The sequence below is a fragment of the Saonia sp. genome, from assembly GCF_056326165.1.
Window position 1 is genome coordinate 403,700 of sequence record NZ_JBWFBN010000001.1, and the last position, 115,343, is coordinate 519,042.

114 protein-coding genes (2 of these 114 running past the window's edge) are annotated in these 115,343 nt (G+C 34.7%); 63 read left to right on the forward strand and 51 right to left on the reverse strand.

Annotated features, from left to right (window positions below):
• The 4 genes from AC000W_RS01770 to AC000W_RS01785 form a co-directional block, all read left to right on the forward strand.
• On the forward strand, positions 1–1,704 hold the 3' portion of the coding sequence (locus AC000W_RS01770; RefSeq protein WP_474745507.1) for a TonB-dependent receptor. It extends 999 nt beyond the left edge of the window; only the last 1,704 of its 2,703 coding nucleotides appear in the window; the start codon falls outside the window, past its left edge; it ends in the stop codon at positions 1,702–1,704.
• Positions 1,705–1,707: 3 nt separating this feature from the next.
• Entirely contained in the window at positions 1,708–3,060 is a 1,353-nt protein-coding gene (locus AC000W_RS01775) for a DUF5689 domain-containing protein (RefSeq protein ID WP_474745508.1), read from the forward strand.
• Between the two features lie 207 nt (positions 3,061–3,267).
• Positions 3,268–3,438, forward strand: a complete 171-nt coding sequence (locus AC000W_RS01780) for a DUF6747 family protein (protein ID WP_474745510.1) — start codon at positions 3,268–3,270, stop codon at positions 3,436–3,438.
• Positions 3,439–3,596: 158 nt separating this feature from the next.
• Positions 3,597–4,373, forward strand: coding sequence for an amidohydrolase (locus AC000W_RS01785; protein WP_474745511.1), 777 nt, complete (start codon positions 3,597–3,599; stop codon positions 4,371–4,373).
• Here the strand turns inward: AC000W_RS01785 and AC000W_RS01790 are convergent.
• Together AC000W_RS01790 and AC000W_RS01795 are read right to left on the reverse strand one after the other, a co-directional pair.
• The gene (locus AC000W_RS01790) at positions 4,357–5,997 is read right to left on the reverse strand and encodes an Ig-like domain-containing domain (protein ID WP_474745513.1); all 1,641 of its coding nucleotides are present in this window, start codon (positions 5,995–5,997) and stop codon (positions 4,357–4,359) included. The two genes, AC000W_RS01785 and AC000W_RS01790, sit on opposite strands and share 17 nt — an antisense overlap.
• Positions 5,998–6,019: 22 nt before the next feature.
• Positions 6,020–6,688 (reverse strand): ComF family protein, encoded by a 669-nt coding sequence (locus AC000W_RS01795; protein WP_474745514.1) that lies wholly within the window; start codon positions 6,686–6,688, stop codon positions 6,020–6,022.
• Between the two features lie 65 nt (positions 6,689–6,753).
• On the opposite strand from AC000W_RS01795, the gene AC000W_RS01800 reads away from it, so the two are divergent.
• Both AC000W_RS01800 and AC000W_RS01805 read left to right on the forward strand, forming a co-directional pair.
• Positions 6,754–7,650, forward strand: a complete 897-nt coding sequence (locus AC000W_RS01800; RefSeq protein ID WP_474745515.1) for a hypothetical protein — start codon at positions 6,754–6,756, stop codon at positions 7,648–7,650.
• A gap of 37 nt (positions 7,651–7,687) precedes the next feature.
• The gene (locus AC000W_RS01805) at positions 7,688–9,229 is read left to right on the forward strand and encodes a glycine--tRNA ligase (protein ID WP_474745517.1); all 1,542 of its coding nucleotides are present in this window, start codon (positions 7,688–7,690) and stop codon (positions 9,227–9,229) included.
• Between the two features lie 5 nt (positions 9,230–9,234).
• Here the strand turns inward: AC000W_RS01805 and AC000W_RS01810 are convergent, their stop codons facing one another.
• Genes AC000W_RS01810 through AC000W_RS01820 form a run of 3 tightly spaced genes read right to left on the reverse strand, consistent with a single transcriptional unit; the run spans position 9,235 to position 12,578 of the window.
• Positions 9,235–9,930, reverse strand: a complete 696-nt coding sequence (locus AC000W_RS01810) for a 3-keto-disaccharide hydrolase (protein ID WP_474745518.1) — start codon at positions 9,928–9,930, stop codon at positions 9,235–9,237.
• A 17-nt stretch (positions 9,931–9,947) separates the two neighbouring features.
• The gene (locus AC000W_RS01815; protein ID WP_474745520.1) at positions 9,948–12,029 is read right to left on the reverse strand and encodes a TonB-dependent receptor family protein; all 2,082 of its coding nucleotides are present in this window, start codon (positions 12,027–12,029) and stop codon (positions 9,948–9,950) included.
• Positions 12,030–12,578: a DUF3575 domain-containing protein gene (locus tag AC000W_RS01820; protein WP_474745522.1), complete on the reverse strand. Its 549-nt coding sequence runs from the start codon at positions 12,576–12,578 to the stop codon at positions 12,030–12,032.
• A 152-nt stretch (positions 12,579–12,730) separates the two neighbouring features.
• On the opposite strand from AC000W_RS01820, the gene AC000W_RS01825 reads away from it, so the two are divergent.
• Together AC000W_RS01825 and AC000W_RS01830 are read left to right on the forward strand one after the other, a co-directional pair.
• Entirely contained in the window at positions 12,731–13,495 is a 765-nt protein-coding gene (locus tag AC000W_RS01825; protein ID WP_474745524.1) for an exodeoxyribonuclease III, read from the forward strand.
• 72 nt (positions 13,496–13,567) lie between these two features.
• Complete coding sequence (locus tag AC000W_RS01830; protein WP_474745526.1) at positions 13,568–14,608, forward strand: NADP(H)-dependent aldo-keto reductase; 1,041 nt, start codon at positions 13,568–13,570, stop codon at positions 14,606–14,608.
• A gap of 102 nt (positions 14,609–14,710) precedes the next feature.
• On the opposite strand, the gene radA is transcribed toward AC000W_RS01830, so the two are convergent.
• From radA to panC, 5 genes are read right to left on the reverse strand one after another with little or no spacing between them, the layout of a single operon-like run.
• Entirely contained in the window at positions 14,711–16,072 is a 1,362-nt protein-coding gene (gene radA, locus AC000W_RS01835; RefSeq protein WP_474745528.1) for a DNA repair protein RadA, read from the reverse strand.
• 58 nt (positions 16,073–16,130) lie between these two features.
• Positions 16,131–17,273: an alpha/beta hydrolase gene (locus tag AC000W_RS01840; protein WP_474745530.1), complete on the reverse strand. Its 1,143-nt coding sequence runs from the start codon at positions 17,271–17,273 to the stop codon at positions 16,131–16,133.
• A 31-nt stretch (positions 17,274–17,304) separates the two neighbouring features.
• Positions 17,305–18,270, reverse strand: a complete 966-nt coding sequence (locus tag AC000W_RS01845; protein WP_474745532.1) for a lysylphosphatidylglycerol synthase transmembrane domain-containing protein — start codon at positions 18,268–18,270, stop codon at positions 17,305–17,307.
• A 2-nt stretch (positions 18,271–18,272) separates the two neighbouring features.
• Positions 18,273–18,623 carry an aspartate 1-decarboxylase gene (panD, locus tag AC000W_RS01850; protein WP_474745534.1) on the reverse strand — a complete coding sequence of 117 codons (351 nt, stop codon included), beginning with the start codon at positions 18,621–18,623 and terminating at the stop codon, positions 18,273–18,275.
• Positions 18,624–18,636: 13 nt separating this feature from the next.
• Positions 18,637–19,485 (reverse strand): pantoate--beta-alanine ligase, encoded by an 849-nt coding sequence (panC, locus tag AC000W_RS01855; RefSeq protein ID WP_474745536.1) that lies wholly within the window; start codon positions 19,483–19,485, stop codon positions 18,637–18,639.
• Between the two features lie 104 nt (positions 19,486–19,589).
• Here panC and AC000W_RS01860 point away from each other — a divergent pair, with 104 nt between their 5' ends.
• The 6 genes from AC000W_RS01860 to AC000W_RS01885 all read left to right on the forward strand — a co-directional run bounded on the left by AC000W_RS01860 (position 19,590) and on the right by AC000W_RS01885 (position 29,215).
• Positions 19,590–20,399 carry a glycogen/starch synthase gene (locus tag AC000W_RS01860; RefSeq protein WP_474745538.1) on the forward strand — a complete coding sequence of 270 codons (810 nt, stop codon included), beginning with the start codon at positions 19,590–19,592 and terminating at the stop codon, positions 20,397–20,399.
• Between the two features lie 5 nt (positions 20,400–20,404).
• Positions 20,405–22,273 (forward strand): DUF4270 family protein, encoded by a 1,869-nt coding sequence (locus AC000W_RS01865; protein ID WP_474745540.1) that lies wholly within the window; start codon positions 20,405–20,407, stop codon positions 22,271–22,273.
• A gap of 128 nt (positions 22,274–22,401) precedes the next feature.
• A complete protein-coding gene (gene glmS, locus AC000W_RS01870; RefSeq protein ID WP_474745542.1) occupies positions 22,402–24,249 on the forward strand; it encodes a glutamine--fructose-6-phosphate transaminase (isomerizing) in 1,848 nt (615 codons plus the stop codon).
• A gap of 229 nt (positions 24,250–24,478) precedes the next feature.
• On the forward strand, positions 24,479–27,229 hold the full coding sequence (locus AC000W_RS01875; RefSeq protein WP_474745544.1) for a TonB-dependent receptor: 2,751 nt from the start codon (positions 24,479–24,481) through the stop codon (positions 27,227–27,229).
• 188 nt (positions 27,230–27,417) lie between these two features.
• A complete protein-coding gene (gene atpD / locus AC000W_RS01880) occupies positions 27,418–28,926 on the forward strand; it encodes a F0F1 ATP synthase subunit beta (protein ID WP_474745546.1) in 1,509 nt (502 codons plus the stop codon).
• A 10-nt stretch (positions 28,927–28,936) separates the two neighbouring features.
• Positions 28,937–29,215: a F0F1 ATP synthase subunit delta/epsilon gene (locus tag AC000W_RS01885; RefSeq protein ID WP_474745548.1), complete on the forward strand. Its 279-nt coding sequence runs from the start codon at positions 28,937–28,939 to the stop codon at positions 29,213–29,215.
• A gap of 54 nt (positions 29,216–29,269) precedes the next feature.
• Here the strand turns inward: AC000W_RS01885 and AC000W_RS01890 are convergent, their stop codons facing one another.
• From AC000W_RS01890 to AC000W_RS01900, 3 genes are all read right to left on the reverse strand, one after another.
• On the reverse strand, positions 29,270–29,473 hold the full coding sequence (locus AC000W_RS01890) for a helix-turn-helix domain-containing protein (protein WP_474745549.1): 204 nt from the start codon (positions 29,471–29,473) through the stop codon (positions 29,270–29,272).
• Position 29,474: 1 nt separating this feature from the next.
• Positions 29,475–29,723 carry a DUF2975 domain-containing protein gene (locus AC000W_RS01895; protein WP_474745803.1) on the reverse strand — a complete coding sequence of 83 codons (249 nt, stop codon included), beginning with the start codon at positions 29,721–29,723 and terminating at the stop codon, positions 29,475–29,477.
• Between the two features lie 302 nt (positions 29,724–30,025).
• Positions 30,026–30,556 carry a GNAT family N-acetyltransferase gene (locus AC000W_RS01900; protein WP_474745551.1) on the reverse strand — a complete coding sequence of 177 codons (531 nt, stop codon included), beginning with the start codon at positions 30,554–30,556 and terminating at the stop codon, positions 30,026–30,028.
• A gap of 37 nt (positions 30,557–30,593) precedes the next feature.
• Between AC000W_RS01900 and AC000W_RS01905 the strand changes: the two genes are divergently transcribed.
• From AC000W_RS01905 to bioD, 3 genes are read left to right on the forward strand one after another with little or no spacing between them, the layout of a single operon-like run.
• The gene (locus tag AC000W_RS01905) at positions 30,594–31,757 is read left to right on the forward strand and encodes an aminotransferase class I/II-fold pyridoxal phosphate-dependent enzyme (protein WP_474745553.1); all 1,164 of its coding nucleotides are present in this window, start codon (positions 30,594–30,596) and stop codon (positions 31,755–31,757) included.
• Between the two features lies 1 nt (position 31,758).
• Complete coding sequence (locus AC000W_RS01910; protein ID WP_474745555.1) at positions 31,759–32,142, forward strand: putative signal transducing protein; 384 nt, start codon at positions 31,759–31,761, stop codon at positions 32,140–32,142.
• A gap of 2 nt (positions 32,143–32,144) precedes the next feature.
• Complete coding sequence (bioD, locus tag AC000W_RS01915) at positions 32,145–32,762, forward strand: dethiobiotin synthase (protein WP_474745557.1); 618 nt, start codon at positions 32,145–32,147, stop codon at positions 32,760–32,762.
• On the opposite strand, the gene AC000W_RS01920 is transcribed toward bioD, so the two are convergent.
• Positions 32,754–34,241 (reverse strand): ArnT family glycosyltransferase, encoded by a 1,488-nt coding sequence (locus AC000W_RS01920; protein WP_474745559.1) that lies wholly within the window; start codon positions 34,239–34,241, stop codon positions 32,754–32,756. The genes bioD and AC000W_RS01920 overlap by 9 nt on opposite strands.
• Positions 34,242–34,318: 77 nt before the next feature.
• On the opposite strand from AC000W_RS01920, the gene bioA reads away from it, so the two are divergent.
• The 6 genes from bioA to AC000W_RS01950 all read left to right on the forward strand — a co-directional run bounded on the left by bioA (position 34,319) and on the right by AC000W_RS01950 (position 41,005).
• Positions 34,319–35,587, forward strand: coding sequence for an adenosylmethionine--8-amino-7-oxononanoate transaminase (gene bioA, locus AC000W_RS01925; RefSeq protein ID WP_474745561.1), 1,269 nt, complete (start codon positions 34,319–34,321; stop codon positions 35,585–35,587).
• Positions 35,587–36,747, forward strand: coding sequence for a beta-ketoacyl synthase N-terminal-like domain-containing protein (locus AC000W_RS01930; RefSeq protein WP_474745563.1), 1,161 nt, complete (start codon positions 35,587–35,589; stop codon positions 36,745–36,747). Before bioA ends, AC000W_RS01930 begins: the two co-directional genes overlap by 1 nt.
• Positions 36,748–36,818: 71 nt before the next feature.
• Positions 36,819–37,397 (forward strand): hypothetical protein, encoded by a 579-nt coding sequence (locus tag AC000W_RS01935; RefSeq protein WP_474745564.1) that lies wholly within the window; start codon positions 36,819–36,821, stop codon positions 37,395–37,397.
• A gap of 4 nt (positions 37,398–37,401) precedes the next feature.
• Positions 37,402–38,841, forward strand: coding sequence for a flotillin family protein (locus AC000W_RS01940; RefSeq protein ID WP_474745565.1), 1,440 nt, complete (start codon positions 37,402–37,404; stop codon positions 38,839–38,841).
• A 131-nt stretch (positions 38,842–38,972) separates the two neighbouring features.
• The gene (gene bioB / locus AC000W_RS01945; protein ID WP_474745567.1) at positions 38,973–40,067 is read left to right on the forward strand and encodes a biotin synthase BioB; all 1,095 of its coding nucleotides are present in this window, start codon (positions 38,973–38,975) and stop codon (positions 40,065–40,067) included.
• A gap of 74 nt (positions 40,068–40,141) precedes the next feature.
• The gene (locus tag AC000W_RS01950) at positions 40,142–41,005 is read left to right on the forward strand and encodes a cupin-like domain-containing protein (protein ID WP_474745569.1); all 864 of its coding nucleotides are present in this window, start codon (positions 40,142–40,144) and stop codon (positions 41,003–41,005) included.
• Here AC000W_RS01950 and AC000W_RS01955 read toward each other — a convergent pair.
• The 4 genes from AC000W_RS01955 to AC000W_RS01970 form a co-directional block, all read right to left on the reverse strand.
• Positions 41,002–41,475, reverse strand: a complete 474-nt coding sequence (locus AC000W_RS01955; protein ID WP_474745570.1) for a regulatory protein RecX — start codon at positions 41,473–41,475, stop codon at positions 41,002–41,004. The genes AC000W_RS01950 and AC000W_RS01955 overlap by 4 nt on opposite strands.
• A 31-nt stretch (positions 41,476–41,506) precedes the next feature.
• Complete coding sequence (locus AC000W_RS01960) at positions 41,507–42,304, reverse strand: DUF3667 domain-containing protein (protein ID WP_474745572.1); 798 nt, start codon at positions 42,302–42,304, stop codon at positions 41,507–41,509.
• A 78-nt stretch (positions 42,305–42,382) separates the two neighbouring features.
• Positions 42,383–43,930: an Rne/Rng family ribonuclease gene (locus tag AC000W_RS01965; RefSeq protein ID WP_474745573.1), complete on the reverse strand. Its 1,548-nt coding sequence runs from the start codon at positions 43,928–43,930 to the stop codon at positions 42,383–42,385.
• Positions 43,931–44,195: 265 nt separating this feature from the next.
• Positions 44,196–44,501 carry an HU family DNA-binding protein gene (locus AC000W_RS01970; protein ID WP_474745805.1) on the reverse strand — a complete coding sequence of 102 codons (306 nt, stop codon included), beginning with the start codon at positions 44,499–44,501 and terminating at the stop codon, positions 44,196–44,198.
• A 112-nt stretch (positions 44,502–44,613) separates the two neighbouring features.
• On the opposite strand from AC000W_RS01970, the gene mutY reads away from it, so the two are divergent.
• From mutY to gldD, 4 genes are read left to right on the forward strand one after another with little or no spacing between them, the layout of a single operon-like run.
• Entirely contained in the window at positions 44,614–45,648 is a 1,035-nt protein-coding gene (gene mutY, locus AC000W_RS01975; RefSeq protein ID WP_474745575.1) for an A/G-specific adenine glycosylase, read from the forward strand.
• Positions 45,649–45,672: 24 nt separating this feature from the next.
• The gene (locus tag AC000W_RS01980) at positions 45,673–46,140 is read left to right on the forward strand and encodes a single-stranded DNA-binding protein (RefSeq protein ID WP_474745577.1); all 468 of its coding nucleotides are present in this window, start codon (positions 45,673–45,675) and stop codon (positions 46,138–46,140) included.
• Between the two features lie 19 nt (positions 46,141–46,159).
• Positions 46,160–47,485, forward strand: a complete 1,326-nt coding sequence (locus AC000W_RS01985) for a gliding motility-associated protein GldE (protein WP_474745578.1) — start codon at positions 46,160–46,162, stop codon at positions 47,483–47,485.
• Positions 47,478–48,035, forward strand: a complete 558-nt coding sequence (gene gldD, locus AC000W_RS01990; RefSeq protein WP_474745580.1) for a gliding motility lipoprotein GldD — start codon at positions 47,478–47,480, stop codon at positions 48,033–48,035. The genes AC000W_RS01985 and gldD overlap by 8 nt, the downstream gene beginning before the upstream one ends.
• On the opposite strand, the gene AC000W_RS01995 is transcribed toward gldD, so the two are convergent.
• The 4 genes from AC000W_RS01995 to AC000W_RS02010 all read right to left on the reverse strand — a co-directional run bounded on the left by AC000W_RS01995 (position 48,036) and on the right by AC000W_RS02010 (position 52,697).
• On the reverse strand, positions 48,036–48,461 hold the full coding sequence (locus tag AC000W_RS01995; protein ID WP_474745581.1) for a hypothetical protein: 426 nt from the start codon (positions 48,459–48,461) through the stop codon (positions 48,036–48,038). It abuts the gene before it with no gap.
• Positions 48,458–49,201, reverse strand: coding sequence for a hypothetical protein (locus AC000W_RS02000; RefSeq protein WP_474745583.1), 744 nt, complete (start codon positions 49,199–49,201; stop codon positions 48,458–48,460). Before AC000W_RS02000 ends, AC000W_RS01995 begins: the two co-directional genes overlap by 4 nt.
• Positions 49,202–49,300: 99 nt before the next feature.
• A complete protein-coding gene (locus AC000W_RS02005; RefSeq protein WP_474745585.1) occupies positions 49,301–51,373 on the reverse strand; it encodes a M16 family metallopeptidase in 2,073 nt (690 codons plus the stop codon).
• Between the two features lies 1 nt (position 51,374).
• The gene (locus AC000W_RS02010; RefSeq protein WP_474745587.1) at positions 51,375–52,697 is read right to left on the reverse strand and encodes a M16 family metallopeptidase; all 1,323 of its coding nucleotides are present in this window, start codon (positions 52,695–52,697) and stop codon (positions 51,375–51,377) included.
• Positions 52,698–52,962: 265 nt separating this feature from the next.
• Here AC000W_RS02010 and rplU point away from each other — a divergent pair, with 265 nt between their 5' ends.
• From rplU to AC000W_RS02030, 4 genes are all read left to right on the forward strand, one after another.
• A complete protein-coding gene (gene rplU / locus AC000W_RS02015) occupies positions 52,963–53,499 on the forward strand; it encodes a 50S ribosomal protein L21 (RefSeq protein WP_474745589.1) in 537 nt (178 codons plus the stop codon).
• A gap of 25 nt (positions 53,500–53,524) precedes the next feature.
• Entirely contained in the window at positions 53,525–53,785 is a 261-nt protein-coding gene (gene rpmA / locus AC000W_RS02020; RefSeq protein ID WP_072765151.1) for a 50S ribosomal protein L27, read from the forward strand.
• Between the two features lie 200 nt (positions 53,786–53,985).
• Complete coding sequence (locus AC000W_RS02025; protein WP_474745591.1) at positions 53,986–56,835, forward strand: TonB-dependent receptor; 2,850 nt, start codon at positions 53,986–53,988, stop codon at positions 56,833–56,835.
• Between the two features lie 82 nt (positions 56,836–56,917).
• On the forward strand, positions 56,918–57,925 hold the full coding sequence (locus tag AC000W_RS02030; protein WP_474745593.1) for a phytase: 1,008 nt from the start codon (positions 56,918–56,920) through the stop codon (positions 57,923–57,925).
• On the opposite strand, the gene AC000W_RS02035 is transcribed toward AC000W_RS02030, so the two are convergent.
• Positions 57,917–58,438 (reverse strand): 5' nucleotidase, NT5C type, encoded by a 522-nt coding sequence (locus AC000W_RS02035; RefSeq protein ID WP_474745595.1) that lies wholly within the window; start codon positions 58,436–58,438, stop codon positions 57,917–57,919. The two genes, AC000W_RS02030 and AC000W_RS02035, sit on opposite strands and share 9 nt — an antisense overlap.
• Positions 58,439–58,607: 169 nt before the next feature.
• On the opposite strand from AC000W_RS02035, the gene AC000W_RS02040 reads away from it, so the two are divergent.
• Positions 58,608–59,183, forward strand: coding sequence for a peptidylprolyl isomerase (locus tag AC000W_RS02040; protein WP_474745597.1), 576 nt, complete (start codon positions 58,608–58,610; stop codon positions 59,181–59,183).
• A gap of 90 nt (positions 59,184–59,273) precedes the next feature.
• Here the strand turns inward: AC000W_RS02040 and ahcY are convergent, their stop codons facing one another.
• Complete coding sequence (ahcY, locus tag AC000W_RS02045) at positions 59,274–60,584, reverse strand: adenosylhomocysteinase (RefSeq protein ID WP_474745599.1); 1,311 nt, start codon at positions 60,582–60,584, stop codon at positions 59,274–59,276.
• An 87-nt stretch (positions 60,585–60,671) separates the two neighbouring features.
• Between ahcY and AC000W_RS02050 the strand changes: the two genes are divergently transcribed.
• From AC000W_RS02050 to AC000W_RS02080, 7 genes are all read left to right on the forward strand, one after another.
• Positions 60,672–61,310, forward strand: coding sequence for a 4'-phosphopantetheinyl transferase family protein (locus tag AC000W_RS02050; RefSeq protein WP_474745601.1), 639 nt, complete (start codon positions 60,672–60,674; stop codon positions 61,308–61,310).
• Between the two features lie 27 nt (positions 61,311–61,337).
• Entirely contained in the window at positions 61,338–61,598 is a 261-nt protein-coding gene (locus AC000W_RS02055) for a YkoF family thiamine-binding protein (protein ID WP_474745602.1), read from the forward strand.
• On the forward strand, positions 61,582–62,220 hold the full coding sequence (pnuC, locus tag AC000W_RS02060) for a nicotinamide riboside transporter PnuC (RefSeq protein WP_474745604.1): 639 nt from the start codon (positions 61,582–61,584) through the stop codon (positions 62,218–62,220). Before AC000W_RS02055 ends, pnuC begins: the two co-directional genes overlap by 17 nt.
• Complete coding sequence (locus AC000W_RS02065) at positions 62,175–62,741, forward strand: AAA family ATPase (RefSeq protein ID WP_474745606.1); 567 nt, start codon at positions 62,175–62,177, stop codon at positions 62,739–62,741. The genes pnuC and AC000W_RS02065 overlap by 46 nt, the downstream gene beginning before the upstream one ends.
• Entirely contained in the window at positions 62,738–64,276 is a 1,539-nt protein-coding gene (locus AC000W_RS02070; protein WP_474745608.1) for a DUF4301 family protein, read from the forward strand. The genes AC000W_RS02065 and AC000W_RS02070 overlap by 4 nt, the downstream gene beginning before the upstream one ends.
• 259 nt (positions 64,277–64,535) lie before the next feature.
• Positions 64,536–64,706 carry a hypothetical protein gene (locus AC000W_RS02075; protein ID WP_474745610.1) on the forward strand — a complete coding sequence of 57 codons (171 nt, stop codon included), beginning with the start codon at positions 64,536–64,538 and terminating at the stop codon, positions 64,704–64,706.
• A gap of 377 nt (positions 64,707–65,083) precedes the next feature.
• Entirely contained in the window at positions 65,084–67,297 is a 2,214-nt protein-coding gene (locus AC000W_RS02080) for a TonB-dependent receptor (protein WP_474745611.1), read from the forward strand.
• A 212-nt stretch (positions 67,298–67,509) separates the two neighbouring features.
• On the opposite strand, the gene AC000W_RS02085 is transcribed toward AC000W_RS02080, so the two are convergent.
• On the reverse strand, positions 67,510–68,496 hold the full coding sequence (locus AC000W_RS02085) for an aldo/keto reductase (protein WP_474745612.1): 987 nt from the start codon (positions 68,494–68,496) through the stop codon (positions 67,510–67,512).
• A gap of 21 nt (positions 68,497–68,517) precedes the next feature.
• Entirely contained in the window at positions 68,518–68,955 is a 438-nt protein-coding gene (locus AC000W_RS02090) for a Rieske (2Fe-2S) protein (RefSeq protein ID WP_474745613.1), read from the reverse strand.
• A gap of 112 nt (positions 68,956–69,067) precedes the next feature.
• On the opposite strand from AC000W_RS02090, the gene greA reads away from it, so the two are divergent.
• Together greA and AC000W_RS02100 are read left to right on the forward strand one after the other, a co-directional pair.
• The gene (gene greA, locus AC000W_RS02095; protein WP_474745615.1) at positions 69,068–69,544 is read left to right on the forward strand and encodes a transcription elongation factor GreA; all 477 of its coding nucleotides are present in this window, start codon (positions 69,068–69,070) and stop codon (positions 69,542–69,544) included.
• Between the two features lie 77 nt (positions 69,545–69,621).
• Positions 69,622–70,014, forward strand: coding sequence for an HIT family protein (locus tag AC000W_RS02100; protein WP_474745616.1), 393 nt, complete (start codon positions 69,622–69,624; stop codon positions 70,012–70,014).
• On the opposite strand, the gene AC000W_RS02105 is transcribed toward AC000W_RS02100, so the two are convergent.
• Both AC000W_RS02105 and AC000W_RS02110 read right to left on the reverse strand, forming a co-directional pair.
• Positions 70,001–70,357, reverse strand: a complete 357-nt coding sequence (locus tag AC000W_RS02105) for a hypothetical protein (protein WP_474745617.1) — start codon at positions 70,355–70,357, stop codon at positions 70,001–70,003. The genes AC000W_RS02100 and AC000W_RS02105 overlap by 14 nt on opposite strands.
• Positions 70,358–70,360: 3 nt before the next feature.
• A complete protein-coding gene (locus tag AC000W_RS02110) occupies positions 70,361–71,509 on the reverse strand; it encodes a sensor histidine kinase (RefSeq protein WP_474745619.1) in 1,149 nt (382 codons plus the stop codon).
• A 151-nt stretch (positions 71,510–71,660) separates the two neighbouring features.
• On the opposite strand from AC000W_RS02110, the gene AC000W_RS02115 reads away from it, so the two are divergent.
• The 3 genes from AC000W_RS02115 to aat all read left to right on the forward strand — a co-directional run bounded on the left by AC000W_RS02115 (position 71,661) and on the right by aat (position 73,614).
• Positions 71,661–72,464, forward strand: coding sequence for a class I SAM-dependent methyltransferase (locus AC000W_RS02115; protein ID WP_474745620.1), 804 nt, complete (start codon positions 71,661–71,663; stop codon positions 72,462–72,464).
• Between the two features lie 30 nt (positions 72,465–72,494).
• The gene (locus AC000W_RS02120; RefSeq protein WP_474745622.1) at positions 72,495–72,875 is read left to right on the forward strand and encodes a DUF3127 domain-containing protein; all 381 of its coding nucleotides are present in this window, start codon (positions 72,495–72,497) and stop codon (positions 72,873–72,875) included.
• A 100-nt stretch (positions 72,876–72,975) separates the two neighbouring features.
• Entirely contained in the window at positions 72,976–73,614 is a 639-nt protein-coding gene (gene aat / locus AC000W_RS02125; RefSeq protein ID WP_474745806.1) for a leucyl/phenylalanyl-tRNA--protein transferase, read from the forward strand.
• Positions 73,615–73,647: 33 nt separating this feature from the next.
• On the opposite strand, the gene AC000W_RS02130 is transcribed toward aat, so the two are convergent.
• Complete coding sequence (locus AC000W_RS02130) at positions 73,648–74,211, reverse strand: DNA-3-methyladenine glycosylase I (protein WP_474745623.1); 564 nt, start codon at positions 74,209–74,211, stop codon at positions 73,648–73,650.
• Positions 74,212–74,280: 69 nt separating this feature from the next.
• On the opposite strand from AC000W_RS02130, the gene AC000W_RS02135 reads away from it, so the two are divergent.
• Entirely contained in the window at positions 74,281–74,970 is a 690-nt protein-coding gene (locus tag AC000W_RS02135) for a thioredoxin family protein (protein ID WP_474745624.1), read from the forward strand.
• On the opposite strand, the gene AC000W_RS02140 is transcribed toward AC000W_RS02135, so the two are convergent.
• The 6 genes from AC000W_RS02140 to AC000W_RS02165 form a co-directional block, all read right to left on the reverse strand.
• Entirely contained in the window at positions 74,893–75,576 is a 684-nt protein-coding gene (locus AC000W_RS02140) for a hypothetical protein (protein WP_476658661.1), read from the reverse strand. The two genes, AC000W_RS02135 and AC000W_RS02140, sit on opposite strands and share 78 nt — an antisense overlap.
• Positions 75,577–75,687: 111 nt before the next feature.
• Entirely contained in the window at positions 75,688–76,398 is a 711-nt protein-coding gene (gene truB / locus AC000W_RS02145) for a tRNA pseudouridine(55) synthase TruB (protein ID WP_474745626.1), read from the reverse strand.
• 3 nt (positions 76,399–76,401) lie between these two features.
• Positions 76,402–76,737 carry an avidin-fold protein gene (locus tag AC000W_RS02150; RefSeq protein ID WP_474745627.1) on the reverse strand — a complete coding sequence of 112 codons (336 nt, stop codon included), beginning with the start codon at positions 76,735–76,737 and terminating at the stop codon, positions 76,402–76,404.
• Between the two features lie 33 nt (positions 76,738–76,770).
• The gene (locus AC000W_RS02155) at positions 76,771–77,565 is read right to left on the reverse strand and encodes an undecaprenyl-diphosphate phosphatase (protein WP_474745628.1); all 795 of its coding nucleotides are present in this window, start codon (positions 77,563–77,565) and stop codon (positions 76,771–76,773) included.
• Between the two features lies 1 nt (position 77,566).
• On the reverse strand, positions 77,567–77,830 hold the full coding sequence (locus AC000W_RS02160; protein WP_474745629.1) for a DUF3098 domain-containing protein: 264 nt from the start codon (positions 77,828–77,830) through the stop codon (positions 77,567–77,569).
• 9 nt (positions 77,831–77,839) lie between these two features.
• Positions 77,840–78,718 carry a cell division protein FtsX gene (locus tag AC000W_RS02165; RefSeq protein WP_474745630.1) on the reverse strand — a complete coding sequence of 293 codons (879 nt, stop codon included), beginning with the start codon at positions 78,716–78,718 and terminating at the stop codon, positions 77,840–77,842.
• A gap of 134 nt (positions 78,719–78,852) precedes the next feature.
• Between AC000W_RS02165 and AC000W_RS02170 the strand changes: the two genes are divergently transcribed.
• From AC000W_RS02170 to AC000W_RS02185, 4 genes are all read left to right on the forward strand, one after another.
• Positions 78,853–81,882, forward strand: coding sequence for a leucine--tRNA ligase (locus AC000W_RS02170; protein ID WP_474745631.1), 3,030 nt, complete (start codon positions 78,853–78,855; stop codon positions 81,880–81,882).
• 170 nt (positions 81,883–82,052) lie between these two features.
• Complete coding sequence (locus tag AC000W_RS02175) at positions 82,053–82,307, forward strand: SemiSWEET family sugar transporter (RefSeq protein ID WP_474745633.1); 255 nt, start codon at positions 82,053–82,055, stop codon at positions 82,305–82,307.
• Positions 82,308–82,439: 132 nt separating this feature from the next.
• Positions 82,440–83,540, forward strand: a complete 1,101-nt coding sequence (ald, locus tag AC000W_RS02180) for an alanine dehydrogenase (RefSeq protein WP_474745634.1) — start codon at positions 82,440–82,442, stop codon at positions 83,538–83,540.
• A 94-nt stretch (positions 83,541–83,634) separates the two neighbouring features.
• On the forward strand, positions 83,635–84,327 hold the full coding sequence (locus AC000W_RS02185; protein ID WP_474745635.1) for a zinc metallopeptidase: 693 nt from the start codon (positions 83,635–83,637) through the stop codon (positions 84,325–84,327).
• Positions 84,328–84,375: 48 nt separating this feature from the next.
• On the opposite strand, the gene AC000W_RS02190 is transcribed toward AC000W_RS02185, so the two are convergent.
• From AC000W_RS02190 to AC000W_RS02210, 5 genes are all read right to left on the reverse strand, one after another.
• Positions 84,376–84,846, reverse strand: a complete 471-nt coding sequence (locus tag AC000W_RS02190; RefSeq protein WP_474745636.1) for an Lrp/AsnC ligand binding domain-containing protein — start codon at positions 84,844–84,846, stop codon at positions 84,376–84,378.
• Between the two features lie 48 nt (positions 84,847–84,894).
• Positions 84,895–86,268 carry a saccharopine dehydrogenase family protein gene (locus AC000W_RS02195; protein ID WP_474745637.1) on the reverse strand — a complete coding sequence of 458 codons (1,374 nt, stop codon included), beginning with the start codon at positions 86,266–86,268 and terminating at the stop codon, positions 84,895–84,897.
• 112 nt (positions 86,269–86,380) lie between these two features.
• Positions 86,381–87,127: a uroporphyrinogen-III synthase gene (locus AC000W_RS02200; protein WP_474745638.1), complete on the reverse strand. Its 747-nt coding sequence runs from the start codon at positions 87,125–87,127 to the stop codon at positions 86,381–86,383.
• Between the two features lie 6 nt (positions 87,128–87,133).
• On the reverse strand, positions 87,134–87,790 hold the full coding sequence (locus AC000W_RS02205) for a DUF4271 domain-containing protein (RefSeq protein WP_474745639.1): 657 nt from the start codon (positions 87,788–87,790) through the stop codon (positions 87,134–87,136).
• Complete coding sequence (locus AC000W_RS02210; RefSeq protein ID WP_474745641.1) at positions 87,790–89,526, reverse strand: ArnT family glycosyltransferase; 1,737 nt, start codon at positions 89,524–89,526, stop codon at positions 87,790–87,792. Before AC000W_RS02210 ends, AC000W_RS02205 begins: the two co-directional genes overlap by 1 nt.
• A 65-nt stretch (positions 89,527–89,591) precedes the next feature.
• Here AC000W_RS02210 and AC000W_RS02215 point away from each other — a divergent pair, with 65 nt between their 5' ends.
• From AC000W_RS02215 to AC000W_RS02225, 3 genes are read left to right on the forward strand one after another with little or no spacing between them, the layout of a single operon-like run.
• Positions 89,592–90,323 carry a polyprenol monophosphomannose synthase gene (locus AC000W_RS02215; RefSeq protein ID WP_474745643.1) on the forward strand — a complete coding sequence of 244 codons (732 nt, stop codon included), beginning with the start codon at positions 89,592–89,594 and terminating at the stop codon, positions 90,321–90,323.
• A gap of 1 nt (position 90,324) precedes the next feature.
• Entirely contained in the window at positions 90,325–91,659 is a 1,335-nt protein-coding gene (locus AC000W_RS02220) for a dihydroorotase (protein ID WP_474745644.1), read from the forward strand.
• Positions 91,660–91,661: 2 nt separating this feature from the next.
• On the forward strand, positions 91,662–92,084 hold the full coding sequence (locus AC000W_RS02225; RefSeq protein ID WP_474745646.1) for a DUF4296 domain-containing protein: 423 nt from the start codon (positions 91,662–91,664) through the stop codon (positions 92,082–92,084).
• Here the strand turns inward: AC000W_RS02225 and AC000W_RS02230 are convergent.
• Positions 92,081–93,088 carry an NAD-dependent epimerase/dehydratase family protein gene (locus AC000W_RS02230; protein ID WP_474745647.1) on the reverse strand — a complete coding sequence of 336 codons (1,008 nt, stop codon included), beginning with the start codon at positions 93,086–93,088 and terminating at the stop codon, positions 92,081–92,083. The two genes, AC000W_RS02225 and AC000W_RS02230, sit on opposite strands and share 4 nt — an antisense overlap.
• A 131-nt stretch (positions 93,089–93,219) precedes the next feature.
• On the opposite strand from AC000W_RS02230, the gene tyrS reads away from it, so the two are divergent.
• The gene (gene tyrS / locus AC000W_RS02235) at positions 93,220–94,515 is read left to right on the forward strand and encodes a tyrosine--tRNA ligase (protein WP_474745649.1); all 1,296 of its coding nucleotides are present in this window, start codon (positions 93,220–93,222) and stop codon (positions 94,513–94,515) included.
• 35 nt (positions 94,516–94,550) lie between these two features.
• On the opposite strand, the gene AC000W_RS02240 is transcribed toward tyrS, so the two are convergent.
• From AC000W_RS02240 to AC000W_RS02260, 5 genes are all read right to left on the reverse strand, one after another.
• Complete coding sequence (locus AC000W_RS02240) at positions 94,551–95,528, reverse strand: long-chain-fatty-acid--protein ligase (RefSeq protein WP_474745650.1); 978 nt, start codon at positions 95,526–95,528, stop codon at positions 94,551–94,553.
• 97 nt (positions 95,529–95,625) lie between these two features.
• Complete coding sequence (locus AC000W_RS02245; protein ID WP_474745651.1) at positions 95,626–95,949, reverse strand: T9SS type A sorting domain-containing protein; 324 nt, start codon at positions 95,947–95,949, stop codon at positions 95,626–95,628.
• A gap of 172 nt (positions 95,950–96,121) precedes the next feature.
• A complete protein-coding gene (locus AC000W_RS02250) occupies positions 96,122–96,430 on the reverse strand; it encodes a T9SS type A sorting domain-containing protein (RefSeq protein ID WP_474745652.1) in 309 nt (102 codons plus the stop codon).
• A 167-nt stretch (positions 96,431–96,597) separates the two neighbouring features.
• Complete coding sequence (locus AC000W_RS02255; protein WP_474745654.1) at positions 96,598–99,426, reverse strand: TonB-dependent receptor; 2,829 nt, start codon at positions 99,424–99,426, stop codon at positions 96,598–96,600.
• Between the two features lie 87 nt (positions 99,427–99,513).
• Entirely contained in the window at positions 99,514–100,914 is a 1,401-nt protein-coding gene (locus AC000W_RS02260; protein ID WP_474745656.1) for a hypothetical protein, read from the reverse strand.
• Positions 100,915–101,134: 220 nt separating this feature from the next.
• Here AC000W_RS02260 and AC000W_RS02265 point away from each other — a divergent pair, with 220 nt between their 5' ends.
• Both AC000W_RS02265 and AC000W_RS02270 read left to right on the forward strand, forming a co-directional pair.
• Complete coding sequence (locus AC000W_RS02265; RefSeq protein ID WP_474745658.1) at positions 101,135–101,821, forward strand: response regulator transcription factor; 687 nt, start codon at positions 101,135–101,137, stop codon at positions 101,819–101,821.
• Positions 101,821–102,876 carry a sensor histidine kinase gene (locus tag AC000W_RS02270; protein ID WP_474745660.1) on the forward strand — a complete coding sequence of 352 codons (1,056 nt, stop codon included), beginning with the start codon at positions 101,821–101,823 and terminating at the stop codon, positions 102,874–102,876. The genes AC000W_RS02265 and AC000W_RS02270 overlap by 1 nt, the downstream gene beginning before the upstream one ends.
• Here AC000W_RS02270 and AC000W_RS02275 read toward each other — a convergent pair.
• Entirely contained in the window at positions 102,801–103,913 is a 1,113-nt protein-coding gene (locus AC000W_RS02275; RefSeq protein ID WP_474745662.1) for a glycosyltransferase, read from the reverse strand. The two genes, AC000W_RS02270 and AC000W_RS02275, sit on opposite strands and share 76 nt — an antisense overlap.
• 73 nt (positions 103,914–103,986) lie before the next feature.
• Between AC000W_RS02275 and trmB the strand changes: the two genes are divergently transcribed.
• The 7 genes from trmB (at position 103,987) to AC000W_RS02310 (ending at position 108,427) form a co-directional block, all read left to right on the forward strand.
• Complete coding sequence (trmB, locus tag AC000W_RS02280; RefSeq protein ID WP_474745664.1) at positions 103,987–104,664, forward strand: tRNA (guanosine(46)-N7)-methyltransferase TrmB; 678 nt, start codon at positions 103,987–103,989, stop codon at positions 104,662–104,664.
• Positions 104,661–105,290 (forward strand): LysE family transporter, encoded by a 630-nt coding sequence (locus AC000W_RS02285; protein WP_474745666.1) that lies wholly within the window; start codon positions 104,661–104,663, stop codon positions 105,288–105,290. Before trmB ends, AC000W_RS02285 begins: the two co-directional genes overlap by 4 nt.
• Positions 105,291–105,292: 2 nt before the next feature.
• Positions 105,293–105,628: an MGMT family protein gene (locus AC000W_RS02290; protein WP_474745668.1), complete on the forward strand. Its 336-nt coding sequence runs from the start codon at positions 105,293–105,295 to the stop codon at positions 105,626–105,628.
• Between the two features lie 136 nt (positions 105,629–105,764).
• Complete coding sequence (locus AC000W_RS02295; RefSeq protein ID WP_474745670.1) at positions 105,765–106,904, forward strand: Mrp/NBP35 family ATP-binding protein; 1,140 nt, start codon at positions 105,765–105,767, stop codon at positions 106,902–106,904.
• 5 nt (positions 106,905–106,909) lie between these two features.
• Complete coding sequence (locus AC000W_RS02300; RefSeq protein WP_474745672.1) at positions 106,910–107,149, forward strand: NifU family protein; 240 nt, start codon at positions 106,910–106,912, stop codon at positions 107,147–107,149.
• Between the two features lie 90 nt (positions 107,150–107,239).
• Complete coding sequence (locus AC000W_RS02305) at positions 107,240–107,572, forward strand: 2Fe-2S iron-sulfur cluster-binding family protein (protein WP_474745674.1); 333 nt, start codon at positions 107,240–107,242, stop codon at positions 107,570–107,572.
• A gap of 3 nt (positions 107,573–107,575) precedes the next feature.
• On the forward strand, positions 107,576–108,427 hold the full coding sequence (locus AC000W_RS02310) for a hypothetical protein (RefSeq protein WP_474745676.1): 852 nt from the start codon (positions 107,576–107,578) through the stop codon (positions 108,425–108,427).
• A gap of 32 nt (positions 108,428–108,459) precedes the next feature.
• Here AC000W_RS02310 and AC000W_RS02315 read toward each other — a convergent pair whose 3' ends face one another.
• Complete coding sequence (locus AC000W_RS02315; protein WP_474745678.1) at positions 108,460–110,196, reverse strand: ABC transporter ATP-binding protein; 1,737 nt, start codon at positions 110,194–110,196, stop codon at positions 108,460–108,462.
• Between the two features lie 146 nt (positions 110,197–110,342).
• On the opposite strand from AC000W_RS02315, the gene AC000W_RS02320 reads away from it, so the two are divergent.
• Positions 110,343–112,511, forward strand: coding sequence for an acylase (locus tag AC000W_RS02320; protein ID WP_474745680.1), 2,169 nt, complete (start codon positions 110,343–110,345; stop codon positions 112,509–112,511).
• Here the strand turns inward: AC000W_RS02320 and AC000W_RS02325 are convergent, their stop codons facing one another.
• The 3 genes from AC000W_RS02325 to AC000W_RS02335 form a co-directional block, all read right to left on the reverse strand.
• Positions 112,512–113,150: a hypothetical protein gene (locus tag AC000W_RS02325; protein ID WP_474745682.1), complete on the reverse strand. Its 639-nt coding sequence runs from the start codon at positions 113,148–113,150 to the stop codon at positions 112,512–112,514.
• Positions 113,151–113,268: 118 nt separating this feature from the next.
• Entirely contained in the window at positions 113,269–114,333 is a 1,065-nt protein-coding gene (locus tag AC000W_RS02330; protein WP_474745683.1) for a dipeptidase, read from the reverse strand.
• Positions 114,334–114,335: 2 nt separating this feature from the next.
• Positions 114,336–115,343, reverse strand: partial view of a D-TA family PLP-dependent enzyme gene (locus AC000W_RS02335; RefSeq protein WP_474745685.1) — the 3' portion only. The gene runs 105 nt beyond the window's last position; only the last 1,008 of its 1,113 coding nucleotides appear in the window; the start codon falls outside the window, past its right edge — the gene reads right to left on this strand; its stop codon occupies positions 114,336–114,338.

The window sequence follows — 115,343 nt, forward strand, 5'->3', positions numbered from 1 at the left end:
GAACCAATAGTAATGTTGAATCATTATTATAAATCTGAGAACCTAAAAATTAATACTGGAATTGCTTATCAAACTGGCACACATGCCCGTAGTAGGTTGGGATATTATAATGCGCCTAATCCAGACCCAACCTACTATAGGTACTTGCCAAGTTTTAATATTAACAGTTCTATAGGAGCAAACTTTATTGGGGCTAATCTTGCTAAGGAAGGTTTTAGAAAAGAGTCTCAATTAAATTGGGCAAATGTATATTTGGCAAATCAAAATACATTCAACGAGGGTAAGGCAAGTTATGTTTTGTATGATGATACAGTCGATGACCATCAGTTTACTATAAATAGTATTTTAAATTTCAAACTAAATGATAATTTAAAATTAGATGTTGGGGGAACATTTAAGAAATTAGAGTCAAATAATTATGCAGAAATTCAGGATTTATTAGGGTCGGAATTTCATGAAGATTTGGACCCATTTTCTGATACGCTGAATGATGTAAGTGGCAATGCCAATAAAACTGAAAATGACAAATTCAATTACCATTATAATATTGATGCATCAGATTTTGATGCCTTTGCACAACTAAAATATAGTGGCAACGTTTGGAATGCTTTTTTAGCTGGAAATTATTCTAACATAAATTACCAAAGAGACGGTTTGTTTTTAAATGAACGTTTTTCAAATTCATTAGGTAGTAGTGAAAAGGTTAGTTTTTCCAATTTTGGAATAAAAGGCGGACTGGAATATAAAATTACGGGAAGGCATTGGATTGCTGTACATGCCGCTCTACTTAATAGAGCACCAACCATTCAAAATGTATTTATCAACCCAAGAGAAAATAACAATATTGTACCTAACATTCAAAGTGAAAAAATTACCGCGACCGATTTAAGTTACTTTATTAGGCTTCCAAAACTTACGGGAAGAGTAACGGGGTTTTATACCCGTTTTCAGAATACAACGGATGTAAATTTCTTTTTTGTGGATGCCGGTGTGGGCTCCGATTTTGTGCAAGAAGTACTAACGGATTTGGACAAATTACACATGGGTACAGAAATAGGATTGGAGTATCAAGTTTCCTCTAGTGTTAAGTTGTCTACTGTGGCAGCCATTTCAAAATATGTGTATGCGAGTGACCCTTCGGTTAGTATCAATTTTGATACTGCGGGTGCCGTTGAAGACGTGATTAACCCAGAGGGTAGTATTGATTTAGGAGTCGCAAATATTAAAGATTATAAGCTAGCGCAAGGACCGCAAAAAGCAATGGCTTTTGGGGTGGAATACCGCGACCCAAAATATTGGTGGGTTGGAGCTGCTGCCAACTATTTAGGAAACAATTATGCCAATATTTCAACAATAACAAGAACAGCAAGCTTTTATTTGGACCCAGAAACAGGTGAACGTTTTGTTAATGCTACCGAAGAAAATGTAAACAGATTACTAGCCCAAAATAAACTAGATAATTTTTATTTGTTGAATCTGGTTGGGGGTAAATCATGGTTAAAAAATGGCACATATATTAGTGTATTTGCCAGTATAAATAATGTTTTTGATGCTGTTTTTAGAACTGGAGGATATGAGCAGAGCAGAAATGGAAATTTTGGACAATTACAACAGGATAATTTAAGCGGGACCCCCTCTTTTGCACCAAAATATTGGTATGGATATGGGCGAACCTATTTTTTAAACTTTGCGATTAGTTTTTGAAAAATGATTAAAAAGAGAGTACATATTCTAATATTATTTTTAGCACTAACATCTTGTGTTAAGGACAGAACTTTTGATACACCAAAAGTTACTTGCTCAAATGAATTGCACGCCAATACCACATTTGCTGATGTTAAGAATTTATATATTGATGAACTTATCCAAATACATGAAGATTTAATAATTGAAGGCTATGTGGTTTCATCGGACAAGGCGGGAAACTTTTTTGGAACACTTCACATACAAGATAGTCCTAACAATCCAAGGGAAGGTTTTCAAATAGAAATGGATGTTAGGGATTCCTATTTGTTTTACCAAGTTGGGAGTAAAATTTATATAAAATTAAAAGGATTGTATTTAGGGCAATCAAAAGGTGTTTTTAAAGTAGGTGGTGTCTTTACGGCCTTTGGAAATGAATCCGTTGGGCGATTACCATCTGCAATTGTGTCTCAGCATATATTCTTAAGTTGTGATACACCAATGGACTTAGAACCTACATTGGCAAGTTTAGAAACATTGCAAGATAATATGGTAAACACCTTGGTGCAGATTAATGAATTGGAAGTCATAGAAGAAGAATTAGGGTTTACGTTTGCTGAACCAGAGGAGGAAACAGAAAGAACTTTAAAGGATTGTGAGGGTAATGAAATTATATTGATAAACAGTGGGTACTCAGATTTTCAAGAAGAGATTTTACCTAGTGGGAATGGTAGCGCTATTGGAGTACTGGTTAATGAAAATGATGATTTTAAATTGATTGTTAGAGAAACAAAAGACTTAGATTTTAGGAACGAACGTTGCCCTCCAGATATGCTAACATCCAACCAAGTATTTATTTCAGAATTGGCAGACCCTAACAATAATGCTGGCGCTCGTTTTGTGGAATTGTATAATGCTTCAAACGAAACAATAAGTTTAAAAGGGTGGACACTCAGACGTTATACTAATGCGAATACAGAAGTTGGCTCTACAATAGATTTATCTGGATTTTCAATTGACCCTGAAGCTACTTTTGTTATATCACCAAATACAACTGAGTTTGAAATGGTGTATGGTTTTGCTCCAGACATGGGCGTTTCAACAAATAGCCCAGCAGATTCTAATGGTGATGATAATTTAGAATTAGTAGACCCTTTTGGAGTTGTTATTGATGTTTTTGGCATCGTTGGGGAAGATGGGTCTGGGACCAATCATGAGTTTGAAGATGGGCGGGCGGTTAGGAATAGTGAAATTATTGAAGCGAAATCCAATTACACTTTTTCCGAATGGACTATTTTTAACGATACAGGAAATTCAGGGACTACAAATTTCCCACAAAATGCTCCCGACGATTTCACTCCAGGGGTAAGGGAATAGATTTATTTACCCAAATAACAAACCACTTTATCGAATGTACTTATCATAGGTAAAATTCCATTCAACCTAATGGATTAGCCTTTAACCGAAACCCCTATCAATATATCTTGATTATTAGTGCGCTTGTCCAAAACTTAGTGATGAGAATTAAAATATAAATCAAGTTTGCAGTGTCTAAACAAACAAACAAACAAACAAATAAATAGAATGAAACAATTTTTACTTTTAAAAGAAATTTACTTTGAAGGTTTTAAGGATTTGGGAAGAAAAGTTCTTAAAAACTCATTTAAAATATATTTTTGGCTATGTGCGGCATTGCTTGTTTTTGGCCTATATGGATTTATTTATAGAGTCGCCACTGGCTTTATATTTGATTAAGTGTTTTGTTAGACAAAAACCCCTAAGTTTTAGCTTGGGGGTTTTTAACAGAACTAGTAGATTAGTGCCATAACAAATATTGAGGCTAATGCTTAGCATTAAATTCCTTATTATCTTTGGATAATAATATTTACATTAAAAGGGGGATTTATTGAAGCATGGAGCAACAATTAAAAATAGCTGGTATACAAGTTCCATTAGTTTGGGAGAATCCAGTAGAAAACAGGACTTTTTTTTCACAAAAAATTGCAGGTATTTCTGATGATGTAGATTTGATTGTTCTTCCTGAAATGTTCACTACGGGATTTACGATGTCCCCATCAAATATTGACCATTCCGAGGGCTTAAAAACAGTGGAATGGATGCAATCCGAGGCTTCCAAAAGAAAAACTGCCATAGTTGGAAGCATAGTTTTCTTTGAAAACAATCAATATTATAATAGGTTATTCTTTGTCCAGCCTAATGGGCAAATGGCTACATATGACAAAAGACATACATTCACCCTTGCAGGAGAGCATAAAGTCTATAAAGCTGGAACTTCAAAACTGATTGTTGATTATAGAGGGTTTAAAATTTGCCCCTTTGTTTGCTACGACCTAAGGTTTCCTGTTTGGGCTAGAAACACAGATGATTACGATATATTAATTTATGTTGCCAACTGGCCAAAGCCCAGAATTAATGCATGGGATGCTTTATTAAAGGCTAGGGCCATAGAAAACATGTCTTATTGCATAGGAGTGAATAGAGTTGGTAAGGATGTAAATGAATATGAATACAATGGGCATTCAGCTATATACAACTCATTGGGAGAAGAGCTAGCCTTCTCTGAAAAAAAGGATATTATTTATGCAACTTTAACAAAAGAACACATTGTAACCACAAGAAGAAAGTTAAAATTTTTGGATGATAGAGATGTATTTACTCTCTTAGAATAAATGTGTGTTCCTCTACCCAAATGGCACGCATTTCTATAGTTTCTGGGTAGTAGCTCACTTTTTCTGGCTGAATTTTTTTAAGATAATTCCCTGTATCCCACACCCCATTACCATTTTCATCATAAATTACCCGAATCAGATATTTTGAGGGGTCTATATAATTGAATTCCAATATTTTTGGTTCGGTCATATAGAGTTCTCTAATAATTTCATCTCCTTTTTCATTGGTAAGTTGAACAATCATGGGAAATCTAATGTTCCCCGTTAAGTTTAACTTTAAATCTCCATAATCTTCCAAGCTGCCAGCTGAAAGATTATAAGTAAGGGTATCATTGGTGTCTTCAAAGAAATCCTCAATTGCTCCAGGAAAAAGTTCTAATTTATAGCTTTGGTCGGGGACAACTTCAAAATCAAAATCTACTTTGTTTTTTACAGTATCTAAAGAAGCTGAAAAAGTCCCTGGCAATGAATCTTGAATGGTAAGAGCCATATAGGAAGTATCGATTTTAACCAAAGGCGTATTGGCAACAAGATTATATCTTTCCTTAAAACTTAATTTTCCTCTTTGTCCAGGGGATATTAATAAGGTGTCTGCTGGCAACTTTCTTGGTTTAACACTAAAAGTATCTATTAAGTTAAGCTTCTCATTGGTTACTGTAAATAGTATAGAATCCATTTCATAATAAGAGAACCAAAAATTAAGTGTGTCTTTTTCCCTGTCTTTTGTATAGATGCTATTTACAGTATCTGGTAGTTGTGATAGTGTTTCAACTATAAAATCCTCTCTATTTCCTTGATACCCAAATTGAATACGATTTTCTGCAACAAAACTGGGAACAGAAATATTATAATCTGGCTTTTCCTTGAACAACGTTAAAAGGTAGGTGGAATCTGTTGGGAGTGTTATAGTATCTTTCACAAAACCTATTTTGTCCGTCATTTGATCGAACAGATTGTTTTTTCCCTCATCTCTAATGGCAGCTAAAGCATATTTTCCAGCCTTTAAATAATTCAATTTAAATATAATGGCACTATCTCTAGTATTGGTTATATAATTTGGAGGACGTTTATAGATAGTGGAATCTGTGTAGGCACTATCAATTTCATAGAGCATTACACTAATAAACTCATCTGCCTTTTGCTTAAATGCATCCCTGACAACACCTGTTAGTGAAAGGGAATCTATATAATCCCCAGTAGAGAAAACATAAGTGAGAAAACTATTGGGATTTCCTTCATTATTGTCAACAATACTTTGCCCAAAATTTATGGTATAGGTTGTGTTTTCCCTTAGGGTGTCTTTTAGAATGATTTCTATATATTTTCTGGCATTGCCTTGTGGGGTAACTTCTGGCAAATATTTTAGAGGAGGAGAAACAATAAGCTGCTCCTGAATTTTTTCCAATTTAATATATTCGTCAAAATACAAGCGTATTTTTTTAGCTGTAAAATTAGTGGTCAAATTTTCTGGTTCTGCACTTATTAGCACGGGAGCAGTAACATCTTTTGGCCCACCAGTAGGGTTTCCTTGACTGGCACATTGAAAAAAAGCAAATATGGCAAAAGCCATAAAAAGGAATCCTAAAAAACGTCTCAACATCTCTATAAATATAACTTTGGGCAAAGAAACAACTAATTTGTAAAAATTAAGGCACAACAGCCATTGTGGCCACGTATATATTAACATTTTCTGCTTTGTGAATGGCATTTGCACAAGCTTCTATTGTTGCTCCAGTAGTAATAACATCATCCACCAGGAGCACATTTTTATTTTTTAAAAGAGAGGAATCTACCAATTCAAAAAGATCTTGGTTCTGTTGCCATCTATAAATTCTACCTTTTTTTGTTTGCGTTCTTGTGTTGGCAGTTTTTATAAGAACCCCTTCTAAATAATCTGCATTTAAATATTCTGCCAATTTTTGACCAAAAAGTGTAACTTGGTTATATCCTCTATTTTTTAATCTCTTTTTGTGTAATGGCACCGGAATAATTACATCAATATGAGCGAGAAAATCTTCTTTTTTAATGATTTCTCCAAACCAATCACCTATAAAACCACTTATTTCTTCTTGGTTTTTGTACTTTAATTGATGAATAATGTTCTTAACTATGCCATTTTTTGTGAAAAATAGGAAGGAATTCGCCTTTTTTATGTTAACTCTTCCATAAAAAATACGGTCAATGGGGTTTTCTTCGTTATAGTTATAATCGGTAAGAGGTAATTGATTTCGACAAATGGTACATAATGTTATCTCTCCCCCGATTAAATGCGCATTACATCCAAAACAGATAGGGGGTAATAGGATGTTATGCACATGGTTTAGTATTTTTGTTAACTTAATGAAGTGTGACAAATCTTTATAACCTACTTATAAATTAGATGGAAGCCCAAGATAGTAAATTCAACTATAAGATTATCCTTGCCGCATTGGCAGCTGTTATTGTAGGCATACTTATTGCCTTTTACTATAGTTATGCCCAGTCCCAGACCCAAATAGATTTTTTGGAGCAACAAAAAGAGTTGTTGGTCAAAGACATGACTCTTATGACAGCTCAAATGGATGAGCTATCAGCGCGTAATGAGGTATATGAAATAGATTTAGAGCGCTCAAAAAGCAGAGTTCAACAATTATTGGATTCTGTTGGTAGAATTAGTTTTAATACGGCTAAGTTAAGAGAGAATAGAACACAACTTAGAGCTTTAGAGGCTAAATACGATAGTTTAAGGCTAAAAAATAATTTTCTTACCTATAACAATATGCTACTTTCTGAAAAGTATGAGGAAACCAGGAAGCAAATAGCAGAATTAAGAAGTCAACGTAGTTCATTGGCACAAGCAGAGGCAGATCAGCGTAAAAAAATTCAAGAGCTTAATAAAGAATTAAGGACCAAAAGTTATTTAAAATTAGAAAATGCAGAAGGCAGTGGGTATAGAATTAGAAGTTCAAGGCCTATTAGAACAAACAAAGCATCTACCATAGAAAAACTTAGGGGTTGTGTTACCCTTGTTGGCAACCCTAATGTATCTAGAGAAGATAAAGTTGTTTATTTTCAATTTTTAGGCCCAAATATGGGCGTAATAGAAGACAATGCCAATACTATTTCTGTTAACGGAAATATCTATAGTAAGCGTGTAGAAGTTGTTTTTATGGGTGAACAAGTAGATATATGTGACTTTATTACAATTCCTGAAGGATCTTTAGCAGAAGGGATTTACACCCTTAATGTTTTTGAAGATGAAAGATTGCTTTCTACAACTCAATTTGAGTTAAAATAAATTATATCCTTTTCCCCTAAAATTCTATTTTTGCCAAATGGCAAATCAAGAAGACGATTTTAAGAAGGTAATATCACACGCTAAGGAATACGGCTATGTATTTCAATCTAGTGAAATTTATGATGGACTCAGCGCTATTTATGACTATGGACAAAACGGAACTGAGTTAAAAAAGAACATTAGAGAGTACTGGTGGAAAGCCATGGTACAGCTCAATGATAATATAGTTGGGATAGATTCTGCCATTTTTATGCACCCAACTATCTGGAAAGCATCTGGACACGTAGATGCTTTTAATGATCCTTTGATTGATAATAAAGATTCTAAAAAAAGATACCGCGCAGATGTTTTAATAGAAGATTATTGCGCAAAAATTGAAGCGAAGATTGACAAAGAGGTTGCCAAAGCAGCAAAACGTTTTGGGGATGCTTTTAATAAAGAAGAATTTATTTCTACAAACCCGCGAGTTGTGGGGTATCAGGAAAAAATTAACAATACTCTTTCTAGAATGGCTAAGTCTTTGGAAAATGAAGATTTAGCTGATGTAAAAGCTTTGATTGAAGAACTTGAAATTGCTTGCCCAATATCTGGTTCCAAGAACTGGACAGATGTAAAACAGTTTAATTTAATGTTTGGCACCAAATTGGGTGCTTCAGCTGAAAGTGCAATGGATTTGTATTTACGCCCAGAAACAGCACAAGGAATTTTTGTTAATTTCTTGAATGTTCAAAAAACTGGACGAATGAAGATTCCGTTTGGAATTGCCCAAACAGGAAAGGCTTTTAGGAATGAAATAGTGGCTCGCCAGTTTATCTTTAGAATGCGTGAGTTTGAACAAATGGAAATGCAATTTTTCATTAAACCAGGTACGCAAAAGGAATGGTATGAGCATTGGAAAGAAACTCGACTTAAATGGCATTTGTCATTGGGAATGGGAGAGGATTGTTACCGTTTTCACGATCATGAAAAATTGGCACATTATGCAGATGCTGCTGCCGACATAGAATTTAAGTTCCCATTTGGTTTTAAAGAATTAGAAGGAATACATTCTAGAACTGATTTTGACCTGAGTAGCCATGAAAAATTCTCGGGAAAAAAATTACAGTATTTTGATAATGAAGAAAACAAATCTTATGTCCCCTACGTCTTAGAAACTTCAATAGGGTTGGATAGGATGTTCTTAGCCGTGTTTTCTAATTCTTTGAAGGAAGAAGAATTGGAAAATGGAACAACAAGAACCGTTCTTAAACTCCCTGCTGTATTGGCTCCCACTAAAGCAGCGGTATTGCCATTACTTAAAAAAGATGGCTTGCCAGAATTGGCCCATAAAATTATTGATGACCTAAAATGGGACTACAATGTAATTTATGATGAAAAGGATGCCGTTGGTCGCCGCTACAGAAGACAGGATGCCAATGGGACACCTTTTTGTATTACAGTAGATCACCAATCTTTAGAAGACAATACGGTTACTATTAGACATAGAGATACTATGGAACAGGAACGTATTGTTATTTCAGAGGTAAAAGAAGTTATTGGTAGAGAAGTAGATATGAAACATTGGCTAAATAAAATTTAACAGCCCTATCTACTTAATTTAGTAATTGGGGTCATTTCTACTTTTCTAAATTCCACCTCGGAACCTTCTGATTGTAGTGCAAAACTGCCACTACTTACAGTGGCATTAAAACCGTGATTTACTAGTTGGCCGTTTAGCCAAACCTTAATTTCCTTTTCATAACATTCAATTTGCATAAAATTCCATTCTCCAGGGGTATTTTCTACATCGCCAGTAAGATTGGGAATACGTCTGTTTTTATCTCCATCCACACCCCACTTTTCTTTGGGGCCACGGCGTTCTACCATATTGGGGACTTCTAAATCTTCCCCTATTAACCAAAAGTCTCCTGCTTCCGTATGTTTTAATTGTACTTCCAAAGATTGTGGAAACATGGCATATAAACGCCTCATTTTATCTTTGGATACATGAACCAATGCGCCACAATTTCCAGGTTTTCTTGCAAAACGATATTCCAAGTTTACCCTATAGTTTTCATAGGAAGCATCCGTGATTAGATGGCCACCAGGAATTCCCAGCGTAACCAACATGCCATCTCTAATAATGAAAGGATTTTTAGCAGCAGGTATAGTATCCATTTCTGGAACATCTATAAACCATCCATTTAGAGATTCTCCATCAAAAAGAGATTTTGAGGTTTGTTTAGTAGAACAAGAGATTAGAAGAAGGAGAAGGATTATGGTTTGGAATAAGGATTTCATAAGTTAAACAGTGTTTACTATAATTGATACTTCAATTGCAGGCTGCCATAAAAGTTACGATTATTTCCTGGATAGTAATAGCGAGGAAGATTACCACCAAAGCCAGTTGCATTAATTAACACAGAACGTGCATAGTGTATATTAAAAAAGTTGTTTATTCCAAATTGGGCACCTAATTTAAACCGACTACTAAGCTGTTTGTTGTATCCTAATTTTGCATTGATAAGGTTATAGGTAGCTGTGCTAAGTGTGTTGGAGTCATTTAAGGGAATTACGCCCATGTGTGTATAGGTCATGCCAGCAAACAAACCTCGATCATGCTCTACTTGCATGCCTGTAACAATTCTGTGTTTTGGCACTCCTGTTAAAGGATTTCCAGAAAAATTATTTTCTCCATCAACAAAATCAATAAAACGATGGTCGCTAAAAGTATAATTAAAAAAGCGCTTCATTGTAAAGGTCTTAAATGCTTTTACAGTTATATCCAAGTCAATCTCAATTCCTTGGTGTCTTGTTTTTCCTGCATTTTTTCCAATAAATTGGTCATCACCTACTCGTTGCGCTACCAACAGATTTTTAATATCCATTTGGTATACCGTTAAGCCCACATTTACTTTCTTCTTAAACATTCTTAATTTAGTGCCCAATTCATAATTAACACCAGTTTCTTGAGCAATTTCTGGATTAATTACCCCATCTGGAGTAAGGGTTTCCTCTAAGTTTGGATTGGAGAACCCCCTGCTTATATTACCAAAAAAAGAAGGTCCAGTTGGATTGTCATAGGATACGGTTAGGCTTGGCAAGGCAATAACATCAAAGCTTCTTTTGGCATTTTTATTTTCAGCTCCTGTATTGAACAAATCTCTAAAATCATAATGAGTTTTATTTAAACTTAACCCTATTTGAGCAGAAAAAGTCTGAGAAAAAGGCATTAAGAAAGTTCCGAAAGCATTGAACTGCCTTCTGTACTCTTTGTTCTTGCTAATTCTATTTCCTTGAAGGCTACCATTACCATTATTTTCTGCATAAAGATTTTCAAAAGTGCCCCAATTGTATTCGTCTTTGTATAGTTCTCCACCAAGAGTATATTTGGCGGTACTTAGATTTCCTGAAAAGACACTTCTAAACCCATATCCATTACTAAACTCATCTAAAATATTGAAGGGTCTTGGCTCATAATGATCTAGATAGGTATAAAAAAAGCTAGTGGTATTTTTTAATTTATTGTTGAACTCATGTGAATAGGACAAACCTATTAGACTATATTTATTGGCCTCGTATCCTTTTGAAGCATTCCAGGTAAAAGCTGCTTTGGTAGGCTCTTCATTAAAATCTGTTTCATTTAAAGAACTGGGAATTTGTGCGGTATAATCAATATAATTAACCAAAAGTGCAATGGAGTTTTTTTGGTTGATTTGATAAGAGGTGTTCAATAAAAAACCATTACGATTAAAGCTGTTGTTCTCACGATAACCATCTGTTTCCATATGTCCGTATTGAAATCCTAAAGCCAATTTTTCGTCCTTATGATTAAAACTGAGGTTATCTTTAATCAAATTATAAGAACCCACGGTAAAACTATTGGAAAGTGTTGTAGTATTTAAAATAGCTTCATTGGGTTTTAATAAAATAGCACCACCTAAATTACTGCCATAACCAGTACCTTTGGGTCCTTTTATAATTTCAATCGCGTTGAGGTTTTCAAGGTCAAATGCTTCAATGGTAGATGATCCAGTGCCGTTTGTAATCGGGATATTGTTATAATACATTCTAAGCTTATCCGTACCAAATGGAGTTCTGGCACCTACACCTCTTATAGTAATTCTATTGGTGTTCAAGGCCCCAGAAAAAATGAGAACGCCAGAAATTTGATTAACTGAAGAAACCATGTCCACAGGACTGTAATTTTGAAATACTTCTTTAGTGATTACTTCAGACGGAGTAATACCAGCTGCGTTTTTTGTATTGGCAAAATCACTTAATATAATTTCTTCCAATTGGGTCACAGAGTCTCTTTTTATGGACTCATTATCTTGCCCAAAAACATTGTTTAGGAAAAGAAAACTAAGAGATATTATAAGGTTGGTTGTATGTTTCATTTAGAATCTGAACCCTAAAGATATTCCGGTACGAGCAATAACTTCATCATATGCCGAACCCAATAAATTACGACCTACACCAGCATAAATTTCTGCAACAAAACCTCTTTTAGTGATAAATTTTCCTCCAATAGAAATTCCTAGGGCAAAATCTGTAAATTTTTCATTGACGTATTCATTGCCTCCAAAATTATCATAATAATAAATATTGTCTTTTCCAGAATTCAGCATTCCAAATCCTTCAACAAAGAAACCAGCTGCATAGCTTTTTGAAAAATATTGCCTGTAGTAGGGGGTTAAGGCAAAGTCTCGTCCGTATCCGTCATAAGAACTACTATCATCAAGACCAAATTGCAAGCCAATTCCAAAAGACGCTTCATCATTAATTAGATGCTCATAAGAAACGTCTATATATTTAAACGCAATAAGATTAAAAGCATCAATCTTAAGCTCATTTTTTTCTTGAGAGATAGTTTCCGTATTTTCCTGTGATAAAGCAAAAAATGGAACTACAACGACGAAAAGAAATACTAGGACATTTTTTTTCATGGGTAGTTTTTAATTTTAACGGTTGGAAAGATAAGCATCAAAAAGTAAACCAAAAATGTTTTAAGAAAAATTAAGAAACTCCATGAAATTTTAAAGAGGAGATATTTCTACGTGCTATAAACATTCTTTATTTTTAGACTCAAATAATAAATATGAAAATAGTTTCCTATAATGTAAATGGAATTAGAGCTGCTTTAAAGAAAGGTTTTATAGAATGGCTGACCGCTGTGGGTCCAGATGTACTATGTCTTCAAGAAATAAAGGCAAATCAAGAACAGTTGGATCTTTCTGTTTTTTCTGAAGCTGGTTATGCCCACAATTATTGGTACAGTGCGCAAAAAAAGGGATATAGCGGCGTGGCTATTTTATCCAAAACAAAACCAGACCATATAGAATATGGTACAGGAATAGAATATATGGATTTTGAAGGCAGAAACCTCCGTGCCGATTTTGGCGATGTGTCTATTATGAGCATGTACTTGCCTTCTGGCACTAATTTGGATCGGTTGGATTTTAAGTTAAAGTATATGGCAGATTTTAAAGAATATGCGACTGAACTTAGAAAAACCAGGCCAAATCTTATTGTTTTGGGAGATTATAATATTTGCCATGAAGCTATTGATATTCATGACCCAGTTCGTAATAAAAATGTATCAGGATTTTTGCCCGTTGAACGGGAATGGATAGGCGATTTTATGGGAAGTGGTTTTATAGATAGTTTTAGACATTTTAATAACGAGCCCCATAATTATACATGGTGGAGTTATAGGGCAAATTCTAGAGCCAATAATAAGGGCTGGCGATTGGACTATGGTATGGTGAGCGAGCCTTTAAAGAATAGGTTAAAACAATCTGTAATTCTTTCTGATGCTAAACATAGTGATCACTGCCCTATTTTAATAGAGTTAGAGAAATAACATAATGTTAAGATTTTAATTTACGGAAATAGTTATTTTTAACGCTTTTAAAAACCAAACCATATCCTTTTTATGAAGTATACCAATCTTCCCAGTACTAATATTAAAGTCAGTAAAATTTGTTTAGGCACCATGAACATGGGTAAGCAGAACAATGAAGCTGAAGGACATGAGCAAATGGATTATGCTCTGGAACAAGGCATTAATTTTTTTGATACAGCTGAACTTTATGCCATTCCCATTGAAAAAGAAACCCAAGGGAAGACGGAAGAATTTATAGGAACTTGGTTTAAGAAAACCGGCAATAGGGATAAGATTGTATTGGCTTCAAAAATAGTTGGACCTCCTAGCGTAAACAAACATTACATACGAGAGACAGGGTATTCTAAGGAATCTTTTGATGATGCACTTCATAGTAGTTTAAAAAGATTACAGACAGATTATATAGATTTATACCAACTACATTGGCCAGATAGGCAAACTAATTTTTTTGGAAAGAGAGGCTATATTCATACTGATGCCGCAGAATGGGACGACAATATCAATGAAGTTCTCCATATTCTAGATGGGTATGTAAAAGAAGGTAAAATTAGACATATAGGATTATCCAATGATGTACCTTGGAGTACTATGCGTTATTTGGAAGAAGCCAAGTATAATAATTTACCTAGAATAGTCTCTGTGCAAAATCCTTATAATCTATTGAACAGGACTTATGAAGTTGGCTTGGCTGAAATTTCCATTCGAGAAAATGTTGGATGTTTACCATACTCACCGTTAGGTTTTGGTAGACTTTCCAATAAGTTTATAGAAGGGCAAGATGTATCCAAAGCAAGAATCACTTTGTTTTCTAATATGGCTCGCTACAATGGTGAGAATTCTTTAAAAGCGACACAAATGTATTACGATTTAGCACGGGAAAATGGAATGTCATTGGCGACTATGGCCTTGGCATTTATAAATCAACAACCCTTTGTAACCAGTAATATTATTGGAGCTACCACCATGGAACAACTTAAAGAGAATATAGATAGTATTAATGTAACTTTAAGTGATAAAGTTTTAGATAGTATTAATGCCATTCATGAGCTTCTTCCAAATCCTGCACCATAATATGAGTTTGATTTTTCTACAAATAGGGTTTTGGCAAATAGCATTTATTATTGTTGTTATAATTGTTTTGATGGTAATCGCTAGAATAATGAGAGACAAACGCTAATCAAATAAACGTGTAACAACATCTTCAATTTTGGAAACCAAATGGATTTTAATATGTGTGTTTTTAAGACTGATTTTGTTATTCTTAGATACATAAATTGAAGTAAATCCAAGTTTTTCGGCCTCTGAAATTCTTTGGTCAACACGTTGTACAGGCCGTATTTCTCCTGCAAGCCCAACCTCGGCAGCAAAACAAACACCTTTTTCTATTGGGATATCAGCATTACTAGAAAGGATGGCGGCAATTACAGCAAGGTCAATTGCGGGGTCATCAACAGAAATGCCTCCTGTAATGTTTAAAAACACATCTTTTGCCGCTAATTTAAAGCCAGCACGTTTCTCTAAAACCGCTAAAAGCATGTTCAATCTTTTGGCATTATAGCCAGTTGTAGAACGTTGTGGTGTGCCATAAACAGCAGTGCTCACCAATGCTTGAATTTCTATCATTAAAGGACGCATGCCCTCAACAGTTGATGCTATGGCGGTACCACTGAGCCCTTCATCGTTTTTGGAAATTAATATTTCTGATGGATTGTTTACCTCTCTTAGACCACTTCCCTGCATTTCATAAATGCCCAGTTCTGCGGTAGACCCAAACCTGTTTTTTAGAGAACGAAGGATTCTATATACATAATTTCTATCTCCTTCAAATTGAAGCACTGTATCTACCATGTGTTCCAAAATTTTTGGGCCGGCAATAGTTCCATCTTTGGTAATATGTCCAATAAGAACAACAGGTGTATTGGTCTCTTTTGCAAATTTGATTAGCTCTGCAGTACATTCCCGTATTTGGGAAATACTACCAGCCGCTGATTCAATATAATCTGAATGTAAGGTCTGAATAGAGTCTATAACCACAAGGTCTGGTTCAGAAGCTTCAATTTGCTGAAAGATGTTTTGGGTTTTTGTTTCAGTAAGAATAAGACAAGTTTCACTATTTGGATGAATCCTGTCCGCACGCATTTTTATCTGTTTTTGGCTTTCTTCGCCAGAAACATACAAAGTTTTATAAGGAAGCTTTAAGGCAATCTGTAACAACAAGGTACTTTTCCCAACACCAGGTTCCCCACCTAAAAGAATAAGAGATCCCGGGACAATTCCCCCACCAAGTACTCGGTTAAATTCTAAATCAAAAGAGTCCAAACGGATTTCCGTCTCGGTACTTATTTCATTTACTTTTAGGGGCTTTGCTATTTTTTTAAAAGTACTCTGAGTGGTTTTCCAACTTTTTTTTTCTTCTTTTTGGACTACTTCTTCTACAATACTATTCCATTGTTTGCAGGCATGGCACTGCCCAACCCATTTGGCATGTTGCGTGCCACAATTCTGACAAAAAAAAGCTGTTTTTGTTTTAGCCATTAACACATTTGGTTTTGGCTAAAGATATTGAGGTTTAAAGTTAAAAGCAAAAGATAGTTTAGTATCCAAAATCAGCCTTTAGGGCATCTATTTTTTCCAACGCCATATCTTTGGTTAAGAAGTCTATTTCTTCCATTCCAAAAGCCTTTTCAAATGTTTTGAGTGCTTTCTTGGGTTCTCCAATTTCTTCATAATATTCTCCTTCAAAATAGAAACCCAACATAGTGTTTGGGAATTCCTTTTTACACAAATCCGAAAGAGGTTTTAAAGATTCAAAATCTTCTTTTTTTCTGGATGCGGCATAAATGGCAATAATATCATTTAGCTCATAGTCTTTTTTAAAACCAAATAAATCTTCAATTACCGCATATTTAGTTTCCAAATAATTAAACACAGGTTCTTCTGATGTCAATATTTTTTCTTTGTATTCTTTTGGACTTATCTGTCTGAACATTTTAAAAATATCGTCAAAAGCTTTTCCAATACCATAAGTTGCAATTGAAATCTCATCGGCATTGTCATATTCATCAAAATAGTAATGAAGAGATTCTTTGTCAATCGCTTTTATTGCTTTATCCATAGCAAGCAGGGCTGGTTTATCACTGTTCTTTTCTCCTTCAATAATAAGATGATAAAAAATTTGCTGGTCCATGGCTGCCAGTCTTGTCGGAACCCTAGTTTCCATTTCAGGAGCCAGTGTTGGAGAAATACTAACATAGGCATTAAACAAAGAGGCTTCTTTAAACAAGAAGAAATTTCCAAAGTTGGCCGTAATATCATACCCCACAAACATTTTAAACGGAGCTGTGCTATAGCTAGTCTCTAAATATGGAATAAGCTCCATTCCTAGAAACTCATAGAAATTTTTACCTTTTTCGGTAGGTAATCCATTTACTTCATCAAATGCACAATCTTCCCAGCGTAAATCACCTTTACTTTGGTTTACACCAACAATAATGGCTTGTGGCATTCTGTGAAAAGTACTATAAAATTTTGCATTTGCCACTACATTATCGAACAGATATTCGGCATCTAACACTACAATTATGGGATATTTTTTTTCTTCGGAATAGTCCTCGGGAAAATAATATTTAACATCCCTTCTTTCTTGAAGTTTAAAGGATTCAAAAATTTCTTGTGTTACTTGGGAATTTATGCCAAAGCATAGCATTAGAAGAATGGCTGTAAAAATAAGTTTCATTTTGAAGATTTTTGGCCAAACAGAAATTAACTTATCTGTTTCTGTTCAATAACGGTAAAAGCAGAAAAGATATTGCACCAAAAACAACAACCATAAGGGTTTGTGAAATCCACATAATCCAACCAAAAGCGTCACCAGAAATGGAGCTTATTCCAAAGACCTCTAAAGATTTACTTACTGCGATAGGATAAAGACCTATACCACCATTGGTTGTGGACATTGCAAAAGCACCACCAACAAAACCCACTAGTAATTGTCCTAATGATAAATTCATAGTTTCTGCCACAGTATATTTTATTACCCAAAACATAGCAATATATGCTCCCCAAATAAAGAGTGTATGAAAAACAAAAGCCCATTTGTTCTTCATTTTAAAAATGCTCAAAACGCCATCCAATAAGCCCATTAGAAAGGTTTTTAACTTTATGGCAAAAGAAATAGAGGATTTTTTTATGAACAACAATAAAAGGATGAACCCCAAAAGCCCTACACCCAACAAAATAAGTATGCCTGTGAAATTAAACCCTTTGTTTTGTAGAAAATCCAGAATAATATCTGTTTGCAAAAAAAGAGTGATAGTTATTATAAGCAAGAGCATAATTAAATCTATAACTCTTTCTGTGACTATAGTCCCAAAACCTTTTTCAAAAGGAACATTTTCATAAGTTGTTAATGCTGTTGCCCTAAGGATTTCACCAGATCTTGGAATTCCTAAATTGGCAAAATAGGACATTAGAATAATAAGTACATTGTTGCTAAGCCTAGGCTTGTAACCCAAAGGCTCTAAGAGATAATTCCAACGTATGGCTCTAGAAACATGGCTAAGGACTCCTATTAAAACGGAAATACCAACCCAGAAAAGATTAGCTTCTTTTATATATTTTATTATTTGCTCCCTGTCTTCTGGTGTTGTAGAATTGTACCAATAGAGAACTAAAAAAACTCCCAAGGCTATTGGGAGTATTGTTTTTAGAGTTTTTTTTAGATTAGGGCTCAAAACTATGTCAATAGATTGTTATCTTCATTAGGAAAAACTAGAGAAGGATTAAATATTTTGGCCTCTTCTATTCCCATCCAGGCATAGCTTATTAGAATAAGAATATCACCAACAGCCACTTTTCTGGCAGCTGCACCGTTAAGGGTAATTTCACCACTTCCTCTAGGACCTGGAATAGCATAGGTTTCCAAGCGCTCTCCATTGTTGTTATTCACTATCTGTACTTTTTCACCTTGAATAAGATTGGCTGCATCCATCAAATCTTCATCAATAGTGATACTTCCTATATAATTTAGGTCGGCACCAGTAACTTTAACTCGGTGAATTTTAGATTTTACTACTTGAATTTGCATGGGACAAAGTTAATTAATTAAGAGCAATATTGTCTATTAAGCGCACACCTTCGGTATAAACGGCAACAAACGCTCTATATTTTCTATCTTTTTGTTTTCTTATAAGCGGAGTTAAGGTGTCAACATCGGTGATTTGAATATATTCCAACTTAAATTGTGGCTTTTTATCAAATTGATGTTGTACCCAGTCCATTACTTGGGATGCACTTTTTGTGCCAAATTTTATTTTGGCAGATTTTAGAGTTTTATATATAAAACCGGCACTTTTTCTTACCTCTTTTGGCAGTCTTTCATTTCGTGAACTCATAGCAAGTCCATTGGGTTCACGCACAATGGGGCATCCTATAATTTCTATAGAAATATTTCTAATCTCCACCAACTTTTTTATAATCTGTAATTGTTGAAAATCTTTCTCCCCAAAATAAGCTTTATTTGGCATTACTGCTTTTAGAAGCAACTCAACAATCGTTGCAACACCATTAAAATGCCCCGTTCTAAACTCACCCTCCATTACTTTTTCCAAGCCATCAAATTTATATGAGTTGGATTTTATTTTACCATTATATATTTCTTGTGCTGATGGAGCAAAAACAAAAATGTTTTTTGATGCTGTTTTGAGTAGTGCTACGTCTTTGTCTAAAGTCTTCGGATATTTTTTTAAATCTTCCTTATTATCAAACTGGGTGGGGTTAACAAAAATGCTTACCACAACATAATTATTCTGTGAAATTGCTTTTTTTACCAGCGAAATATGACCTTGGTGCAATGCTCCCATTGTGGGAACCATGCCTATGGAACAGTTTTTGGTAGTAAGAGAAGAAAGGTGGCTCCTCAATTCATTTTTTGAGTGAAATACCAGCATAATTTGGTTTAAAAGCTAGCAAACTTACTATAATTACGGCTAATCTGTATAATTTTTGTAATTTTGCATTCGCGTTTATCCTAAGTAAACAAAATACATTTTTTATGAATGGAAAAAAGATATTGTTTGTATCTTCAGAATTAGTACCCTACCTGCCAGAGAACGAAGTTTCCCTAATGTCATACGAAACACCTAGAATGGTCAACAGTAATGGAGGCCAAATTAGGATTTTTATGCCAAGATATGGAAACATTAATGAACGCCGTCATCAGCTTCATGAGGTTATACGCCTATCTGGGATGAACTTGGTTATCAACGATATGGACATGCCATTGATTATAAAAGTGGCATCCATACCTAGAGAGCGAATACAGGTCTATTTTATTGATAACGAAGAATATTTTAAGAGAAAGGCAACTTTTGCTGACCAAGATGGAAACATGTTTTCGGATAATGACGAGAGAGCTATTTTTTTTGCAAAAGGCGTTGTTGAAACAGTTAAGAAATTAAACTGGTCACCAGATATCATTCATGTACATGGTTGGATGGCCTCTTTACTTCCATTATACCTTAGAAAATACTATGGGGATGAACCTTTGTTTGCAGATAGCAAAATAGTTACTTCGGTATATGGAAATGGATTTGAAGGAGATTTAAATGAAAAAGTACAGGATAAAATTGCTTTTGATGGCATAAACAAGGAAAGTATTGCCCCACTTACTACTCCCAACTATAATAATTTGTTAAAAGTAGCAGTAGATTTTTCTGATGCTATTATTTTAGCCTCGGAAGAAATTCCGTCAGAATTAAAAGAATATATTACCAACCTTCAAAAACCAGTGTTGCAGTATGTTCCTCTTCAAGAATTTGAGGATGCATATATGAACTTTTACAACGAGGAAGTCTTAAATTAGATTACATGAAATTTTTGAAAAGATTAAAGTTTCCTGTCCTGACAGGAATCATATTGGTTGTAGGTTTTTATTCCTGTGAAGAAGACCTTACTACAATAGGAGAAGGGGTAATTAGTGGAGAGCCTTTTGTTACCGATAAAGCAGTTTATGATGTATTTGCCTTCAACAAGAAAATAAAAGCGGTACAAACAAATAGATTGCCAATATATCAGTTAGGAGTTTTTAATGACCCCATTTATGGAAAAACTGTAGCTAAAATAACTTCGCAAGTAAACTTGTCCACCGCGGGCAATCCCACCTTTGGTAATTATTCGCAAAACACTGAAGATAATTCTGAAACAGATAGTAGTGTTTCTACAATTCCAGAAAATGAAACGGTAAAAGAAGTATACTTATATATCCCTTATTTAACGAAGTCGGCATCTCTCAGGGATTCTGATAGCGATGGGGTTGATGATGAATTTGATGATGAGCCAAATGACTCCACAAATGATAGTGACGAGGATGGAGTTAGCAATGCTCAGGAAAAAAGCTCAGGAACTGACCCATTAAACCCAGATACAGATGGAGATGGGATTAACGATGGTGATGATGATGAAACTGTAACTAATGCATTTCCTAAGAAATTGGATTTGGATAGTATTTATGGTAATAGAACTGCCGCATTTAACCTTAAAGTTGAACGTTCTACTTATTTTTTAAGAGATTTAGACCCAAATTCCAATTTCCAAGAAGCACAAGAATATTATTCTAATCAACAGTTTTCATCTGAATTTGTTGGGGAGTTGCTTTTTGATGGTGAGGTTACTATAAGTGATGAAGAAATAATTTTCTTCAATGAAGATGACCCAGAGACTGATGAAGATGAATCCCTGCAGATTGATGCTACCAAAACACTACAACCAGGGATAAGAGTATTATTAGATTCCGCTTTTTTTCAAGAAAATATTTTAGACAAAGAAGGCCAATCTGAATTGTTGAGCGGTGGTAACTTTAAAGAGTTTTTTAGAGGTATTCATTTATCCGTTGATTCAATTTCCGATGATTTGTTGTTTTTGTTTGATTTGACTCAAGCAAGAATAGATATAAACTATGAACACGATAAGTTGAATACCAATAGTACAGTTGATGATACTTCTGATGATTTTATAGAGAAAGAAGAGAAAACATACCAATTAAGATTATTGCAAGGTGGAGGAACTTCAGCAATTACAAATAATGCAATAAATACATTTTTGAATGATGCTTTCCCAACGGAAATAATGGATGAATTGGACACGAATGAAGAAGCATCAAAAATTTACTTAAAAGGAGGTTCTGGAACTTATAGTGAAATAAAATTGTTCAATGAAAATAATGGAGAGGAAATAATCAATCAAATTAAAGAAAATAATTGGATTATTAATGAGGCCAATTTGATTTTTTATGTAGATAGAAACACTTTAGACCTTATGGGAAGTGAGTTTGAACCGCCCAGACTTTATTTGTTTAATACAGAATCAAATCTTCCATTGTATAATGTGGCTTCGGAAACATCAACCTCGAATACTTCTTTAGGACTGTACAATAATTATGATGGAATATTAGAAGAATCCAATGGTGAGGGTGTAAAGTATACAGTGAAAATAACAGACCACCTTAACAACCTCATAGTACGAGATTCTGTCAATGCAACGCTTGGCTTAACACTTTCATCCAATATAGGAATACCCAATGTCAGAAATGCAATGTTGGAAGATGATTTAAACGAAACAAATATTCCAGTAATGGCTACTACAAGTCCATTAGGAACTGTTCTTTTTGGGAGCAAGGAAGTAATAGGAGAGGAAGGAAAAAAACTTAAATTGGAAATATATTACACTAAGGCCAATTAATTCTTTGTTGTTTAAGATACCAGTTAAGGAAATTATTCGTTATTCATCTAGATTTTCATAAAAAGGGAGATTCTTGATTTATCTTTGTTTGTAATAGTTTCCCTGCCAATCTTAATAACTTTAAATACATGTGTGGAATTGTAGGATATATTGGTCATAGAGATGCATATCCAATCATTATAAAAGGGCTTCAACGACTAGAATATAGAGGTTATGATAGCGCAGGAATAGTACTTTATGATGGAGGAAACGTTAATCTATCTAAAACTAAAGGAAAGGTTGAAGACTTGGTGAATAAAACGAAGTCTCAAATTTCTACATCTGGAAAACTTGGATTAGGGCATACTAGGTGGGCTACTCACGGCATTCCTAATGATGTAAACTCTCACCCACATTACTCAAACTCTGGTGATTTAGTAATAATACATAATGGAATCATTGAGAATTATGAATCTATAAAAAAGGCCTTAATAAAGAGGGGTTATACTTTTGAATCAGATACTGATACTGAGGTTTTAGTTAACCTAATTGAAGAGGTTAAAAAGAAGGAAGATGTAAAACTAGGAAAGGCGGTTCAAATTGCATTGAACCAAGTAGTAGGAGCATATGCTATTGCTATTTTTGATAAACATAAACCAGATGAAATAGTAGTTGCCAAGTTGGGAAGTCCATTGGCAATTGGTATTGGTGAGAATGAATACTTTGTAGCATCAGATGCTTCACCTTTTATTGAGTTTACTAATAATGCGGTTTATTTAGAGGATGAGGAAATGGCAATTCTCCGAATTGGTAAAGAAATTAAGTTAAGGAAAATTAAGGATGATAAAATTGCTTACCCCAATATTTTGGAGCTTCAATTAAATCTTGAGGAAATTGAAAAAGGTGGTTTTGACCATTTTATGTTGAAAGAAATTTATGAACAACCAAGGGCAATTCTTGACACTTACAGAGGTAGATTATTAGCAGATAAAGGAATAATAAGAATGGCTGGAATTGACCAACATTTGGAAAGATTTCTTAATGCCAATAGAATTATCATTGTTGCCTGCGGAACATCATGGCATGCTGGATTGGTAGCGGAGTATATTTTTGAGGATTTGGCTAGAGTACCAGTTGAAGTTGAATATGCCTCTGAGTTTAGATATAGAAACCCGGTTATTACAGATAAGGATGTACTTATTGCTATCTCCCAATCTGGGGAAACAGCGGATACTTTGGCGGCTATAAAATTGGCCAAAGAAAAAGGAGCCTTTGTATTTGGTGTGTGTAATGTTGTAGGGTCTTCAATTGCAAGAGCTACGGATGCAGGCGCTTATACCCATGCTGGGCCAGAAATTGGCGTTGCTTCTACAAAAGCATTTACAACACAAATAACAGTACTTACTCTTATTGCTTTAAAATTGGCAAAAGAGAAAGGAGTGTTTTCTGAATCCAAGTTCCATGAATTTTTAACTGAGCTAGAAACTATTCCCTCAAAAGTGGAAAAGGCATTAGAGTCAAATCCATTAATTGAAATTATAGCAGATGTATATAAGGATTCTTCAAATTGTTTGTATTTAGGAAGAGGATATAATTTTCCTGTGGCGTTGGAAGGGGCTTTAAAGCTAAAAGAAATTAGTTATATACATGCCGAAGGTTATCCAGCTGCTGAAATGAAGCATGGTCCTATTGCTTTAATAGATGAGCAAATGCCTATTGTGGTTATAGCGACCAAAAAAGGACATTACGAAAAAGTAGTGAGTAATGTCCAAGAAATAAAGTCCAGAAAAGGAAAAATTATTGCTGTTGTTACACAGGGTGATAGTCAAGTAAAGGAATTGGCTGATCATGTTATAGAAGTTCCAGAGACTTTGGAAAGTTTAACACCACTATTAACAACAATCCCATTGCAGTTATTATCCTATCATATTGCAGTAATGAGAGGATGTAATGTTGACCAACCACGTAACTTGGCAAAATCTGTTACGGTAGAATAGTAGTTGTAAGATATTTCTTTGATAATATTAAAAAGACCATTTTGATGGTCTTTTTTTATACTTTTTTGAGGATATATCATTTTTGGGTATCTTATTTTAAGAAATAATGCTATGCATGCATAATTTTTTTGTCCTTTTTCTACTATCGAAATATAAAAAAATGTATCTTGCCGCCGATAAAATAACGGAAAATCAGGCTTGAACTAATGTTTATATAAAATATTTAAGAATGAAAAAAATACTCTTTTTATCCTTTTTGATGTTTGGAATGTTTGGGTATGCCCAGACAGTTGTAAAGGGAAGTGTTGTAGACCAAAATAGTGAGCCAATTCCAGGGGCAAATGTTGTCATTGTGGGGAAGGCAATAGGTACGGTTACAGATTTTGATGGAAATTTTACTTTGGAAACTTCAGAAGAACCACCTTTTCAAATAAGAATTAGTAGTATAGGATACTCAGAAGCAGCAGAAGAAATTACCAGCAATGAGCAAACGGTTTCTGCTGTTTTAAATGAGGCACAGACCATTCTTGATGAAATAGTTATATCTGCATCTAGAACCCCGGAAAGAATTTTTGAATCTCCCGTATCAGTTGAACGCTTTGGCTTAAAGGAAATAAAAAACACATCCGCTGCATCTTTCTATGGAGGTCTGCAGAATTTAAAGGGAGTAGATATTAACACTAACAGTTTAACATTTCAATCTATAAATACAAGAGGTTTCGCAACGTTTGCAAACACACGCTTTATGCAATTGGTAGATGGTATGGACAATACCGCACCTGGGCTGAACTTTGTTTTAGGAAACCTGGTTGGGATGTCCGAATTAGAAGTTCAAAGTGTAGAAATATTACCTGGAGCTTCATCTGCACTATATGGTGCGGGTGCTTTTAATGGTATTTTGTTTATGACCAGTAAGAATCCTTTTGATTATCAAGGAATTAGTGCTTATGCTAAAACAGGAATAACATCACAACAAGCAGCTGGGGATAATAATTATTATGATTTTGGAATTAGAGTATCCCACGCTTTTAGTGATAAATTGGCCGTTAAAGCTAATTTGTCTTTTCTAAAAGGAGAAGATTGGCATGCTAATAGTGATGTTGATTTGAATAATCCAGGAGCAACTAGAGTTAACCCAGCCTACGACGGGTTAAATATTTATGGCGATGAGGTAGGAATCTTACTTAATTTTGATGCTGCTGCTGGATTACCATCAGGGACAGTAGGTTCTGCTTTTGTTACTAGAACTGGGTATGAGGAAATTGATTTAGCAAATTATGAAGCTGAAAGTGTAAAAACAGATTTTTCTGTTCACTACAGACCTTTTGCCAATGATGTTGAAATTATATATAATGGAAGAGTTGGTAGAGGAAATACAATTTATCAGGGAGCCAATAGATATTCAATCAAGAATTTTATTATGCAGCAGCATAAAGTAGAAATTAGAAACGATAATTTCTTTCTTAGAGGATATATTACTACTGAAGGATCTGGAGATTCCTACGACACAAGATTTGCAGCTATCAATATTAACAGAGCATGGAAGTCCGATACAGATTGGTTTACGCAATATGCTCAAACATTCATTGGTGCAAGATTGGGAGTAGGTACAGGTGTTCAGTTAGATGAAGCAACAGCACATGCCGCTGCCAGACAAGTGGCAGATGCGGGTAGATATGTTCCTGGCACACCACAGTTTCAATCAGCCTTTAATAGAATTACTTCCGATGGAAACTTAACAACAGGAGCTAAATTTATCGATAACACAAAATTTAGACATGCAGATGCCAATTACAATTTTAGCCATTTGACAGAAGATGTGGCCGAGATTCAAATAGGGGGGTCGTATAGAGAGTATGAGCTAAATTCAAACGGAACTATTTTTACAGACATTGATGGTCCTATTAGTTATAAAGAATATGGGGCCTATATGCAAGTTCAAAAGAAGTTGATGGATGAGAGATTAAAACTAACAGGTTCTGTTAGATATGATAAAAATGAATTTTTTGAAGGCTTTTTATCTCCAAGATTCTCGGTGGTATATACAGCAGGAGAAAATAGAGATCAAAACTTTAGAGCATCAGTTCAGCAGGGTTTTAGAAATCCTACTACTCAGGATTTATTTATAGGTTTAGATGCTGGAGCGGCTATTTTGGTGGGTTCGGCTCCTAACAATTTAGACAGAGATGTTAGAACCTTTAATTTAAGTCAGAGTGGAGCTACATTAACTGGTCAATCTAGTGTTAATGTAGTTGGTAGAGCAGCTTATGAAAATGCATTTTCCTTGAATTCTGTTAGTACAGGAGCGCCAGCAGCAGTTAATATACCTATAGTACAACCTGAAGAGATTACTGCTTTTGAGGCTGGTTATAGAGCTAAGCTTGGGAAAGTGGTGATAGATCTTTCAGGCTATTATAACAAATACAAGAATTTTATTTCCAATCAAACTGTACTTGTTCCACTATATGGAACTGCAGGAGACAATGCACTTTCTTTATTGGCATTGCAGAATGGTGATTTTAAGGCCTATCAAACTTATACCAATTCAGCAGCTGATATTAATTCTTATGGTGGAACAATTGGTGTTGACACCAAAGTTTTTGGAAACTTTGACTTGGGAGCTAATTATACCTATTCTGAATTAGACTTTAACCAAGCTGCTTTTCCTGATTTTAGAACCAATTTTAACACACCAAAGCATAAAGTAAAGGCATCTTTTGGAAATACAGAACTTTTTGAGAATTTTGGATTCAATGTTAATTATAGGTGGAGCGATACTTATGAGTGGCAAGCTTCTTTTGCCGATGGTGATATCCCTGCTTATACGGTATTAGATGCACAGGTTAACTATTCAGTACCAAATATTAAATCTGTATTTAAAGTTGGAGGTTCTAACTTATTAGGAGATGAATATTTTAGCGCTATAGGGACAGGATTCGTAGGGTCCATTTATTATGTGTCATGGACTATAAATCCGTAAAAATGTTATAAAACTTTATAAAAAAGGCGTCATTTAAATGATGCCTTTTTTATTGGCAAAAAAGAAGAGAAGTAGTTTTTATTTAAAATTGAATAACATATCTTTGCAGCCTGAAAAACGTAAGGTATTATCAATACAAGCATACGTTAAAAACGCAAATAGATTCTTAAAAATTAAATACTTAGGTAATGTCAAAAATTACAGGTAAAGTTTCTCAAATTATCGGACCAGTTGTGGATGTTGAATTTGGTGCTGGGTCAGAGCTTCCAAAAATTTATGATTCGTTGGAAATTGATAAAGCCGATGGTTCTAAATTGGTGCTAGAAGTACAATCACATGTTGGCGAAAATACAGTAAGAGCCATTTCTATGGATTCTACTGATGGTTTAAGCAGGGGTGTTGAAGTAAATGCAACAGGTAGTGCCATCCAAATGCCAATTGGTGATGATGTATATGGAAGATTGTTTAATGTAATTGGAGATGCGATAGATGGTTTAGGAAATTTGCCTAAAGCAGGAAAAGATGGCTTACCCATACACAGAGAAGCCCCTAAATTTGAAGATTTATCAACTTCTACTGAAGTTCTTTTTACTGGGATTAAAGTAATCGATTTAATTGAGCCCTATGCAAAAGGAGGTAAAATTGGATTATTTGGTGGAGCAGGTGTTGGTAAAACGGTATTAATTCAGGAATTAATTAATAACATTGCAAAAGGTCACGGAGGACTTTCAGTATTTGCAGGTGTTGGTGAACGTACAAGGGAAGGAAACGATTTGCTTCGCGAAATGTTGGAATCTGGGATAATAAAATATGGTGATGACTTTATCCATTCTATGGAAGAAGGTGGATGGGATTTGTCCAAAGTGGATAAAAAAGCCATGAAAGAGTCTAAAGCCACTTTCGTTTTTGGACAAATGAACGAACCTCCTGGAGCTCGTGCACGTGTGGCACTTTCAGGATTAACTATAGCGGAATACTTCCGTGATGGAGCAGGAGATGGTCAAGGAAAAGATGTACTTTTCTTTGTGGATAATATTTTCCGTTTTACGCAAGCAGGTTCAGAGGTATCGGCACTTTTGGGTCGTATGCCATCTGCGGTAGGTTACCAACCTACTTTGGCAACAGAAATGGGTGCCATGCAAGAACGTATTACATCTACAAAAAGAGGTTCTATTACATCTGTACAAGCGGTTTACGTGCCTGCGGATGATTTAACGGATCCAGCGCCAGCAACAACATTTGCTCACTTGGATGCAACTACTGTACTTTCACGTAAAATTGCTGAGTTAGGTATTTACCCTGCTGTGGATCCATTGGATTCTACCTCTAGAATTTTAACTGCTGATATATTAGGAAATGAGCATTATGATTGTGCGCAACGTGTAAAAGAGCTGTTACAACGTTATAAAGAATTACAAGATATTATTGCTATTCTTGGTATGGAAGAATTATCTGAAGAAGATAAATTAGCTGTAGGTAGAGCAAGACGTGTACAACGTTTCTTATCACAACCTTTCCATGTTGCAGAACAGTTTACAGGCTTACAAGGAGTATTGGTAGACATAAAGGATACAATTAAAGGATTTAACATGATTATGGATGGTGAATTGGATCACCTGCCAGAATCTGCCTTTAACCTTAAAGGAACCATTGAAGACGCTATTGAAGCTGGAGAAAAAATGTTAGCCGAAGCTTAATTAAATAATTATGCATTTAGAGATAGTATCACCAGAAGCAACTTTATTTGCTGGAGAAGTTACATCGGTAACAGTTCCAGGAATTAATGGGGAATTTCAAATGTTGTCCAATCACGCACCTATAGTATCATTATTACAACAAGGTACTGTTAAGATACAGGGAAACATTACGGTTGATGAGGATTTTGAAAGTAAATTTTCTAAAGGTCCTAATGGAGAAACCATTTTAAATATCAATAGTGGAACTGTTGAAATGAAAGACAACAAAGTAATTGTATTGGCTGATTAAATAAAAGCCATTATTAATCATATAAATAAGAAAGCCGCCCATTGAGCGGCTTTCTTATTCAATATACTCTAATATATCACTAGGCTGACAATCTAATGCCTTACATATAGCTTCTAAGGTAGTAAACCGAATGGCTTTAGCTTTTCCAGATTTAAGAATAGAAAGGTTGGCAGTGGTTATTCCAATAATTTCTGCTAAATCTTTGCTTTTCATTTTACGCTTTGTAAGCATTACATCCAAATTGATTACAATGCCCATATCAGATGGTTAGGTCGTTTTCTTTTTTAAGAATATATCCTTTGCCTATTATTTTTGAAATTATTAAAAGGAAGAGAGCTGTTATGAGTAGTGTAACAATACCTTCAATTACTTCGGTCGAATTAAAATCACTAATTTTTTTGTATGGTTCTCCCAAAATAATCTCAATTATATTTATGAAGAATCTTATGGCACAATAATAAATTAATGCTCTTCCAATAATATTGAAAGATTTTCCATTTTTTTTGATAAAAAATTTTCCAAATTTAGCTTGTTTACAATCTTACTGAACTTGAACAAAAAATAGGTTATTGTTATTAGAGCGAGCATTTTAACACAAATAAGTATAATAATAACCAGAGAGTACTCTGCATTATCATTACTGAACATTATATCATGAATTAAGTTGGTATACTTAAAAATTGTTGTAATTCCACCAAAAATCCAAAGACAAATTAAAATGTATAAGTAAAGAACTAATTTTTTCATAATTAAAAAATTATTGTTTAACGATAATAAATATATAAAAATTATTGATAAACAATAATAAATTTATTCCAAAACAATTAATTTCCATTCTTGTTCATTGGAAATATATGTTGCTAAATCTGTAAATCCAACAGCATAATGAGCGTTGAGTGAACGTGTATTGGCAGCATCAACCTCTGTAATTATATATTCAAATTCTGGTTGTACTTCTTCTTTCATGTTCTGGTATAACTTTTTAAAAAACCCCTGACCTCTATAATTTTTGTCAATACATATCTGACCCATAACAATAAATTTATTTTCCTTGGGAAAGACTTTCTCAATTTCAACAAACATGGGTTTTAATACCTCAATTTCATTAGCAAAGCATGGGTGCATACATAGTGCGTAACCTACAACTACATTATTATCAGTGGCAATAATATGTGGGCACATAGTATTCATTTTTTGCAGGATTTCCAAAGAATGTGATACAGTTACAAAACCTTCTTTCTTCTTTTCTTCATTTGATAGCTGGGTTGGGAGGTTTTTTTGTTGAAGTTTCAGAATTTGTATTAATTCTTCTGTTGTTTCAGCTATTTTGAAGATAACCATGGGTATAATATTTTAATTAAAAGACTAGATTTGTTACATGATGGATTTTCCCAAAAAACTTCAGTCTAAGTTAACCAAAAGGGGAGAGCATATGGCTCTTCGCACTTTAGGTAAAGCAACAAATTTAGTAGATTTTTCCTCAAATGATTATTTAGGTTTTGCGACTAATGAAGCAATATATTCTGATACATTTAAATTAATTTTAAAGAAAGGAATATCACAAAATGGAGCTACTGGCTCCAGACTTTTATCGGGAAATTATAATTTATACTCTGAATTAGAAACCTATTTAACATCCTTTTTTGCTGTGGAAAGCGCTCTAATCTTTAATTCTGGTTATGATGCGAATCTTGGTTTTTTTAGTTCAATACCTCAAAAAGGGGATGTTATTTTTTATGATGAATTAATACATGCAAGCATCAGGGAAGGTATTTTACTTAGCAATGCAAAAAGTTATAAGTTTAAACATAATAATTTAGAGGATTTAAAACAAACTATTGAGCGTTGTCAAAATAATACCGATTTGGCTATTGATGAAATCTATATCGTGACAGAATCTGTTTTCTCAATGGACGGTGATTCACCAGATGTAGAGGGCTTGGTAAACTTCTCAAAATCTAAAGGCTATAAATTGATTGTTGACGAAGCACATGCCATCGGGATTTTCGGAGAAAATGGAGAAGGATTAGTACAACAAAACAATCTTCATAAAGATGTTTTTGCAAGAATTGTAACCTTTGGAAAAGCATTGGGCTGCCATGGAGCTGCAATATTGGGAAGTAAAAAATTAACTGAATACCTTGTAAATTTTGCTCGTAGCTTTATTTATACTACAGGTTTGCCACCACATTCTATCGCAACCATTTATTCGGCATTTTCCTTTCTTTTAAAAGATGAAGCTAAAGAGCCAAGAAGTCAATTGGAAACCAACATAAGTTTTTTTAAAGAAAGAGTAGAAGCTTTAAAACTCAATAAGTATTTTATCCCAAGTAATTCCTCTATTCATTGTTGTCTTATTTCTGGAAATGAGGAAGTAAAAAGTGTGGCAAAAAAAATTCAAGATAAAGGATTTAATGTGCATCCTATTATTTCACCAACGGTTCCAGAGGGACAGGAACGCTTACGGTTTTGTTTACACAGTTATAATTCCAAAGAAGAATTGGGATTGGTTTTACAAATATTAGCATCAAATTTAAAATAATATGGATCAAAAATTTTTTACCCTAGCCTCTTTTGAATTTTCTGCTGACGTACAAATCGTGAAAGGAAAATTAGAATCGGAGGGGATTGAGGTTTTTCTAAAAGATGAAAATACAATTAATTCTGACCCATTGATTAGTGGTGCCATAGGAGGTGTAAAGTTGCAGGTATATTCCACAGATAAGGAAAAGGCCTTGGAAATTTACAATGAAATTAGAAACTATGCTGTTGACGATAGAGGAGAATTAATAGTCTGCCCAAATTGTAAAGCCCAAAAATCTGAAGTTTATTACACCAGAAAAGGGTTGTTTTATAAACTTTTTCCTTTCTTTGAAGAGAGAAAATATAAATGTCTCAACTGTAACATTATCACCAAATCAAGTTAATTATGAAACAGATTTTTGTCACTGGAATATCTACGGAAGTGGGAAAAACCATTGCTTCTGCAATTATTGTTGAAGCTTTAAAGGCAGATTATTGGAAACCTATCCAATCTGGGGATTTGGACAATACTGATACTAATAAAGTTGCTGCTTTAATATCCAATAACAAAACAGTTTTTCATAAAAGTGCATACGAATTGAATACTGCTGTAAGCCCACATGAAGCTGCTGAAATAGATGGTATTAAAATTGAGTATAAAAAACTTCACGAACCAGAAACGACCAACCATTTGGTTGTTGAGGGAGCAGGAGGCTTGCTGGTGCCTTTAAATGATACCGATACTGTATTGGATATTATTATGCCAAACCATAAAGTTATTGTGGTTTCTAGAAATTATTTGGGCAGTATCAACCATACGCTACTAACAGTAAAATGGTTAATGGACAGAGGATATGAGGTTTTTATTTTGTTCTCTGGAGTAGAAAATGCTGCATCAGAGAGTATAATCGCCAAAAAGACCAAAGCTAAGGTTCTAGGTAGAATAGATGAGGAAAAATCTTTTAATAAAAAGATTGTCAAAAAATACGCAGCTAAATTTAAAGACGTGCTGGAATCACTCTAAACGCTGTAAGATTTCTGCTTTTTCAACTGTTGCAATAGCCTTGTAGTGTTTGTCTAGATAGATATTAATATATTCATTTTCTTCTACCTGTTTTTTATCAAAAACTGACCTTCCCTTTCTTGTTACAATTGTTTTTGGTTGAAGTTCTTCCATAATATATTTTAATTCATCAACAGATGTTTTTCTGGGATTCGAATAGAATGGAAAAAGCTCACTTCTACAAATGTTACTGGGATGGGTAGTAGATTTGGTTGGCGGATTTATCCCTAATTCCCAATATCCGATATGATACCCAAAAAATAAAAGATTTTTGGTTTCAAGACTATTTTCCAAAATATATTGGGGTACAGTAAACCCCTCGCCATTATATAAAGTTCCTCTTTGTATTTTGTTTCTTATAATCGAAGTATATTCAATATAGGCTTCTATAGGAAGCAACAGGGTAAGGATTAAAATATATGGTTTGTAGTTTAGTGTTTTTAAATATGAGATTTTACTTATTACAATAGCTACAAAAATTATTAAGAGAGGATGTAATTGAATAAGATAATGCCCATTTATACGTCCTCCCTTCACAAAAGAAAATAGAATACCAAAGATTGCGATTAAAATTAATAGATGGCGGGGCTTTTTAAAATCGAAATATTTTTTTCTCCATAAAAAGTAAAAGAAACTTAGTATTATTAAATAAAAAGGCAGTGTCTTTGTTAAAGAATATCTGCGGGCTTCTGTATATTCTAAAGGGGCTTCAATAACGGATTTCCACCATAAATCAAAAGAGCCTTTTAGATAATAAGGCAAAATAGTTAAAAGAACTACAATTAAAACACCTCCCCAAAATACAGCTAAATTTATTACCCCTGTCAGATATTTCTTTTGATAGAAAGAATGATAAAGTAGAAATAACCCCAAAAATAGAACAGGATATGCCATGTTCAATTTAGTCATAATTGATAGCCCCATCAATAGTCCAGATAAAATAAACATAGAAGGCTTATTGTGTTTTAGTAGTAGATATAAGCCAGGTATAAAAAATACCATGCAGATATGTTCGGACATGACTCCTTGCAAACTACCAAACATACTTTGTAGTCCTACACATCCAATTGCTGCCCAAAAACCCACTTTTTTGGTGCTTATTTCTACCCCAATCCTATATGTATAAAATGCTGTAATGGCCACAGCAAGGGTTCCGAAAAAGCGTATGGCAAAAAAGCTTTTCCCAAAAATATAAATTATACCAGCAAAGTACAGAAAAGTAATAGGTGGTTTTAAATCCCACAGTTCAGTATATGGTAGGTGACCATTTACCCATGATTGCCCCATAAGAATAAACGTACTTTCATCTCTGTCAACATAATCTCGAAAGAAAAAAGGAAATCTAATTAAAAAAGAGACTAAAAAAAGAATTAAAAAAACTGTTCTGTTTTTTAGCTTTATATAATCAGGCGTAAGAAAAGCAATAACCTTTTTAAACATGGATGCCTTGTAATTATTTATGATTAATTACCATCTTTGCAAGATAGATAAAAAGGGTTTTATTAAATTCTATCACATTGAAAAATCTTTCTGAAAGAGACAAAAAATATATTTGGCATCCGCTAACGCAACATAAACTGCACCCCAATATGCTGGGAATTTCAAAGGCAAAAGGCGCACTTTTGTTTGATGAAAATAATAAGGAATATATAGATGGAATTTCCTCATGGTACACTAGCATGTATGGTCATTGTAATGATTTTATTATTGAAAGAATATATAAACAACTAAACCAATTAGATCAGGTTGTTTTTAGTGGATTTACCCATGAACCTGCAGTGAAACTTTCAGAAGAGCTTATTAAAATTCTTCCAAATAATCAGTATAAACTTTTTTTTTCAGATAACGGTTCCACAGCCACAGAGATTGGAATTAAAATGGTTTTACAGTATCATCATAATTTAGGAAATAAGCGCAACGTGCTATTGGCCTTTGAGGAGGGCTTTCATGGTGACACATTTGGTTCAATGTCTGTTTCTGGTCTGTCTGTCTATAATGGTGCTTTTGAAGATTTTTTTATTGAAGTAGAACGAATTCCTGTTCCAACAGCAAAAAATATTGATTCTATATTGACTAAGTTGAATGAGTATTTAATGAAGGGTAATATTGCGGGATTTATTTATGAACCTCTTGTTCAAGGTGCTGCTGCTATGAAAATGTATAGAGCAGAGGAATTGAACAAAATTTTGAAGTTATTACAACAACATAATGTTCTGACAATTGCGGATGAAGTAATGACCGGTTTTGGCAAAACAGGTAAGTTTTTCGCATCAGATTATATAGAAACCAAACCGGATATTATATGTTTATCCAAGGCGCTGACCGCAGGTGTGGTTCCCATGGCTATAACTAGTTGTACTCAAAAAATTTATGATGCTTTTTATAGTAATGATATTTCAAAAGGCTTATTCCACGGACATACCTATACTGCAAATCCAATAGCATGTACCGCGGCATTGGCTGGATTGGAATTATTACAGTCTGATGAAATTCAGAAAAACATAAAAAATATTATTTTATGGCATCAAGAGTTTGATGCTAAGATTAAGAACCACCCCAAAGTTGCTAGAACACGTCAAATAGGAGTTATTTATGCACTAGATCTTAATATTAAAATGGACCGCTACGGAAGTTTAAGGGACAAGCTTTTCAATCATTTTATGGATGATGGAGTGTTTCTTCGCCCTTTGGGAAATACAATTTATATTTTGGCACCTTACATAATTTCAAAAGAGCAAATGCAAAAAATATACAGTAGTATCATAATTGTTTTGAATATAGTTTAATGATACCTAACTCTTCAATTTCCATAACAGCTATTTCATCTATTTCCCCATTGGGAACTTCTTTGGAAGAAACATGGGAGAATTATAAAAAAGACGCCCATTTTTTAAGTCAGCTAAAATATGGAGATAAAAAGGTGTGGACAGCACAACTTCCAAATGATGCAAAGCAAGAAATAGAAAAGCTTAGACTATCTGATGCCAAATATAAAAACCTAGATAATACGGTATTATATGCTATATATGCCTCTAGAAGTGCTATTAAAAATGCAAGATGGCAGTCCAAAGATAATTTTGGGGTAAATATTGGCTCATCTCGTGGAGCAACAACTCTTTTTGAAAAATATCATCAAGAGTTTCTTCAAAAGCATACAGTATCAACATTAGCATCTCCAACAACTACATTGGGAAATATATCCTCATGGGTGGCCCATGATTTAGGTACACAGGGGCCAGAAATATCGCATTCTATTACTTGTTCCACAGCACTACATGCTTTGTTAAATGGAATAGCATGGATTAAAAGTGGCATGGCAAATAAATTTTTAGTAGGAGGCAGCGAAGCTCCTTTAACGTCTTTTACCATTGCTCAGATGAAAGGGCTAAAGATTTATTCAAATGAAAATAGTGAGTACCCTTGCATGGCATTGGATTTAAAAAAGAAAAGAAATACCATGGTTTTGGGAGAAGGTGCTTCTATGGCATGTTTGGAAAAAGGAAAAAAGGAAAATTCTTTAGCAATAATTGAAGGCATAGGGTATGCGACTGAAACCTTGGAGCATAACATATCTATTTCTTCTGATGCTCAATGTTTTCAACGTTCCATGAAGATGGCTTTGGGCAATATAAAACCAGATGCAGTAGATATAATTGTAATGCATGCCCCAGGAACTATTAAAGGAGATGCATCAGAAAAAAATGCCATTGAAAAAGTTTTTTGTAACAAAACACCATATTTAACTACAAATAAATGGAAAGTAGGACATACTTTTGGTACTTCAGGGATGTTGAGTGTTGAGCTTGCTATTTTAATGCTGCAACATCAAGAATGTATAAAAGTCCCATACATTGAGAATTCTCCTATTCCTAAAAAAATCAAAAGAATTCTTATAAATGCAGTTGGCTTTGGAGGTAATGCAGTGAGTGTCTTATTGTCTAAATAAAGGTTTTCTTGTTTTAGAATTTTAAAACCTATATATTTCTAAAAGGTATTTTCTAACTAAATTATAAAATTATGGTAGAGTGGTTTTCTGAGCTTGCTTCTTTTGATAAAGTGTATTGGATAATAGCTGGTATTGCTTCACTTTTTTTTGTTTTTGTTGCTGTTTCTACAATATTTGGTGGTGATGGAGACAATATGGATGGAGATGTTGATGCTGATATAGAGGGTGATGTAGGTGTAGGATTTCAGTTTTTTACCTTTAAGAATTTAGTTGCTTTTTTTACCATTTTTGGCTGGTCTGGAATTTCTTGTATTGATGCTGGATACTCTCACACAATGACGATTGTTATTTCTGTTATTTGTGGATTAATTATGATGTTTGTTATGACTTTTTTAATGTATCAACTTTCTAAATTAAAAAGCAGTGGTACACTAAAAATGAAGAATGCACAAGGATCTATAGGAGAAGTATATCTTACTATAGGCGCCAATAGATCCAAAACGGGGAAAGTGCAAATAAAAGTACAAGGAGCTTTAAGAGATTTGGAAGCGTTGACAGATGAAGATGTGGATATAAAAACTGGAGCAGTGATAAAAGTAAAAGAAGTAACAGATAACGGTATTCTTATTGTAGAACAATTAAAAAAATAATTATATGCTAAATGCCATTTTATTGCAAGTGGAAGGTTTCGGACCATTAATAACTATTGGTTTTACTATCTTTTTTATATTCATATTATTAGTAATACTAATTCGTCGTTACAAACGATGTCCTTCAGATAGAATTTTAGTTGTTTATGGTAAGGTAGGTGGAGGACAATCCGCGAAATGTATTCACGGTGGTGCAGCATTTATTTTGCCTGTTATCCAGGATTATGAATTTTTGGATTTAACACCTATATCAATAGAAGTAAATCTAGTAAATGCATTAAGTAAGCAAAATATTAGAGTAAATGTACCCTCACGTTTTACAATTGGGATTTCTACGGAGCCTGGAATTATGCAAAATGCTGCTGAAAGATTACTAGGATTGGGTCAAAATGAAATTCAGGATTTGGCACAAGAAATTATATTTGGTCAGTTACGTTTGGTAGTTGCTTCTATGGATATTGAAGAAATTAATTCTGATAGAGATAAGTTTTTAACCAATATTTCTCAAAGTGTAGAATCCGAACTTAAAAAAGTAGGGTTAAAATTAATCAATGTAAACATTACAGATATTGTTGATGAGTCTGGTTATATTGAAGCTCTTGGTAAAGAAGCCGCTGCACATGCAATTAATGCGGCACGTAAGTCTGTAGCAGAAAAAACAAGAGACGGTTCTATTGGAGAGGCAAATGCTGTGCAAGATGAAAGAACACAAGTAGCCGCTGCCAATGCCCAGGCTGTAGAAGGAGAGAATACTGCTAAAATTGCAGTTGCCAATTCCGACTCACTTCGTCGTCAAAGAGAAGCAGAGGCGGAACGTGTAGCAATTGCTTCAGAAAAAGTACAATCAGCAATGGCATTGGAAGAATCATATGCAGCAGAACAACAAGCAGAAGTTGCAAGAGCAGAAAGGGAACGTTCTTCGCAAATGGCAGATATTATTGTTCCTGCAGAAATAGACAAAAAAAAGGTAGAGATTGACGCTGAAGCTGAAGCTGAAAGAATACGTAGAAAAGCGAAAGGAGAGGCAGATGCAATTCTATTTAAAGCACAGGCTGAAGCAAAGGGATTGTTTGAGGTATTGACAAAACAAGCTGCAGGTTTAGATGAGATTGTAAAGGCAGCAGGGAATGACCCTAAAGATGCTGTGCTACTTTTAATTGCGGATAAATTGCCGGAATTAGTAAAAACTCAGGCAGAAGCTATTAAGAATATTAAGATTGATAAGGTTACCGTTTGGGAAAATGGGAACGGTAAAGACGGAAAAACATCAACCTCTAACTTTATTTCTGGAATGTATAAAGCAGTTCCACCATTACAAGAAATGTTTAATATGGCAGGAATGCAATTGCCAGAATATCTAAAAGGAAAAGAGGCAGATACTAAAGAGATAGAAGAGGAGTCACCAAAAGAATCTAAATCAAAGAATAAAGAAGAAAAAGAGTAGTCTTTCAATTCAAATAACCTGAAAAGACCTGTTGATTATTATTAACCAACAGGTCTTTTATGTTAGAGACTTTTTCTTTATTGGGATTTGATTTTAAATAAGTTATTTTTGACCCTCTATTTACTGTATTTATGAGCGAAATAAGACACAATTGGACAAAAGAGGAAATCCTTGATATTTATAATAAACCTTTAATGGAATTATTATATGATGCTGCGACTATACATCGTAAGAATCATAATCCAAATACAGTACAGGTCTCTACTTTATTGTCTATAAAAACAGGTGGTTGCCCAGAGGATTGTGGATATTGTCCACAAGCCGCTCGTTATCATACAGATATTGAAGGGAATGATTTAATGACTGTTTCGCATGTAAAGGCACAGGCTCTTAGGGCAAAAGCTTCAGGTAGTTCTAGAGTTTGTATGGGAGCAGCATGGCGTAATGTAAAAGACGGCCCAGAATTTGACCAAGTTTTGGAAATGGTACGCACTATCAACAAATTGGATATGGAAGTTTGTTGTACTTTGGGTATGCTTACAGAGAACCAAGCACATCGCTTGGCAGAAGCAGGCCTTTATGCCTACAACCATAATTTAGACACCTCGGAAGATTATTATAAAGATGTAATTTCTACCCGTGCTTTTGAAGATAGATTGGATACCATAGACAATGTTCGTAAAAGCAATGTAACCGTTTGTAGCGGGGGGATTATTGGTATGGGAGAACAACTGGAAGATCGTGCAGGAATGTTAGTAGCTCTTTCTACTTTAGACCCACAACCAGAATCAGTGCCAATCAATGCCTTGGTTGCTGTGGAAGGAACCCCAATGGAAGATATAGAACCTGTATCTATTTGGGATATGATACGTATGGTTGCCACAACTAGAATTGTGATGCCGGAAACCCAGGTGAGATTGTCTGCGGGAAGAACTGAAATGAGCAGAGAAGGTCAGGCCATGTGCTTTTTTGCCGGGGCTAATTCTATTTTTGCCGGGGATAAACTTTTGACCACGCCAAATCCAGATGTAAATGAGGATATGGAAATGTTTAGACTGTTGGGTCTAAACCCTCAAAAACCATTCACTAAAATTTCTCAGCCCAAAACTGTTGAAGCCGAGGATTCCAAACTTTCTTCACTCGGTGAAAAACCTAGATGGACTAGGCCAGAACATACTATTGAGCGTAACGAAATTGCCAAAGAAAAGGCAAGAATTACAGACTAAGCCTACATCTATAAGAAAATTTTATGACTTTATATTGTTGTGTTTTATAACTTTGAAAGTTAACAACAATATACTTGGTATTGAACTTACAGGAAATCCCAAGGGTTAAAACCCTTTCCAAAACGGACTTTATCAATGACTATTTTAAACCACAAAAACCTGTGGTTATGGAAGAGTCTATAAAGGACTGGCCTGCATATTCCAAATGGAATTTGGATTATATGAAATCTGTGGCCGGGGATAAAACAGTTCCATTATACGATGATAGACCCGTAGATTATAGGGATGGTTTTAATCAGGCGCATGCTTCCATGAAAATGACTGATTATATAGAGTTGCTTAAAAGCGAACCTACCAAATACCGTATTTTTTTATGGAATATTATTAAAGAAGTTCCAGAACTTCAAAAAGATTTTGAATACCCAGATTTTGGATTGAGACTTTTAAAAAGTGTACCCATGCTTTTTTTTGGAGGCTCTAATTCTCATACGTTTATGCACTATGATATAGATTTGGCAAACATTTTTCATTTTCATTTTGAAGGAACCAAGGAGTGTATTTTGTTTCCCCAAACTGAAAATAAATTTTTATACAAAATACCACATTCATTAATTACACACGAGAGTATAAATTTCTCAAACCCTAGTTTTAATAAGTGGCCAGCATTAAAACAAGCCAATGGATACAAAACGAAACTGGAGCATGGCGAAGTCTTATATATGCCGGAAGGTTATTGGCACCATATGAAGTATCTTACCCCCGGATTTTCTATGAGTTTGCGTGCAATTGCTCGAAATCCTAAAAACATTGGAAAAGCATTTTACAATATAATTCTAATGCGTAACTACGATAATTTAATGAGAAGGATTAAGGGTCAAATATGGATAGATTGGAAAAATGAACAAGCAATTAAAAGAACCAATAAAAACTTGTTTTAATTAATAAGTTCTTTAATCTTATCATAGACTAAATGACTTTCCCATCCTCGGTAGAGCAAATAATCTGCTAATTTCTTTTTCCTTTTTTGGGTATTGGTTTCCCTTATCTGTTGTAATCTTTTTTTAGAAAGAGAATCAAGTGTGTTTATATATACATCTTCATCAATTTCTTGCAAGGCATTTTTAATATTGTATATGGAGATATTTCTTTTTTTTAATTCTAATACAATTCTATTTTTACCCCATTTTTTAATGTTGAACTTGCCTCTGGCATAGCTTCTGGCAAAACGCTCTTCATTAAGGTAGTTCTCTTTTAGTAGATGAGCTATAATATGGCCTATTGCTTCGGGAATCATTTTCATTTCTCTAAGCTTATTCTCAACTTCTTTATGACAGCGTTCTTGGTAGGCACAATAACCTTCTATTTTTATTATAGCTTCTGTTAGAGTAAAATTGATTTTTGAATTCAATATGGTAGTTGTAAATATAATTTAGCTTGTGTTAATGGGTAAGATAGCTAAATAAAAACCCAATTATAACACCTATAATCATAAGACCTACTATAATTGCGATTAGTAGTGAAAGGAATATGATTAACTTTAGGACACTATTCCAAAAACTTAGTTTATATAGCCTGCCGTATGAATAGGAATAGTAAAACACAATAATTGGAATATTTATATAATAGAAAAGAGGATGAATTAGAATAGATAAAAGAAATAAAAAGGTTGCAGATAAAAAGCCTAATCCCTGAATATATGAATTAATAACTAGGTGTTCACCATAATTAAAAGGTTTTCTATAAACTATAAATGCTAATAACGCATATATGGGAATATTCAGATAGGAAAATATATTTAAATACTTAAGCATGAATCCTGTAGATTTGTCTGAAGTCTCCCTCATCTTTTGCTGAAATTCTTCATTGGCAAAGCTTTCACCAAAATTTTCTACATACCATTCTATTTGACTTTCATTTGCTTCTTTTGTAATATTCATAAAATTATCAGAGAATGTATTAAAAACAAAAACAACAATCGCCAACCCTATTGTTAGGAAAGCAAAGGGATTCATATAGCGTTTTCTAGTACCATTTATATATTCCTCAAATATTTTTTTTGGCTTTAGGATTAGAGTTTTTATGGTTACATAAAATTTATTGTCCCAGCCAAAAGCATTTACAAAAGCATCGGAGAGTAAATTCTTTACAGTGATTCTGTCATCTATAATTTTTGCGCCACATTTACTGCAGAAGAGTGTCGTTTTAGATAGTTGGGATTCACAATTTTTACAAGTCATGGAAGTTGGTTATGCTTTAAATTTAAAAAGAAAGTTCAATAAACAAAAAAAGCGACTCCGTTTCCGAAGTCGCTTTTTTTAATATATAGTTTTACCGTCTTTATTCTTAAAACGATATTCAAGATACGTATATGCATCCCTAGGCTGTACTTTAATCCATTTTTTATGTTCCAAGTACCACTTGAAACGTATGGATGGAAAACCTTTGGTTAGGTATGCTGCTATAAATGGATGAATATTTAATGTTATTCCATTTTTATCTGCAGGTCCTTTAAGTAATTTTTCCAGATCAGAATTTATTTTATCTATTAAAACAATTGGAGCCTCTACCTCTTGGCCGCTGCCATTTGGATTTTCCTCACTTGTTTTAATATTCATCTCTGGGCGTACCCTTTGTCTAGTAATCTGTATAAGTCCAAACTTACTTGGAGGTAGTATTTTGTGTTTGGCTCTGTCATCTTTCATCTCATTCTTAAGATGGTCAAACAGTTTTCTTCTATGGTCTGGCTTAGTCATGTCAATAAAATCTACTACAATGATACCTCCCATATCACGCAAACGTAGTTGTCTTGCAATTTCTGAAGCTGCAAGTAGATTTACTTCCAAAGCTGTATCCTCTTGATTTTTAGCCTTATTAGATCGGTTGCCACTATTAACATCTACTACGTGTAGTGCTTCAGTATGTTCAATAATCAAATAAGCACCTTTACTCATGGTAGCTGTTCTACCAAAAGAGGTTTTAATTTGCCTTTCTATCCCAAATTTTTCAAAAATGGGAACAGAAGAATTATATAGTTTTACAATAGACTCTTTAGTTGGTGCAATCTCTTGCACATAATCTTTAATCTGGTCATAAAGCGTTTCATCATCTACATGAATTCCTGTAAAGGAATCATTAAAAACATCTCTAAGAATAGAAGAAGCTCTATTGAGTTCTACCATTGCTTTGTATGGATGGGGTGCTTTATACAATTTTTTACACATTGCTGTCCACTTGGACAACAAGTTTTCTAAATCTTTGTCCAGCTCTGCTACTTTTTTGCCTTCTGCAACTGTTCTAATGATAACTCCAAATCCTTTAGGCTTAATGCTTTTAACAAGCCTTTTTAACCTGTCTTTTTCTTCGTTGGATTCTATTTTTTGAGAAACAGAAACTCGGTCAGAAAAAGGGACCATTACTAAATAACGTCCTGCTAAGGATAGCTCGGAACTAATACGTGGTCCTTTTGTGGATATGGGTTCTTTAACAATTTGCACCAATAAAGATTGATTGGCTTTGATAGCATCATTTATGCTACCATTTTTATCAATATCTTTTTCAAATGGAAAATTTTTAAGGGAATAATCTTTTAGTTTCCCTGTACTCACGTTCTTAACGAACTTTAGCATTGAAGATAATTGCGGCCCAAGATCATGATAATGCAAAAAAGCATCTTTTTCATAACCTACATTTACAAATGCCGCATTAAGGCCAGTTACTGGCTTTCTAATTTTGGCAAGAAAAATATCACCAACTGAAAAGTTGTTGTTATCTTCTTCTTTATGCAATTCTGTGAGTTTTCCATCCTTTAATAAGGCAAAATCGACGGCTGTGGAACTAGATCTTACGATTAATTCTCTATTCACCTGAATCAATTTTTATTTATCCCAATGGCAATGCCATTCTTTTGGGACAAATAGATTAAACAATAGTTATTACAGGTTGTATAATAAAACCCGTCGAAATCCTTTTGAGGATTTCTATGTCAATGAACGTATTAAAATGAAAAAGTAGTTGTTACAACTACTTTTTCTTGTGACGGTTAGCTCTCCTACGCTTTTTGCGCTTATGGGTAGCTACCTTATGTCTTTTTCTTTTTTTACCACTCGGCATAAATGTTCTTTTTAATTATTATTTTACTTGTACGTTGCTCTTTACACCTTCAACAAATACCTTGGCAGGCTTAAATGCGGGAATGTTGTGAGCTGGTATTTTTATGGTAGTGTTTTTAGAAATATTCCTACCGGTTTTTTCTGCTCTTGTTTTGATAATAAAACTACCAAAACCTCTTAAATAAACATTATCACCACTTTCTAAAGAGGTTTTTACCTCTTCCATAAAAGATTCAACAGTTGCTTGTACATCTCCTTTTTCAATCCCCAATTTTTCAGAGATTTTCGTTACAATATCAGCTTTCGTCATTTTTTTAAAATAAATTTTCCGTATGTTTTTTTAGGGTTGCAAATATATAAATTAAATTGAATCTTTTATCCTAATGAACTAATTTTAAGTAATTAAACCACTACTTTTATCCATTATTGTTTTAATAATGTCTTTTTCTGAAAAAATAATATCATGGTATCTTCTTAATAAAAGGAATTTGCCATGGAGAAATACTAGAAATCCTTACAATATTTGGCTTTCAGAAATAATGCTACAACAGACTAGGGTTGATCAAGGAATGCCTTATTATCATAGGTTTATAAATAATTTTCCAACAGTGGGACATCTTGCAAATGCCAGTGAGGAAGAAGTTTTAAAACTATGGCAAGGATTAGGATATTATTCTAGAGCAAGAAATTTACATTTTACGGCTAAGACAATTGTAAATGATTATAATGGTGTCTTTCCCAAGACCTACAATGAGTTAATAAAGCTAAAAGGGGTTGGGGATTATACGGCAAGTGCAATTGCATCTTTCTGTTTTAATAAACCAGAGCCTGTTCTGGACGGAAATGTGTATAGAGTTTTAGCAAGATATTTTGGAATTAATATACCTATCAATAGCTCCAAAGGCAGTACCTATTTTAAGAAGTTTGCCAAAGAGGTCATGAGTGTTAAGAATATTAGGGACTACAATCAAGGTATAATGGAATTTGGGTCCCTTCAATGCGCTCCACAAAGCCCAAATTGCGACATTTGCCCTTTAAATAATGGTTGTGTAGCTCTTAGGGAAAACAGTATTAAAAACTTGCCAGTGAAGTTGAAGAAGGTAAAAGTAAGAAATAGATATTTTAACTATTTGGTAGTACTGGACAATGATTATAGGACAATATTTAATAAAAGAGAAGGCAAAGGTATATGGCGGAATTTGTTTGAATTTCCTTTGTTGGAAACCGAAAAGGAAATTAATTTAGAGGAAGTAAAAAAAGAAATGGGACAAGTAATTAATACAAAGAATGGCTCGGAAGTATTTTTACATAATGAACGGCCAATAGTCCATAAACTTTCTCATCAACATTTACACACTAAATTTTGGATAGTAAAAACGGAAGTAAATGGTGAGGGAGTTAAGTTTTCTGAACTAGAAAAATATCCTGTACCAGTTTTAATTGCTGACTTTATAAAAGCATTTAAAATTTAGTATTTTTGATTTAAGATAAAAGTTATGAGTGGAACATTGAATAAAGTGATGTTAATTGGGCATCTAGGAGACGAAGTTAAAATTCACTATTTTGAAGGTGGCAACTGTATTGCACGTTTTCCATTGGCAACTAACGAAACCTATACTAATAGGCAGACAGGAGAAAAAGTGACCAATACGGATTGGCACAACATAGTAGTGCGTAATAAGGCTGCGGAAATATGTGAAAAATATCTAAGCAAAGGAGATAAAATCTATGTGGAAGGCCGACTTAAAAACAGGCAATGGCAAGGAGAAGATGGTAATACTAGGTACACTACTGAAGTACATGTACAAGAGTTTACTTTTTTATCTACCAAAAAAGAAAGCCAAGCAAATGCCAGTTCTGGCGCACAACCACAAGAGCAGTCTCAGCAGTCTCCTGCAGCAGCTCCAAAAGCGCAACCACAACCTGTTAGTGAACCAGAACAGGATGATGATTTACCATTTTAGACAAATTAAAATTTAACTATTGGACCCAGACCCCCTTAGTTTGTTATTGTATTTTTCTGTTTTTGATGGCGCTTTTGCCTTTAAAACAATCATTTTAATAATTCTTTTGGTTTGTTCAGCTCTTATTTCTGGTGCTGAAGTGGCATTCTTTGGACTTTCTACCACAGATGTGAACGAATTAGAAGAGGAGAAGAAGGCCACTGGAAATATAGTGGTAAAACTTCTTGAAAAACCCAAAAAATTACTTGCTACTATTTTAATAGCCAATAATGCCATTAACATAGGAATTGTTCTTTTATTCAATTCTTTGGGTGATATATTGTTTTCAAATATCAATCATTATTTTTTTGGAATTATATCCGCTAGGTTTCTTTTAGAGGTTGTGGTTATCACTTTTCTAATATTAATGTTTGGTGAAATTTTACCTAAAATTTATGCTAATAGAAACAGAATCAGTTTTTCAAAATTTATGGCCTATCCCATAAAGATGTTGGATTTTGTTTTTTCACCTTTAAGTATGCCTATGCGCTCTGCAACTATTTTTATGCACGATAAATTGGGAAAACAAAAATCAAACTTAAGTGTGGATCACCTGTCCCAAGCATTGGAGCTTACCAATGAAGGGGATACTACAAAAGAAGAACAGAAAATTTTGGAAGGTATTGTTTCTTTTGGAAATACAGATACAAAGCAGGTAATGTGTCCAAGAATAGATATTTTTGCTTTAAGTGAGGGGATGAAATTTCCTGAAGTTCTCCAAGAAATAAAAAAGAATGGGTATTCCCGTATACCAGTTTTTTCTGAAAACATGGACAATGTTCTAGGAGTACTTTATGTAAAAGATCTTTTGCCATATATAGACCGCAAAACCTTTAATTGGATTTCTTTGATAAGGGACCCTTATTTTGTTCCAGAGAATAAAAAACTGGATGATTTATTGTTAGAATTTCAAGAAAAGAAAAACCATTTGGCCATTGTGGTGGATGAATATGGAGGTACTTCTGGAATAGTGACATTGGAGGATATTATTGAAGAAATAGTTGGGGATATTAGTGATGAGTTTGATGATGTAGACTTAGTATTTTCAAAATTGGATGAGTATAACTATGTTTTTGAAGGTAAAACCACGTTAAAAGATTTTTATAGGGTGGTGAAGATTGAAGATGAGGATGATTTTGAAGAGCAAAAAGGAGAATCTGAAACAATTGCTGGGTTTGTTTTAGAAATTGCCGGGAATTTTCCAAAAAGAGGGGAAACAATAAAATTTAAGAATTATAAGTTTATAGTTGAAAGCCTTGACAAAAAGAGACTGAAACAAATAAAAATCACTCTTCCAAATGCGTAACAAGTTTTTCTTCTTACTTATTTTCATTATCAATTTAGGAAGCTGTAAAGATGATGTATTGCCTAAACCAAAGGCCATGTTACGCTTGGACTATTCAAATGAAGCTACAAAGCATTTGGAAAGCGATTGTTATTACACCTTTGAGTACAACCAAATATCCAAGATTAAGGGCATAAACAATTGCTCTTTAACATTGGACTATCCTATGATGAAAGGGTCTATTTTTATTACTTACAAGGAAATAGAAAACAATTTGGAAACATTGTTGACCGATGCACAAAAGCTATCATACGAGCATGCCGTAAAAGCAGATAATATTACTGAACAGCCTTTTATCAATGAGGATGGTAAAGTTTATGGAATGTTTTATGAAGTAAAAGGGAATGCAGCATCACAAGCACAATTTTATGTTACGGACAGCATAAATCATTTTGTGACAGGCTCTCTATACTTTTACGCAAAACCCAATTACGATTCTATCTATCCAGCAGCAGTATATCTTCAAAAAGATATCCGCGGGATTATGGAAAGCTTAAGGTGGAAAGAATAACTATTCTTGCCCCAATAATGCTTCGGCTTGTTCTATACTCTTATTAATTTGCTCTTTAAGGGCATTTATTTTTTTTTCCTCTTCATTGAGCCATTCTTGTTTTTCAGCACTAAGCTCTTTGCCATTTAGAATTTCGTCAGAATCAAATCTATCACCAAATCCTTGCATCCAATCCATCATGGTCTTGTGGGAAGTTTGTAAATCTCTTTTGGCAGCTTCATATTTTAAACCAGTTTCTGTACTATCTGCCATATCATTTAATTTTCCCACTAGCTTACCAATTGTGCCCATTTTAGGCATTACCTCATCATGTACGGCCATTACTTGTTCCATTTGGGTAGGCCCTTCTTCTTTCTTTTTTTCTTGTTTACAAGAACTTATTTGAAATACTAAAACTATAAGTATAGAATATTTAAAAAACTTCATTTTTTTTTGATTTTAGAATATTGATTTTTTTTTGAGGTAAAAAGGTACAAACTAAATCCAGATAGAATGGTAAAAATTCCAAAAAACGAAAATGCCCTTAATAACAGGTTGTTAAAATTATCCCGTCCTTGATAATCCATTGTGTGGAGCATCCATAGAAAATCAAAAACTCGCCACTTATTATTTCTAAAAGTCTGTACATTGGCATGGTTCTTAGAGATATAAACAGTAGTATTTGCAGGTTTATCAAAAGTAACAGCGTAGGCTGGGAGAGGACGTTCACGATATTCATGATGACTTCCTGCTTCAGTCAGGTATTCCACTTTTTTAACTTTGGCACTAACCGTTAATTTATTTTTTGCCAGTTGCACGGCCTCTTCTTTTGTGGCAGGGTTTCTTTTTAATCCTGTAAGGGCATTGATAAGTACCACCTGTTTTTTTCCATTGGATATATATTGGAATTTATAATGTGACTCATTGAGAATATTGGTTAATTCAATAGAAATGATACTGTCCGAATGAGTCAAGTTTTTTTGAAGAAAATCACTTGGGGAAATGTATTCATGAGTTGAAGAAATTAAAGGCTCATCAGTTTTTAGGTTGTCCCCTCTTATTTCATCAATATTTGTCCAGCTGAAATAGAGCCCCCCTATAGTCCACAATAAAAATTGAATTCCGAGAATTACTCCAAAATAGCGATGTACTTTTCTATTTTTTTGTATAAGTTTTCGTTTGGTCATTTTTTTTGAATTTGAGACTTTTTTTAAGAGAAGAACAAAAATATAAAATTAAAAAGGGCACTTTTAAAAAGTGCCCTTTTTAATTAAAGATTATTTTTTTTATTCAAAATCAGCTGCACTTACCCCTTCGTTTACTTTAATTTCTTTTACAATAAAATCAAAAGTTTGTGGCCCCATGGTCTGGGTAAGCTTATATGGGAACTTAATACCAGAAACTTCTTGGTAATCATCTAAGGCCAAGGTCTGTGTCATTTGTTGTCCTTGCATTTCTAAAGTGTTTACTTCTTGTAATTTCAAACCTGTTTCAATATCATAGAAAGAGGTTTTGTTATCGGTTATTTTTAGCTTGTACGCTTTTTTATCACCCACAACCTCTATGCCCTCCAATGAGATTCCTCCCGCGGCTATCCATGTTAATTCTGGGAAAGGAGCGGATTCTTCCTTAATTTTCTGTAACTCTTCTTCAGAAAGGTCCTTGCGCTGCCCTTGCATCACCATATACCCCTTGTCGCCATCCAAAACTTGTTTGCTCATAGAATTACCCATCACTTTTACATCTTGCATAAATTGGTCCTGGGATGTTTTTTTCATTTCTAGCTCTAACTTCATTCCTTGCATTTCAGCTTCAGCCATCATTGAATAGGATTCTACTCCATTTAATTTATCTTTTCCACCAATGGATGCAACATATTTTTCTAAAACAGCAATAGCGGTTAACCCATCTGGAACAACAGCATTATAATTGGGCTTTTCTGTTTTCTCTGCTGTTTTATCATAATGTATAACGGGAACAGTCTTGCCCTTAAACTGTATTTTTTCTAAATTTTCAAGTACTTCACTTCCTTTACCAGTTACCACGACTCTTGCATTATCAGAAGAGAAATATTTTTTTGAAGCTTTTTGCACATCCTCTATAGTTACTGCATTGATGCGTTCCAAATAGGTTTTATAAAAATCTTTAGGTAGCCCTTCTGTTTCAATATTAAGTGCATAATTGGCAATAGTTTGTGGTCTTTCTAGTGCCATAACAAAACTACCAACATATTTTGCTTTGGCATTTGCCAATTCTTCCTCAGATACAGGCTCATTGATAATTTTATCTACTTCTTTTAAAATCTCTACAACAGAGCTATCTGTCACCATGTTTCTAACACTGGAAGAAGCACTAAAGGTAGATGGGCCATACTTGTCATTTCCTATTCTAGAATAGGACCCATAAGTATATCCTTTATCTTCCCTTAGATTTAAAAACAGCCTTGCTTGTGCCCCACCACCTAAAATTCTATTGGCCAATAAGGCATCTAAATAATCATCATCTTTCATTTTTAAATCCACCAAATTCTGAACAGAAATTTCTGATTGGACGGCATTTGGCATATCCACAAAATTAACCTGGGTGTATTGCGCCTGTGAAGGCTCAGAATAACTAAATGATGGCGGAACAGCTTTTGTCCAAGGAGTAAAATGATTGGTTATGAGTTCTTTTGCGCTATCAAAATCCACATCTCCAATAACTACCAAATACGCATTGGCAGGCACAAAATAATCCCGGTAAAATTGTTGTACATCTGTAAGGGTTACATTGTTCACTGTTTCCTCTGTCACAAACTCTCCTTTAGGATGGCTTTTACCATATGCCAAAGCACTTTGGACCCTATTGGCAATAGATGAAACATCTTTTTCTTGAGTTTTTAAGCCTGTTATTAATTTATCCTTCTCCTTGTCAAATTCTTCTTGAGTGAAATTGGGATTAATAGCTGCATCTGCCATTAATTCCAAAATTCTAGGAAAATATTTGGACAAACTGCTTGCAAAAGCACTTTGTGAACCAAAATTAATACGGGCTCCAAGGAAATCCACTTCCTCATTAAAATCGTCTTTGGAAATAGAGGTTGAACCATTACCGATTAAAGCACCAGTTAAAGAAGAAACTCCAGCTTTTTCACCTTCCAAAATTGGAGGGTTGTCAATGGTTAATTGGATTGAAACACGTGGCAATTTATGATTTTCAACAACCATAACTTTAAGCCCATTTTTAAGCTCAAAACTAACAGGCTCTTGTAAATTTATCTCTGGAGCTGGCCCCGGTTTGGGTTGTTGGCTCCGGTCTATCTGTGCGTGCGATACTGCCATAAACAAAGACAGTATGGTAAATAGGATATACTTTTTCATTTTAATTGGCATTTTGTTGTTCAGGTAAATATTCCAATTCTACCCTTTGATTTACGTTTAAATATTTGCTGGCAACCTCCTTTATTTCCTCGCGAGTGATAGATCTATAAATATCAATTTCGCTATTAATAAGGTTGGTGTTATCATAAAGCATATAATTTCTTGCCAAGGAATTTGCAATACCTTGAATACTGCTATTAGAGTTCACAAAATTGTTTTCAAACTTGTTCTGAAGTTTTTGATAATCTTTTTCAGAAATGAGTTCCGATTGCATTTTTGCAATTTCTTCATCTATTTCTTTTTTGATATCGTCTAATGAAGTTTCGCCAACGGGCAAAGCCCCTACAACATAGGCTCCATAATCTTCCTGTGACCCATTAAAGGCAAATACTTGAAGAGCCATTTTCTTTTCGTCCACCAACTTTTTATATAGTTTGGAACTTTTTCCATCACTTAAATATGTGGAGACCATATCCAGCACATAAGCATCCCTTTCGATTTGTGCTGGAGTTCTATATCCCATTAAAATTGCAGGAATTTGAATGTTAGAATCATGAAACTTTGTCTTTACGGTTTCAGTTATTGGGTCTTCAATAAAAGTATGTCTTTCAATATCCGCGCCTTTTGGGATGGGGCCAAAATAATCGGCAATCATTTTTTTGGTCTCGGCAACGTCTATGTCTCCAGCAACAACAAGTGCCGCATTATTGGGCACATAGTAGATTTTGTTGAAATCTTTAAAATCGTCTAAGGTTGCCGAAGCTAAATGTTCCAGGGAACCAATGGTCTGCCAACGATAAGGATGTTTTTTAAATAGGTTAATGAACATTTGCTCTCTCCATCTTCCATAAGGGGCATTGTCATAACGCAATCTGCGTTCTTCTTGCACCACTTCTTTTTGGGTGTCCACACCTATTTGATTGATAATGGAATGCATCATTCTTTCAGACTCCATCCAAAGTCCCAATTTTAAATTGTTAGATGGAAATACTTCATAATAATAGGTTCTATCCTGGGTTGTGTTGGCATTGTTGCTTCCTCCATTGGCAGAAACAATCTTAAACCAATCACCGCGTTCAATGTTCTTGGTACCTTCAAATAATAAATGTTCAAAAAAGTGAGCAAATCCTGTTTTTTCTGGATTTTCGTCTTTTGCACCAACATGGTACATTACTGCTGTAGTAACAACAGGGGCACCATTGTCCTGATGCAAAATTACATGGAGACCGTTGTCTAAATCATACTCCTCAAAAGCAACTTCTTGGGCAGATAGCAGCCCAAATGCAAAAAGTATGAAAAAGACGTAGTAGTTTTGTTTTTTCATTTTTTTAGTGTTTAAATTATTTATAACTATGAGTCCATTATAGCCAAAAAGTGTTACACGAATGTATATTTTTTATTGAATTATGGAAGAATTTCCCACGTCTTTAACAAGAATTTAAAAGAAAAAGGCTGTTTGCCTTATTATGAATTGAAAGAAGGCTTATTTTTTTGGACAAATTGCTTGTAGAATACGGAATTAGCAGTATATTTGCACCCGCCTATTGAAAAAAAATAGGTAGTTGTTTTAAATAAAAAAATACACATTTATGTATGCAATCGTAGAGATAGCAGGGCAGCAATTTAAAGTTGCAAAAGACCAAAAAGTGTATGTTCACCGTTTACAAGAAGACGAAGGAAACAAAGTTTCTTTTGATAACGTTCTTCTTATTGAAGATGGCAAGAGCATTACAATTGGCGCCCCAGCTATAGACGGAGCCGCTGTTGAGGCAAAAGTCGTTAAACACCTTAAAGGAGACAAAGTAATTGTCTTTAAGAAGAAAAGACGTAAAGGTTACAGAAAGAAAAATGGGCATCGCCAGTATTTAACCGAATTGGTTATTGAAGAGATTGTTGCTAAAGGAGCTAAGAAAGCTGCTCCTAAAGCAGAGCCTAAAAAAGAAGTTGCTCCAAAAGCTAAGGCTGCTGCGCCCAAGAAGGCTGCTCCTAAAAAAGAAGCTCCAAAGGCAACCGAGGATTTAAGCAAAAAGACAGTTGCTGAATTGAAAGAATTGGCAAAAGCAAAAGGAGTAGAATTAACATCTTCTATGAAGAAGGCTGATATTGTAGCTGCTTTAAGTAAATAAGAAAAACGAATAAAAACAATATATCATGGCACATAAAAAAGGTGTTGGTAGTTCTAAAAACGGTAGAGAGTCAGAATCGAAACGCTTAGGTGTTAAGATTTTTGGTGGACAAGCTGCCATTGCTGGAAATATCATAGTAAGACAACGTGGTACAAAACACAATCCAGGAGAGAATGTATATGCTGGTAAAGACCATACATTACATGCTAAAGTAGACGGCTTGGTAAAGTTTCAAAAGAAAGCTGGTGGAAAATCTTATGTTTCCATTGAGCCTTTTGAGGCATAAGAAACAGAATATTTAATTTGAAACCCTTTCCGTTCGGAAAGGGTTTTTTTGTTTTATGACCATATCTGTTACTTTAATGTTTCCAAAAGATTAAAAACTTCCAGTTTTCATATAAAAATCACATAAACTTCAAAATGAAATAACATTGAAAAAAGTTGATACATATACCTTGCGGGTTAGAATCAACAAACTCAATGAAAATGCAAAAAATTACAATATCCTTATTTAGTTACCTATTATTTACCTTATTTCTTTTTGCCCAAGAAGGAAACATTCAAGGAACTATTTCCGACGAAAATGGAATTTATGTTCCGGGGGCCAACGTTTTGGTTTCTAATTTAGGCAAAGGAGCAATTACCGATTTTGATGGTCGCTTTACCCTTGTTGGTGTCTCAGAAGGCAGCCATACCATTAGCATTTCTTATTTGGGATATGCAGATGTAGAACAGCAGGTAGAAGTCATTGCAGGAGAAACAATATCTGTTAAAATTATAATGGCTCCAAAAAGTTTGGAGCTGGAAGGGGTAGAAGTTATAGCCTATGGCTTAAGTGGTCAGTCTAGAGCCTTAAATACTCAAAAGACCAACTTAAATATTACCAATGTTGTTTCTACGGATCAAATTGGAAAATTTCCTGATGCTAACATAGGTGATGCTATAAAAAGAATTCCCGGAATTACTATGCAGGTAGATCAGGGTGAGGCTAGAAATATTATTGTTCGTGGACTATCACCACAATTGAATTCGGTTACTTTAAATGGCAGTAGAATTCCTTCAGCAGAAGGGGATAATAGAAATGTTCAAATGGATTTAATTCCGTCAGACATGATTCAGACAATAGAAGTGAATAAAGCGGTTACCCCAGATATGGATGCCGATGCATTGGGTGGTTCTGTAAACCTTATAACAAGGACAGCGCCACAAGGGTTTCGTTTATCTACAAATTTAGGGTCTGGAATTAATTTTATAACAGACAAAGCCATATTAAATGGTTCTTTCTTATTAGGAGACAGAAGTGAAGATGGTAAGTTTGGTTGGATGTTGTCTGCCTCTATGAATGATAATGATTTTGGTTCTGACAACGTTGAAGCTGAGTGGACCGATGAGTTTGAATATTATACAGGTGTAGACGATGAGGAGGGGGAACCCATATTAGATGAAGAAGATGTAAATCCTTACGCTAAAGAGTTCCAACAAAGAACATATTTGGTGCAACGTATAAGAAGAAGTTTTTTGGCAAATTTGGATTATCAATTTAATGCCAACAATAATATTTTTTTAAAGACCATGTATAACTGGAGAGATGATCGTGAAAATCGTTTTAGGGTAGAATATGAGATTCTAGATGGAGAGGATATAGGAGTAGGAGACTATAGCATAACTAATGGTATACCAACAAGATTTCCTGTAGAAATTAAAAGACAAACTAAAGGAGGGATTGATAGTGATAGGAACAAGAACCGCAGGTTAGAGGATCAGCGCATGCAGAATTATACCTTAGGAGGTAACCATTTAATGGGAAGTTTAAAAATTGATTGGATGGGCTCTTTTGCGAAAGCCTCAGAAGAACGATTGAATGAAAGATACGCTAGATATGAATCCGAATATATTATCAATAGCAATACAAATTCTGAATTTCCATTGTTTACAGCTGAAAATGCTGCAGATGCAAATGACTTAGCTAGTTTTGAGTTTGATGAAATTACAGAGGAAAATCAATATACAGAGGAAGAGGATATTAATTTCTTCTTGAATTTTGAAGTGCCTTCAGATTTCTTTGGTAAGGGAGATGGGTCAATTAAATTTGGAGCAAGAGGTAGGTTTAAAACCAAAACCAGAGACAATGATTTTTTTGAGTTTGATTTAGAAGATGATTTCCCCACTTTAGTGGCGGTGCCAACAAAAGATTATTCAGACCCAGATTATTTGGCGGGTAGCCAATACCAAGCAGGTTTGTATGCAAGTGAAGAATGGTTAGGAGGCTTAAATTTAACTGGAGGAGAACCTATCACAGATGAGTTTTTAAGGAAAAATTTTGATGTTGAAGAAAATGTCTGGGCGGCTTATGCTATGACCAATCAAAAATTATCTGATAAATTGGGAGTTCTATTCGGTTTTAGAGTAGAAAACACAAGTATTACGGCCACGGGTAATGAAATTGAAGATGAAGAAGACCTTATAGGTACCGTTACAGAAGAGAGTTCTTATACCAACTTTTTACCAGGCGTGCATTTTAAATATGACCTTAACAACCAGACTGTCTTTCGTTTTTCATGGACAAATACACTTGCAAGACCAAACTATGTGGATTTAACACCTACAGTAGATGTGGTTTTAGGAGATGAAGAAGTTTTTGTTGGTAATTCAGATTTGGACCCAACCACTTCAATGAACTTTGATTTAATGGCCGAGCACTATTTTAAAAGTGTAGGAATAGTATCTGGGGGGCTATTTTATAAGAGCATCAAAGATTTTATTTATGTTTTCCAAGGTGAGGTAGCGAACGACTCGTATGGGACTGGTACTACAGGATTTGATATTTTTCAACCAATGAATGGAGATGATGCATCAGTATTTGGTATTGAGGCAGCTTTTCAAAAACAGTTGGATTTCCTTCCAGGATTTGCCAAAAATTTCAGCCTATATCTAAATTACACTTATCTGACTTCAAGTGCTGATGGTATAAGAAATGAAGATGGAGATGAACGTACAGATTTAGACTTGCCAAACACAGCTCCAAATATGTTTAATGGTTCTCTAGGCTATGCAGACAAAAAATTTAGCGCCAGACTTTCTGCTAACTATTCAGATTCGTATATAGATGAAATAGGAGGGAATGCATTTGAGGATAGGTATTATGATGAGCAGTTTTTTATGGATTTTAATACAAGTTTTACAATCAATAAAAACTTACAAATTTATGCTGATATTAATAACATTACCAATCAGCCATTGCGCTATTTCCAAAGTGTGAAGGAACGTACACAACAAGTTGAATATTATGGACAAAGATTTACTTTTGGACTTAAATATGACTTGTTTAAAAAATAACAGACCTTTAATAAGGTTCAAAAATTGTCTAGACCCTTAAGTGTCTGAGGGAGACGATTTTTGTTTTTAATATTTAGAAAAAATGAGAGTACTTATTATTTTTATAATAATTATAGTAACAGGTTGCAATAGAAATAGTCTACCTGCGATTTCGCCAACCCTAATTACTGAAAACACATTGAATGATACTGATGATCCAGCCATTTGGATTAATCCCGATGATGCATCAAAAAGCATTGTTTTTGGCACCGATAAAGAAACCAATGGAGCCATTTATGCCTTTGATTTGGATGGAAAAATTATTGAAGAGAAAATAATTAGGAATATAGAGCGACCTAACAATGTGGATGTGGAATATGGATTTAAATTGAATGATTCCATAACTGTTGATGTTCTAGTTTTTACGGAAAGGGAAAAACAACAAATTCGTCTTTTTTCCGTCCCAGATATGCAACCCTTGGACGGTGGTGGTTTTTCTGTTTTCGATGATGAACCTCAGCTAGAAAATAAACTTCCCATGGGTGTTAGTTTGTATAAATCTCCTAAGGATAGTAGTGTTTATGCCATTGTTGGAAGAAAAATAGGTCCAGCAGACAATTATTTGTATCAATATGCATTCCATTCGGACAGTCTTGGGGTAAATGCCAAATTGATTCGAAAGTTTGGAAAGTTCAGTGGTAAGAAGGAAATAGAAGCCATTGCTATAGATGATGAATTAGGTTATGTTTATTATTCTGATGAACAACACTGTATTAGAAAATACTATGCAGAACCTTCTATGGGAAATAATGAGTTGAGTTGTTTTGGTGGTGAGTTTTTTAAAAAGGATATAGAGGGAATAGCAATAGCTAACTATCCCAATGGGGAAGGCTTTATTATTGTATCAGACCAACAAGAAGGGCAATTCAATATTTTTTCTAGAAGGGACAATACATTTGTTAAGGCCATAAACCTTTCCACTTTGGAAACTGATGGTTGTGATATGGTAACGGTTTCTTTGGGAGTTAATTTTCCAAATGGTCTTTTTGTGGCAATGAACGATGAGAAAAATTTTTATTTTTATGATTTAGATAAATTAGATTTAAAGTAATTTATCTGCAACTTCTTGCCACGTATTTACCCGTTCAAAATCTGTTTCATGAATGTTATGACCAGAAGTAAATAGAAGTGGCCTGCCCTCAAAATGTTCTAAATTGTAGCTGCGGTCATCAATTAGGACATCTCCCCTTAAAATAAATTTATGGCCGCATAGAATACGTTTTGTCCAATCTATAAAAGGAAAATATTTGTCCAACCAATCACTTTTTTCTTTTAATGAGTTAGGAAACTGCATAGCTGCAGACGCAATATACAGTTCATGCATTGCTGATAGTTCCCTCATTACTTCTTGACTGTCTTTTATGGGTTTTAGGTCCTTAAAAAAACCAATGTTATTAGCATGGTTGCGAACGCTGGCATGTCTTTCTTCTGGTACAACCTGCCATACTTCTTTGCCCCAGCATTCCTTAACTGTCAAATTCTCATTAAAGTCCTTATTATAAATTTCTACATGGGCACCGTAGGTATCGGCAATTACCTCATCCATATCAACAAAAATAGTCATAGCATCAAATTTTAAACGAAGTTCTGAAAAACAACAGGATTATGGAAGAATTGGCGACCCATATTTCTTTATTTCCCTAAAAGTAGCATGTAAGCTTATAATTGGTTGGACTTGCTCTCAAGACTGATTTAATTTTATATTTTTAGTGCTCTGTTAACAATACTTCAATATGAAAAGAACGATTTTAATATTCGCAGTAATTTTATTGTTATCCTGTATAAAAGAAAAGGAATATCAAATAGGACAGATACAAACTCCAATGGGAGAGATTTTGGTATGGCTGTACAATGAAACCCCAATGCACAAAGCAAGTTTTATACAACTGGCAAATGATGAATATTGGGATTCTTTGACCTTTAACAGGGTTATTCCAGATTTTGTGGCACAAGGTGGTTGTCCCGATACTCCTGAGGGGTTCAATGATCCGGAGTATTTGTTGGAACCAGAATTCAACGAATCTCTTTTGCACGAATATGGCGCTTTGGGTGCTGGCAGGGATGGTAATCCGGACAAACTTTCAGCTCGGTGTCAATTTTACATTGTACAGAATAAAGACGGATTGCATCGGTTAGATGGTGATTATACCGTATTTGGAAAAGTTATAAAAAGGATGGATGTTATTGATGCCATTGTAAATGTGGAAAGAGATTCCACAAATACACCTTTAACACCAATTACTTTGGATGTTAATATAATTTCCATAAAAGAAACCGATTTAAAAGAATTGTACCCAGATTTTGAATAATTTTAAAGACGATAGTATAAAAAAGCCCTTCAAAATTTTGAAGGGCTTTACTTTGTTCAAGACCCTGAAACCAGTTCAGGGGGACGGTTCTTAATACCTATAATATTCCGGTTTAAATGGGCCTTTTACAGTAACGCCAATATATTCTGCTTGGTCCTCACGTAATTCTGTAAGCTCTACACCAATTTTTGCCAAATGTAGTTTTGCTACTTTTTCGTCCAAATGTTTTGGTAGCATATAAACCTCATTTTTATAGGCATCTCTATTGGTCCATAGCTCCAATTGAGCCAATGTTTGGTTCGTAAAGGAGTTGCTCATTACAAAACTAGGATGTCCTGTGGCGCAACCCAAATTTACCAAACGACCTTCTGCCAAAAGAATAATATCGTTCCCGTTGATGTTGTACTTGTCAACCTGTGGTTTAATTTCCACTTTTTTGGAATTTGCATTCAACCAAGCTACATCAATCTCATTATCAAAATGGCCAATGTTACAGACAATGGTCTTGTCTTTCATGGCTTCAAAATGTTTTCCTTGTACAATATCCTTGTTTCCAGTTGTGGTGATTACCACATCAGCATTCCCAACTATGGTTTCCAATCTTTTTACCTCAAATCCATCCATGGCTGCTTGTAAAGCACAAATTGGGTCGATTTCTGTAACGGTTACAATACTGCCGGCTCCTTTAAAAGAAGCAGCTGTACCTTTTCCTACATCACCATACCCACAAACTACTACACGTTTCCCAGCCAACATAACATCTGTTGCGCGGCGAATGGCATCCACTGCACTCTCCCGACATCCGTATTTATTATCAAATTTAGATTTGGTAACACTATCATTCACATTAATGGCCGGCATAGGTAATGTTCCAGCTTTCATACGGTCATACAAACGGTGAACGCCTGTTGTGGTCTCTTCACTTAAACCATTGATTCCCTGTGCCAACTCTGGGTATTTGTCCAATACCATATTGGTAAGATCACCACCATCATCCAGAATAAGATTTAAAGGTTGTCTATCCTCACCAAAGAACAATGTTTGCTCAATACACAAATCAAACTCTTCTTCGGTCATTCCTTTCCATGCATACACAGGAATACCAGCAGCAGCTATGGCAGCAGCAGCATGATCTTGGGTAGAAAATATATTACAAGAACTCCAAGTAACATCTGCACCAAGGGCAACCAATGTTTCAATTAAAACAGCTGTTTGTATTGTCATGTGCAGACAACCTGCAATACGAGCACCTTTTAAAGGTTGTGATGCACCATATTCATCACGTAAAGACATAAGACCTGGCATTTCAGCTTCGGCTAACTCAATCTCTTTTCTTCCCCATTCAGCAAGGGTAATATCTTTTACTTTATATGGTATGTATGGGATAGTTTCTGTACTCATATCCTTTTTTATTTTTACTTTCGTTGTTCTCTATGATTTTCACCAGAAAATAGTGACTGCAAAGGTAACAATAAGTTAAATATTCCCATGCCTCTTTATAAAACTATAACGGTATTACCAACAATTAAGGTTTACATCTGGAAGATTGAAGAAACAGAGGCGGTACTTTCTAAAAATATAGCTTTAACTCCTCACTGTCAAGATCGTTTTAATGGGATGAAGTCGGAAATGCATAGAAAAGGCTTTCTTAGCATACGTCATTTATTAGCAGAAGCGGGCTATACAGATTTTGATTTGTTTTATGATGCTGCTGGAAAACCCCACTTAAAAGATGGAAAGTTTATTTCTATAACGCACTCTAGGCATTTTACGGGTATCATAGTTGCAGATGAGGATGAAGTAGGAATAGATATTGAAAAACAACGAGATAAAATTTTAACAATAGCTCATAAATTTACTCCTATTGATGAGTACAGAACTTTGGCAAATACGGATGCAATTATTCGTAAACTGACCATGGTTTGGGGTGCAAAGGAATCTCTTTATAAAATATATTCTACCCATGGATTAAGCTTTTTACAACATATTAATGTGAATGATTTTTCTTTGGATGATGAAATGACAACGGCAGAAATTCTTTATAAAGGAGTAGCCTCTTTATACAAAGTCTATTTTGTGGAGTTTGAAGATTTCACCTGTGTGTATGCTATTTTAAATAGTGATTAAGGAGTAGTTTAAATAAAAAACTAATACATGAACATATCAGTAGAATTAACATTGACACCCCTTCAAGATACTTTTGAAGAACCTATTATCAATTTCATTAAAAAACTACGGTCTTCAGGACTTACTGTTTTGGAAAATCCCTTGAGTACCCAGGTTTATGGGGAATATGATGAGGTTTTGGGTGTTCTAAAAGCTGAAATTAAAGAAGCCTTTGAATTGATGGACAAAGGACTTTTATACATGAAAATAGTAAAATCTGACCGAAGTAAGTATGAGCCACATTTTTGATTGGATTTTTGCACAATATGAGGGTGTGCCAACCCATCTTGTCATATTGGAGCTTATAAGTGTTTTTTTTGCTTTATTGAGCGTTATTTACTCAAAGAGAGAGAATATTTTAGTTTTCCCAACAGGGTTAATAGGAACGGGAATAGCAGTTTATATTTTATTGGTCTATGGGCTTTTGGGGGATATGTTAATTAATGCCTATTATTTTATAATGAGTATTGTGGGATGGTATGTATGGACCAGAAAGGTAGATGAGAGCCATTACATACCCATTACTAAAACTAACAATAAAGAAAAAAAATGGTCCATTTTGTTGTTTTTTGCAACAATTTTATTTGTATCCATAGTATATTTTATTTTTGACAAATTCAATGTATGGACAGCGTATGTAGATACAATTACCACCGCCATTTTTTTTGTTGGTATGTGGTTAATGGCAAAGAAAAAGTTAGAAAACTGGACCTATTGGATAATTGGAAATGTAATTACAGTGCCCCTTTATTTATATAAGGGACTTATTTTTAGTTCTATACTATATTTTTTACTAACAATAATTGCCATTTATGGATATTCCGCATGGAAGAAAAATTTAAACAAGAGCCCTCAGACATTGTTAAAATAGTTTTATTTGGTCCAGAATCTACTGGCAAAACTACCTTGTCCGAACAATTGGCAAGACACTACAATACCGTTTGGGTGCCAGAATATGCTAGAGAGTATCTGCAGGACAAATGGAACAATGAGCGTAAAACTTGTGAGCCGCATGATTTATTGCCTATAGCTGAAGGGCAAATGCAATTGGAAAACCATTTAACCAAAAAGGCAACAGATGTTTTAATATGCGATACAGACCTTTTGGAAACAAAAGTATATTCAGAAGCCTATTATGTAGGGCATTGCGACCCAACACTAGAAAAGTATGCTTTAGAGAACACCTATGACTTTTATTTCCTAACATATATAGATATTCCTTGGGAAGAAGACGATTTAAGAGATAAACCCAATGAAAGAGAGAGAATGTTTCAATATTTTAAGGAAACTTTGGAGAAGTATAATAGAAATTTTGTTACTTTAAAAGGAGATAAAAAAACAAGATTGGCCACAGCCATTAAACATATAGATCAACTATTGAACACACAATGAATTTTAGCGAAAAAGACCTACAGCAATTATTGAGCAAAGGAATATCAAAGGAAAAAGTTATAAAGCAAGTTGAAACTTTTAAGGAAGGGATACCATTCGTAAAACTAGAAAAAGCCGCAATTATTTCAGATGGGATATTAAAATTTTCTGAAGACGAAGAAAAAGAACTAATTAAGAAATTTGAAGAATCCATTGGGGGATTGTCTCTATTGAAATTTGTCCCTGCTTCTGGAGCAGCTTCAAGAATGTTTAAGGCTTTGTTCAATTTTCTGGATGCTTACGACCCTACAAATGAGTCTTTTGATGCTTATACAGAAAGAACAGGAGATAAGGATTTAAAAACTTTTTTTGAAGGGTATCAAAATTTTGCGTTTTATGATTTAGTTCTAGACGCTATTAAAGACAAAACGTCCTCGGAGGATGAAGAAAAGTATTTGTTTGTAAAACAAATGCTTTTAGAAGAAGGTTTTAATTATGGTTTTTATCCAAAGGGATTATTGCCTTTTCATAACTATGGGGTGTATTCTGCAACTCCTTTTGAAGAGCACCTAAATGAGGCATCTGCCTATGCCAAGGCAGATGGTATTGCAAACCTACACTTTACCATTTCCGAACAACATGGAAAAATGTTCAATGAAGAATTTGATAATGTAGGGGAAAGAGTTTCACAGAACACTCAAACATCCTTTAAAGTTGGATATTCATTTCAGAAATCTTCAACCGATACAGTTGCTGTTGATATGGAAAATAATTTATTTAGAAATTCTGATGGCTCTCTTTTATTTAGACCAGGAGGTCACGGAGCCTTGATAGAGAATCTGGATGAACAGAATGCTGATGTAATTTTTATTAAAAACATTGATAATGTAGTTGTTCCTCAATTTGCTAAAGATGTGGGTAATAGTAAAAAGGCATTGGCAGGATTACTTTTACAGGTTCAGGAAAAGGCATTTGAGTATGCTGCGTTACTGGAAATGATTGAGATTACTGCAGAACAGTTAAATGATGTAAAAACCTTTTTAGAAAGAGAACTTAATGTAAGGTTTTCAGATAAGTTTGATAGTTTTAGTATTGCAGAACAAATAGAAGTACTAAAAGATAAAATTAATAGACCTATTCGTATATGCGGAATGGTTAAAAATGAAGGTGAACCTGGGGGTGGTCCTTTTTGGATAAGAGATGGTCAAGGCCATATTTCTCTCCAAATAATTGAGTCTGCACAAGTTGATATGTCAAGCGATTCACAAGTTGATATATTAAGGAACTCAACCCATTTTAACCCTGTGGACTTGGTATGTGCGGTAAAAAATTATAATGGGGAAAAGTACAATCTTTTGAATTTTGTGGATCACAAGCAGGGCTTTATAACAGAGAAGACAAAGGAAGGAAAAGACCTTAAGGCAATGGAATTACCAGGTTTATGGAACGGCGCCATGGCATTTTGGAATACCATTTTTGTAGAAGTGCCCCTTATTACTTTTAACCCTGTTAAAACGGTGAACGATCTTTTAAAGCCTGCTCATCAGAATAAATAAGTTTTAAGACTCTATAAATCAACAAAATGCGCATAAATGCGCATTTTTTTATACCCAAAAGTGACTTTCCAATAAATGTGGTGTCTAAATAAATAGAGAACCAAGGATAGATTTATCCAACTATAATTAAAATGAAAGATTATTTAGTAATAGCACTTTTAATAGGAAGCGTATCAGCATTTATTTTCGCTTTATGTCTTGTTATTCCATCGCTACTATCTAAAACGAATAAGGAATCTTTTAAAAAAATTAAGAATAAATGAATCACCTTGTTAAATCATTAATCTTTGGAATAGCGGCGATATTTTCATTTTTGGTTGCATCACAAATATTGAATAAGAGGATTGAAAAAGAAGAAAAGATAACACAAGAAATACCGGATAATGCTATACAAACACTAACTATTGATTATCGGGAGACCAGCAATTAGGAAAAGTTAATGATATATTTCATATATCAGGCTGGGGTACATGGGATGCGTATATACTACAATTTAAATGTAGCTCATGTTAAACCCTAGATTGGTTGGTTTGGTTGGAAAGGCTGCGAAAGCAGCCTTTTTTTATTCTTTTATTTCAGGAAATAAATTTTACATCAAATTGTTATGATGAAAGAGACCACTGCATTATATTTGCCCCATCTCAAAGGGGTGCTGTAAAAGGCTGAGATTATACCCAATGAACCTGGGCAGGTAATGCTGCTAAGGAATGCGCGAGTCGCTGTTTGGATTTTTTTATCGTTCTTAATTGAACAACAATCATTTTTTAATTAGAATAATAGCCCCTTTTATTCGTAAATACTTTACGAATGAAAACTATATTCACAACATTGACCCTTTTTGGGTTAACCATGGGCATATCTGCCCAAGAACAACAATCAGATTCTTTAAAAAGCAAAACCATTATGCTAGACGAGGCTTTAGTTTCGGCAGTACGTGTTACCAAAGAATCACCGGTTACTTTTTCCAATCTAAAAAAGGATGAGTTTGCAAGTCGCAATTTAGGACAGGACATCCCTATTCTTATGAACTTTTTGCCAGGGGTGGTTACCACTACTGATGCTGGCGCAGGAATTGGCTATACTGGAATTAGGGTGAGAGGTAGTGACGCTACCCGTGTGAATGTGACCATCAATGGAATTCCATATAACGATGCGGAATCCCAGGGTACATTTTGGGTGAATATGCCAGACTTTGCTTCTTCTACAGAGAGTTTACAATTGCAACGAGGAGTGGGCACATCTACAAATGGAGCCGGTGCCTTTGGTGCCAGTTTAAATTTGCTGACTGATGCAGTCTCGGATGAAGCCTATGCTCAAATTTCATCTTCCATAGGAAGCTTTAACACACTTAAAAATAATATTAAATTCAGTACTGGGTTATTGAACAATCATGTTGAAATTTCTGGAAGATTGTCAAAAATTAAGTCGGATGGTTATATTGATAGGGCATCATCGGATTTGGAGTCCTATTTTCTTCAAGGAGCTTATAAGGATGATAATACCTTGGTAAAAGCTTTACTTTTTGGTGGCCATGAACTAACGTACCAAGCATGGTACGGTACGCCTTTAGCGAGAATAAATAATGATGAAGAGGGTATTGAACAGTTTATAGCGGACAATTTTCTTTCTGATGCAGAAGCGGACAATTTGAGAAGTTCTGATAGGCGTTATAATTATTATACTTATGAAAATGAGGAGGATAATTACAAGCAAGATCACGCCCAACTCCTTTGGAACGAAAAAATTTCAGATAATTGGAGGACCAACATTGCTTTTCATTATACAAACGGAAGAGGGTATTTTGAACAGTACAGAGTTGAGGATGATTTTGATACGTATGGATTTACACCCACTACTATGGAAGGGGAAGAGGTGAACACGACCGATTTAATTCGTCGTCGTTGGCTAGATAATGATTTTTACGGGACCGTTTTCTCGGCAAATTATACCAATGAAAAGGCGAATCTTATTTTTGGTGGCGGCTGGAATACTTATGAAGGAGCCCATTTTGGGGAAGTTATTTGGGCTCGCTTTGCAGGAAATAGTGAGATAAGAGAACGGTATTATGACAATGACTCCAAGAAAACGGACTTTAATGTATACGCTAAGGCCAATTATAAATTAAATGACCAATGGAGTGTTTATGGAGACCTTCAATATAGAAGAGTAGGGTATAGTGCTAATGGTGACGATACTGGTCTAGTAGATGACACATTCAATTTTTTTAATCCAAAGACAGGTATAATCTTCGACTTAAATCAAAAAAACAACTTCTATTTGTCTTTTGCTGTTGCTAACCGAGAACCCAATAGAAATGATTATGAAAATGGAAACCCTAAACCTGAAAAATTAAATGATTTTGAATTGGGTTGGCGTTTTGTTTCTCCAGATGTACAGGTGAATACCAATGTGTATTACATGAATTATAAAGACCAGTTGGTACTTACAGGAGAATTGAATGATGTTGGTGCTCCGTTAAGAGAAAATATTGGGGATAGTTATAGAGTGGGACTAGAAATAGATGCTACTATAAACCTAAATGATAAATTTATTTTAAAACCTAATATTGCCTTAAGTGCCAATAAGAATAAAGATTTTGTTTTTCAAAGAGATGGTGTTTTACAAGATTTAGGGAATACTGATATTGCTTTTTCACCAAGTTTAGTAGCAGGAAATATGTTGAGCTATTTACCCACAAAAAACCTGCAATTGTCCGTATTAAGTAAGTTTGTTGGCAAGCAGTATATGGGGAATATAGATTCAGATGGTTCAATCCTAGAGGCCTATTCCCAAACGGATTTAAACTTACAATATGCAATTGAAACCAATTCATTTATAAAGAGCATTGTATTTTCTGGATTGGTTAATAATGTATTTAATAAAGAATATGTGTCTAACGGATATTTCTATACCTATGATGATACATGGTCAAATCCAAATGCAACAACAACAATTGAAGGAGCAGGCTATTACCCGCAAGCAGGCACTAATTTCTTGTTGGGGGTAACCTTAACTTTTTAGTATTCTAGTCTAAAGTTCTATCGAAAGAAGTCGAGAAATATCAAGTAGTTTTCGACTTCTTTCTATTATCTAATTATTTTTCAATTCCCTGCCCAAGGAGAACCAAAAACACCAACGCTAAGTTCTGCCCAGATTAGAAAGAGAATAATTATGGTAATGATAATCATTAGAATTCGGGTGTTTCTTTTTTTCATTATTAAGTGGTTTGTATCTTACCACAATTGATGCACAAAAGGCTTAATATGAGCTTCATAAATGGTATTTACAGCAGAATTTTGTTCACTAGTTAATGAAGCCAAATTTATAGCGGTGTTATTAGAAAGCAGATGTTCTTTTCTAGATGCCCCAGGGATAATACAACTTATTTCTGGATGGTCTAAAATCCATCGTAACGCTAAGGGAGCAAGATTTTCAGGTTTAGGAAAAACGGTTTTTAGTTCTTCAACTGCTTTTAATCCTACTTCATAAGGAATACCAGCAAAAGTTTCCCCCTTATCAAAGGCGGCTCCTTCGCGGTTAAAGAATCGGTGATCCTCTTTTTCAAATTTTGTGTCTGCCGAGAATTTTCCCGTAAGAAGACCACTGGCTAAAGGAACACGAACAATAATACCAACATCCTTTTTCTTTGCTTCTGTAAAGAATTTTTCTGAAGGACGTTGACGGAACATATTAAAGATAATCTGTACAGTAGTTACGTTAGGGAATTCTATTCCTTTTAGAGCTTCTTCTACTTTCTCTACACTTATACCCAAGTTCTTTATTTTACCCTCATCTTTCAACCTATCAAAAAGCTCAAATATTTCTGGTCTGTAATAAACATCGGTTGGGGGGCAATGTAATTGTATTAAATCCAGACATTCCAATCCCGTGTTTTTCAAACTATCTTCAACAAATTTTCGTAATATTTTGGGCGTGTAATTCTCACTAATATGGGGATTTATTTGCCTGCCACATTTGGTTGCTACAAAAATTTCTTCACTTCTAGAACGGACTACACGACCAACAGCAGCTTCACTTAAACCTGTTTCATAAACATCGGCAGTATCAATAAAATTAATGCCAGAATCTATGGCTTCATTTATAATTTTTTCAGCCAAATTATCATCAAACCCTGAACCCCATTTTCCACCTACTTGCCATGTCCCAAGGGATATTTCGGAGATACTAAAATTTGTTTTGCCTAATCTTCTGTGGTTCATTTTATGGTTGATTTGTATTGTTTAATTAGAAATAGTTACTGTGTTGCCACTAAAAGTAGTATGATACTCTAACATATCATAATATCGGTTGCCATCATTAGGCCGGTTTAATTGTTGCCCTGTAAAAAGACTATACTCAAAGTCTTCACAGGAACATATAGCCGTCTGGCCATTTAATTCCATGGTAGAACAGGAATTTGGAGCATGGTTGGGGCAACTGGCTTCAAAAGCTCTAAAAACATTAAATCCAGAATTAATGACAAAAACACCACGCGTACCCACCGTTTGATTACCAATGTATATTGCATTGCCAGTATTGGTCAATGGGCTATAAAGAGGAAGGTTTAGATTGGCATCAAACCTAAATCCAATTTCTTGTAAATAGGGATTTCTATTGGTTCTATCACTATTGCAAGAGAACAATAAAACACCTAATAATATACCCCAAAAACCCTTCATTCAGCGGATTGTATTTGATTAATGAACTACAAATTTGAACAAAAAATATGTATATTTGCATGAAATCCTCTACAAAAAGGGGATTTTTTGTATTTATAAAAACCAGGAAGCTATGAGTAACTTATCTTATTATACAGCAGAGGGGTTACAGAAATTGAAAGATGAACTGAACCACCTTAAAGATGTTGAGCGTCCAAAAGCGTCACAGGCAATTGGAGAGGCTAGGGATAAAGGAGATTTGTCTGAGAATGCCGAGTATGATGCCGCCAAGGAAGCCCAAGGATTGTTAGAACTTAGAATATCTAAAATGGAAGAGACTTTGGCCAATGCAAGGTTGATAGATGAATCACAGTTAGATACATCTAAAGCACTGGTATTGTCCACGGTTAAATTAAAAAACCAAGCCAATGGTATGGAAATGAGCTATACATTGGTTGCGGAAAGTGAGGCTGATTTAAAGGCAGGTAAAATATCTGTTACTTCTCCGATTGGAAAAGGATTGTTGGGCAAAAGTGTTGGTGATGTTGCTGAGGTTCAGGTTCCTAATGGTGTCATTAAGTTTGATATTTTAGAAATTACAAGAAGCTGATAAGCTGATAATCAAAAATTATTTGTCTATATTTAATCCCATCAATTTCGATGGGATTTTTGTTTAAATAGAGATTTATGCCAAGTATTTTTACCAAAATCATTAATGGGGACATTCCATGTTATAAAATAGCAGAGGATAAAAATTTCTTTGCCTTTTTGGATATTAACCCCAATGCAAAAGGACATACACTTTGTATTCCCAAAAAGGAAGTTGACAAGATTTTGGATTTGGATGAAGAGACTTTTTTAGGGCTTATGGCATTTTCTAGAAAAGTGGGAAAAGCAATAGAACAGTCAATTGATTGTGAACGAGTTGGGATGACTGTTATTGGCTTGGAAGTTCCTCACGTACATGTGCATTTGATTCCCTTGCATAGCATGAAAAATGCTACTTTTCAGCATAAAGAATCACTTACTCCTAAAGAATTTGAAGTGATTGCAGAAAAAATTCGCTCTAAAACTGAATAAGTCCTTCCAAATAAGCATACACTCCAGCACCAACTAAGGCAATGCCCATTAATATCAATACATAAAACAAAGTAGTGTAACGAACGGACTTTTTCTTTGGTTCTACCATTTTTTGATAATAATCAAAAATACGCTCAATATCCTCTGTCCAATTTACTGGATAAATAACCGAGTTGCATTTATTGCATTTTATTTGATTGGAAATATCACTTGTTGTCTTGTGATAGAATTTGGTATACTTGTGCTTTTGATAAAAAGAAAGTTTCATATCCTGATTAAAACACTCAGGACAATTATTGGTCAAATCCGCCTCTTTAATTACCTCTAGTTTTTCTATCGCCATAGTCTACGTATTTGTTTTTAAAGATATTTGCATGATGGTGCCTTCCTTACTAGAAGAAAGTACCTTAACCTTTCCTTGATGATATTCTTCCACAATCCTTTTAACTAAAGACAATCCAAGACCCCAACCTCTTTTTTTGGAAGTAAAGCCTGGATTAAAAATATTATTGAAATCATTTTTAGGAATTCCATGTCCAGTATCAGAAACAAGTACGTTTATATGGTTTCCTTCTGGAACAATTTCTATGGAAATACTGCCTTTGCCCTTCATGGCATCAATCCCATTTTTTACAAGGTTCTCAATGGACCAATTGTAAAGGGATTGGTTCAATAGAACGGGCATTTTCTCTATTTTAGAATTAAAGGAAAATTGAATTAGTTTTGAACTTCTCAATCTAAGATAATCATAGGCTTTCTGGGTTTCTTCCACAATATCATGCTCTTCAAGCTTGGGCAAAGAACCTATTTTGGAAAAACGTTCTGTAATGGTCTCCAATCTGGATATATCCTTTTCTATTTCCTTGGTTATATCAGGATTTATTTTTTCGTTTTTTAGAAGCTCGTTCCAACCTAAAAGAGAAGAAAGCGGCGTGCCAATCTGGTGGGCTGTTTCCTTGGCCATTCCTGCCCAAAGCTTATTTTGCTCAGACGCTTTATTGGTTTTAAACAGGAAATAAATAACAGCTCCAAAAAGGAGAATAATAAGCAAAAGTGCAATGGGATAGTACTTTAGTTTATTAAGGACTTCTGAGTTTCCGTAGTATAGGGTGGCTAATTGTTCTCCTTTGTCCTCAATAATAATGGGCTTGTTCTCACCTTCAAACTTTTTCATTATTTTTTCTATTTCCCCTTTTTCTTGCAAAATTTCCTGAGGCATATTATTAACCCTAATAGAACCATCTTTGTTTACCAATATCATAGGTGTAGATGCATTGCTCTGGAATACTTTTAAAGTGAGATTTCCCAGTTCTACCGTCTCGGAAGATTGTAACAGCTCTGACTGTGCAGTTGCCCAAATTTCCATTTTGTAGCGTTCCTCTTCCTTAAATTTTTTAAAAAAACTATTGGTATTCCATAGAATAAGACTAACAATAGCAAAAACAGCTATAAGTAAAATAAAATTAGAAGTCTTCTTTTTTGGATTAAAGTTCATCCGGTTGGTAATTAACATTAAATATAACTTAAATTGCCCAAAGATGTTGTATTTAAGCTAGAACCAAAGGTTTTAAATACCCTACAATTTGTTTACATTTGCTCCTTGTCAATTAGAATTTACTTAAGATATTGGCACTTTAAAACGGAGAATGAAAAGAATACAACTGTTTGAGTTTGAAGATCAGGAATGGTTTCCAAGTTGGTTAAGAGCATGCATGACCAATTTGTTGGTTGTATTGCATAAATTAGTTGGAGTTGGGGATGTTTTGGCCAATTTGGTAGCACAGGCCCTTATTAAAAACAATGAAAAGCAAATTGTTGATTTAGGTTCTGGTGCTGGTGGAGCTATGCCAGAAGTCATGAAGATACTCCATAGCTTTGATAGGTACAAGAATGTAAATTTGGTAATGACCGATTTATATCCAGATGCAGACATTGTTGCTAAATTCAATTCTGAAAACAATCCAAGTATAAAATTCCACGAATCCCCTATCGATGCTACAGATATTGCAAAAGCCCCTGCTGGATTAAAAACAATGGTGAATAGTTTTCACCATATGAATCCTGAGAATGCCAGAAAAATATTAAAATCGGCACAAGAAAATAGGCAACCCCTCTTGATTTATGAAATGGGACAAAATAATATGCCGTTGGTATTATGGTGGTTGTTATTACCACTATCATTAGCAGCTTTAATGCTTATGGTGTTATTTATGACCCCTTTTGTAAAACCACTTACATGGCGTCAATTGGTATTTACTTATCTTATCCCTATTATACCAATTTGCTATGCATGGGACGGACAGGCTTCTTTACCAAGAATGTATACCTTAAAAGATATGGATATACTTTTAGATGGATTGGAAAAAGAGGATTATACATGGGAAAAAGCGGTAATGTTTAGAAAAAAAGGAAAAAAATTGGGCACCTATGTATTGGGCCTGCCAAAATAAATAGAGAACAATAAAAAGAAACAATAGAGAATGGAAGTACAGGGAAAAATAAAAATGTTGGACGAAACTAAAACCTTTGGTAACAATGGCTTTAGAAAACGAGAAATTGTAGTAACTACGGATGAGCAGTATCCACAGCATATTTTGGTTGAATTTATACAAGATAAATGTGATTTATTGAACAGCTATGCTGTTGGGCAAGATGTAAAAATAAGCATCAATCTAAGAGGCAGGGAATGGGTAAATCCACAAGGAGAAACCAGATATTTTAACTCAATCCAAGGATGGAGAATAGAGAGTCTTCAATCTGATGCCGGTGGAAGTGGTGAAATTCCACCTGTACCACCAATGGATGCTTTTGAACCTGCGGATGATTTAAATGAGGAAGATCATGATGATTTGCCTTTCTAAAAGTTAAGAAGAAAATTAATATTAAATCCCATAGGTTGTTACTTATGGGATTTTATTTTTTAAACCCGAACCGTTGAACCAAGAAGAACAAGCATCACCTATTTATTTTTTGTCCAAGAGATTGGAGTTTCCTCCTGTGGAACAGGCCAATGAGGAAGGCTTGTTGGCAGTTGGAGGTGATTTGTCACCAGAACGATTGGTTTTGGCTTATAAAAATGGAATTTTTCCATGGTTTAATGAGGGTTCTATGATTCTTTGGTGGAGTCCAGACCCAAGGATGGCACTGTTCCCTTCTAAATTAAAGATTTCCAAAAGCATGAAAAAGGTTTTGGCCAGTAATCAATTTAAGATGACAAAGAACACTTGTTTTGAAAAAGTGATAGACCAGTGCAAAACTGTTAAAAGAGAGGGGCAAGACGGCACATGGATTACTTTGGATATGAAAAATGCCTATCTGGAGTTGTATAAACTGGGAGTTGCCCAATCCTATGAAGTGTGGGAGGACGATATTTTGGTTGGAGGATTATATGGGGTGGACTTGGGACATGTTTTCTGCGGCGAAAGTATGTTTGCCCTTAAAAGCAATGCATCCAAATTTGCTTTTATCAATATGGTGCAAGAGCTACAAGAAAAAAACTATAAGTTGATAGACTGCCAAGTGTATACTCAACATTTAGAAAGTTTGGGAGCAGAGGAGATTTCAAGGGAGAAGTTTATGGCTATTTTGAAAAACAACTAGGTGCCATTCCTGTAAAAACAGGAATGACAAAATCTATACCTCATTATACCTAAAACACCCTATTTCATGATCGTTAACCATACCTGTCGCCTGCATATAGGCATATACAACAGTACTACCAACAAATTTAAACCCTCGCTTTTTTAGGTCTTTACTTAGTGCATCTGATAATGGGGTATTCCCAGGGGCATCTTTGTAGTTGTTAAAGGTGTTTTTAATGGGTTTTCCATCTACAAAACCCCAAATATATTTGCTAAAAGCTCCAAACTCTTCTTGCACTTTTATAAATGCTTGGGCATTGGAAACGGTAGCCCTTACTTTTAATTTGTTCCTGATAATACCTTGGTCTTGTAATAAGTCTTGAATTTTAGACTCATCATAAGAAGCTATTTTCTTGTAGTCAAAATTGTCAAAGGCTTTTCTAAAATTTTCGCGCTTCCGTAGAACGGTAATCCAACTGAGTCCAGCTTGAAAAGTTTCAAGGATTAAAAATTCAAATATTGTATCATCATCTTTAACTGGAACTCCCCATTCCATGTCATGGTATGCCTCATAAAGGTCATCCCCTATACACCAACCACATTTGTGTTTTTTCATAGAAATTAAAGATATGTAAGTTTTTAAAAATTTAGCCTACCAATATAAAATATTCTAAAACAGAAGATAATGTCCAAAAATAATGTCTTGTCAAAATCAACTAAAGAACTTATAGAAGAGAGCTTGGCACATGCTGCTTCATATAATAAGTTTCGAGAAACAATGACCCAATTGGCTTTGGAGGGAAGGTCAACAGGCGATACTCAGTCAGAAGCTTTATCTAACTATACTTTACTAAATGATAGGAGAATGAAGCGGTTAGACAAAACAATAGTACTTGATGACGAATCTGTTTTCAAGATTCAAAAATTAAATAAAAAAATTATTTGGGTTGTCTTGACGGAAAGTTGGTGTGCAGATGCAGCCCAAACAATGCCAATAATGAACAAAGTAGTGGAGCATAATTCCCATATTGACCTTAAAATTATTTTAAGAGATGAGAATTTGGAGTTAATGAACCGTTTTATGTACAACAATACCCTGTCCATTCCAAAATTGATTATGGTAGATAGGGAAACTGGGGAAGTTATGGGGGATTGGGGTCCTAGACCCACTCCTGTAAATGATATGGTGGAAAAACAGAAAAAAAAGTATGGGAAGTTAACTGCAGAATTTAAGAAGGAGCTTCAAGTTTGGTACAATAAGGATAAGGGGCAAACTACTTTGAATGATTTGATGGAACTACTTACTTTGAAAAACGTAGGTGATGGTTCCAATTTGCTCAGGCTTGTTGGAGTCCCCACTAAAACGGGCCTTTAAGGCATAAGCAATGGCGTTTTCTACTAAGCACCCATTGGAAGTGCCAGAACTTTTTTCATTAAAACTTGCTTCGGTAACATGCCCTAAAGAGCTAACGTGGATGTTAATGACCACTTTGCCACCTTCAATGCATGTGTAAATTGGAGGCGGTAATGCATATGCATTACGTTCTACCAATGAGTAGGATACGGAGGTTCTTCTTTCTGCTAAATTATTGGTGAATTCTTGCTTTTGAGCTTCTCTCTCTCCCAAAAGTTGCTTTTTTTCTTCTCTCTTTTTGGCCAGTTCTTTTACTTTCTTCTGGTACTCTGAAAGAGAATCGGAAATTTCATCGGACTCACTGTTTTCTTCACTAGCTTCCTTTTCTGCTAAGATTTCCTCCAAAGTTTTTAGAGGTTCTGGAGCACCATAACTGGGTTTGGCTGTTTCGTTAAAGGCCATATGGCTTTTAATGGGGTCGTTTTGGGCTAGTTCCTCGGATAATTTTTCTTCCTCTTTTATAATTTCTTCCAACTCCTCATCAGACAATAATTCAATAACATATTCATCCTCCTTTTCTTGTCCGCCTAAATGAATATTGTACAAGGACAGTACCACCAGCGACATGGAGAAGAATGTTATTAAAAATGATAACTGACTTCGGTTTAAGTTCATAATGCTATAATAACCACTTTTTCTGAAAAATATTTCAAAAAAGCCCCAAAAGAAGAGAGAAAATTATGGCTTTTGGGGCTCTCCCGACAACAAGATTCTCTCAAAATCTTCAGGTGTTAGCCCATTATTTACGTTATAATCTCCTATTTTGGTTCTTCTTAGGCTTGATAAATGCCCTCCAGACTCTAGTGCTTTTCCAAAATCATGTGCCAATGAACGTATATAAGTTCCTTTGCTACAAACCACTCTAAAATCTATTTTTGGAAGTTCTATCTTGACAATTTCAAACTCAGAAATTTCAATAATGCGAGATTTTATTTCTACCGCTTCTCCTTCTCTGGCATATTCGTACAAGCGTTTCCCATCCTTTTTAAGGGCCGAAAAAATAGGCGGAACTTGTTCTATCTTACCAATGAATTGTTTGGTTGCTTTTAATATAAGCTCTTTGGTAATATGGTCAACGGGAAATTCTTGATTAATCTCAGTTTCCAAATCATAGGAAGGAGTAGTACCACCCAGAGTAATTGTCCCTGTATATTCCTTTGCCTGCCCTTGTAATGTTGGAATGGTCTTGGTGAATTTACCTGTGCAGATTAATAAAAGGCCAGTTGCCAATGGGTCCAACGTGCCAGCGTGGCCAATTTTAAATTTTTTAAGGTCGAATTTCTTTCTAATGACCCATTTAAGTTTGTTCACGGCTTGGAAAGAAGACCACCCTAAGGGTTTGTCTATGAGTAAAACTTGTCCGTTTAAAAAGTCTTCCTTTGTTTTCAATACCTATAATTCAATTAAAATTGATTCTCCTTTGGATTTATCCCCAGATGTCCATTGCCATTTTTCATGAAGTATTATTTTTCCATCTAGCCTAATTTCTGGAGTAGAAATACAAGTACCGGTCATTAATTCTCCCTTGGCATTTATTTGATGGTATCTTAAATTGATAACCCCATCTGCATTGACCATTCCCAATAAGTGCCCTCTAACTATTTGTCCACCACTATAGTCAGCAGTTAAAATAGTTCCTTTCTGTATATAATGAAAAATGGTTTCTGAGGATACTTCAGCATTTTCCGAAGTACTTAGTGCTTTAAATTTTTTATTATGGTAGTTCATAATGGCATATTATGATAGAACTAAGGTAGAAAATTACCCAAAATAACTATATCCTATGGCAATTAGCCCAACAATAAGGCAGTAGATTGCAAAATAAGATAGCTTACTTTTCTTTACTAAATGAATCATCCACGTACAAGCAGCCAAGCCGGCAACAAAGGCTGCAATAAAGCCAGCTCCCATAGCAACTGTTTGCCCATTTTCCATGGAGAGGTCTCCACTAAAAATATCTTTTGCGATTTTTCCAAAAATAAGGGGCACTACCATTAAAAAAGAAAAACGTGCAGCTTTTGTTTTGTCCACTCCCAACAAAACTGATGTGGAAATTGTTGCCCCACTTCTAGAAATTCCTGGTAGCATTGCAATGGCCTGAGAGATACCAATAAGAAATGCATTTTTAAAACTCACTTTTTTGTTGGTGTCCTTGGCTTTGTCGGCAAAATAAAGAAGGACGGCAGTTACAAGAAGCATAAGACCTACAAACCTGATCTTTCCGCCAAAAAAAGCCTCTAATTGCTCTTCAAAAAACAAACCTATGAGTACGGCTGGAATCATGGAAATAATAATTTTCAACGAAAATTGCATTTCCTCATTCCATTTAAACTGGAAAAGGCCACGGATAATTTCCCAAACATCTTTTCGGAAAACAACTAAAGTACTTAAAGCTGTTGCAAAATGTAATACTACGGTAAATAGAAGGCTTTCTTCTGGGACAGAACTGTCCCCTAAAATAGCTTTTCCCAATTCTAAATGTCCGCTAGATGATACAGGTAAAAATTCAGTGAGTCCTTGTATAATTCCAAGGATAATGGCGTCTATGATATCCAAATTATTTTTTCTTCTTATGAGGATTCAACAAAATGGCATATACTTCTATTCCTAGCCCTATTAATACTAGTGTAGGTGCTAATCTAATTCTTCTAAAGCTAAAAATATCAGGATTAAATACGTTGGGGTCATCACTGCCGCCGCCACTCATTAAGATAAATCCAAGTGCAATGAAGGCCACTCCAATAAACATAAACGTGTAGTTTTTTTTCTGAAAAATAAACTCAGGCTTACTTTCTTGGACTTTTTTTTGCTTTTTACTCATGCTACAAATTTAGTAATAAAGATCATCAGTCCTTAGATTAAGGAAACGTTGTGTTGCAAAATAGGTGCTAATTAAAGAAATCATAAGCCCTAAAACAAAAACTCCAACAAAAAGAATCGTTAAAGTTATTGGGTCTTGGAACAGATTAAGTTCAGGAAAATTTTTATCAATATAAAATAACACAATGGCCAAGCCTATTAAAGCCAAAAACGCACCCAACATTCCTAGCTTAATGTTTGTCCAGATAAAAGGGCGACGGATAAACTTTTTTGTGGCTCCCACCATTTGCATAGTTTTTATAATGAACCGTTTGGAATATATGGATAGCCGAATAGAACTATTAATTAATAATACAGCTATAAAAGTAAATATAGCACTTGCCACCAAAATCCAAAAGCCAATTCTTTTAACATTGTCTGTCAACAAAGCTATGAGTGGCTTGTCATAACTTACTTCATCTACATACGCTTTAGAGGAAAGGTCTGCTGCTATTTCTTCAATTTGTTCTGGAGAGACAAAATCAGCATTCAAATTCACATCAATAGAATTCTTTAAGGGATTGTAACCCAAAAAATCTAAAAAATTCTCTCCAATTTCCTCACTATGTTTTTCAGCTGCATCTTCTTTGGACACGTAGGTGGCAGTCTTGGTATATTCTGCCATGGCCAAACTTTTTTGTAATTGGTCCACTTCTACTTCTTTGGCAGAATCCTTTAGAAAGACAGATACGGTTATCTGCTCCTTAAAATGGTCTCCCATTTTTTTTGTGTTGAGGACTAAAAGACCAAGAACCCCCAATAAAAAAAGCACCAAAGCAATACTCAAAACTACTGAAAAGTAGGAGGAGATCAGTTTTCGCTTTTGGTACCGTTCAAAGGATTTGCTCATAGTGGATTTAGAATACGTAAAAATAGAAAAGTAATTTTAATAATAGGTGTTTGTAATCCTCTTCATTGTAGTTTGATAAACTTTCACCTTTCGGGGATTAAACTTATTTTTGCGGACTAGAAGAAATACAGACAATGAACTACAATTTCCAAGAAATTGAAGCCAAGTGGCAAAAATATTGGGCAGACAACCAGACTTTTAAGGCAGAAAACAACTCTAGTAAGCCAAAATTCTATGCTTTGGATATGTTTCCTTATCCATCAGGAGCAGGGTTGCATGTTGGGCATCCGTTAGGGTATATTGCCAGCGATATTTATGCCCGTTATAAAAGACACAAAGGGTTTAATGTATTGCACCCACAGGGTTATGATAGTTTTGGATTGCCAGCGGAACAGTATGCCATACAAACAGGGCAACACCCTGCAATAACCACGGAGCAAAACATAAAGACTTATAGAAGACAATTAGATCAGTTGGGTTTCTCTTTTGATTGGAGTAGAGAAGTGCGTACTTCCGACCCAAAATACTACAAATGGACACAGTGGATTTTTATTCAACTATTCAATTCTTGGTATAACATAGATACAGATAAGGCTGAGGATATAGAAACTCTAATTGCTGTTTTTGAAAAATCTGGAAATAGTAGTGTAAATGCTGTTTGTGATGATGAAATTGAAATTTTTTCATCGGATGATTGGAAAGGGTATTCAAGTAAAGAGCAACAACAAATTCTACTAAAATATAGAATGACCTATTTGGCTGAAACGGAAGTAAACTGGTGCCCTGCACTAGGTACGGTTTTAGCAAATGACGAAATTGTAAACGGAGTTTCAGAACGTGGTGGGCACCCTGTGGTACGTAAAAAAATGACACAGTGGAGCATGCGTATTTCGGCCTATGCACAGCGACTTATAGATGGACTAGAAGGTATAGATTGGCCACAGCCATTAAAGGATTCACAAATTAATTGGATTGGGAGAAGTGAAGGAGCTTCAGTTAGTTTTAATGTCATTGCGAGTGAAACGAAGCAATCTCATAAAATAGATGTTTTTACTACCCGGCCAGACACCATTTTCGGAGTTTCATTTATGACACTAGCTCCAGAACATGATTTGGTAAGTGAAATAACAACCCCAGAACAAAAAGCTGAGGTTGAAGCTTATATAGAAGCCACAGCAAAACGTTCTGAGCGAGACCGTATGGCAGATGTAAAAACCATTTCTGGTGCTTTTACAGGAGCATATGCAGAGCATCCGTTTACCAAAAAACCTATTCCTATTTGGATTGGTGATTATGTATTGGCAGGCTACGGAACGGGTGCGGTAATGTCTGTTCCCTGCGGAGATCAACGCGATTATGATTTTGCCAAACATTTTAAGATTGATATTCCCAATATTTTTGAAGGGATTGATATTTCTGAAGAGGCTTTTTCTGATAAGGCAACAACTATTATTGCCAATTCTGATTTCTTGAATGGCTTATCGTATAAGAAAGCCGTAAAACTTGCTATTTACGAGTTGGAAAAATTAGGGCAAGGGCAAGGAAAAGTAAACTATCGTTTGCGCGATGCTGTTTTTAGTCGCCAACGTTATTGGGGAGAACCTTTTCCAGTGTATTATGTGGACGGAATGCCACAAATGATAGACCCAAAATATTTACCTATAGAATTACCAGAGGTGGAAAAATATTTACCTACCGAAACTGGTGAACCACCATTGGGGAATGCAACTACTTGGGCTTGGGACACTAAAAATAACAAAGTAGTTTCCAATGAGCTTGTCTCACTGAGCGGAGTCGAAGGGTCGTCAAGCGAGAATGGTGTTTATCCATTAGAATTAAACACCATGCCAGGTTGGGCAGGTAGTTCTCAGTATTTTAATAGATACATGGACCCTAATAATGAGGATGAAATATTCTCCCAAGAAGCCATGAACTATTGGCAAGATGTAGATTTATACATTGGTGGTAGCGAGCATGCTACAGGGCATTTATTGTATTCCCGTTTTTGGCAGAAGTTTATGTTCGACAAAGGTCTTGTGCCTAAAGATGAATTTGCTAAAAAGCTGATTAATCAGGGGATGATTACGGGAACGAGTGCGTTCACATATGAATTTATGCCCAATTTCGATTCAGGTTCTGAATATAAGTACAACACAATATTAGTATCGCATAAAATATTTGTAAACTATCGAGAAAAAATAATATTAGATGAAGAATTTTTCGCAAAAGCATTTGACAAAATGTTCTTCAAATATTCAGATTCTGATAAATCTAAGATTAGAGATTTAGTGAATGAAGGGAAAATTGGTTTTGGGTTTATGGATCGGCATGTTGATGTTACTTTAGTTAATTCTTCGGATGAATTAAACATTAATCAATATAGAAAATGGCGCCCAGAATTTGAAGATGCTATTTTTATTGGTGAAAAAGGAGAAGTGATTAACGGGGATAATGATGTTTACAAAGTCGGAAGAGAAGTAGAAAAAATGTCCAAATCCAAATATAATGTGGTAAATCCAGATGCTATTTGTGAGGAGTACGGAGCAGACAGTTTACGTTTGTATGAGATGTTTTTAGGGCCTTTGGAGCAGTCTAAACCATGGAATACGGCAGGGATTACTGGAGTTCACTCTTTTCTAAAAAAATTATGGCGTTTGTATTTTGATGACAATGGGGCAAAATTCACAGATGCAGAACCCGCAAAAGACAACCTAAAAACCTTGCACAAAACCATTAAAAAAGTAGAGGAGGATATAGAGAACTTTAGTTTTAATACGTCGGTGTCCACTTTTATGATTTGTGTTAATGAGCTTTCAGCTCAAAAGTGTAATAGCAGAGAAATTTTGGAGCCATTGGCTATTTTAGTTTCACCATATGCACCACATATTGCGGAGGAATTATGGGAAAAATTGGGTCACAATGAATCTATTTCCGAAGCTCCTTTTCCAAAATTTGAGGCCTCATACTTAGTGGAAAGTAGTAAGGAATACCCCATCTCTTTCAATGGTAAAATGCGCTTTACATTGGAATTGCCTTTAGATTTGTCCAAAGAAGATATTGAAGCTGCAGTAATGGCACACGAGAAAACACAGGCGCAATTACAGGGAAGAACACCTAAAAAAGTGATTGTTGTTCCCGGAAAAATTGTGAATATTGTAGGTTAGTTAGAGCTAACCTATAATAGTGCCGAACTTGTTTTAGTACCTGTTGAAGATGTCATTACGAGAAACGTAGTGACGAAGTAATCTTTTTTATCAAAACCATTGCATGTATAAATAGATTGCCACACCTCATCAACAGGAGGTTCGCAATGACAAAAAACTTAAAAGGGTAAATGGAGAACATTGAAATTTTAGGATTAATTGCGGCAGCTATGACCACATCCGCTTTTGTGCCTCAGGTATACAAGGCATGGAAGCATAAATCCACAAAAGACATATCCTTAGCTATGTACCTTATTTTTCTTCTAGGACTCATTTTATGGTTTATTTATGGCCTATATCATGAAAGTCTATCAATAATGCTTGCAAACGGAATAACGGGGATTTTGGCTCTTGCAGTTATTATTTTAAAATTAAAACATAAATAACCCCTGAATTTATAGGGGTATATATTCAAAATAATGTAATTTCAACAGTACACCCCCTAATTTTCATCGATTTTATTTCTTTCTTTTAATTTATTGTAACAATTTTGTCTTGCAATGTTAAACTATAGAAAAATGATTATTGGTGTTCCAAAAGAAATTAAAAATAATGAAAGCAGAGTAGGGATGACACCCGCTGGTGTTTTTGAATTGGTTAAAAACAACCATGCTGTATATGTGCAATCTGGCGCTGGTGATGGTAGTGGTTTTTTTAATGAAGATTATCAACAGGCGGGAGCTATTATTTTGGATACTATAGGACAGATTTATGCTATTAGCGACATGATTGTAAAGGTGAAAGAGCCCATTAAAGAAGAGTATGAGCTAATTAAGAAAGGACAGATTGTTTTCACCTATTTTCATTTTGCTTCAAGCGAAAGACTAACCCTGGCAATGGTAGATAGCAAGGCCATCTGTATTGCCTACGAAACTGTGGAGGATGAAGAAGGCACCTTACCATTATTGACTCCCATGTCCGAAGTTGCGGGTAGAATGGCCATACAACAAGGGGCAAAATATTTGGAAAAGCCAGTAAAGGGCAGAGGTGTTTTACTTGGAGGTGTTCCAGGAGTACCCCCAGGACGAGTTTTGGTATTGGGAGCTGGCGTTGTAGGAATACAAGCTGCAAAAATGGCGGCAGGTTTGGGTGCTCACGTAACTATTATGGATGTAAATATGAAACGTCTGCGTTATGTAAACGATGTAATGCCTAGTCATGTAGTAACTGAATTTTCCAATGAATTCAATATTAGAAAGCATATAAAAAACCACGATTTAGTAATTGGAGGTGTTTTATTGAAAGGAGCAAAAGCCCCAAATTTAATTACCAAGGACATGTTGAGAGAAATGCGCCCTGGAACCGTAATTGTGGATGTTGCTGTGGATCAAGGAGGTTGTGTGGAAACCTCTAGGCCAACCACTCATGAGAAACCAATCTATATTATTGATGATGTGGTGCATTATTGCGTAGCCAACATGCCTGGTGCCGTTCCTTATACTTCTACGGTAGCGTTGACCAATGTAACCTTGCCCTATGTAGTGAAATTGGCTAATTTAGGATGGGAAGAAGCTTGTAAAAAAGATGCATCATTGGAAAAAGGATTGAATATTGTTGAAGGTAAAGTGGTTTACAAAGAGATAATTGAGACTTTCCAGTGGGAAAGTGCTGAAGTATAAAAGTACATTTTGTCAGTATTTTGAACCTCGTCAAATTTGGCGGGGTTTTTGCTTTTATGAGTATATTTATAGTTAGAATTTAAACACTAAAATTATGATGACATATTATATATTGATTGGTGCAGTAGCATTGATAAGCTGGTTAGTAAGTAGCCGATTAAAAAGCAAGTTTAAAAAATATTCCAAAGTGCATTTACAAAATGGCATGAGTGGAGCAGAGATTGCAGAAAAAATGCTTTCGGACCATGGAATACGAGATGTAAAAGTGGTTTCCACAGCTGGTATGTTGACGGACCATTATAATCCAAAAAATAAAACAGTTAACTTAAGTGAGGGAGTTTACAATCAACGAAATGCTGCCGCTGCCGCGGTTGCAGCACATGAATGTGGACACGCAGTACAACATGCGCAAGCGTATGAATGGTTGACCATGCGCTCCAAATTGGTTCCTGTGGTGAGTGTTACTTCTGGAATGTCCACTTGGATTGTTTTTGGAGGTTTGGCCTTAGGTGCTGCGGCAGGAGTAGGTTTTGGATTTTACATTGCCATTGCAGGTTTAGTGCTGATGGGAATGGCCACCTTATTTAGTTTTATTACACTACCTGTGGAATATGATGCCAGTAACAGGGCATTGGCATGGTTAAAGAACAAAAATGTAGTAACTCCAGAGGAATACAAAGGTTCTGAAGATGCTCTTAAGTGGGCAGCTAGAACCTACTTGGTTGCTGCTTTAGGAGCATTAGCTTCTTTGGTTTACTGGGCATTTCAAGTATTTGGAAGAGATTAATTTTTCTGAATAGAAGAAAATATAAGGACGCTGAAAAGCGTCCTTTTTTTATATACTTATTTGTCTATCTATCTGTTGGTTTAAGGAAATAAAGGTTTCTGTTCTAGAAACACCTTCAATTTGCTGAATGTTGTGATTTAAAACATGCATTAAATGTTCATTGTCTCTACACAATACTTTTATTAAGATAGACCAATTCCCTGTAGTGTAATGACATTCCAAAACCTCTGGAATTTTCTCCAGTTCTTTTACTGCAATTGGATTGCTCATAGCCTTGTCCAAAAAAATCCCGATATAAGCCATGGTAGTATATCCTAAAATTTTTGGGTTGATAACAAATTTTGAGCCTGAGATTAAACCCGAGCTTTCCAATTTTCGTAATCGTTGATGAATGGCAGCACCAGATATGCCAATATTTCTGGCTATCTCTAAAATAGGTTTACGGGCATCTTTCATTAAAAATCTTAGGATTTTTTTGTCAATCCCATCAATTTTAACCTTTTCGTTAGTCGATTTCATCTTTAAAATTTCAATTTAAAGATAAATATACCAAATATGTTACAAATGTTAACCAGCTACAGAATCTGGATTGTATCCTAAATATGGCACTTTATTGGTTTTGAAAGAAATACCATATTCTTTTAACTCGGCCAAAATAGGTTGATAAACTTCTTTGGAAATAGGAATTTGCACTCCTGGAGTGATAATTTTTTTGTTCAATATTAATAAAGCAGCAATAGCTACTGGAAGCCCTACTGTTTTGGACATAGCAGTATAAGTTCTATCTTTCCCAATAACGACCATATTGGCATCAATCTGTTGTTTTTTTCCATTAAGCTCGTAACCAAATTTATGGTACATCACAATCATATCCTTTTCATTTTCTTTCAATGTCCAACTATCTTCTAGAATATATTGTAGAATTTCTGCAGGGGTTGCATTTTTTAGGGGGATTCTTTTATTGGAATCAAACAAGTTGAGTTCCATTAATTTTTCCCACATAATATCATCCTGATCAATTTTAAGGTAATGACGCATTTTTAGTTCAACAGTATCAGTTGGAGAATATGGAAGAAATAGGTTTACGAATTCTCTGTAACTCATCTCCTCCGAATCTTCAATTGTATAACTATCATCGGTCATACCCAATTGTACAAACATGTTCCATGCCTTTGAAAACCCAACCCTTCTCATGGTGCCTCGGTACAATGTAAGCGCATCATCTAGTCCGTAGGCGTTCCTATATTTTAAAGAGTCTCTATTGGCATAGGCTTCAAACTTCCCATAACCCTCAATGTTCATAAATTCTGTTCTTCTAAAAAGTTTGTGGTATGGAATGTATTTGTAGGTGCCTTCTTGTATAAATTTGGCAGCGCCACCTTGACCGGCTACTACCACATTTCTTGGGTTCCATGTAAATTTATAGTTCCATAGATTATTGTCATCCTCAGGAGCAACTAAGCCACCTGTAAAGGATTCAAAAAGAATAATTTCTCCTCCTTTTTCACGAATCTCATCCAGAATTTCCATGGCACTCATATGGTCAATACCAGGATCAACTCCAATTTCATTCATAAATACAAGTCCCTTTTCTTTGGCCGATATATGAAGCTCTTTTAGCTCGTCACTTACATAAGATGCAGTGACCAAATGTTTGTTATGTTGAATACAGTCTTTGGCCACTTTGATATGAAGCCTGGGAGGAAGCATAGAAACAACTATATCTGCTTGTTGAATTGCCGTTCTTCGTTGTTCTTCATTGAAAATATCTAATTCCAAGATATCGCAATTGGGGTGCGACTTTATTTTATTTGGAATACCACTTGGATTTAAATCTCCAATGGTTAAATGAAGATTTTCTTTTTTGGATTTATCCAAAAAATAATCAATTAGATAAGAAGTGGATTTGCCAGCCCCAATAAGAAGAATATTCCGCAACATATATTGAATCCTTTATGTTTAAAACGAAACACTAAGGTATCAAATTGTTACAAATATAAAAATATGCTCACGAAAAGTTGTGAACAACACATTTTGTACAGAATTAGAAGGCTTATTTTTTATTGGCTACGGTGATATATTTCTGTAAAGCCATAGTCATAGATGGTGTCTCTGGTGTTGGAGCTTGTATGTCTATTCTAAGGCCAGCATCAGTAGCTGCTTTTACGGTTGAATTACCAAACACCGCTATTCTAGTCTCATTTTGCTCAAAGTCTGGGAAATTTTTAAGCAAAGACTCTATTCCAGATGGGCTAAAGAATACTAGGACATCATAGTATACATCCCGCAATTGTGATAAATCACTAATTACTGTTTTATAAAATACACCTCTTGTCCAATCTATTCCTAATTCGTTTAAAGTTTCAGGAACAATTGGCTTAAGTACATCAGATGATGGTAAAAGGAACTTTTCTTCTTTATATTTTTTAAATAGAGGAATTAATTCGTTAAAATTTCTTTTGCCTACATAAATTTTGCGCTTTCTGTACACTACGTATTTTTGAAGGTAGTAGGCAACAGCCTCAGATTGGCAAAAATACTTCATGCTATCTGGCACCTTAAAACGCATTTCTTCAGAAATTCTAAAAAAGTGATCAACAGAATTTCTGCTGGTAAGAATTATAGCAGTATAGTTCTTTGGATCTATCTTTTGTTGCCTAACTTCTTTGGCATCTACACCTTCTACATGAATAAAAGGAACAAAATCAACTTTGACTTTCTCTTTTTCAATAAGTCGTGAATATGGGGAGTTCTCCATTTTTGGTTCGGGTTGAGACACCAAAATCGTCTTTACTTTCATAATCAGTTAATCTTTTAGGTAGCTTCCAATTATCACTAGGGGTGCAATTTCGAGTGCGCAAAGGTACAAAATAAAATAGAAAAAATTAGCCTTTAAGAATTTTTGATGATTTCTTATGGCTGTTACCCAACCTATTACATTAATTAAAAGAATTAAGAAAATACTTAGATAAACTACAGTTCTTGAATCTTTAAAAACATAGCACAAAAGTACATTTGAAAAGAACATCAAAATTGAACTATAGTTTAAATAAGATAGTTTTTTAAAAACAAATTGAGATATCACCTTATTGGAATTAAAAACATAGCCGTTGCCATACTGCAACAATATTTTTGCAACAATAAATAAAACCAATAATCCCAATATTATAAAATAAAATGTTGGAGACGAGCTATATTCTGTTTCGAAGAAGATGTTATATAACAGATATATAAAAAGGGCAAAATTAAAGACTTGAAAGATGGTTATAAATATTTGGAACCAATTCAAAATCTTATCCTTTTTATTATACATAAAAATATACTTGTTGTTGAAAGGCAAAATTATAAAGTCCATGAATTTGTTATAGAATAGACCTTTTACAATAACAATAAAAACTAACGTAGAAAAAAGGATTGCGGTAATCCAATCTATGGAATCATAAATTCTTGGGATAGGTTCCATTAGTTTAATTTTACATTTTCACCATTAAGGCCATAGAGTAATCCGTTCTCTGATATACCTACTTTAAAATAATCCAATTTTTCTGTTCTGTATTTAGGCAATTTAAAAGTAAATATGGTGGTGTCCTTAAATTTCAGATTTTTTGTGTTAGGAATTAATGGTTTAGTAATAATGGGTTCTGATTCCAATACTTGTTTATATTTATTAAGAAATACCCCTGTAAACTTTAATTTTTCAATAGGAATATCTTCCTCATAGGGATTGTATACTTTTAATTGATGGACTTTATTTTCATCTAAATCAATTTTTTTTCCATCACCAATAGTAGATTTTAATTTTCTAAAGGATTCAAAACTCTCAATATACTTTCCAAAATAGATGGTTCCTTTGTTGTTGGGAAAAGAAACATCCCCTTTTGTCATGTATTTGGAAACATACACCACTTTTTTGTGTTGAATTTTATTTTCTGAGCTATCAATGGAATATTGATTTTTTCTATAAAACATATTGTTTAGAGAAAAAGTAGTGCTTCCCGAATAAAAGGAATACATGGGCGCAAGTCTATAAGAATTTTCAAAAACAACAGGAGTATTTCCAATTTGAGAGTACAAACTACTTACCCATTTTTTATTGCCATGAGTTTCATAAATTGTGGGGAATAGGGGTTCATACGCCAAACCTATTCTCAAAAACAACAATATCACAATATTGGCCAATCCTATTCTGAAAAGCCATTTTTTAGCGGTTTGGTTATGCATCAAGAAATTGAAAGCAATTATTGCCAATGGAATAGAAATTATGATAATCCATTGGGTTTGTACGCGTCTGTTAAAACTAGAAATAAAGAAGAAAATTAGAACACCATACGTTAAGAAAAGCAATGCCTTGGTAAACTTATCCGTCATTTTTGTTTTGACCAATGCCCAATAAATCCATGGAAAAGTAAGTCCAAATATTGCAATAAGGTTTACAAAATAACCCAAGGTGAACTTGGTGAAACTATAGGCTTGGTTGGGGCGTTCAAAAAGATGGTATTTAATGGAAACAAAATCGTTTTGAAATAACCACATAAAATGTGGTGTATAACATAATAGTGCCACCACCACTGCTAACCATGCATATTTGTTCAAAACTAATTTAAGGTTGGATAGCAGCACAAACAGGATAACTAAAACAGCATGATATTTACTGTACATTAAAGCAGCCATAACAACACCCAATAAAATGGCTAAAAGAATGGTAGGCTTTTGTATGAATTTTTTATACACCAATAGAAATAGAGCAGTAAAAAACAAAAGCGGAGTATCTGGTAGCGTTAAAAATCCATAGACATGCATGAGCCCCATAGAAAAAACCAAAACAAAGAAATGAGTTATATAATCTTTCTTTTTAGGATGGTCTATTAAAAACCATAAAATAATATAAATTCCTGCGGATAAAAGGCAACCCATAAAACGCACACCCAGTTCCTCACCAAAAAGAAAGCTACTTATTTTTACCAATAAAGCCACCATAGGCGGGTGGTCAAAATAACCCCAAGCCATATTTTGTGCATAGTACCAATAATAGGCTTCATCAAAAATAAGTTCTGTTAAATGTGCTTGGAGAAGGTTCAGCAAAAAAATTGAGCCTAAAAATAAGAGAAAGAGTTTGGGAAGTTTTTTTATCATTCCAGATTCTAAATTGATTCCAAAATTACAAATAATCACTCGTATAGGAATATTTAAAAAAATCATAAAGTTTAACAAGGATTTCTTTACAGGTTTTAAAGTGTTATTTTTGCTCAAATAGTTAAGATTCAATGGTAGATAGCCTAGTCATTATACCTACATACAACGAAATTGAAAATATTGAGGCCATCATAAAAGCTGTTTTGGATCTTAAAAAGGATTTTCATGTATTAATTGTAGACGATAATTCTCCAGACGGCACAGCTGATACGGTTAGAGGGTTACAAAAGGAGTTTTCAGACAGTTTATTTTTGGAAGTTCGAAAAAACAAAGCGGGTTTAGGTACTGCTTATATCCATGGTTTTAAGTGGGCCATTGAAAGAAAATATGATTTCATTTTTGAAATGGATGCCGATTTTTCCCATAGGCCAGATGATTTATTGCGTTTGTACAGAGCTTGTGTCAATGGTGCAGATGTAGCTGTAGGTTCTAGGTATAAAAAAGGAGTTAATGTGGTAAATTGGCCCTTGTATAGAGTCTTACTTTCCTATGGGGCTTCTTTTTATGTGAAAATAATCACAGGTATGAAGGTACATGATCCCACTGCGGGATTTGTTTGTTATAAACGAAAAGTTTTAGAGGCAATTAACTTGGATAGTGTGAAATTTATAGGATATGCATTTCAGATAGAAATGAAATACAAGGCATATCTTAAAAAGTATAAAATAGAAGAGGTGTCAATCATATTCACGGATAGAATTCTGGGAAAGTCTAAAATGAGCTCATCTATTGTAAGAGAAGCTATTTTTGGTGTTATCTCAATGAAATTAGCCAGTATTTTTCAAAGAAAAAGCTATTATTAGAATGAGTAAAATATTGATTAAAAATGCCATAGTAGTAAATGAAGGAGTTCAGGTTAAAACCGATATTCTAATTCAGGATGATATTATTCTTAAGGTTGAAAAAAATATTAGCGCCCAAACTGCTAGAGTAATTGATGTTAACGAAAGCTATGTTTTACCTGGAGTCATTGACGATCAGGTGCATTTTAGAGAGCCTGGCCTTACTCACAAAGGAAATATAGAAACTGAAAGTAGGTCTGCCATTGCTGGGGGCATCACGACCTTTATGGAACAGCCCAACACCAACCCACAAACAACTACCATTGAAAAATTGGAAGAGAAATTCAGTATGGCTTACAAGACTTCGTATGCTAACTACTCTTTTTTATTTGGAGGCACCAACGACAACTTGGAAGAACTTAAAAAATTGGATAGGAATGCCTGTTCTGGCGTAAAATTGTTCTTGGGTTCTTCTACAGGAAATATGTTAGTAGATAATGAAGAAGTGATTGAAAAGATTTTTAGGAATACTGAAATGGTCATTTCTGCTCATTGTGAAGATGAAACCACAATTAGAGAAAATCTAGCAAAATATAAGGAATTGTATGGAGATGATATTCCTATAAAGTACCATCCAATTATAAGAAGTGCTGAGGCATGTTATTTGTCTTCATCCAAAGCTATTGCCTTGGCAAAAAAAACAGAGGCTAGATTACATGTTTTTCATGTTTCCACAGGAATTGAAACGGCTCTTTTTAGAAATGACATTCCATTGGAGGAAAAGAAAATTACTGCTGAGGTTTGTTTACACCATCTTTGGTTTTCGGATACAGATTATGAAGATAAAGGCACACTTATAAAATGGAATCCTGCCGTTAAAACTCATACTGACCGGCAACAACTATGGGATGCTCTTTTAGATGATAGAATTGATGTTGTGGCAACCGATCATGCACCGCACACAATGGAGGAAAAGAAGAATGTCTATACCAAAGCCCCATCTGGTGGTCCATTGGTACAACATGCCTTACCCGCAATGTTGGAGAAGTGCAAAGATGGTAAAATAGCAATTGAAAAGGTAGTGGAAAAAATGTGCCACAATCCAGCAAAATTATTTCAAATAAAGAAAAGAGGTTTTATAAGAGAAGGGTATTTTGCTGATTTGGTAGTGGTAAATAGAAACAACCCTTGGAAAGTAGATAAGGAGAATATTTATTACAAATGTGGATGGTCTCCTTTTGAGGGAACCACTTTTAATGCCAAAATAACACATACTTTTGTAAACGGACATTTGGCTTATGAAAATGGAATATTTTCTGAACAAAAAAATGCACGACGATTAACTTTTGATAGATAATTATGAAGAAAAGTGCTTTGGTTTTGGCTTTGATTTTATTGGTTTCATGTGCTGAAAAGCTCATAGAGAAACCAGAAAACCTTATCGCTGAAGATAAAATGACAGATATTTTATATGATTTATCATTACTTGTTGCAGCAAAAAACACGAGTAGGGCAATACTAGTGGATAACGATATTGAAATAATGGAATATTTGTATGCCAAATATAAAATTGATAGTGTACAGTTCGTAGAAAGCGATTTGTATTATGCTTCTATTCCAACAACCTATGAATCTATATATAAAAAGGTTGAAACAAGACTGGAAACGGTAAAAAGCAAAATGCAAGAAGAACGAATGCAAAAAAGTGATAGCGTAACATTAGCCAATAAGAAGAAGACCACTAAAAAAATCTCAAAACCATCCTTAAAAAAAGAAGATTAAAAAATTTCTTCTAAATACTTTTGAGATGAAAATTTGATAGCCCTCTCCAGAGGTTCGTATTCAAAAGGAAAATATTCTTGAATTTTTTTATTGCTAAACACTCTTCTTTTTCTCAATGAAATAACACCGATTCTGGTTAGTTTTCTTTCTTTCCCTGTAATTTTTGATGCTAGCCAATCCAAACGCCACAAGATTTTTAATTGCCAGAATTTTAACTGTTTCTTTGGGGCGGTTTTTTTCAATTCTTTAGCAATGGAATCAAGGATTTCTTTATACGTGTAATTTTCACTAACAGCAATGAAACGTTCACTTTTAATTTGGGATTCCATCAAAGAAACCATCATTTTTACAACGTCGTTCACAGTAATAAAACCTGTGCCCCCAGGAGGGTAGTATTTTTGACCTTTTGCCGCAATTGAAAAAAACTTTCCACTACCTGTTGTCCAAAAACCAGGACCCAAGATTACTCCTGGATTTACCATAACTACATCCAACCCTTCTTGTGAACCTCGCCATACTTCCATTTCAGCATCATATTTAGTTAGAGCGTAGACATTGGTATTAGTATCGTTCCATTCAGTCTCCTCAGTCATTATTTCTCCATTAATGCTTGGACCAATAGCACCAATAGTACTTACATAACAAACTTTTTTAACGTTGTTGGCAATGCATAGGTTTATAATGTTCTTTGTCCCATTTACATTTATCTTTCTTAGCTTATTATAATTCTTAGGGTCAAAAGAAATTAAGGCAGCCACATGATATACATGGGTAATATCTGCAAACGCTAGTTCTAATTTTGGAATGTTATCTAGATTGGTCTCTACCCATGTTATGCTATTAAAAAGAGAAGATGCGTTATCAGAATAATAAGAAAAAATCTTTTTTACTCTGTTTAAATCACTCTGTTTTCTGTGAATGGCTTTTACCTTTATCCCTTTGTTCACCAAATGAAATAAAAGATGTGAACCTACCAAACCTGTACCACCTGTTACTAAAACCATGTTTCAAATTTACTCAATAAAAGAGATTTAAACCTGACTGCCGTTAGGGGATGGATTTATTCACTTTTTCAGAAGAGTTGCCCCTACTATTTCTTTTATATTTGCAGGAATAAATCAAGAAGAATACAAGAATGACATCAAATTTTGTAGCAGAATTAGAATGGAGAGGTATGTTGCACGACGTAATGCCAGAGACTGAAGAGCACTTATTGAGTGGAATGCAATCTGCCTACGTGGGAATTGATCCTACGGCAGACTCACTACATATTGGCCATTTAGTGGGCGTTATGATGTTGCGCCATTTTCAATTGGCTGGCCACAAACCTTATGCTTTAATAGGAGGGGCCACAGGGATGATTGGTGACCCATCAGGAAAATCGGCTGAAAGAAATTTGTTGGACGAACCTACATTGCGTCACAACCAAAATGCATTGAAAGAACAATTGTCTCGTTTTTTGGATTTTAAAAGCGATGCTGATAATGCGGCTGTTTTGGTGAATAATTATGATTGGATGAAGGATTTTTCTTTTTTGGAATTTATTCGTGATGTAGGGAAGCATATTACTGTAAACTATATGATGGCAAAGGACTCAGTTAAAAAGCGCTTGTCTTCAGAAGCAAAGGAAGGAATGTCATTTACGGAATTTACCTATCAATTGGTACAAGGATATGACTTTTTGTACCTCTATCAAAACCATAATTGCACACTGCAAATGGGAGGAAGCGACCAATGGGGAAATATTACCACTGGAACCGAATTGATACGTAGAATAGGTGGAGGCAAGGGGTATGCACTTACCTGTCCGTTAATTACAAAAGCAGATGGCACTAAATTTGGAAAGACTGAGGGGGGTAATGTATGGTTAGATTCTAATAGGACATCACCCTATAAATTTTACCAATATTGGTTAAATACTTCTGATACTGATGCTGAGAAGTACATTAAAATATTCACATTTCTTTCCAAAAAGGAAATAGATGATTTAATCACAGAACATTCTGAAGCTCCACATATGAGGCTATTACAAAAGCGGTTGGCAGATGAAATCACCCTTATGGTACACTCTTATGAGGATTTGGACAATGCCATTAAAGCCAGTAATATTCTTTTTGGAAAATCTACTTCAGATGATTTAAAGAAGTTGGATGAGAAAACTTTTTTAGATGTTTTTGATGGAGTGCCACAGGCTGAAATACCAAAATCCGAAATAGAAAACGGTTTGGATATGATTGGGGCGTTGGCCGCTAAAACAGGTTTTTTAAGCTCTAATGGGGAGGCAAGGAGAGAATTAAAACAGAACTCAATATCTGTAAATAAGGAAAAGGTAAAAGAGGATTATACAGTAACAACAGCAGATTTAATAAACGACAAGTTTGTATTGTTGCAGCGAGGTAAGAAAAATTACTTTGTATTGGTTGCCAAATAAGTTCCCTCCAAAAAAAATTGGAATATTGGAAGCTGTTACAGCACCATTAAATTGCACCCTCTAATATCAGAATGGTCAAAGCGACCTAAGATTTCAAAACTTCCGTTAGGTAGAGTTTTCCCCAAATCTTGTGTAGCAACAAAAGAACAGGAATTTAGGTTAGCCAAATCAATTACATTGATTCCTCCTGTTTTTCCATGGGGTTGCGGTGTCAAAGGGTCTTCCGTATCACGAATCATGATTTTCATCCAAGGAGGGGCTTTAAAAACCCCATTCCCATTGGAATAAGCCTGTGATAAAAGCTCTGTCATACCATATTCAGAATGAATTTGACGCACACCAAACCCTTTTTTTAATATTGCATGAAGTTCTTCTCGTATCATTTCCTTTCTTTTCCCTTTCATACCTCCTGTTTCCATTACGGTAGTATGGTTCAGGTTCAGGGAATGGCTTTCTACCATGTCCAATAATGCAAAAGAAACTCCAATTAAAAGTGTTTTGGTTTTTTTAGAATCCAGTTCAACAAGTTTACTTTTTAAGCTATGGAAATCATTTAAATAAAATCCACTATCTGGATGAGAGCTTTTTTTTATAAGATCGTTGACCATATAAATTAGGGAAGAACCTTCTCTCTCCAGATAGGATGGTAAAAGTGCTAATACACAATACTTATGAGTTTTTCCATAGAAGTGCTCAAACCCATGTAGATAGCTTTCTTCATATAATTTTATGTCAGAAACATAATGTTTACTGGTATTTATACCAGTTGTGCCGCTACTGGAAAATATAATTTCCGTTGGATTTTTCCCAGAAATCACTTTTTTGGATTTAAAAAATTCAATAGGTAAAAAGGGAACTTGCTTTAATTCTTTTACATTATTTGGATTTGCTCCTAAGTGTGTGCAAAATTCTTGATAAACAGAATTATTAGTATACTGAAAGGAGAAAATATTCAATGCCAAGGACTCAAATTCCTTTTGTGATGTAATAGAAAAAATTTTGGCTTTATCCATGGAACCCTAACTGCTGTAAAGGTAAGAATATACAGAGGGGTGTAAAACAAAAATGCCTCTAGAAAAGAGGCACTTTATATTTTGTGTTATTGTTATATTATTTAACTACCAATTTTCTGGTCATGGATTTGCTCTCTTCCGTTACCTGCAGCACATATACACCAGGAGATAATTTTGATATATTGAGTACACTGGAGGATATTCTGTCTCTTAGCACTTCTTCACCAAAAACATCATAGATAACAATTTCCTTGTTTCTATTTTTTTCAGTGGTAATATAGACCACATCATCAAAAGCTGGATTGGGGTATAATTTAAAATTGGAGATTTCCTCAATTTTGACTGTATGATTTTCTGCCATGTCTTGGGCAGAAATTGTAACAGTAAATACCAAAAAAAAGATTAAGTAGACTTGTTTCATTTATGATTGATTTGGGACCAACACTGTAAATATATATAAGTCCTTGTTTTTGAGGGATTAAATGTTGTGAAATGCCAATTTTTGTAGGCAAAGGTGGTTTTTTTGCTTTTTTAGCATAAAGAAAGTATGCAAAAAACAGGAAATCAATGAGTTATAAGAAGGTAATAGTGACTTATTTAATGATAAGTTTTCTTGTAGCTACTCTGTCTTTTTCAAAAACACGTAGAACATAAACTCCAGCATCTAAATCTGATAAGTTAAGTTCTTTGCCTAGAATGGTAGTTTCTAGCACCTGTGTACCCAAAACATCAAAAATCATTATTTTTTTTGGGGCATTTTCTGCAGTGTTTATAAAAACCTTTCCGTTAGTGGTAGGATTAGGATATAGTGTAAAGCCCTCAATGTCACCTCCACTTTTGGATTCCTGTCCAAAACTAGCAGCACATACAAAAAAGAATAAAACTAGGTAAAGGTGCTTCATGTACTATATGTCAGCAAATTATATGCCATAAAGATATTCAAATTGAAGCTACTTCCTTACAAAAAATTAGGAAATTAGATGAAATGCAACATATCGGAGTTTTATTGCATTTTATCGATAAAAAAGCCCCGCAAGTGCGGGGCTTTCTAAAAAGGTAAAGTGCTTTTTTAAAATTTAATGCTGTATCCTAAAGAAAATGCTCTTCCTGGACTTCTTTTAGAGAATGTTTGGTTTGTTGCTCCAAAAGATTCATATTCACTTTCTACATCATCATTCAATAAATTAGAAACTTTAAAGTTTATGCTCTGGTTGTCATTTTCACCTAAAGTTTTAGTAAAATTAAAGTTTAAATTGTGATAAGGCATTGTATAAACATCTGGAACAAAACCATTACCCACAATTTGTAATGTTTTTCCTTGAACATTATAGAACATTCCCATTTGAATACCATTTTCTTCTCCTTTGTAGTTTATTCCAGAGTTTATTAAAAATGGTGATTGTCCTTGTAACTCACGATCATTTCCTAAAGTTTCTCCATCTCTTAAACCAAGTGTTCTAAGGTTTCTTTCACTTTCACTATATACCTGAGTAGATTTAATTATTGATGTATTTAAGTTAAAACTTAAATTACTTAGGTTTTCGGAAATAAAACCAAGGTTTTTACGCAACTCAAATTCTAAACCAACAACATCTGCGTCTCCTAAATTTCTTGGAGTAAAGTTGTCAGAAGAAGACTCAAAATACGTTAATTCAATAGGATCTGTAAAAGACTTGTAGAAACTACTTATAGCTATCATTTCTGCATTTTCACCAAACCATTCCATTCTAAAATCAAAATTGTTAATGTATGTTGGATCTAAATCAATATTACCTATAAATGTGTTGTTAGATAATGGGTCAAATATCTTAGCAATAGATGCCTCTTTAAAAGAAGGTCTTGCCGTAGTTTTTGCGTAGGAACCTCTTAGATTTATTTGCTCTGTTAGTTCATAAATTAAATTGGCAGTTGGGAAGATATCAAACTTATCAATTATGGTTTCATTATCAAAAATTACCTTTTCGGGATCACTAATGTCTTTATTATCCTCACCCGTATATTTAGATTCAAATTTTTCAGCTCTAAGACCTACAATGGTCCTTAATTTACTACCAATTTTAAATTCATTAGAAACATAACCAGCAATATTTTGTTGTGTAGCTTCATAGGTATTTGCAGGTTCCGCAATAGAAATGTCCGGGTCAATATAAGATCCAGAATTATTATTTACAGTCCATAAATTTTCTGGTAATAAAATATTGTCACCAATGCCATTATAAACAGAAGTATTAAGATTGCTTTCTATTTCAAAATTTTGAATTCCAAAATCTCGTTGCTTGTAAGCTCCATAACCACCAAATTTTAGTTTAGCATCTTTTTCTGATAATTGATACTTTCTTGTTAAATCTAATTTAGCAACTGCATTAACTTCTTCTAAATCTCTCCAAATTCTTTTTGGTTGATTGTTTTGAGGTATTGAAAACACTCCTTCTTCTACCTGGAATGATGTGGTTCTAATATCTTTATCTTCAATTCTAGATAACGTAGGAGACACTGCCCATTCTGTTGTCCAAGACGCATCTTCATTGGTGTGAGTTCCGGTTAATAATGCATTGGTAATAGAACGTTGTGTATATTCTAAGTTATCTTTAGCAAACCTAATAAAATCTGAAAAGTTAAGTGTTTGACTAAAGATACCTGCTGTAGATTCTCCGTTTTGCAAATGCAATAGGTTTAATTTGTACTTGGATCTTTGTGTTTTAAATGAAAGCCCAACCAAACCGCTAACTAGAACATTGTTTTTTCCTATATCACCAGTTTGCGTTCTATCCGTTAGTAATTCGTTTTCTGAAGTATCAGAATTTCTTCTGTAAAAATTATTTTCAGCTCCTTCGTAAAAAGTAGTGTTGTTTTTATAGGAAACAGAAGCTAAAAATCCTATTCTGTTTTCACCAGCACCAACGTTGTATTGATTACCTGTTGTAAAACCAAGACTATAATCCATAAAACTATTATCTCGCGCAGCAGATAATATGGGGCTAAATTGTTTTGTAATAGTTGTTAGTCGTGGGTCAAAATCAAAAGTATTTGGAATGTCTTGTTTTTTATTAATAGGAATATCTCTAGAACCATTGTCAAACCCTAAAAAGTCAGTTTTACTACCTTCATAGTTTAGGTAATCACTATTAAAATGCATATCTGGATTGTATGTTCCACTTATACTTAAACTATGCTCTTTTTTAGTTGGATAATCTTTAGTTACAATGTTTACCATACCTCCTGTAAAATCTGCAGGAACATCTGCGGAAGAAGATTTTAAAACCAATACATTATCAATAATATTTGTTGGGAATATATCTAACTGAATGGTGTTTCTATCAGGATCTAATCCAGGAATGTCTACCCCATTTAAAATAGATTTGGTATACCTGTCTCCTAATCCTCTAACATAAACATATTTACCTCCTTGAACAGATACTCCAGGAACACCTTTAATGGCACTAGCAACATTACTAGAACCCGATTTTTTAAAAGATTCTGCAGACAAACCATCTAATACGTTAACTGCTTTCTTTTGTATGGTTAAAACCGCTGTTTCAGTATTCTTTTTTACACTAACGGTAAGGACAACTTCATCTAAACCTTCGGCAAGTACTTCCATATTTACATTTACAGTAGTTACATCTCCTTCTTTAACAACTACATCAGTAATTTCCACCGTTTTATATCCTAAAAATGAATAGGTTAAAGTGTAGGTGCCTTCATCTAATGAAAGGGAGTAATTGCCATCAAAATCTGATGTGGTTCCTGTAGTAGAACCTTTTACAAGAATATTTGCAAATGGAATTGGATCATTAAACTCAACGTCAATAAGAGTGCCAGTTACCTCTCCCTTTTGGGCCATGGCAAATTGAAAAAATAAAAAAACTAAAACGAGTAATCTAAAATTTAACTTCATATAAAATAATTATAATCATAACAAACTAAATGCCCGCCACATATTTGGGGCGAGCAATTAGCTAAATATTTTGTGTGTTTGTCGAGACTAGAATCCTAAACTTGCTTTTGTATTAGCATATGTCCATGCTAATTTTGATACATCTGCACCAACAGTTTCACTACCGGCAGCAACTTCAGTTGTCCAATCAGCGGCTAGCTCTGTAAAAGTAGGCGCCAAAATAATAACATCTTCTCCATCACCAGTTTTCTCTATAAAAATAGAATTATCAAAACCAACAACCTCCCAAGCTTCAAATAGTAACAAACCATCTAAGTAGTTTTGAGCTACAGCATTATTATCTAATTCAACATCTTTACCATCTTGGAAGCCAATAGCATAAACATTTTGGGTTGTGCCCATTGCATTACTTCTGTAATCTGCATATTCTCCATTTGGAGCAGTTGCACTACCAAAAATAGTAGCGTTCTGTAATGTAAAAGAACCAGTAGCAGAACCTTCAGGTCCATCTATTTCAAAACAATGGTCAGATGCTTCACCAGCAACAACAACTGCATTATCAATAGTACCAGAGTAAGCTTGGTCAATATCTAAGGCATCATCCCCTTGTGCCCATACCAATAAGTTGGTTGCATTTACAGTTCCACCAAAGAATTCTATACCATCATCAACATTGGCTACAACTTCAACATTATCAATTATAGTCCCTGAACCAACAGATCCAAGTGTAAGACCATTTATTTCGTTTCCTTCACCAATTAAAGCACCTCCGTGACGGATAGAAACATATTGTATTGTACCCGAGTTGTCCGCATCATTAGGAGCATCACCAGGGCCGTATAGTCCAAAAGTATCATCTGCAGGAATTCCTTCTATTTGTACTTCGGTAACATCGCCTTTAAAAGAACCGGAAGCTCTACCTAATACTACTAAACCACCCCAAAGACCTCTATTAGTTTCATCTAAATTCGTTCCAGCTGTTTGTCCAACAACGATATTGTCAGATTCTGCAGTGAATATAATTGGATTATCAGCAGTACCAACAGCCATAATTTTCGATTCTCTTTGTACAATTAGTGCAGAAGCTAAAGAACCAGAGCCAGGTTTACCCTTAATAATGGTACCTGGTTCAATGGTTAAAGTAGCGCCTTTTCCAACTACTACTTTACCAGCTAAAGTGTATATTTTATCAGCAGTCCAAGTAACATCTTCAGTTAATTCTCCAGATACATTTACTATTTCCGCACAGGACCCACCAAAATCAATATCAGTTTCATCACCATTCATTATGCCATCGTTACAAGTTGCAGTTGCAAGAGTACACGGTTGGCAATTTGGACCACCACAATCTACACCAGTTTCTCCTTGGTTTTGTATTCCATCATTACAGGTAGCGGTTACATCTATAATAGGGGGCTCATCATCTTCGGAACAAGAATTAAAGGTAAGAGCAACCGTGGCTAACATAGCAAAGAATAATCTTTTCATTTTAAAAGTTGTTTTAGTTTTCATTTTCTTTTTTTGAGGCAAAGCCATATTAAAAATTACACTGCAAATAAATCACCCTACTGTAAAAGTGGTGTTACTACCGTGTTAAACATTTATTGCATTATTGTAATTTTAATGTTATGATATTAAATGAATGTTAACCGACTTTATGGTAATAGTATTATCTTTACTTTTGGGCGAATGAACCAATTTAAGACCCATGAAAAAAAAGGATATTAAAATACTTTTAGTAGACGATGAGCCGGACATTCTGGAAATTGTAGGCTACAATCTTTCCTCAGAAGGATATGAAGTCTTTACTGCCAAAAATGGAACAGAAGCGGTTGCAAAGGCCAAGAAGAAAAACCCACACTTAATTATTTTAGATGTTATGATGCCAGAAATGGATGGTATAGAAGCATGTGAAATTATTAGAAACACTCCTGGATTGGAAAACACAATTATTACCTTTTTAACAGCACGCGGAGAAGATTATTCCCAAGTGGCCGGTTTTGATGCAGGTGCGGATGACTATATTACTAAGCCAATTAAACCAAAAGTATTGGTAAGTAAGGTAAAAGCATTATTAAGAAGGTTGAAAGAAGATGATAATAAAACCGAAGATATTACGAGAGTTGGTAATATTGTAATTGACAGGGAAGAATATAAAATTATAAACAATGGCAAGGAATTAGTTTTGCCAAGAAAAGAGTTTGAATTACTTGCCCTTTTAACTTCTAAACCTAGTAAAGTGTTTAAAAGAGAAGTTATTTTGGACAAAGTATGGGGCAATGAGGTTGTTGTTGGTGGTAGAACCATTGATGTGCATATTAGAAAATTGCGTGAAAAAATAGGGGATGACCACTTTAAAACCGTAAAAGGTGTTGGGTATAAGTTTGTGCTTTAATGGCAACAGGATTAAAAAAGTCATATAGATTTGCGTTCTTTTCTTCATTAATCATTGCTATTGTTTTAGCCCTTCTTCTAACAGGGTTTATGGTTTATAGAAATAACTTGGATTATGTTTTTCTAAGTGCTTTAACCCTTATTGTTTTTCTTACTTCCTTTTTGATTATACAGATTAGGGTAGAAAAATTGATTTATAAAAGGGTAAAGAGAATTTATGACGATGTCTCTTTGCTCGAGACTTCCTCTTTTACTTCCCGCCCCATTACCACAGACATGAGAACCTTGACCAAGGAAATTGAAAAATTTACTCAGGACAAAAAAATAGAAATAGATACCCTAAAGATTAGGGAAGAATACCGAAAGGATTTCTTGGGAAATGTATCTCACGAGCTTAAAACCCCTTTGTTTACTGTCCAAGGTTATATTTTAACCTTACTGGATGGTGCCATGGACGATGAAAATGTGCGCAAGAAATATCTAAACAGAGCCAGTAAGGGTGTAGAAAGACTTATTTATATAGTTAAGGATTTAGATTTGTTGACCAAGTTGGAATTTGAAGAAGCCAATATGGAATGGGAAAGTTTTGATATCCTAGAACTTATTCAAGGTGTTTTTGATCTTTTGGAAATGAAGGCTGCAAAAAACCAAATTTCCCTAACGTTTGATATGGAATATGCAGACCCTATCTATGTTTGGGCGGATAAAGGAAAAATACAGCAAGTTGTTTCTAATCTACTAGTGAATTCTCTTAAGTATGGGCATAATAAGGGAACTACAGAAGTAAGTGTTGAAAATCTTATTAAGAATAAAGTAATTGTTCGGGTGACCGATAATGGTGAAGGAATTTCGGCGGAACATATCCCAAGGTTGTTTGAACGTTTTTATAGGGTGGACAAAAGCGGAAGTAGAAAAGAAGGGGGTTCTGGATTGGGGCTTTCTATTGTAAAACACATTATAGAGGCTCATGATGAAAAAATCTATGTGGAAAGTGTGGAGGATGTTGGTTCTGAATTTTCTTTTACCTTGGAGAAAGCACAAAATAAGCCTGAATAATCCAAAGCTGTATTAAAGCTTTTTAGACCTTCATATTCATACACTTTTTCTAAATCTTCTAACGTGAAATCTTCTTGTTTAGAGTAAGGCACCAATCCATTTTTTTGTAGTCGTTTCGCCAAATATTCTTGCTCAAACTGGCCAGGGGTGGGTATAAAAAAGGCTTTCTTTTCCAACTTTGCCAAATCTAAAATGGTGGTATAACCAGAGCGGCATAAAATTAGCTCACTTTTAGAAATAGAGTTTTGTAAATCATGAGACTGCATAAAATTGTAAAAAGTCACTTCCGCATTTCCAATAGTCTTGTTTTCGGTTTTCTGTGAGTTCTCAATAACACCTTTTACAAAGAGTACTTTCCCATTATAACTGGAAATTTCAAACATCAATTTATCTTCTAATAAAGTTCTTTGTGGCTCTGGCCCAGAGAGTAATATCATTAAGTCATATTTTTTTACCCCATCAATTTTATTAAATCGGCTAAGTGGTCCTAAATATTTAATATCCAAAGAAGAGTTGTTAATGTGCCCCAGTTTTCCAGATAGGTTGGGTTTGGCTTCCACATCGGGTACCCAGCATTCAGTATACTTTGATATTATTTTTTGGTGAACCTTGGAACTCATCCACGACGTATTTCCAGTAAGTACATTTAGTTGATGTGTTATAAAGACAGAAGGCACTTTTTTGCTATAAACCCCTAATCTGTTGTCAGAGATAATACCATCCAATTGCAATTCTTTGACCAATTTTTTGGTTTCTTTTTTCTCTTTGGCCATGGCTTTTAGAATTTTAGGAGAGTCCCAAATCATTTTTAGTTTAAAGTTTTTTCCTTTTTTTGCATACTTTATTTTGTATGATGGTAATTTGGAAAATTCCAGATTAGGAAATTCTTTTTGTAACAAAGAAAGCGCTACACCGTCTGAAGCTATAATGGGTGTATGTCCGTTTTCCATTAAGGCATTTATAATGGGAATACACCTCGTTGCATGGCCAAGTCCCCAGTTTAAAGGGGCTACTAAAATACGTTTGGAATTAATCATAACAACAAAGGAACTAAACCTAAAAGGTTTATAGATTTCCTTAGTTTTGTCAAATCATTAAATTTTGGTTTCCGTGGGGAGCAAGAACAAATTAAAGAGGTTTAAAGAGAACGAAACTTTTAAAAACGTAATTCAACCAAATAGGGAAGAAGTCCAGCATGGACTATTTTCTTTAAAGGGAAAATGGGCAGCACATTTTGGAAACAATAATCCCATTGTTTTAGAACTAGGTTGTGGAAAAGGGGAGTACACTATTGGTCTAGCAAAAAAGGAAAAGAGTAAGAATTTTATTGGAATTGATATAAAGGGGGCTCGTTTTTGGCGTGGTGCAAAAACTGCTATAGAAGAAGGGCTAAAAAATGTTGCTTTTTTACGTACCCAAATAGAATTGGTAGACCTTCTTTTTGCAGAGAATGAGGTGTCGGAAATTTGGATAACTTTTCCAGACCCACAAATAAAATATAAGCGCACCAAGCATAGAATGACCAATGAGTTTTTTTTAAAGAAATACAAATACATCTTGATTGATGGAGGAGAAATAAACTTAAAAACCGATAGTGAGTTTATGCATGGGTATACTCTGGGCCTTTTACATGGGTTAAAACATGAAGTTGTGTATGCCAATCATGATGTATATAAGAACGAAGGAAGTCCAAAAGAGGTGTTAGAGATTCAAACTTTCTATGAAAAACAGTATCTTGAGAAAGGAAAACCAATCACATATATAAAGTTTAGGATTAACAAACCATGACCCACTTGCTCATTCTTTTTTTTGTTACTTTTTCTGCCGCCTTTATGGCAACAGTACCCCCTGGACTTTTAAATATGAATGCTGCTAAAACAAGTGTTGAGAAAGGAAAAACAAATGCCATTATTTATAGTTTAGGAGTTTCTACCATGATAATGATACAGGCTTATATTGCCGTTATCATATCCAAATTTTTACATAGAAATCCAGAGATTATAGATTTACTTTTAAAAATTGCGTTGGGTGTATTTGCTTTTTTTGCTATCTATTTTTTTGTCCTTGCCAAAAGAGACAAAAAAAAGAAAATAAAAGCGGTGAAAGTGAGTAAGAAGAATAGCTATTTTAAGGGAATGTTATTGGCTGCCGTTAATTTGTTGACCATTCCGTACTACAGTGGACTCAATGCCATGTGGAATGCTTCTGGCTGGATTAAGTTTGAAATTTGGGACATCGTGGTTTTCATTTTGGCCGCTGGTTGTGGTACATTCACAGTTTTGTATTTATATACAGTGTATTTTAATAAATTGGAAACCAAGACAAATCGATTTTCAAAAAATTCCAATTACATTCTCAGTGCTTTAATGTTGTTACTTTTGGTCATTACCATTTTTAGGATATTTTATCAATAAGTATGAAGCCAGAAAACAAGAACTTCTTTGAAAAGGTATATGAGGTGGCCAAGCAGATTCCTCATGGGCGGGTAACATCATATGGTGCCATTGCTAAGCATTTGGGTGCTGCACGTAGTGCTCGTATGGTAGGCTGGGCTATGAACGGTTCTGGCCTTAAGGAAGATGTTCCTGCACATAGAGTGGTAAATAGGGTTGGCTTATTAACTGGGAAACATCATTTTGATGGCACAAATCTTATGCAGCAACTACTCGAGAATGAAGGTATTAAAGTGAAGGATAATCAAATAATTGACTTCCAAAAATACTTTTGGGATCCAGCCAAGGAACTTCTGTAAAGTTTAAGTTTAAAGTTAAAATAACTTTAAACTCAATACTCTAATTTCTGAGCTCTCAACTCTGATTTCTAAACTCTGAAAACCTTATCTTTGTAATTTAGAATCAGTTTAAACGACTGTTGGCGAATATGATATAATGAAATTGAATAAAAAGGACATTCTTAAGGCATTAGAGAACATTACCGTTCCTGGGGAAGGCCAAAATATGGTAGAAAGCGGAGCTGTGACTAATGTTATGGTTTTTGGAGATGAGGTTGTTGTGGATCTCACTATTAAAAACCCAAGTTTACAGGCCAGAAAGAAAACGGAGGTGGAAATCTTAAAAATTATCCACAGAGAAGTATATGAAAAAGCTAAAATAACGGTGAACGTTAAGGTGGATGCGCCCGCTGCAAAGCCCAAGGTCAATGAGATAAAAGGAAAGCCAATTCCCGGAATTAAAAATATTATTGCAGTAGCATCTGGAAAAGGAGGAGTTGGTAAATCTACTGTTACTGCTAACTTAGCGGTTACTCTTGCTAAAATGGGATTTAAAGTTGGGTTGTTAGATGCAGATATTTATGGACCATCTATGCCCATTATGTTCGATGTTGCTCAAGAAAGACCTTTGTCCATAAATGTGGATGGAAAATCCAAAATGAAACCTGTTGAGAATTATGGGGTGCAATTACTGTCTATCGGGTTTTTTACACAACCTAACCAAGCAGTAATTTGGAGAGGCCCCATGGCCTCAAAAGCATTGAATCAAATGATTTTTGATGCACATTGGGGAGAGTTAGATTTTATGTTGTTGGATTTACCTCCTGGCACTGGAGATATTCATTTAAGCATTATGCAAGCTATGCCAATTACGGGTGCTGTGGTTGTTAGTACGCCACAAGAAGTTGCATTGGCAGATGCTCGTAAGGGAGTTGCTATGTTCCAACAGAATTCTATTAATGTACCTGTTCTGGGGATTATAGAAAATATGGCGTATTTTACCCCTGCGGAACTTCCAGACAATAAATACTATATCTTTGGTAAAGAAGGGGCTAAATATTTAGCAGAGGATTTAAAAGTTCCTTTTTTGGGAGATATACCATTAGTGCAAAGTATTAGAGAAGCTGGGGATGTTGGTAGGCCAGCAGCAATGCAGACAGCCACACCAATTGAAGCTGCTTTTGAGGAATTAACAAAGAGTGTGGTATCTGAAGTAGTAAAAAGAAATAAAGATTTGCCTCCGACAGAGGCAATTAAAATAACAACAATGGCAGGTTGCTCTGCTGTTAAAAAGTAGTTAGAATGACATCAGAAGAATTAAAAACTAAAGTAGAATTGGCGCTTGAAGAAATCCGCCCTTTTTTGCAAAGTGATGGAGGAGATATATCCTTGATTTCTATTGATAATGACACTTCTGTAAAAGTAAAATTAGAAGGTGCTTGTGTAGGTTGTAGTGTAAACCAAATGACACTTAAAAGTGGAGTAGAGATGACCATTAAAAAGCACGCGCCACAAATAGAAGAAGTGATTAATGTTGGATAAATGATTACGCCATTCTTTTTGGTATGATATATGATTCAAATTTTAGTGATTTATTTCCCAAACTTTTTATAATTCCAATTTAAAACCCTAATGTCCGATATAAAAATTAAAATAACCGACCGTGAAGGTGTAATGCACGAGGTGGATGCTCCGACCGATATGAATATGAACCTTATGGAAGTGGTTCGTTCTTACGAGCTAGCACCAGAAGGAACTATTGGGATATGTGGTGGCATGGCCATGTGTGCCTCTTGCCAGTGCTATGTGCAATCCAATCACGAATTACCTGAAATGTCCGATGATGAAGAAGCTATGTTATCTGAGGCATTTAATGTTGAAGATAATAGCCGTTTAGGATGCCAAATACATATGACAGACAATTTGGATGGCTTGGAAGTTGTTTTGGCTCCAGCTGAAGACTAGGAAATGGGATATAGGACTTTTTGGAATGAATATCAGTTATATTTTCATCATGAATTTATAAATAGTGATGATTTTCCACAGGAAAAAAGAAAACTCATAAAGAATGATATGGGTTCTTTTTTTATCAATAATGATTTTACTATTTATCAAGAAAAAATACAGCCATTTGATGAAATAAATGAATTAGATTTCAAAAGAAATTATATTGGTTTCATAAGAATATTACTCAATTTACCTCCGAATAAAGTTGATGATTTATTAAAATTTCACTTTGAAAAATATCAGAATAAGAAAGAAGATTTTTTAACTTTTGTTTATCATCAAGTAAAAGGTTCTAAAACAACTCAAGGAGATAAAGAACTTCCTCAGCCACAAAACAAGTTAATTCTTTTTAAATGGTGTGAAGAGAAAATTGATAAACAAAGTAATATAACATCTGAAAGGATGAACACAAAAACTTTGATAAATAAATTTAGAATAGCAGAACTTAAGAAATTAGAATCATCAAAGTTTGATTTTGCAAAACTAATTCAACTTCTTGAAGAGATTAATGATAATTATTCGTTAAACAACTATTTTGGTGTGTCAGCTCTTAGTAGGGCTATGATTGATCATGTTCCACCAATATTTGATAAGGATAACTTTACTGAAGTTGCTAATAATTATGGTGGTGTTAGTATAAAAAAAAGTTTTAAAAGATTAAATGAATCCATGAAAACGATTGCTAATATACATTTACATAATCAAATTAGAATAAAAGAACCTCTACCTAATATAAATCAGATTGATTACGGCCCAGAATTAGATTTATTATTATGTGAAATTATATCAATAGTACATGATAATGATAAATAGTTTAGGGGTTTAATCCCTACTATTTTTTAAAATTAAATCCTTGCCTGATACGTAAACAAATTATAGTATCTGCCTTCTTTGGCAATTAGTTCATCATGGGTGCCCTGCTCCGCAATATGACCATTCTCTATTACTAAAATTTGATTTGCTTTTCTTATTGTGCTTAATCTATGTGCAATAACAAATGTGGTTCTACCTTTTGTAAGTTCTGCCAAACTTTTTTGTATCAATGCTTCACTTTCTGTATCTAAACTTGAGGTAGCTTCATCTAAAATTAAAATTTTTGGGTCGGCCAAAACAGCTCTTGCAATCGCAATCCGTTGTCTCTGTCCACCAGAAAGTTTTACGCCACGTTCCCCAATCAAAGTTTCCAACCCTTCATCAAACCGGTCTGTGAACTCATCTACATAAGCAGCTTTTACGGCTTTTTTCAACTCCTCTTCTGTAGCATTTGGTCTTGGAAACATTATGTTCTCTCGGATAGTGCCTTCAAACAAAAATTCATCCTGTAAAACAACTCCTAGATGTTTTCTAAAGCTGTTCAAATTTACTTTTGAGACATCAACGCCATCAATGCTAATTTTTCCAGATTGAGGATTCAAAAAAGTAGCGGCTAAACCAGCGATGGTAGATTTTCCAGAACCAGAACTCCCTACAAGAGCAGTTACAGAACCAGATTTAGCCTCAAAACTAATGTTATGTAGGACTTCCTTGTCTTCTTCATAGGCAAAAGAAACATCATTGAAAATAATATTACCATTTACCTGTTCTAAATCAATAGTTCTTTTTTCCTCATCCATTTCCGCCGTTTTGTTCATTAGCTCTTCTGTACGGTCCAAACCTGCCAGGGCCTCTGTTAATTGGCTTCCAATATTGCTCATCTGCATAATGGGAGCAATCATTAATCCCAATAAAAAAGTGAACTCTATATATTCCCCAGTAGTTAAGTCTCCAAACATTATTTCATATCCGCCAAGCCCCATAATACCTGCTGTTGCCAATCCTAACAAAAAGGTAGAGGAGCTAGATATAAAAGCTGTTGCGGTAAGGCTTTTTTTTACATTTTGGAATAATTTTTCAACACCACCCTCAAAAACTTTGTGTTCTTGCTTTTCAGCATTAAAACCCTTTATTACTCTAATTCCTCCTAAGGTTTCGGTGAGTCTACCTTTTACTTCGGCATTTATTTTCCCTCGATCTCTAAAAACAGGGCGAATAATTTTAAACGCTTTTAATGCAATAACAGCAAAAATTGCTAATGGCACTAATGTAAACAAAGTCATAGTTGGACTAATTCGTAATAACAAGATGAGAGATACTACGGCCGTAATAGTACCACCTACCAATTGTACCAGGCCTGTGCCAATAAGGTTTCTTACCCCTTCTACATCGGACATAATGCGAGAAACCAAAGCACCCGATTTTGCATTGTCAAAAAAACGAATAGGCAAGGAAAGCACTTTTTTTTGTACTTGTGCACGTAGTTCTGAAATTAAAAACTGAGCCTGTACACTAAGAATTTTTGTGAGTAAAAATGAGGTTATGGCCTGTACCAAAAGAGCTACTACTACCACAATTACTAAAACTTTTAGCAGTTTTACATCCTTGTTAGGAATTATATCATCAAAAAAATATTTTAAAGACATAGGTGTTACAAAACTGGCTGCTTTACTAATAACAATCAAGATTAATCCAATAAACACCAAATTACGTTTAGGCCATATTATGGTTTGAAAAGCTTTAAGAATACTTACTTTTTTATCGGGCATATAAAGGGAGATTCAATTTTCTGAAGAAATTCAAACCAAAAATATGGCAATTAAGGGACTATAGAAGATTGTTATGATTTTTTTAAGATTTAAATTAGTATTTAATCTGCAAGTCAGTTAATTTCAAGCATCAAAATAAATATGATATGAGATTTTTATTTCTGTTTTTATTGTTGGCATCAATTTCATGTAAGACGGATAAACAGTCATCAGAACTGGAGATGTGGCAACAACAAGCAAAGAACATTACAATTATCCGAGATGATTTTGGAGTGCCACATATTTATGGAAAAACAGATGCGGATGCAGTATTTGGATTGTTATACGCACAATGTGAAGACGATTTTAATAGGGTAGAACAAAATTATATATGGGCCACAGGTAGGTTAGCGGAGGTTGAAGGAGAAGATGCTCTCTATAGTGATTTGCGCGCCAAGATGTTCATGACCAAGGAAGAGGCTATTGCAAACTATGAGAAAAGCCCAGAGTGGTTGAAAAAACTTTGTGATGCATTTGCTGATGGAATTAATTATTACTTACATACGCATCCTGAGGTAAAACCAAAATTACTGACACGTTTTGAGCCATGGATGCCTATGTACTTTAGTGAAGGCTCCATTGGTGGTGATATAGAGCGTATTTCTACTCGAAAAATTAAGGCTTTTTATGAAAGTGGAATGGAAATACCAGAACTAGAAGAACTTCAAATTAAAAAAGAGAAAGAAATGGCTGAACCTCAAGGCTCTAATGGAATTGCCATTTCAGGTAAATTGACACAATCTGGTAATGCCATGTTGCTTATAAACCCGCATACTTCGTTCTACTTTAGAGGAGAAGTACATGTTGTGAGCGAGGAAGGTTTAAATGCCTATGGCGCTGTAACTTGGGGACAGTTTTTTGTCTATCAAGGGTTTAATGAAAAAACAGGTTGGATGCATACTTCTACCTATACAGATGTAATGGACGAGTTCAAAGAGAAAATCGTAAAAATGGATAACAATTTGCTCTATCAATATGGAGAAGAATTAAGACCTGTAAATAAATCAGAAATTATTTTAAAATATAAAATAGGGGACAGTTTAAAAGAAAAAACCTTTCCAACCTATCGTACACACCATGGTCCCATTACCCATGCTGTTGATGAGCAGTGGACCGCTTCTGCAATGATGTGGGAACCTGTAAAAGCTTTGGAGCAATCATTTATCCGTACCAAACAGGATGGGTATGACGGTTTTAGAAAAATGATGGATATTAGAACCAATTCATCCAACAATACTGTATATGCAGATGCTGAAGGAAACATTGGGTATTTCCATGGGAATTTTATCCCTATTCGTGATACTATCTTTGATTACACTAAGCCAGTCGATGGGAGTAACCCTAAAACAGATTGGCAAGGATTACACACAGTTGATGAAAATATACTGCTTTTAAATCCTGAAAATGGATGGTTGCAAAATTGTAATTCCACTCCTTATACCTCTGCTTTGGAATTTAGTCCAAAAAAAGAAAATTATCCCAAATATATGTCCATAGACAGGGAAAATTTTAGGGGAATCCATGCTATTAAGTTATTGACCAATAGAAAGGGATATACGATTGATAGTTTAATACAATTGGCTCATGACCCTTATTTACCTGCTTTTGAAGCTTTGATTCCTAGTTTGATTGAAGCTTATGATAAAATTGATAGAACAAAAAAGTTGGGAGCACCTATTGAAATTCTTAGGAATTGGGATTATAAAACTTCCAAAGAGGCTGTTGCCATGACTTTAACAGATTATTATGGGACTTTATATATGCGAAAAGGTATGGTTCCCACAGGATTGAGTTATATGGAGCGGGTAGCATATTTTGGCACCAAATCTACCTTTGATGAAAGAATATCTATTTTTAAGGAAGTGGTTCAACAATTGGAAAATGATTTTGGCTCATGGAACATTCCATGGGGAGAGGTCAATAGATATCAAAGATTGAATGGAGATATTCGCCAACCTTTTGATGATACCAAACCTAGTATTCCCATTGGTTTTGCATCTGGGCGTTGGGGAGCACTAGCTGCTTATGGCGCAAGATATAATAATAATACCAAGAAAATGTATGGTACAAGAGGTAATAGTTTTGCAGCGGTAGTAGAATTTGGTAAAAAAGTAAAAGCAAAAAGTATTTTGGCTGGCGGACAAAGTGGCAACCCTAACTCACCATATTTTAATGACCAGATTCAGCGCTATGCCAATGTAGAGTGGAAAGATGTTGCCTTTTATAAAGAGGATGTTTTAAAAAGGGCAAAAAAAACTTACCATCCAGGAGAGTAGTTAATCTTCTTGAATAATAATAAGTGAAGCCTTGGAACCAGTTGACAGATTCCATCTTTTAGAATAGATTACTTTTCCATTTTCATCGTATACATCCACTTGAGCTGTATTTGGACCAGATGTACCTTGGTTTAAGGCTTCAAAATCCAATCTATTAAAACCTTTGTCTAAGTCAATATTTATACCTTTAAAAGCCCCAGTAAGCAATAAATTAGGCTCTACAACCATTTCATTGGCGTAGATTTTTACTCGGTCGCCATCTACATATTCATGGTCCCTACAAACAATGCCAACAAATTTGGCAGTTGTTTTAATATCACCCAAATATATATCTCCATAATGTGATTTATCCCCCGCTTTTTCTTTTTCACCTATTTTGGCATCTATGACCATATCGTGCCCAGCTTGTAACAGCTCTTTATCTGGTAACATTTTGACTTCTGGTTTTTTGTCCAGATCCAAGGGTTCCGGAACAACAGAAGGGATATTTAACCTGGAAGAAGGATTTGGAGTCTCGGGCAAATCTATTTTGTTGTTCGCAGGTTCAATGTTTAAGGATTGGGTTTGGGTTAGATCTGTTTGCGAAAATACACCAACAGAGAGCATCAAAAAGAACAATACTATATAACAATGTTTCATAGGCATAAGAAGTAGCTAATGCACAGTAAAATTAACAAATACCTTGCCAATAGGTATTTAAACTCCTGTTAAAAAGGAATTTTGGGGTTGTTTTTCGATAAAAGGAACAGGGGCAACCCTAATTCCACACATTTCTAAGGAACTCAATGAAGTTTTTATTCATGATGTTTTCAATATCTGTTTCATTATATCCTCTTTTGGACAACAATAAAGGCACTTTTTGGAGATCAGCAATTGTATCTAAATCCGCGGGACATTGCTCTTTTCCAAATCCACCATCTAAATCGGTACCAATACCTATATGTTTTGTGTTGCCTGCCAATTGGCATATGTGGTCTATATTGTTAATCATTTGTTCCAAAGAAACCCCCATTCCGTTGGGCGTGGACTTTCCCCTTATCCAATTTGGAACCATCATCCATGCATCCAAGGCGATACCAATGACTGCATTTCTATTAATTAGTTCATTAATTTGTTCATTAGAAAATTGCCTGTTATGGTCTACAAACTTTCTGCAATTGTTATGGCTTGCCCACACAGGGCCGTTGTAGACTTTCATGGTTTCCCAAAAGCTTTGGTCACATAAGTGAGTGGCATCCAATATTAGATTTAGGCGCTCTATTTCCTTTAACAACTCTTTTCCTTTAGAGCCAATTCCACCAACTGAATTGGTACCGTGTGCATACGTTCCCGGTCCATAGTGGGCCGGCCCGATGGCTCGTAAACCTTGCTCATAGGATTTTTCCAAATAATCAATGGTAATGATGGAGTCTGCCCCTTCCAAGCTTAAAATATAGCCAAGGGGAGTTTTTGCATTGTCTTTTTTCCATTGCTGCAAATGGACATCCAATTGTTGGGTATTCGTAATTTGAACTATTTCACCAGCATTTTCCATGGCCCTGTACCATGCCAATTGCCCTTGTGTCTGTGCCCATGCTTGGTGCGGTGAATTCCAGCCTGGCAATGAGCTTTCTTTTTTTACGTACCGGGCAATTTGAGTAGCCACACAAATACCGATATTACCTTTTCTTAGAGCTTCAAAGGAAACTGTATTTTTTCCTCTATCGGGTTTATCTGTCATGCCCATTTCGCTTTCACGAATCTCATCAACAGACCACCTTAAATCTCTGTTCCATTCCAAGGCATTCATTGATAAATCTAAATGTGCATCTAGTATAAACATAATTAAATAGATATTTTTTGATCTCTTGCGGCTACATTCCAATGACCAGTTACCATTCCATCAACTACTGTAGTGGCACTTTTATATTTAGCTACCGTGGGACAAATGTGCATGGGAATGGCATAGCAAGAATCGCCTATGGCATATTTTGATGTGTTATTAGATTGAATAACTAAATGTTCTTCACTTTGACCTATTTGTTTTAGCCCATTTCCGTTCATAATTTTCACTCTTGGTAATAACATTTCCGAAGCAACGGATTTATGTCCAAGATCTAAACACATGATGTCCGAATTTGGTTTACTAATTACTCGTGTAAATAAAACAGCAGCACATAAAAACCCTAAATCCGGGAATCCATTAGTGTATCCTTGATCCCAGAGTAAAGTTGTTCCAGGACTGGCTTCAATACCTTTTCTTTTACAATGAATTGGGAAGGTAGGGGAGCCACCCGCCACGATATTCTTGACAGGGATATTTAGGGCTTCAATATCTTTTTTTAGTTGTATAACGGTATCAAAAGCAGCATCACATTTCTCTTTTCTTAAAGAAAAATCAGATTCTCTAATGTGCCCATCGTATGCATGCAACCCTTGGGCATTTATATTTGGATTGTCATCCATGGCTTTAAAGAGTGCTACAGCATTTTCATTTGGAATAATTCCTGTTCTGTTCATTCCACAATTAATATCCATCCAAATAGCAACATTTGTTTTTTTTGATGAGGCTACCTCAGCAATTTCATGTAGAGATACAGTATTGTCTACAATGGTCGAAAATTTGGAATTGGGATACTGCTCAATTAATTTAAAAAACCGATTCACATTAGCCCCAACAGGCTGCATGGCCAAAAGAATATCTGGGGCGTTGCTCATAGCCAGTAGTTCTGCCTCTGCAATGGTAGCGCATTTAAACTTAGTGATACCATAGGCCAGTTGTAGCCTAATAATTTCAGCCATCTTATGAGTTTTAATATGCGGTCTCAGAAATTCTGTACCACCAGACATTTT

Excerpts from the sequence above, each read along its gene's own strand:
- AC000W_RS01775 (WP_474745508.1), top strand. The coding sequence starts at position 1,708 with ATGATTAAAAAGAGAGTACATATTCTAATATTATTTTTAGCACTAACA.
- AC000W_RS01780 (WP_474745510.1), top strand. The coding sequence starts at position 3,268 with ATGAAACAATTTTTACTTTTAAAAGAAATTTACTTTGAAGGTTTTAAG.
- AC000W_RS01785 (WP_474745511.1), top strand. The coding sequence starts at position 3,597 with ATGGAGCAACAATTAAAAATAGCTGGTATACAAGTTCCATTAGTTTGG.
- AC000W_RS01800 (WP_474745515.1), top strand. The coding sequence starts at position 6,754 with ATGGAAGCCCAAGATAGTAAATTCAACTATAAGATTATCCTTGCCGCA.
- AC000W_RS01805 (WP_474745517.1), top strand. The coding sequence starts at position 7,688 with ATGGCAAATCAAGAAGACGATTTTAAGAAGGTAATATCACACGCTAAG.
- AC000W_RS01810 (WP_474745518.1), bottom strand. The coding sequence starts at position 9,930 with ATGAAATCCTTATTCCAAACCATAATCCTTCTCCTTCTTCTAATCTCT.
- AC000W_RS01815 (WP_474745520.1), bottom strand. The coding sequence starts at position 12,029 with ATGAAACATACAACCAACCTTATAATATCTCTTAGTTTTCTTTTCCTA.
- AC000W_RS01820 (WP_474745522.1), bottom strand. The coding sequence starts at position 12,578 with ATGAAAAAAAATGTCCTAGTATTTCTTTTCGTCGTTGTAGTTCCATTT.
- AC000W_RS01825 (WP_474745524.1), top strand. The coding sequence starts at position 12,731 with ATGAAAATAGTTTCCTATAATGTAAATGGAATTAGAGCTGCTTTAAAG.
- AC000W_RS01830 (WP_474745526.1), top strand. The coding sequence starts at position 13,568 with ATGAAGTATACCAATCTTCCCAGTACTAATATTAAAGTCAGTAAAATT.
- radA (WP_474745528.1), bottom strand. The coding sequence starts at position 16,072 with ATGGCTAAAACAAAAACAGCTTTTTTTTGTCAGAATTGTGGCACGCAA.
- AC000W_RS01840 (WP_474745530.1), bottom strand. The coding sequence starts at position 17,273 with ATGAAACTTATTTTTACAGCCATTCTTCTAATGCTATGCTTTGGCATA.
- panD (WP_474745534.1), bottom strand. The coding sequence starts at position 18,623 with ATGCAAATTCAAGTAGTAAAATCTAAAATTCACCGAGTTAAAGTTACT.
- panC (WP_474745536.1), bottom strand. The coding sequence starts at position 19,485 with ATGCTGGTATTTCACTCAAAAAATGAATTGAGGAGCCACCTTTCTTCT.
- AC000W_RS01860 (WP_474745538.1), top strand. The coding sequence starts at position 19,590 with ATGAATGGAAAAAAGATATTGTTTGTATCTTCAGAATTAGTACCCTAC.
- AC000W_RS01865 (WP_474745540.1), top strand. The coding sequence starts at position 20,405 with ATGAAATTTTTGAAAAGATTAAAGTTTCCTGTCCTGACAGGAATCATA.
- glmS (WP_474745542.1), top strand. The coding sequence starts at position 22,402 with ATGTGTGGAATTGTAGGATATATTGGTCATAGAGATGCATATCCAATC.
- AC000W_RS01875 (WP_474745544.1), top strand. The coding sequence starts at position 24,479 with ATGAAAAAAATACTCTTTTTATCCTTTTTGATGTTTGGAATGTTTGGG.
- atpD (WP_474745546.1), top strand. The coding sequence starts at position 27,418 with ATGTCAAAAATTACAGGTAAAGTTTCTCAAATTATCGGACCAGTTGTG.
- AC000W_RS01885 (WP_474745548.1), top strand. The coding sequence starts at position 28,937 with ATGCATTTAGAGATAGTATCACCAGAAGCAACTTTATTTGCTGGAGAA.
- AC000W_RS01890 (WP_474745549.1), bottom strand. The coding sequence starts at position 29,473 with ATGGGCATTGTAATCAATTTGGATGTAATGCTTACAAAGCGTAAAATG.
- AC000W_RS01900 (WP_474745551.1), bottom strand. The coding sequence starts at position 30,556 with ATGGTTATCTTCAAAATAGCTGAAACAACAGAAGAATTAATACAAATT.
- AC000W_RS01905 (WP_474745553.1), top strand. The coding sequence starts at position 30,594 with ATGATGGATTTTCCCAAAAAACTTCAGTCTAAGTTAACCAAAAGGGGA.
- AC000W_RS01910 (WP_474745555.1), top strand. The coding sequence starts at position 31,759 with ATGGATCAAAAATTTTTTACCCTAGCCTCTTTTGAATTTTCTGCTGAC.
- bioD (WP_474745557.1), top strand. The coding sequence starts at position 32,145 with ATGAAACAGATTTTTGTCACTGGAATATCTACGGAAGTGGGAAAAACC.
- AC000W_RS01920 (WP_474745559.1), bottom strand. The coding sequence starts at position 34,241 with ATGTTTAAAAAGGTTATTGCTTTTCTTACGCCTGATTATATAAAGCTA.
- AC000W_RS01930 (WP_474745563.1), top strand. The coding sequence starts at position 35,587 with ATGATACCTAACTCTTCAATTTCCATAACAGCTATTTCATCTATTTCC.
- AC000W_RS01935 (WP_474745564.1), top strand. The coding sequence starts at position 36,819 with ATGGTAGAGTGGTTTTCTGAGCTTGCTTCTTTTGATAAAGTGTATTGG.
- AC000W_RS01940 (WP_474745565.1), top strand. The coding sequence starts at position 37,402 with ATGCTAAATGCCATTTTATTGCAAGTGGAAGGTTTCGGACCATTAATA.
- bioB (WP_474745567.1), top strand. The coding sequence starts at position 38,973 with ATGAGCGAAATAAGACACAATTGGACAAAAGAGGAAATCCTTGATATT.
- AC000W_RS01960 (WP_474745572.1), bottom strand. The coding sequence starts at position 42,304 with ATGACTTGTAAAAATTGTGAATCCCAACTATCTAAAACGACACTCTTC.
- mutY (WP_474745575.1), top strand. The coding sequence starts at position 44,614 with ATGTCTTTTTCTGAAAAAATAATATCATGGTATCTTCTTAATAAAAGG.
- AC000W_RS01980 (WP_474745577.1), top strand. The coding sequence starts at position 45,673 with ATGAGTGGAACATTGAATAAAGTGATGTTAATTGGGCATCTAGGAGAC.
- gldD (WP_474745580.1), top strand. The coding sequence starts at position 47,478 with ATGCGTAACAAGTTTTTCTTCTTACTTATTTTCATTATCAATTTAGGA.
- AC000W_RS01995 (WP_474745581.1), bottom strand. The coding sequence starts at position 48,461 with ATGAAGTTTTTTAAATATTCTATACTTATAGTTTTAGTATTTCAAATA.
- AC000W_RS02000 (WP_474745583.1), bottom strand. The coding sequence starts at position 49,201 with ATGACCAAACGAAAACTTATACAAAAAAATAGAAAAGTACATCGCTAT.
- AC000W_RS02005 (WP_474745585.1), bottom strand. The coding sequence starts at position 51,373 with ATGAAAAAGTATATCCTATTTACCATACTGTCTTTGTTTATGGCAGTA.
- AC000W_RS02010 (WP_474745587.1), bottom strand. The coding sequence starts at position 52,697 with ATGAAAAAACAAAACTACTACGTCTTTTTCATACTTTTTGCATTTGGG.
- rplU (WP_474745589.1), top strand. The coding sequence starts at position 52,963 with ATGTATGCAATCGTAGAGATAGCAGGGCAGCAATTTAAAGTTGCAAAA.
- rpmA (WP_072765151.1), top strand. The coding sequence starts at position 53,525 with ATGGCACATAAAAAAGGTGTTGGTAGTTCTAAAAACGGTAGAGAGTCA.
- AC000W_RS02025 (WP_474745591.1), top strand. The coding sequence starts at position 53,986 with ATGCAAAAAATTACAATATCCTTATTTAGTTACCTATTATTTACCTTA.
- AC000W_RS02030 (WP_474745593.1), top strand. The coding sequence starts at position 56,918 with ATGAGAGTACTTATTATTTTTATAATAATTATAGTAACAGGTTGCAAT.
- AC000W_RS02035 (WP_474745595.1), bottom strand. The coding sequence starts at position 58,438 with ATGACTATTTTTGTTGATATGGATGAGGTAATTGCCGATACCTACGGT.
- AC000W_RS02040 (WP_474745597.1), top strand. The coding sequence starts at position 58,608 with ATGAAAAGAACGATTTTAATATTCGCAGTAATTTTATTGTTATCCTGT.
- ahcY (WP_474745599.1), bottom strand. The coding sequence starts at position 60,584 with ATGAGTACAGAAACTATCCCATACATACCATATAAAGTAAAAGATATT.
- AC000W_RS02050 (WP_474745601.1), top strand. The coding sequence starts at position 60,672 with ATGCCTCTTTATAAAACTATAACGGTATTACCAACAATTAAGGTTTAC.
- AC000W_RS02055 (WP_474745602.1), top strand. The coding sequence starts at position 61,338 with ATGAACATATCAGTAGAATTAACATTGACACCCCTTCAAGATACTTTT.
- pnuC (WP_474745604.1), top strand. The coding sequence starts at position 61,582 with ATGAGCCACATTTTTGATTGGATTTTTGCACAATATGAGGGTGTGCCA.
- AC000W_RS02065 (WP_474745606.1), top strand. The coding sequence starts at position 62,175 with ATGGAAGAAAAATTTAAACAAGAGCCCTCAGACATTGTTAAAATAGTT.
- AC000W_RS02070 (WP_474745608.1), top strand. The coding sequence starts at position 62,738 with ATGAATTTTAGCGAAAAAGACCTACAGCAATTATTGAGCAAAGGAATA.
- AC000W_RS02075 (WP_474745610.1), top strand. The coding sequence starts at position 64,536 with ATGAATCACCTTGTTAAATCATTAATCTTTGGAATAGCGGCGATATTT.
- AC000W_RS02080 (WP_474745611.1), top strand. The coding sequence starts at position 65,084 with ATGAAAACTATATTCACAACATTGACCCTTTTTGGGTTAACCATGGGC.
- AC000W_RS02085 (WP_474745612.1), bottom strand. The coding sequence starts at position 68,496 with ATGAACCACAGAAGATTAGGCAAAACAAATTTTAGTATCTCCGAAATA.
- AC000W_RS02090 (WP_474745613.1), bottom strand. The coding sequence starts at position 68,955 with ATGAAGGGTTTTTGGGGTATATTATTAGGTGTTTTATTGTTCTCTTGC.
- greA (WP_474745615.1), top strand. The coding sequence starts at position 69,068 with ATGAGTAACTTATCTTATTATACAGCAGAGGGGTTACAGAAATTGAAA.
- AC000W_RS02100 (WP_474745616.1), top strand. The coding sequence starts at position 69,622 with ATGCCAAGTATTTTTACCAAAATCATTAATGGGGACATTCCATGTTAT.
- AC000W_RS02105 (WP_474745617.1), bottom strand. The coding sequence starts at position 70,357 with ATGGCGATAGAAAAACTAGAGGTAATTAAAGAGGCGGATTTGACCAAT.
- AC000W_RS02110 (WP_474745619.1), bottom strand. The coding sequence starts at position 71,509 with ATGAACTTTAATCCAAAAAAGAAGACTTCTAATTTTATTTTACTTATA.
- AC000W_RS02115 (WP_474745620.1), top strand. The coding sequence starts at position 71,661 with ATGAAAAGAATACAACTGTTTGAGTTTGAAGATCAGGAATGGTTTCCA.
- AC000W_RS02120 (WP_474745622.1), top strand. The coding sequence starts at position 72,495 with ATGGAAGTACAGGGAAAAATAAAAATGTTGGACGAAACTAAAACCTTT.
- AC000W_RS02130 (WP_474745623.1), bottom strand. The coding sequence starts at position 74,211 with ATGAAAAAACACAAATGTGGTTGGTGTATAGGGGATGACCTTTATGAG.
- AC000W_RS02135 (WP_474745624.1), top strand. The coding sequence starts at position 74,281 with ATGTCCAAAAATAATGTCTTGTCAAAATCAACTAAAGAACTTATAGAA.
- AC000W_RS02140 (WP_476658661.1), bottom strand. The coding sequence starts at position 75,576 with ATGTCGCTGGTGGTACTGTCCTTGTACAATATTCATTTAGGCGGACAA.
- AC000W_RS02150 (WP_474745627.1), bottom strand. The coding sequence starts at position 76,737 with ATGAACTACCATAATAAAAAATTTAAAGCACTAAGTACTTCGGAAAAT.
- AC000W_RS02160 (WP_474745629.1), bottom strand. The coding sequence starts at position 77,830 with ATGAGTAAAAAGCAAAAAAAAGTCCAAGAAAGTAAGCCTGAGTTTATT.
- AC000W_RS02165 (WP_474745630.1), bottom strand. The coding sequence starts at position 78,718 with ATGAGCAAATCCTTTGAACGGTACCAAAAGCGAAAACTGATCTCCTCC.
- AC000W_RS02170 (WP_474745631.1), top strand. The coding sequence starts at position 78,853 with ATGAACTACAATTTCCAAGAAATTGAAGCCAAGTGGCAAAAATATTGG.
- AC000W_RS02175 (WP_474745633.1), top strand. The coding sequence starts at position 82,053 with ATGGAGAACATTGAAATTTTAGGATTAATTGCGGCAGCTATGACCACA.
- ald (WP_474745634.1), top strand. The coding sequence starts at position 82,440 with ATGATTATTGGTGTTCCAAAAGAAATTAAAAATAATGAAAGCAGAGTA.
- AC000W_RS02185 (WP_474745635.1), top strand. The coding sequence starts at position 83,635 with ATGATGACATATTATATATTGATTGGTGCAGTAGCATTGATAAGCTGG.
- AC000W_RS02190 (WP_474745636.1), bottom strand. The coding sequence starts at position 84,846 with ATGAAATCGACTAACGAAAAGGTTAAAATTGATGGGATTGACAAAAAA.
- AC000W_RS02195 (WP_474745637.1), bottom strand. The coding sequence starts at position 86,268 with ATGTTGCGGAATATTCTTCTTATTGGGGCTGGCAAATCCACTTCTTAT.
- AC000W_RS02200 (WP_474745638.1), bottom strand. The coding sequence starts at position 87,127 with ATGAAAGTAAAGACGATTTTGGTGTCTCAACCCGAACCAAAAATGGAG.
- AC000W_RS02205 (WP_474745639.1), bottom strand. The coding sequence starts at position 87,790 with ATGGAACCTATCCCAAGAATTTATGATTCCATAGATTGGATTACCGCA.
- AC000W_RS02210 (WP_474745641.1), bottom strand. The coding sequence starts at position 89,526 with ATGATTTTTTTAAATATTCCTATACGAGTGATTATTTGTAATTTTGGA.
- AC000W_RS02215 (WP_474745643.1), top strand. The coding sequence starts at position 89,592 with ATGGTAGATAGCCTAGTCATTATACCTACATACAACGAAATTGAAAAT.
- AC000W_RS02220 (WP_474745644.1), top strand. The coding sequence starts at position 90,325 with ATGAGTAAAATATTGATTAAAAATGCCATAGTAGTAAATGAAGGAGTT.
- AC000W_RS02225 (WP_474745646.1), top strand. The coding sequence starts at position 91,662 with ATGAAGAAAAGTGCTTTGGTTTTGGCTTTGATTTTATTGGTTTCATGT.
- AC000W_RS02230 (WP_474745647.1), bottom strand. The coding sequence starts at position 93,088 with ATGGTTTTAGTAACAGGTGGTACAGGTTTGGTAGGTTCACATCTTTTA.
- tyrS (WP_474745649.1), top strand. The coding sequence starts at position 93,220 with ATGACATCAAATTTTGTAGCAGAATTAGAATGGAGAGGTATGTTGCAC.
- AC000W_RS02240 (WP_474745650.1), bottom strand. The coding sequence starts at position 95,528 with ATGGATAAAGCCAAAATTTTTTCTATTACATCACAAAAGGAATTTGAG.
- AC000W_RS02245 (WP_474745651.1), bottom strand. The coding sequence starts at position 95,949 with ATGAAACAAGTCTACTTAATCTTTTTTTTGGTATTTACTGTTACAATT.
- AC000W_RS02250 (WP_474745652.1), bottom strand. The coding sequence starts at position 96,430 with ATGAAGCACCTTTACCTAGTTTTATTCTTTTTTGTATGTGCTGCTAGT.
- AC000W_RS02255 (WP_474745654.1), bottom strand. The coding sequence starts at position 99,426 with ATGAAGTTAAATTTTAGATTACTCGTTTTAGTTTTTTTATTTTTTCAA.
- AC000W_RS02260 (WP_474745656.1), bottom strand. The coding sequence starts at position 100,914 with ATGAAAAGATTATTCTTTGCTATGTTAGCCACGGTTGCTCTTACCTTT.
- AC000W_RS02265 (WP_474745658.1), top strand. The coding sequence starts at position 101,135 with ATGAAAAAAAAGGATATTAAAATACTTTTAGTAGACGATGAGCCGGAC.
- AC000W_RS02270 (WP_474745660.1), top strand. The coding sequence starts at position 101,821 with ATGGCAACAGGATTAAAAAAGTCATATAGATTTGCGTTCTTTTCTTCA.
- AC000W_RS02275 (WP_474745662.1), bottom strand. The coding sequence starts at position 103,913 with ATGATTAATTCCAAACGTATTTTAGTAGCCCCTTTAAACTGGGGACTT.
- AC000W_RS02285 (WP_474745666.1), top strand. The coding sequence starts at position 104,661 with ATGACCCACTTGCTCATTCTTTTTTTTGTTACTTTTTCTGCCGCCTTT.
- AC000W_RS02290 (WP_474745668.1), top strand. The coding sequence starts at position 105,293 with ATGAAGCCAGAAAACAAGAACTTCTTTGAAAAGGTATATGAGGTGGCC.
- AC000W_RS02295 (WP_474745670.1), top strand. The coding sequence starts at position 105,765 with ATGAAATTGAATAAAAAGGACATTCTTAAGGCATTAGAGAACATTACC.
- AC000W_RS02300 (WP_474745672.1), top strand. The coding sequence starts at position 106,910 with ATGACATCAGAAGAATTAAAAACTAAAGTAGAATTGGCGCTTGAAGAA.
- AC000W_RS02305 (WP_474745674.1), top strand. The coding sequence starts at position 107,240 with ATGTCCGATATAAAAATTAAAATAACCGACCGTGAAGGTGTAATGCAC.
- AC000W_RS02310 (WP_474745676.1), top strand. The coding sequence starts at position 107,576 with ATGGGATATAGGACTTTTTGGAATGAATATCAGTTATATTTTCATCAT.
- AC000W_RS02315 (WP_474745678.1), bottom strand. The coding sequence starts at position 110,196 with ATGCCCGATAAAAAAGTAAGTATTCTTAAAGCTTTTCAAACCATAATA.
- AC000W_RS02320 (WP_474745680.1), top strand. The coding sequence starts at position 110,343 with ATGAGATTTTTATTTCTGTTTTTATTGTTGGCATCAATTTCATGTAAG.
- AC000W_RS02325 (WP_474745682.1), bottom strand. The coding sequence starts at position 113,150 with ATGAAACATTGTTATATAGTATTGTTCTTTTTGATGCTCTCTGTTGGT.
- AC000W_RS02330 (WP_474745683.1), bottom strand. The coding sequence starts at position 114,333 with ATGTTTATACTAGATGCACATTTAGATTTATCAATGAATGCCTTGGAA.